The organism is Limosilactobacillus sp., assembly GCF_022482365.1.
Lineage (GTDB): Bacteria > Bacillota > Bacilli > Lactobacillales > Lactobacillaceae > Limosilactobacillus.
On the sequence record NZ_JAKVPE010000001.1, the window covers coordinates 2,128,348 to 2,243,690 of the forward strand.

Below are 115,343 nucleotides of genomic sequence, written 5' to 3' on the forward strand. Positions count from 1 at the left end.
ATTATGTAACGAATAAGTGGGTTAATCTCGATGGCGCTTGGGCTTATGCGAAATCAAACGGGGTTCTCGCTACTGATTGGCAGAAGATCAACGGTCGTTGGTACCACTTTAGTGATGGTGGTGAAGCTATCCCATTAGCGTACACAGGTTGGGACAGGATTAACGGTCGCTGGTACTACTTCGACCCGACTAATGTCTGGGCAGTAACCGGCTGGCAAAAGCTCAACGGCAATTGGTACTACTTCGACCCAACCAACGCTTGGGCAGAGACCGGTTGGCAATATCTGAACGGCAACTGGTACTACTTTGATAACGACAATGCTTGGGCACTGAAGGGCTGGCAGAAGATCAACGGTCACTGGTACTACTTCGACAACAACAACGCCTGGGCCTTGAAGGGCTGGCAGTGGATCAATGGCCACTGGTACTACTTTGACCCAACGAATGCCTGGATGGTCACCGGTACCCAAACCATTAACGGCAAGACCTACACCTTTAATGATGATGGTCAGATGCAATAATTAGGGAGACAAAAAAGTTCACCGCTGCTGGTGAGCTTTTTTAGTTTGAAGTTGGGGTTCATAATCCGAACAAAACGGCTAATTTTGCCCAATTTTAATTGCAAGCCCCCCTGGAATCCGCTATCATTTAGGGTGTGTTAATAAATAACAATTAATAGAAAGAAGTTATTTGATATGGCTCATGTTTCATTAGACAAGCAAGGCTTAAAGCAATTTGTACACGCAAACGAACTCGGTGAGATGCAGGCAATGGTCAACGCCGCCGACGAAGAACTTCGTCAGGGCACCGGTGCCGGCGCGGACTTCCGCGACTGGCTCCATCTGCCGACCGAATACGACAAGGAAGAATTTGCCCGCATCAAGCAGGCTGCCAAGAAGATCCAATCCGACTCCGACATCCTGGTTGTGATTGGGATCGGGGGCTCCTACCTGGGTGCCCAGATGGCAATTGATTTCCTGCACAACACCTTCTACCAGGCCCAGAGCGCTGAGGATCGCAAGTACCCACTGGTCATCTTTGCCGGGAACTCCCTGAGTTCGACCTACGTCCACGATCTGCTCCAGCTGATCGGCGACAAGGACTTCTCCGTCAACATCGTCTCCAAGTCCGGGACGACCACGGAACCATCCATTGCCTTCCGGATCTTCAAGGACAAGCTGATCGCCAAGTACGGCGAGGAAGAAGCCAACAAGCGGATCTACGCCACGACCGACAAGGCCAAGGGGGCCCTGAAGACCGAGGCCGACGCTCACGGTTATGAAAGCTTCGTCATTCCGGATGGGGTCGGCGGTCGTTACTCCGTCCTCTCCGCCGTTGGTTTACTGCCAATCGCCGCTTCCGGTGCCGACATTGACCAGCTGATGGCCGGTGCCGCCCAGGCCGAAAAGGACTTCGTTGACCCTGACCTGACCAAGAACGAAGCCTACCAGTACGCTGCCTACCGGAACATCCTGTACCGGAAGGGCTACGAAACCGAGCTGCTGGAAAACTACGAGCCAAACATGCGGATGTTCGCCGAATGGTGGAAGCAGCTGGCTGGCGAATCCGAAGGGAAGGATCAAAAGGGCATCTACCCATCCAGCGCTAACTTCACGACTGACCTGCACTCCCTGGGTCAGTACATCCAGGAGGGCCGGCGCTTCCTGATGGAGACCGTGGTCAAGCTTGACAAGCCAAACTTCGACGTCGACATCCCGAGCGAGGACGACAACCTCGACGGCCTCAAGTACCTGGAAGGCAAGACGATGGACTTCGCCAACACTAAGGCCTACGAAGCCGTTGTTGCCGCCCACACGGCCGGTGGCGTCCCAGTCATGACCGTTCACATTCCAGAAGAGAACGAGTACACCCTGGGCTATTTGATCTACTTCTTTGAAGTGGCCATGGGCATCTCCGGCTACCTGAACGGGATCAACCCATTCAACCAGCCGGGCGTCGAAGCCTACAAGGTCAACATGTTTGGCCTGCTGGGCAAGCCGGGCTACGAAGAGGTCGGCGACAAGCTGCGGGCAGAGATGGAAAAGAACAACTAAGATGAATCAAAAGCCGCTGATCGGGATTGGTCAACGGCTTTTTTACTAAGGGGCTGTGAAGATGAAGGAAAAACTGAAGAAGAATCGTGACCGGGTCCAGGAGCACCTGGCCGTCTGGCTGGTTCTCACCATTTGCCTCTGGATCGTTAAGGCTTTTGTGGGCTGGGCCTTCCTGCAATACGTGGTTTGGCTGTCGGCGGCCTACTCATTCTTCCTGGCACTCGTGTGGTTATACTTGGAATGGCGGATTTTGCGCCAATCTGCTTAAGCGGTCTAAACAAGCAGATACGCTGACCCGCTAATCACCCTATAAGTTTAAGTTGATTGGTCTATCCACCATGTTATAATAATTATAACTAGTTAAAACTGATAAAGAAGGAAAACTACATGGCAATTGACCACCGTAACATGACGCGAATTAAGAATCGGAAGCTGGTTCTCCAGCAGCTCTTCAATAACGACGAGATTTCCCGGGCCGAAATCGCGCGCCGGCTGAATCTCAACAAGTCGACCGTCTCCTCGATCTATTCGGACCTGAAGGAAGAGGGCTACATTGAAGAGATTCGGCAGGGTGAATCGTCGAGCAATGGTGGTCGCAAGCCCAGCATGATCAAGCTCAACCGCAATTACGGCTTTGTCGCCAGCTTCAACGTCGGGACGACCTACCTAGCATCGATGTTTAACTATACTAATGGTGAGATTATCCAGTATGATCGCCAGGAGATCGCCGAGTTTGACATCCTCAACATCATGCAGATGATCAAGCAAAAGATCAACGAGCTGCAGAAGGTCAACCAGACGCGCCATGGCCTGCTGGCAATCTGTTTTTCCGTTCACGGGATCGTCTTCAACAACGAGGTGCGGGATTCGCCATTCCTGCACCTCAATGGCGTCGATTTGCGGAAGTACTTTGAGCAGGAATTTGATGTTCCGGTCGTCCTGGAAAACGAGGCGAACCTGACCGCCGTCTTTGAGCAAGACTACTGCACGGGCAGTGAAATCAACAACCTGATTGCGATCAGTGTTCACCGGGGGATCGGGATGGGAATCATCACCGCCGGGAGCCTTTATCGCGGCAATCTCGGAACCGCCGGCGAAATTGGTCGTGACCTGACCCGCCTGCCGGATGGCAGTCAGGTCAAGGTGGAGTCCCTGTGCTCAGAGGACGTCATCTTCAACCAGGTCATGGCGGCCAAAGGACTGAAGAAATTGAGCCACGACGAGTTGCGGGAGCTGTACATTAACGATGACGAGGCCCGCAAGATCGTCGATACGGCCATTCAGCGGATCGCCGACGTGGCTTACAACGCCATCGTCACGCTTGGCCCCCAAGAGGTTTTCTTCAGTTCCTCGATCTTTGAGGAATTGCCGGGAGTCTTTGACAACCTTCAGCAGGAACTGGTCAAGATGGGAGCCTTTTCGCCGATTCGAATGGTGCAGGGTTCGCGCTACGCCTCCTTGCTCGGGGCCAGCTCGATGGCGATTCATCACGGCCTTGGCCTGCAGGGCTACTGGCTCCGCTTGAAGAAGCCGCAGGAGACGGAAAATATTGGTTAAATGATTAATGCTGTCGGGGAAGCATCTCCGGCAGCATTTTTACTTGGACACAAAAAACGGGCGGGAAAACTCAGTCGCAAAGTTGAGTTTTCTCACCCGTAATTTTTTTATGAGGGGGAAAGGGGGTAATTAGATCCCTAATTTAAGCATGTATCAAATTGCCATTAGTTCTTGGCAGCCTTAGCAGCCTTCTTCTTGGCAGCTTGGTCACGCAGCCATTGTTCGATCGCTTCCAGGGACTTGCCTTGGGTTTCGAAGACCTTGGCGTGAACGAACCAGATGGCGAGCAGGCAGCAGACACCGTAACCGATAAACAGGGTCCCCTTACCGAAGAAGCTCAGCAGTGGTGGGAAGGTCAGGGAAACGATCATGTTGGCAGTCCAGTTGACACCAGCGGAGAAGGAGTTCCCTAAACCACGAATGTTCAGTGGGAACATTTCACCGATCATAGTCCACATGATTGGGCCCCAGGTACCGGAGAATGAAGCAATGTAAACAACCATTGAGATAACGGCAACATCGGCAGCAAACTTGGATTCACTGGAGTGCATCAGACCCCAGCACATGATGAACAGAGTGATGGCCATCAGCCAACCACCGACAACCAGCATCTTCCGCCGGCTAACCCGGTTCATCAGCCAGATACCGATGACAGTAACGATAACGTTGAAAATCCCAATCCAAATGTGTGACAGCAGTGCGAAGTGAACACCGAACCCGGCGTCAGTAAAGATGGTTGGTGCGTAGTAGAGCACGGTGTTACAACCCATGATCTGCTGGAAGATTGCCAGACCAACGGCGGCAACCAGGGCAGGACGAACCATGTCACCAAACAGTTCGCTCCAACCACCAGACTTGATGGCAGCCTGTTGACGAATCTTTTCGATATCGTTGTCAACAACCTCTTTGTCGTTAGCGTTCATGGCCATCAGAACGTCATGAGCGGCCTGTTCGTTGTTGTTCCGAACCAGGTAACGAGGAGATTCTGGCAGGATAATTGCACCGAAGAACAGGATAGCAGCTGGGATGGCAGCTAAACCTAACATCCAACGCCAGCCGGAGTAGAGACCTTGCAGCCAGTAGTTGAAGAGGTAAGCCGTCAGAAGACCGGTCATAACCATCAGCTGGAAGAGCCCGGACATCATCCCACGCTTAGCAACTGGTGCTAATTCGGCCAGGTAGGTTGGAATCAAGGCAGAAGCGGCCCCGACACCTAAACCTAAGATGATCCGGAAGATAATCAGTGTCCAGAATTCGGGAGCAAAACCGGAACCTAAAGCACCGACGAAGAAAATAATGGAAGTAACCATCAGTAACTTCCGCCGACCATAACGGTCTGAGAAAGGTCCAATGGTTACGGCACCAAGAATGGCACCTAAAAGAACTGCAGATACGACACAACCCTGTTGCCAGGAGTTAAGGGATAATTGCTTTTCGATAAAAAGAATGGCACCAGAGATTGAACCAGTATCGTAACCGAATAGCAGTCCACCAAGGGCGGCAAAGAAGTAAATCCACCCGGAAGAAAGTTTATGCTTCATGATATTTAATCTCCTTAAAGTATAAGAATGAATGTAAGTCAAATGGGTGAAGTTAGTTGCCTATACGTTGTTGTGTTGGTTTATCTTACCAACTAACATCATTATAATAACATAAAATAATAAAATTGAAAGCGCTTCAGTTAAATTTCTTGATAAAAGTTGAGCATGGGAACGCTGAAAGCCAGCTGGGCCAAGGGATGGCTGAGGATAAAATTTTTGCTAAAAAATGACTGTGATCGCTAAATGTGGCCTTGACCACTCTAAAAGATTGGCTCCACATCACGGATTAATGGCGACGCTCACAAGAGGGAAATAATGCGATTGGGCCAGCAGCTTTTCATATTAATGAAATGCCCATTAATTACGATTGAGATTCCCGGGTTAGTAAATAGCGGGGCATACTATATGTAGAGATTATTTTCTTAGCAAAGAAACTTGTTTTTTTCTGCACAAAATCGTAAGAAAGGGTTTACAAATCAGAAAAAGGGAGTATATTAAGAGTCGTAAGTTAGTTGTTTATACAAACTAAATCTTTTCAGGAGGCTACTAACTATGGCTGATTTATGGCAAGGCATTAATGACATTAAGTACGAAGGACCTCACAAGGGTCTTAAGTCGGGCTTGTTCTATCAATACTACAACCCAGATGAAGTAATCTTGGGCAAGAAGATGAAGGATTGGCTGCGGTTCGCCGTTGCTTACTGGCACACATTTGATCAACGGCTGGTTGACCCATTCGGTGACGGAACTGCAATGCGTCCATACGACAAGTACACTGATCCAATGGACCAAGCTTTGGCCAAGGTTGACTACGCATTTGAATTCTACAAGAAGTTAGGCGTTAACTTCCTGTGCTTCCACGATCGTGACCTGGCTCCACAAGGCGACACTCTTCGTGAAACCAACAAGAACTTGGACAAGGTTGTTGACAAGATAGTTGAATATCAAAAGGACAGCGGCATGAAGGTTCTTTGGAACACTTCAAACCTCTTCACTGACCCACGGTTCCTTGAAGGTGCAGGCACGGCTCCTTCTGCTAAGATTTACGCTTACGCATGTGCTCAATTAAAGCACAGCCTGGAAATTGGTAAGCGGGTTGGCTCTGAGAACTATGTCTTCTGGGGTGGTCGTGAAGGTTACGAATCACTTTGGAACACCGAAATGAAGCGTGAACAATCACACATCGCTAAGTTCTTCCACATGGCTAAGGACTACGCTAACGAGATTGGCTTCGATGCACAGATGCTGCTTGAACCAAAGCCGAAGGAACCAACTACTCACCAGTACGACTTTGACGCCGCAACGACGATCAACTTCATGCGTGAATACGGTCTGGACAAGGACTTCAAGCTGAACCTTGAAGGTAACCACGCTAACCTGGCTGGTCACACTTACCAGCACGAAATTCGGGTTGCTCGTGAAGCTGGCCTGCTTGGTTCTCTGGATGCCAACCAGGGTGACAAGCTGATCGGTTGGGATATTGATGAATTCCCATCCAACCTGTACGAAACTACTGCTGCTATGTGGGAAGTTGTTGAAAACGGCAGCATCGGTCCTCGCGGTGGTCTGAACTTTGATGCTAAGCCACGTCGGACTTCCTTCAAGCCAGAAGACCTCTTCTACAGCCACATTGTTGGTATGGACAGCTTTGCCGCAGGTCTGCGGGTTGCTGCCGCTATGAAGGAAGACGGCTTCTTAGACGACATCCTGAAGAAGCGTTACGCTAGCTGGGACGAAGGTCTTGGCAAGCGGATTGAAGAAGGCAAGGAAGACTTCAAGAGCATTGAACCAACTGTTCTGGACGCTACTGAAGAAGAACTCCGTGCATCTACTCAATCTGATCACCTTGAAGAAATCAAGGACACCATCAACCACTACATGATTGAAACGCTGGCAAAGTAAAGCTAAAAAACATCACTTTTCAGACAATTCAACTACGACAACTCTAACTAATACGATTAAACCTATCAATCCAAATACACGGTGATGATATCAAGCGTTCAATCAGCAAAAGGGCTGAGGCAATCAACTTTGCCCCGGCCCTTTTGTTAATTTAAGAAGGGAATGAAAATTATGGCAGAATACGTAATTGGGGTCGACCTGGGAACGAGTGCGGTGAAGGTTTCGGCAATGGACCGTGACGGTCAGATTGCCGCCCAAGAAAGCTATGGCTACCCGCTGCACCAGCCGCATCCGGGTTACAGCGAACAGGATCCAAAGGACTGGCTGTATGGGACGACCATCGCCATTGACCGGCTGATCCTGCGGGACGGAATCGACGCTGACGAGATCAAAGGGATCTCCTTCTCCGGTCAAATGCACGGCCTGGTTTTGCTGGATGAGAACGGTCAGGTTCTGCGGCCGGCAATGCTGTGGAACGATACCCGGACCACTAAGCAGTGCGAAGAGATCATGGACAAGCTCGGCGACAAGTTCATTGACATCACGGGGAACCGGGCGCTGGAAGGCTTCACCCTGCCAAAATTGTTGTGGGTGAAGGAAAATGAACCGGAGATCTGGGCTAAGGCCAAGAGCTTCCTGTTGCCAAAGGACTACGTGCGCTTCGTGATGACCGGCAAGCAGGCCCTGGACTACTCCGATGCTACCGGGACGGTCCTCTTTGACATCAAGAAGGGCGAATGGAGCAAGGAAATTTGTGACGCCTTCGATATCCCAATGTCGATGTGCCCACCGCTGATCCGCTCAATCGACCTTGCCGGAACGGTCACGGATTACTACTCGATGTTCTCCGGACTGAAGACCAGCACGAAAGTCTTCGGCGGGGGCGGTGACAACGCCTGTGGTGCTGTTGGTGCCGGAATTATCAAGCCAAACATGGTAATGTCCAGCATCGGGACTTCCGGCGTGGTGCTGAAGTACGAACCGGATGCCAACGTCAACTACCACGGTGCTCTTCAGTATGAATGCCACGCCATTCCGGATTCCTACTATTCAATGGGGGTTACCCTGGCGGCCGGTCACTCACTGAACTGGTTCAAGCACACCTTTGCTCCCGATGAGGACTTCACCGAGATGGTTGCCAAGGCCGGTAAGCGGCCAATCGGCGCTAACGGCCTGCTCTTCACGCCGTACGTGGTTGGTGAACGGACGCCGTACGCCGATGCCGATATCCGGGGGAGCTTCCTCGGCGTCGACAGCATGCAGAACAAGTATGACTTTGTCCGGGCTGTGATTGAAGGGATCACCTTCAGCTTCCGGGACATCCTCAACATTTATGACCAACACGGCCAGGACTTTGACACGGTCGTGGCGATCGGTGGGGGTGCCAAGAGTGACTTCTGGCTCCAGCTCCAGGCCAATATCTTCAACACCAAGGTCGTTTCCCTGACTAACGAGCAGGGGCCGGGCCTCGGGGCATCGATGCTGGCTGCCGTTGGGCTGGGCTGGTACGACTCCCTGGAAGACTGTGCCAAGAAGTTCGTCCACTTCGGCAAGACCTACGAGCCGCAGCCGGCTGCCGTGGCCAAGTACAATGACCTCTACAAGACCTACCACCAGGTTTACGATCAGACCAAGGGCATCAGCCATCAACTGATGAAGCTGCGGAACGAATGGGACTAATCATAGCAGTCAGATCAACTCAAACATTCTATAACAAATAAAAGGAAGATTACCGTTTGATTGCGGGAATCTTCCTTTTGTTATCTATATTATTTACTGCTTTCTTGCACCAGGCCGTTGAAGAAGTGCTTGATTGAGACCTGACCGCCGCTGGTGCGCTGGCCCTGAAGATAGGCAATCTCGTTGTGGACGTTCTTGTATTCGTAGAGGTTGTTGGCATACTCCAGGATGATGTCGTTTTCCGGATAGTCGATACACATGTGGGCCAAGTTGTTGAGGCCGGACCGAATGTCGCGTCGCACCCGTTGGAAGATTATCTTCTTGCCGTGGGCGTCGCAGCCAAAGGCCTCCGCGAAGTTGATCTCCTCGAAGTCCAGCTCCCGTTCGATCATCATGTTGGTGATGCTGATGATTTCCTGGCCGCCGTTGCCCGAGGTAATGCCAAGGAAGCGCAGGATGGAGCGGGCATTTTCCTTTTTCTTTTCCTTATAGCTGACGGCGACGGTATTGCTGTTGGTGGCGGCACCGCTGACCAGGTCGAGAATCTGGAGGAGGCGCTTCGACATGTCGATGTTTTGTCCAGCCAATTTGATGACCGTCTTTACCTCGGCGATGTTAAGGGGCTTTTCCAGGAAAAAGTCGATCCCGTTCTTGTAGGCCTTGGTGCGGGTCTCGGGGTCGATCGCCGTTGCCATCATGATGAAGTGGGGATAGTGACGGCTATCCTGAATTCGGTGAACCAGGTCGATGCCATCCATCTTCGGCATGGCGTAGTCGACAAACATGATGTCGATACTGAGCCGCATGGCATCATCGAAGGCCTGCTGGGGATCGGTCGTGGTACCGACGATCGAATTATTGAAGTCGTTTTCGATGATGTTGCGCAGCAGTTCGGTGGCATTGTCATCGTCGTTATTATTTACAATATAGAAATTCATACTGGGTCCTCTTGACTTTCTGAAGTACAATGAAGTTTTTTGAAGTTCAAGATTATTTTACCGCTTCGTGCAATGACGCACAATAGAATTATTTGAAAATGATGGTTAATTCCCGTGGAGTGGGCATTTATTTCATCAAAAAACTTGGGTCCGCTTTCATTGATGTTATAATAGGCCTTGAGAAGCAAATACCGCAAAATTTTTTCGATAAATTTTGCGAAGTTATGCGAAGCTTCTTGAAGTATACCGGTATGATAGTAACTGTAATAACCAAGGAGGAATTTAATTATGGCTTTTAATTTACGTAATCGCAGTTTCTTAACTCTCGCTGACTTCAACAAGCGTGAAATGGAATACATGCTTAACCTGGCTGAAGATCTGAAGAAGGCTAAGTACACTGGTACTGAAGCTAAGAACCTCGAAGGCAAGAACATTGCCCTGATCTTCGAAAAGAGCTCCACTCGGACCCGTTGCTCATTCGAAGTTGGTGCCAAGGATGAAGGTGCTCACGTAACTTACCTCGGTCCTTCAGGCTCACACATTGGTCACAAGGAATCTGTTAAGGATACCGCACGTGTTCTTGGTGGCATGTTCGATGGTATCGAATACCGTGGATTCTCCCAGCGGAACGTTGAAACCCTGGCTAAGTACTCAGGTGTTCCAGTATGGAACGGTCTGACTGACGAAGACCACCCAACCCAAGTTCTGGCCGACTTCCTGACTGCTCACGAAGTTCTGAAGAAGCCATACGAACAAATCAAGTTCGGCTTCGTTGGTGACGGCCAAGACAACGTATCCAACGCCTTGATGTTAGGTGCTGCCGTTATGGGGATGGAATACCACGTTGTAACTCCTAAGGAACTGAACCCAACCAAGGAAGTTCTGGACAAGGCTAACGCAATTGCCAAGGAAACTGGCGCTAAGATCGTTGTTTCCAACGACGTTAAGGAAGGCGTTAAGGGCATGGACGTAATCTACGCCGATGTTTGGGTATCAATGGGTGAATCCGACGACATGTGGGAAAAGCGGATCAACCTGCTGAAGCCTTACCAAGTAACGATGGACGTTATGAAGGCTACTGAGAACCCTAACGTTCTGTTCGAACACTGTCTGCCAGCATTCCACAACCTGGACACTGAAGTAGGTAAGGAAATCTACAAGAAGTTCGGTCTCAAGGAAATGGAAGTTACTGACGAAGTCTTCGAAAGCAAGCACTCTGTTGTCTTCCGTGAAGCCGAAAACCGGATGCACACCATCAAGGCTGTGATGGTTGCTACCTTAGGTGAACAGGGCTAATTAGGGAGGCAGTTAGATGGCTAAAGTAGTTGTTGCCTTAGGTGGTAACGCCCTCGGTAAATCACCTGAAGAGCAATTAAAGTTAGTTAAGAATACCGCATCCTCATTGATTGGTCTGATCGATGCTGGTAACCAAGTTGTTATCAGCCACGGTAACGGTCCACAGGTTGGTGCCATCAACCTGGGCATGAACTTTGCTGCCGAGAATGGTAAGACGGCTGCCTTCCCATTCCCTGAATGTGGTGCCATGAGCCAAGGCTACATTGGTTACCATCTGCAACAGAGTCTGCAAAACGAACTGCACAAGCGGTGGATGAACAAGAATGTTGCTACCATCGTTACGCAGATTGCCGTTGACCCACAGGATCCAGCATTTGACAATCCTTCCAAGCCAGTTGGTGACTTCTACACGAAGGAACAAGCTGAGCAAATCGAGAAGGAAAAGGGCTACACCTTTAAGGAAGACGCTGGCCGGGGTTACCGTCAGGTCGTTCCTTCACCACTGCCGAAGAAGATCATGGAACTCGACAGCATCAACACGCTGATCGAATCCGGTGACCTGGTTATCGCTGGTGGTGGCGGTGGGGTTCCAGTCATCATGACTGATGACGGTCTCCAAGGTGTTCCTGCCGTTATCGACAAGGACCGTTCTAGCTCCCTGCTGGCCGACCAAATCAGTGCCGACAAGCTGATCATCCTGACTGCCGTTGACTACGTATACGTCAACTACGGCAAGCCGGATGAAAAGGCCTTGAAGACGCTGACGATCGACGAAGCTCACCAGTACATGGACGAAAAGCAGTTCGCTGCTGGTAGTATGCTGCCGAAGATCGAAGCCTGCATGTCATTCGTTGAAGGCCACCCAGAGCGTGAAGCAATTATCACTTCTCTGAACGGCTTAGACGATGCCTTAGCTGGCAAGGTTGGTACGGTTATTCGTGACAACTAAAGCAAATACGAAACGGCTGACGAGAATTCCTCGTCGGCCGTTTTTTGTGCGCTCATTTTTTGTCTTCCGTTATGTGTTAAAATGGTCTACGTGTAAATTTATAGATTGGAAAGTGGAAAGTTATGACCAATAAGAAAGTCTTGGGGACGGTCATGATCATCGTGGCCTGTACCTTTTGGGGGATCTCGGGCTTGTTTGCCAAGGCCCTGTTTAATGCCAGTACGGAAATCACTTCGATGTGGGTGACTCAAACCCGGATGATTTCTGCCGGAATTATTTTGCTGATCATCAGCCAGTTCAAGGGCGACCAGCCATTCAAGATCTTTAAGAACCTGCACGATGCCTGGGTAATCTTTGCCTATGGCTTCTTTGGATTGGTGCCGGTGCAGTACGGCTACTTCATGGCGGTCCAGTTTGGCAACGCCTCGATTGCGACGGTTTTGCAGTTCTTGGGACCCTTCTTCATCATTGCCTACGTGGCCGTCTTCCGTCACATTCCGCCGCGCCGGATCGAGATCATCAGTGCGCTGATCGCCTTTGCCGGGGTCTTCATCCTGGCAACGCACGGTCAGCTCAATCACATGGCAATCACGCCCCTGGTCCTGTTCTGGGGTCTGGTTGCTGCGGTGGGTGTTGCCACCAACACCCTGATTCCTCAGCAGATGCTGCGGACCAACCGGGTACCATCGCTGGTGGTGACCGGCTGGGGGCTGCTCTTTGCGGGATTGTCGCTTTTGGCCATTCACCCGGCCCAGCCGCACGTTCCCAACCTGCCGATTGTTTGGATCTGCTGGCTGGGGATCCTGGTGATTGGGACCCTGATCCCGTTCCAGCTGGCTAACAATTCACTCAAGTACATCGACGCGACGACCTTTAGCCTGATGGATGCCTTTGAGCCGTTGGCGGCCACGATTGGTTCCGTTTTGCTGTTCAATCTCCACATGACGGGGATGGACATCGTGGGGTCGATCCTGGTAATCGTGGCGGTGCTGGCGATTAACATTCGCATCCCGCAACACCACGAAGGTGAAAACATTGCTTAAAGAAAACTGCCAAGTCTGACTTTTCGGACTTGGCAGTTTTTCGTGTTTATTGATTGCTTTGCTGTTGACTCTGACTGGTGGAACTCTGATTGGTTTTCGGGGTCGACGAGTAGAGCTTTTGAACCGCTTGGACATCGGTGGGCTGGATTGTATAGAATGATCCGGCCGGTTGCATGACCGAGGTGCCGTTGTTGTGCTGGAGCCCAATTGCGTGGCCCAGTTCGTGCTCGGCCGTGTTGACAATCCGCTGTTGGGAATAGCCGTAGCTGGGGTCAAGCAGGTAGGCGGCGTTCAGCTGGACGTCGGCGTGAACCAGGTAACCGGTCATTGCATTGGTGCTTGAATTGGTCAAGCCAGCTGCCCCGTCACTTTTGTCGTTGATGGCAGAAATGACAATGTCGGCCTTGGACTTGTCACTAATCTCGTTAAAGGTAAATGCTCCCGTGCGATTCCACTGGCTGATTGCCGACTCGGCGGCGTTGCGCAGGACCGGGCTGGTCAGATCAATGTAGACGGTCGCGTTGGCGTGCTGCCAGCGCCCGTCGCTCGAACTGGTCTTTTGAGTATCATCTTTTTGTGAAGTTAGCGCGGTGACCTTTTTCCCCGTCAACTTGTTGATTCCGTTATAAGTAAGTACTTGAACGTCGTGAATGGCGACGTTGGCCCCCTGTTGGAAGAGGGCGTTGTTTTGGTAGAACCAGATGATTCCGCCGAATAACAGTAAATAAACTAATGGTAAGAACAGGCGTCTACGAATCCCCACCACCTCCTAATGCTCAAATTTTAGTATAGTTTAGGGGCAAAAGTCTATTAATTCGCCCACCTTAGTCGAAATTTTAGGATTTCTTGTAATGGAATTCACAGGGTAGATTATAGAATGAAGTTAGCCACCCAGTTGGTGGTAAATAAAAAACGCCATTCGGCGTGACATCAGGTATCATATTAAGTGAACCAAACCTATATGAAAGGATGTCCGTCAAATGACGCACTTAAATGATACCATGTCTACTATTTTATTGACTACTCATAAAAAGAATGCTCATCTTACTAAAGAAGAACGTGTGATGATTGCGACTTTAAAGTCGCAAGGACTTTCCAATCGCGCAATTGGTCGCCAATTAGGAGTTAATCATCAAACAATTAATAACGAGCTCAACCGTGGTACGGTCCGCCAACTTCGTCGTCAAAAATCTAATGGTAAGATTTACGAATATTCTTACTACATCTATAGTTATGAAGCTGGTCAGGCCACATATCTTGAACATCACCGCCATTCTGGTCGTCGTCGCTTATATTATTCTTCAAAGCAATTTTTACGATTAGCTGATCAGCTAATGCTTGGTGAGTTTGACGACCACCATTACTCCCCACAAGCGGTTATTTATAAGGCTCGAGATTTAATGAATGATGGCACCCTGATCCCAAAGTCGGTTGTAACTTTATATCAATGGATTAATGAGGGTGTGCTTCGTACGTCCAATTTAGACCTCTTTGAAAAACCTAAACGTAAGCATCATCAAACTCATCCGCAAGCTAAAAGGTGCTTAGGGCCTAATATTGCTCAACGACCTCAAACTGCGGACCAACGGTCCGAAATTGGCCATTGGGAACTGGATACAGTTCAGGGACAGAAAAACGGTAATGACAGTGTTGTACTAGTAATGACTGATCGCCTTTCACGAGTTAATATCACGAGTAAAATTGCTGGTAAAACTGCGCATGCAGTAAATCAGTTCTTTATAAATTTGCGCCAGAAAATGGGCACAGATGCTTACTATCGCATTTTTAAGACAATAACCTCTGACAACGGTTCAGAATTTAGTGAGTTAACACAAGTTCACGATCATGTTTTCTATGCTGATCCGTATTCCCCTTGGGAACGTGGATCCAATGAGATCAATAACCGGTTTCTCCGCAAGGAGATTACCAAAGGTGAAGCTATAAATAACTATAGTAGTGCTCAGATCATAGCGACTAATGATTGGATGAATCACTATCCACGAGCTATGTTTAATGGACATTCGTCAATGGATATCTATCGTAAGGCCTTCTACCAAGAGATATCACAGCTCCATCAACCAATAATCAATTGGTCAGTATTATTTATTTGAGTCCAGTGGCTAACTTATTCTTGAAATTTAGGAATGGAATTCACAGGCAACAATGGTTTGAGTTAAAATATAGCTAGAAAAGATTGTTGGAAGGGTGATTTCGATGGCACACGTATTCGTAGTTCAAGTGGAATTAAGCTGGGGTGAAAGGCGGGAATACCTGCTTGCCAATGATGTTGAACCCGGCCTTGAGCACCGCCTGGCAACTCGCAAGGACTGGCAGGAGGTTATGCGTGGTGCCTTGATCAACGTTCCTGTTGCCCCGTACTTACCCAGTGAACGAACCATGCCGCCAATGGCAACCGCCAAGGTGCTTGACGTGCGGGCGGTTGAAGCAGATGCGGCGCCAAAGCTGCAACGAACGCGGAGCCAGTTCATCATGGCCGCGGTTTGGCAACGGCAGGATAGTGCCACCAACTATAATTTCTTGCACCATGACTATTCACCGGCGACGCAGGCACAGATCAAGGCCGACGTTGACCACTGGGTGAACAACACGTCCACGGCGGCCGTCACCAAGCAGACTAAACAGCGGATCGCAGAGCAGGAAGCAGAATTTGCAAAAGAAATTGAGAAAAAGGGTTGACGAAAGTGGCAATTCCCTGTATAGTAATAACCGTTGATTAAGACAACGACATTGGGAATTGGCCAAGCGGTAAGGCAAAGGACTCTGAATCCTTGATCACTGGTTCGAACCCAGTATTCCCAATCATATGAGTCACAGTTCAAGTTAATTGGATTGTGACTTTTTTATTTTCCCGCGGATTCAAAATCTGTTACAATTGCCATTATGAGAGGAAGAGAAAAATGGCTAGTAATTCTGATTCAATTTATTATGTCCTGTCGAAACTCAAGCGGCATCCGGAACTGATCACGATGCAGTGGGCGCGCTACACCAATACCATCACGCTCGAAATTGACGATCGTTTGAAGATTGCGGACGCGGGATTTTATTTTCCGGCAATGAAGCTGATGGTTAATCGGCTGTCGAATGACTTTGTGGCCAAAAATGAGGACCTGCTGGACGACTACTTTCGGCTGACCAACTGCAGGCAGCCCAACTACCACAACGTGTGGGTGACGACCGCGCACTTACCGACTAAGCATGCCTACCTGCTGGAATTATCGTATGAGTAAAAAAGTTTAATTTCTAATTGACAGGGATAGTTGAATAACGTATAATCACATTTGTACGTTAATGCTATTGCCCGCTGGTCAAATTGGTTAAGACGTCGCCCTCTCAAGGCGGAGTTACGGGTTCGATCCCCGTGCGGGTGATTTTTTATGCTTTCATTTAATTTCATCTAGTTGTAAATGCTTGATATAACGGCGTTTTCCCAAGATGTTAATCTTGAATGTAAGTCTTTCTAAATAAGTTTTGAGTCAAATTTGAGTCAAGTTTGACCGGCACGCTGACCATCACAGTTTCTGTGGTGGTTTTTTATTTGGCAGATTGTAGAATTTAAGTTGAACATTTGAGTGGACAGAAAAACCCATAAAGGTCTTTAATGGTGTCACCACAACATTCCATTAGAAAGAAGGACCTTTATGGGCACCACTATTTTATCATTTGAAGACCGCGTTGTCATCGAAACACTTCATCATGAAAAGCACTCACTTCAATATATTGCCGATTATTTAGGCTTTAGTAAAACCACTATCTTTAATGAGGCTCATCGCTTAGCTGGTGAGTATCACGCAGTTAAGGCTCAAACTGACCATGAAGTTAAACTTAGTCATCGTGGTCGTAAAACCATCTTAACGACTAACCTAAAGCGATTGATTGAAGAAAAAATCAAGATCCAAAAATGGTCAATTGAACAAGTGGCTCATGTAGTTAGAATTGCCTACAAAACCATCTATAACTGGATTGATCAGGGACTACTGGATATTAATGTGACTGATTTACCTGACCATGGTATTCGTCGCAAACGAGCTAAAGAAACCCGTGGTACTTTTCGTCATGGACGTTCCATCGAAGATCGTCCAGCTGAAATTTCTGATCGTAATACTTCAGGTCACTTTGAAGCTGATACAGTTTTATCTGGAAAACGTAAAGGTCAAGCAGTAGCTACGTTTGTCGAGCGTAAGAGTCGGCTTACCATCGTTAAACGGCTTAATGGACGAGATAGTACTTCAATGACCAAGGCTATTTTAGAATTGGCTAACCAGTTAGGAGATAATCTCAAGACCCTTACTGTTGACCATGGGAAAGAATTCGCCAACTACAATTTGATTGAAGAACAGACCGGTGTTCCGCTGTACTTTGCGCACGCTTATTCGCCACATGAACGAGGCAGTAATGAAAATCGCAACCGAGTACTACGCCGCTTCATTCCCAAAGGTCAACCGATTGATGAGATTACCGATGATGAATTGATTCAAATTAACTGGTATTTGAATTCCCGACCACTCAAATGTTTAAATTGGCGAACACCGATTGAGCTCTTTTTGCGTAATCTGCGTTACTAAATTTGTTCAAGTTATTTCTTGCAATCTGCCTTATCAAAAGAATGCCTGACGCAGACGATCCGCGATAGAAATCAGAAGTTTATCACGCGGTTGGCCGGGTGGCTGGTTTAGTGGCCTTAGAAGCTGTCCAAGATCTATGATTTTTGATATACTTCTATGTAAAAAGCGAGTTTAAGCTATGAAAAATTATCCCAGCAATATTACTCGGCAACAATTTGAATTAATTCGACCAGCTTTAGAAATTTTCGTAAGCGAACTAAGCCTCGAAAATATGATCTCTACGAGGTTTTCTGTGCGGTCCTATATGTCTTGAAAACCGGTTGCCAATGGCGTCAAGTCCCCGGTGATTTCCCAGAATGGCGGTCAGTTTACAACTATTACAAAATTTGGTCAACTAAAGCTGAGCATACGGCTGATTCTTTATTGGAACAAGTTTTAAAAAATTGTCATTGCTCGGCGAACTTACCAAAGACGTTCAGCTTTAACTTTCTTTATTATCGTTGACGCTCAGAGCATCAAAAACACCGCTACTGCTGAAAACAAGGGTTACGACGCTGGTAAGAAAATCTCGGGGATTAAGCGCCATCTGGCAGTTGATATCAATGGCTTTCCGCAGGCCATTCACATGGCGCGAGCGAACGTCTCTGATCGAGACGGGGCCAGTGCCATGATCGCTTTACATGCCATGCATTTACGCCAGGTTCAAAATGTCTTAGTTGATGGTGGTTATTCAGGCGTTAATTTTCAGCTCGATGTAGCCAGTAATTTAAACGCAACCGTGCAGGTTGCGAAGCGCAATGAGTTGCATCGATTCGAAGTCATGCCCCAACGTTGGGTAGTCGAACGAAAAAAATTGAGAAGATTGCTGCCAACCATCAAGTTCCGGCGAAAAGCAGGCCACCCAAGCGGGCGTCTTGGACTCAGGCAAAGAAGCTGTTTGCTGGGCCGATGGGATTACTGTTTCTTCTGATTTTAATTTCTTCATTTGGATTAGTTGGCTTCGAAAGCATTTATAGTCTGTATGTCAACGAAGTTTTTGGCTTCACAATGGGCAATATCGCTTTGGTATTGACGTTAAATGGACTGACCTCGCTGACATTTCAAGCATTGCTGTTCGACAGGCTGGTCGTCTGGCTGACTGAAAAACGCTTGATTCGCTACTGCTTCTTACTCTCGTTTCTGGGCACCGGCTGGATTATTCTGGCGCACTCCAAATTAGAAGTGATTATTGCAACTTTAATTGTGTTTACCGCCTATGACCTGATTCGCCCGGCGATTACGACTCTGCTGACCAAAGCAAGTGCCACTAAGCAAGGTTTAATCAATGGCGTTAACATGTCTTTGACCAGTGTCGGCAACATCGTTGGGCCGATTGTTTCCGGCGCGTTGTTGGATGCAAGTTATCACCTGCCATACTTGGTCGTGATCGTCTTCCTGTTCATTTCATGGATCATGACGTATTGGATTCGGGATCATTTCTCGGTTGATTTGACTGAGACTAACTAGGCTTTTCCTGCTGTGAGTGGGAGGAGCCTTTTTTGCTGAACGGAATCGGCAGCCAACTTTTTTTGAAATTTAGACTACATTTTCCTATCATCGCCTCTCATGATCAGTTATAATGAAAGCGCATACTGGATATGCACAAATGATTTTCACAAATGGAGGTAACAATTATGGCAAAGCAAGTTGCATTAGTTACTGGAGCAGGTCAGGGACTTGGTGAAGCCATCGCGACTCGTCTTCATGATGATGGATTCAATGTTGCCGTTGTTGATTTGAACATCGACAATGCCAACAAGGTAGCCAAGAAGCTGTCACCAGATGGTTCTGAGGCGATTGGCATCAAGGCCGACGTTTCCGACCGTGATTCAGTCATCGCTGCTGTAAACAAAGCCGTAGATGAATTCGGCGACTTCAACGTAATCGTTAATAACGCTGGTCTGGGGCCAACGACACCAATCGATACGATTACCCCCGATCAATTTAAACTCGTGTATGGTGTCAACGTAGGTGGTGTTCTGTGGGGCATCCAAGCTGCACACCAAGCATTTAAGAAATTAGGCCATGGCGGTAAGATTATCAACGCCACTTCACAAGCTGGCGTTGTCGGTAATCCAAACCTGGCATTGTACTCAGGCACTAAGTTTGCGGTTCGAGGTATCACTCAAGTGGCTGCCCGTGACTTGGCAGAAGAAGGTATCACAGCAAACGCCTATGCACCAGGAATCGTAAAAACCCCAATGATGTTTGATATCGCTCACCAAGTCGGTAAGAACGCCGGCAAGGACGATGAGTGGGGCATGCAGACATTTGCAAAGGATATTGCCCTTAAACGTTTGTCGGAGCCGGAAGATGTAGCAGCAGCTGTATCATTCTTGGCAGGTAAGGATTCAAACTATGTTACCGGACAAACGCTGATTGTGGATGGCGGAATGCAATTCCAGTAAGAGCGCGACGAACCCCGGGTGATCCCGGAGCGTATTTTCAAGGCAGAAGGGAGCTGTTAGTAAAATAAGTGTCTCAAAACCTGTAACCTCTTCGCTAAAGTAAGTGTGCAGCTCAACAAAACGGTCAATGATGGAAGGTTTTAGTTCATCGTTGGTCCTTTTTGATTTGTGTAGCAGGGGTCAGGGGTGTCGCCCACGGGGCTAGGCAGGCTTTCAGCCGGCCGTCGGAGCATGCGTATAAGGCAGAAGGGAGCCGTAACTCCAATAAGTGCAATCAAACCTGTAGCCTCTCTTAAGCACCACTGCTATCGAGCCTAAACGTGCGGCACTCGGCTGATCCCAGAATTTAAGTGAAGAAGCGAGTCATTCCAGAAACAGGAATAACTCGCTTCTTCACTTAAATTCTGGGATCAAAACGCCTCGCGCCACACCCTAAGGCATAATCATCTTAATAAAAATCGGCGTAATATAAGTTTCCACAATCGCAGCCACAAACAGCAGCGGCATCACCAGGACCAGCGTATCCGTCAGCGTCTGCTTCAGTAGCTCAATGTATTTAATATCCTCACGTTTGCGTTTTAAGAATTTATTCATCCCATACCAGGCCAGCCGTGCACTGATCGCAGCGGCAATCACCTGGGCAGAAATTTCAAAAATTCCGTGTGGCAGGACACCACCGACAAACATCAGGAAAGGACTACTAACGATCGAAATCACCAAACCGACACTATAGGCATTTTGCAAAACATAATACCAATAAATCGGTAGTGGAATCACACCCAAGGCGATGACAACGGCGGCACCAGCGAAGTTCCAGAAAAATAATGGCAAAAAATTAGTTTTGCTGGGTGCTGTTTTATCGATTCCACTCGTAAAGTGATGGACTAGACTGCTGGTGTCCGTGAAATTCTTGGCATAGATCAACACGATGATTCAGACGATTGCTATGACGATCAGATATTCAACGGCTTTCTTAAAATAGATGCTTTTAAAACGATCAATACTTCCTCTAATCATAACCTGTCCCCCTTGTTTTCTATAAGTGTCAATCCAAAAAAAGGGGGGTCTTGTACGCTATGGCTACCGTAACTTCTTTCATTTCCGGATCAGAATTCTTATTTCGTTGAAGACCTCTAATCTAATGAGTCGTGAATTATCAAAAAAAGAGAACTAGACCAATAGCCAATGTGGATTAGTCTAATTCTCAAGAATCTCTTCATCCTTACCGATTGACAAAGAGCCTTTAATGCTATCTATAATTGTTACAACTAGATTATTAAATTTAGTTGTTCTATCAATATTTCTTAGGTTTAATCATTAATGTCAATATCTAACGTACAGAAAGGCTTTTGAACTAATGCGATCGTCTAAAAGAACTAATTTTAAATACTATTGCTTATTTCTCATTAATACATTTGTTATTTACTTTTTTGAGGTGAAAAATGGAATCATTTGTGGTTGGGACCTTCAATTTCATCTTAACCGTATTGAGGAACTATCGCAAAGTATATATAGTGGACACTTGTTATCATCCAATGGTAGCTTTGCTTTCTGTCAGATTGGTTTATTAGTTAACAAATTTTACCCATATTTGTTTTTATATCCCTTTGCTCTGCTTAGGGGCCTTATCAACCCAGTTCTTGCCTACAACATTTGCTTAATAAGCATAACTATCTTGTCATTTATTATTTCTTACAGGGCTATTACATACGTCAGTCGTTCTTCCTTATCTGGTTTCTTCTTTAGCATTATCTATAACAACAGTGGTTACATATTATTACAGATAACCCAGCGCGGCGATATTGCAGAATACATCGCCCTGGCTTTATTGCCACTACTGTTAGAAGGTTTTATCGGTCTAATTGACAATGATAATTCGCTAAAGTGGCTTTGGTTACCGATCATTTTTATTCTATTAACCTACGACCATCTATTATCTACTATTTTGTTTATGCTCTTTATGATAATAATGGCATTATTTTACTGGCATGAATTTCGTTCAAAATTAATAAAATTGATCATTTCTATGGGAATCGTTATTGTTGCTACGTTACCAGTCTCGTTGCAAATCATTTTAACTACTCATCAAAATAGAATCATTACCCCCATTGTTCCTGATACTCTGCAAAACGAGGCTCTTAAGCCAAGTGATCTTTTTCTTAATTCATTAAATAACAATGTTCCGGGTCTACTTTCTGAAGTTAACGTTGGAATTGTTGTTTTGCTTTGCGTTATTTTTAGTATTTGGACTCTGAAGCAGAGTTCCAAATTAGGACGACAGTTAGGAATACTAGGAGTGATATTCCTATTTCTATCAACCAACTTGTTTCCATGGTTTATCTTCCAGCACACCATTATGCACGTTCTTCAATTTCCATGGCGTTTCCTCGGAATAGCTACCTTCTGTATTGCTTATGCAATCTCTGTAGCTCTGCAGAATGTGCGGGGCCGTAACATAGCGATGATCTTCTTTATTCTTATTAATATGGTTACCTTCAACTATATGCACACGTTTTGTCATCGTAATAATCAGGTCATTGATTATCATAGTGTCAAGCAATACAATAACTACGCAACTGAAGCGGTATATACAGACTATATGCCATACCAAACGCTACACGGGATCAATAAGGCCGCCAATTTCCGAAAAGCTTCTGATATACATCGACACATTGCTTTGATAAATGGGAAGAGAATTAGACTAAGCAACAGACAAATTCATCCAGAATATGATCGAATTAGCTATCGCTTAACAAACCTAATTCCCAACAAAAAGAATCAGGTTACCCTTCCACTTCTTAATTACGGTAAGAATTATTCTAAAGATGGCATCAAAGTCCAACAATCTTCCAAGGGAACTACCACTATTATTTTTGTCCCTTCGCAACCACATCAACACATAACAATCTATTTAAGATGACGAAAAAGTAAATAGTCAGCAATACCCCGTCTAGGCGCGGTTGACCAATCCTCCTATACTGAAGACATAAGATTCAGTACAGGAGGATTTCTTTATGGAAGAGAAGCATGATATTGTGGCACCCGTTTTCAAAGCCAAAGGTAAGCCAGTTAGTAAGGGCCGGATTTACAATCTAAGTGCAACATCATAAATTAAACAAAAAGGCCATGAAGACCTAAACTTAAATTGACCAAAAAATAAGAAAGGTGATCTTCATGACTCAGATTGATTCTAACATTCCTCGTTACTACCATCAACTAACTAGTGAGCAGCGTGGACAGATTGAGGCACTACATGATCTGAACTGGTCTAATGCCGCGATCGCCAGAAAGCTTCACTGTCATCGGTCAACGATTGGTCGTGAGCTTAAACGTGGTCGTGTCTTACAGCGTAACTCAGATTACTTTCTTTACCATCACTACTATGGTGAAACGGCGCCAGCCAAGCATGAACAGCGGCGGCTGAAATGTCATTGTCATTTCTTGCTTAAACGGGGCCATTTCTTCTTTAAGCTCCTAACCAAACAGCTGGGCAGCCAATTTAACGCGATGAGTGTGGACGAGTTTATTGGCCAGTTCAAGTTAAAGTTTCCTGACCAGTTTTGTCCGTCAACGCCAACTGTTTACCGCTATATTGACCAGGGACGGTTAGCCATTAAGAATCTTGATTTACCACAGAAGCTAAGTCGGCATCTAAAAAAGCACCATCGTTCCCACTCTCGGCAAGCAGTGAAGCGGCTGGGAGTTTCAATTGAAAAACGCCCGCAAAAGATTAATCAGCGCCAACGTCCTTTTGATTGGGAGGGGGGATTTAGTCAAGGGGGTTCGGCGGAAGAATCAACCAGCCCTGATGACTCTAACAGAACGCTTAACGCGCTTTGAGATTGTCATTAAGATTCCCAATTACCGAGCAGGAACCTGTCGTCAAGAGCTTCAGAAGGTGATTAATTACCATCCAAACTGGTTTAACTCGATCACTTTTGATAATGGTGCCGAATTCTCTACATTGGCTAAAATTAGACATGCCAAGATTTACTTCGCTCACCCGTACTCACCTTGGGAACGGGGAAGCAATGAAAACAATAATGGACTGCTTCGTCAATTCTATCCCAAGGGCCAACCCATTAAGCAATCCCTTCTCTACCTCCACCAAGCAGTCCAAGCTATCAATACCAAGCCCCGCAAGCTTCTTCACTACCACACCGCTCAACAATGTTTTCATCAATATTTAGCTTCATAGCCATGTTGCACTTGAGTTGACAATTCGTGTTTACAAATCAACTAAGAAAATAGCTCTAGTTATTTAAAAACATGATATACTGAAGTCATCCTAAGGCGGTCGCTCTAATTGACAGAGCGCTTAAAAATCCCTTAGTAACCTAATTTTTTCAATTTCTGTAATTGATAGGCGGAATCTTGCCTTAGAGAAAGTTACCTAGATTAAAGTGTCCAACTTGCAGGGTTCACTTCAAGAATTAACCTTTACTAAGTTCGGCTCTTCGTCAAGAAGTACTGATAAGATAAATTGAATAATTTCTAAGCAGCTCTTGCCTGACCCTGGACATGAGCTGTTTTATTATGCCAATTAATGGCGATATAAGAATTCGGCAGGGAAATCAGGATACGAACGCGGAAGTGGAAGAAGTTACGAAAGCCATAGGCAGTCCGTTTGATAACTTTAATCTTATTGTTTGTACCCTCAACGGGACCATTCGTGTAATGATCATATTTGAAGCTGGCGATGATTTCTTGACGATGGGTTCGCAGAGTGCGTTGGACCTTCTGAAACGCTTGGGGAAGCGCGGTCCATTTGATAGCTAATAGTTGGTTGAGAGCTGACTTACTCCGATGATTAACTGCTAGAATCAGGCCTTGGTAATATTGATAGGCCTGCTTAAGCTCGTCGTCGAAAGCTAATAAACGATGAATAACCTCAATATCAGTTAGCTGGGCGTAACCAAAATTGCGGCGGCGCCAAAAGTTATCATACTTGAGGAGTGCACTAGGGGTTAAGAGCAGTTTCCAAAAATGTTTGAGAGCTCGCCATTGCCGGGAACTTTTTCCGGCACGGTTCATTACTTTAATCCTAGTTTGGTTCAGGGCACGGTAAGCTTGAGCTACGACATGGAAGTGGTCCGCGATAATTAAAGCATGCGGAAATAGCTCTTGAATCAAGCGGCGGTAAGGAGTATAGAGATCGACCGTAACAGTTTGAACCGCTAAACGAGCGCGGTGACTATAACGCAGGAAGTAATTGCGAAGAAAGCTACTCCGGCGTGAAAGAATGATATCGAGCGTTCGATGGTTCTCAATGTTTACGAGAATCATGCTCATTCCGCTGGGCGCAAAGCGACCAGAATGAAAGTCATCGAAGGCAATATGACGGGGAAGCCAATGGTAGTTAGGCTTAAAGACATGATCAAGGTGATTAATTACGCGCCTGACGGTCCAGCCCGAAACAGAAAAATCATCGGCGATATCAGTTTGGGATTCATTCTTAACCAGTTGCATCATAATGCGTTGCTTAATACTCGTGGCGATATGTTGACGATATTGGACATCCTCGACCGGAGCTAATTTCGTCACTGTTTGTGGACATTGAGGAGAAGCTGGGCAAATATACTTCTGCTTTTTAATCGACCAAACAGTCGGCTTGTAATGAAGGCCTGCCCCATGATAGTTAACGATTTTAATGCCATTCTTGTACATTAGCCGGCCACAATGAGGACAATGCATGGGGTAGGATTGAACAAGATGGACCACAATATAATCGCCGTGATCGGCAATCGAGTCTTCTTTAGTATTGGTATCAAGTTCAAGATGAGTGTCTTTAATTCCGAGAGCAGTTCTGATAGAATTATCCATGAAAGATGGTCCTTTCTTAAACGAAGACGGGGGTCAGCCATCTTTCGTTTTTTATTTTAAATTTAAACCAAAATAAGCACTGATGTTAAATCCATCAGTACTTAAAATTGTAGAACCATTTTTATGAATAAATCAGAGTAACCTAATTTTTTCAATTTCTGTAATTGATAGGCGGAATCTTGCCTTAGAGAAAGTTGCCTAGATTAAAGTGTCCAACTTGCAGGGTTCACTTCAAGAATTAACCTTTACTAAGTTCAGACTTGCTATTTCATTGTAATCACAAACCCATTTGGCATCAATTGGTGATCCTGTACGCCCTGGCTAAGAAGTAACCGACCGGTACTTAAGCATTTAATTGGTAAATTCGTAGTGTTGAAAATCCCCGTAAGAACCTTTCCGGCACCCATACGAGAAATTTCCACCAGTCCTGTCGGCAAGACTTTAAGAACAACCATGCCGCCTTCAATCAAGTCTGCATTGTTCCGTCGCAATGCCACTAACTTTTTAAAGAAAGTAAACATATCCTGACCATCATCATCTGGCACCCAATTCATCGGTTTCCGACAGTCTGGGTCATTATCGCCATCCATGCCGTACTCGGTACCATAATAAATCGACGGTGTACCAGGCTGCAAGAAGGTAAAGGCAAAGGTTTCCTTGACCAGATCCCGGTTACCACGAGCCTGGGTCATAATCCTGGCAGTGTCATGTGAATCTAAAACATTAAACATCATCTGGTTAGTCTGGTCACGATACTTCATCAACTGATTACTCAGATGGTCTATCATTTGTTCCGCGCTAATCCGATGATTAATGAAATGATCCAAAATAGCACCTGTATAACTGTAATTCATAACCCCGCTGAACTCGTCCCCGTTCAGCCACGCCTGCGAAGTATGCCAAATCTCACCTAGGATATAAAAATCTGGTTTGAGGGCCGTTGTCTCCTGGTGGAACCTCTTCCAGAAGTGGTGGTCAATTTCATTGGCCACATCCAGCCGCCAAGCATCAATATCAAATTCCTCAATCCAATATTTGGCAATTCCCAACAAGTAATCCTGCACTGCTGGGTTAGCTGTATTGAGTTTCGGCATATGCGGTGTGTAATCAAAGGTATCGTAAGTTGCATCCGGGGTAAATTCAAAGTTCTTGGTCGGCGTGTAAGTTGCTGGGAACTTATTAACATGGAACCAATCAGCATATTTCGAGTTTTGGCCGTTTTTAAGGACGTCCTGCCACTGCGGCGACTTATCACCAATATGGTTAAAGACGGCATCTAGCATTACCTTAATCCCCCGCTTGTGAGCCTGGGCAACTACTTCCTTAAATAAGGCGGCGTCACCAAAGTGGGGGTCAATCTGGTAATAGTCTTCTGTATCATACTTATGGTTAGAAGGGGCTTTAAAAAGCGGGTTAAAGTAGATCCCATTGACACCCAATGCTTGAAGGTGGTCAAGGTGGTCCAGTACACCCTGCAAGTCACCGCCATAGAAATCCTGACGACCAGGATGGTCATTGGCATTCCACTTTTTAGTACCAGCAGGGTCGTTGGACTGATCACCATTGGCAAAGCGCTCGGGGAAAATCTGGTACCAAACCGTTTTCTTTACCCATTCTGGAGCGTGAAACATATCAATCTCTTGGAAGAAGGGCATCCGAAAGTAGGTATTTAAATCATTCAAGGCCGCGTGGTCATCTGGCTGAAGGTAGCCCCGGTCGGTATAAACCGTCCTCGTCCCATCAGCGCCAGTGATGTCAAAGGCATACGCCAAGCGCTTTTTCGGCTCGGTAACCGCAATCTGCCAATAATCATAGAGGTCATCAGACAAGATTTTCTTCATCGGCGTCGGTTTGGTATAAAATGGCGGTTTAATTCCCGCCAGGCTGCGAAGACTGTAAGGGTCACCGTGCAATAGCTGGACCGCTTTTACGTCATCTTTAGCAGTCCGTAAACGGATATGCATCGTCTGAGAGTCATAAAGAAAGGCCATTTCGCTTTCTGGCCGGTGGTAGATAGCAGCAAGTTTCATTAGTCAATATCTCCCTTTTCAACAGAGGTTTCCTTGACAACGTAAACCGCAAATGCCCCAATCAGTGCTAGGGCAGCAGCTACGACCAGCATGTGTGGCATGTAGTTGCCCAATAACGGATAAAGAGCAAAGGAGCAAACAGAAGCAACAATCTGCGGGAAGCAGATCCAGCAGTTGAATAACCCCATGTAAGTACCATCATGCTTACCATCCAGGGCATTCGTCAGGATAGTGAACGGGATGGAGTTGATCGTAACCCAGCACATCCCGATACCAATAAAAGCAACGAACGATAATAGCTTAGTCGGCGCAACAGACAAGCCCCAGAAGCCGAGGGCACCCAGGACCATTCCTAAGGCGTAGGCAGGTTTCCGAATTCGGTCATTCAGCTTTTGCAAAACCAATCCGTAAATAATTGCTACCCCGACTTCAACACCAGACAGGACACCAAACCAGTTCCCGGCCGCTTGGTAAGCAGCGCTAGAAGCATTCGTAGTGTGCCAGATGTTTTGGGCCACCGTCCCTGCACCATAAGTCCACAGGTATTGGAAACCAGTCCAAGAGAAGAATTCAACAATTCCCAGCGTCCAGAAAACCTTGGGCGCGTGTTTAACAATTGTGAAGAAGTTTTCACTGATATTAGCATTTTGGTCTAAGCCGTGGTACTTGGCATAAGTCTCTGGGTCATATTCGTCAACTTTCCAAATAGTAAAGATTGATGAAACAACTAAAATCGCAGCTCCAATATAGAATGACCACTTAACAGAATCTGGTAATTCACCCTTAGCTGCAACATTCTTAACCCCAATCCAGGTCAACAAAAACGGGAAGAGGTCAGCGGCAACGGACCCGATGTTTCCCCAAATCGTCTGCCATGACCAAGCCTGGTCCTTTTGTTCATCGTTTACCATGTCAGAAATCATCATCTTGAATGGCTGCATCGACATATTTGAAGACAGGTCCATAAATAGGATGGCTACCGCGCCGAACCATAGCGCAGTCGAAGTCTTGAAACCAAACGAGCCGGAGTTCGGCAACAGGCACATCACAATGACAGCCACAATCGTCCCTAAAATCAAGTAAGGGAGCCGCCGCCCAATTTTAGGAATCCAGGTCCGGTCGGAAAAGTAGCCGACCAGTGGTTGAACAACCATCCCTGCTAATGGCGGCAGGATGAAAAACCATCCTAGCTTGGTTGGGTCCGCCCCCAGGGTTTGGAAGATCCGCCCCATGTTAGCACTCTGCAAAGCAAAGGCCATCGATGTCCCTAGGTTTCCAAACGTCATTAGCATTAATACCGAAAACGCAAGCGAAGGCAAACGTTTATTCAACTTTTTTCGATTCATAAGTAGGGTCTGTCTTAAAACAAGCTTTTTAGCCAAAGTTCCGGTATAATCTGGTTAAAAAACAAGAAATGAGGAATCACCGCATGACTAAGCCTCCATTAACCACTAATCGACACGCCATCTCTGATGAAAAGTGGCAGCAAATTGAAAAGCTCTTTCCCGCCTATACCACTGGTCGACCACCCAAGTTAAGTAATCGAGCGGCTTTAAATGCCGTGCTCTGGCAACTCAAGGTCGGCTCACCCTGGCGAGACTTGCCTACCGAGTTTGGTTCTTGGAAAACCGTTTATAGCCGGTTCCGAAAGTGGACGGATAGTGGTCTCTTCGAACAGATCTTCAAAATCATTTGTGAGGACGACGATCCCGACATGGAAAATGTCAGCCTGGACTCGACGACCATTCGGGTCCATCAAAAGGGCACTGGGGCTCAAAAAAATCCCGCTGCACAGTAGAAAATCAAGCGATCGGCCGCAGTGCCGGGGGCCTCACGACCAAAATTCATGTCGTCGTTGATGGCCTGGGGAACCCGCTCAAAATGATCCTCACGGGTGGTCAAGTTCACGACAGTCAAGTTGCGCAACCCTTAATCAGTCAGTTAAAAATTGCCGGCGTCAATGTGATTGCGGATAAAGCCTATGGCAGTGAGGCTTTTCGCCAATACTTGGAAGCTGAGGAAGGCACCTATACCATTCCGCCCAAGAGTAACGCTAAAGAGAAATGGCCGGTGGACTACTACGTGTATCGTGAACGGCACTTAATTGAAAACTTCTTCAATCAACTGAAGAACTTCTGGCGAATTGCGACCCGCTATGACAAGTTAGCTCACGTTTATTTAGAACGCGTTTACTTGGCGGCGATTCTGATTCGCCTGAAATAAAGTTTTCAGACGGACCCTTGACTATTCGTAGAAATAATAAAAGTGTCATCTCTAGGGGGTGTTTTGAATAGGAACATATTCAACGACGGAAAAATTAATCACACGTTACTTTCTTTACAAATTACAAAAAAATGATAAAATGATTAGAAAAAGGAAAGAAAGTGAACATATGTCATCATTATTCCGTAAAAAAGATATTAATGATCTTGTTAAACACGCCTCACCTTTAAAGCGCACCTTAAAAACTTGGGATCTAACTTTTTTAGGTATTGGTGCCATCATAGGGACTGGAATCTTTGTTCTAACTGGTAAAGGAGCCCTAACAGCTGGGCCTGCCTTGGCTTTATCATTTTTTATGGCAGCTATATGTTGTGGCTTTGCTGGATTATGCTATGCTGAATTTGCTTCAATGGCTCCGGTTGCCGGATCCGCCTACACATATTCATACATTGCATTTGGTGAAATTATTGCTTTTATTATTGGATGGGATTTAATCTTAGAGTATGCTCTTGGCGCGGCAACTGTTTCAGTTGGTTGGTCTGGTTATTTTACTAATTTATTAAGTAATATGGGAATCCGTATTCCCACCTTATTAACTGCTGCAATAGGAACAACTCCTGGAGTCAATACAATTTTTAACTTACCAGCCTTTTTAATTGTCCTAGTTATTACTTGGATTATTTCAATTGGGATTACTCAAACTAAGCGAGTTAATGACACAATGGTTCTAGTTAAACTAGCAGTTATTGTTTTATTTATTATTTGTACAATTTGGTTTATTAAGCCACAAAATTGGCATCCTTTTAGTCCATTTGGTTGGTATTCTTATCACAATGGAACTGCATCTGGTATTATTCCAGCTGCATCTATTGTGTTCTTCTCTTTCATCGGATTTGATGCCGTATCTTCCAGTGCTGAGGAAACTATCAATCCTAGTAAGACATTACCACGGGGAATTTTACTGTCATTATTAATTTCAACGATACTTTATATCATTATGACATTGACTATGACTGGTGTTGTTAAATATACTATTTTTATTAAGTATTTAAATGCTCCTATTTTAGCTGTTTTAGCCAAAACGGGACAAACTTGGTTATCCATTATTGTTAGCGTGGGGGCTATTTTAGGCATGACTACCGTTATTTTGGTTCAACTATATGGGCAATCAAGAATTAGTTACTCAATGTCGAGAGATGGTCTATTTCCCAAATTCTTTGGTCAAGTCGATCAAAAACATCAAACTCCCTTTAAAGGAACTTGGTTTTTTGGAATTATTACAGCGTTAGCAAGTGGATTTATCAATTTAAATATTTTATCAGAATTGGTCAATATCGGAACTTTAACTGCTTTTATTTTAGTTTCTGCCGGAGTTCTTCTAATGCGTCGTACCCATCCTGAAATCCATCGAGGCTTTCGGGCACCAGGAGTTCCAATTACCCCAATTATTGCAATTATTTTTTGTATTACGCTTATAGCCGGACTAAATTGGGAAACTTGGCTACGATTTGTAGTTTGGCTGGCAATCGGTATGGCTATTTACTTTGGCTATGGTAGACGCCATGCAACTATTAAGGATAAAAAGGGAGAATGACATATGACTTATAAGCGAATATTAGTTGGCTTAGATGGTTCAGAACAAGCTGATCGAGCTTTTAAGGTAGGATGTGATTTATCAAAATCTTTATCAGCTACACTTTATATAATTTGGATTGTTAATCGTGATCGTGGTATGGATTCTTCTTTTGGTGTTAATGAAGATTTTTATCGAGATCTGTATAATCAAATCACGCAAAGAATTAAACCATATGTTGATCAAGCACAGGCTCAAAAACTTAATGTTGTTAGTAAGGTTTTAGTTGGAAACATCAAGGTCATATTGGCTAAAGAGTTTCCCCAAGAAAATCAAATTGATTTAATCATATTAGGAAATACTGGCATTAATGTAGTTGAGAAAATGATTCAGGGATCACATAGCGGTTATGTCGTTCGGCATTCCTCCTGTGACGTCCTAATTGTTAAGTAAATAATTTAATTTCCATGATTAATTACATTTCAGTGTAAAGATTTCGGTACTGTGCCCTGTCAAGTTTACACTTTAAAACAGACTAAGGGGTATTGTACGGTCCGAATTCATTCGAATGCTGAAGACTTTTTGCGTCTAGTGGGAATCGTTTCCGATTACTGACTAGATATGTTAAATTTAATAAAAAAGGTGGGACGAAAATAAAATTAGAAGTAACTGATCATGCCGCAAGCTGGTTGAAAGACCACTTGGGCCTCCATGAAGGAGACCAACTAGCCTTTGTGGCGGAGAAAGGGCCGACGGGTGTCAAGGTCAAATACCAAGTGCCAACTGAACCGGGTCAGGCAGTCGCAAAGGTGGTCAAAGCTGGGGTCACCTACTACATCGATTTTAGTGATGAGTGGTACTTTTCTGGAAAGGTGACCACCGTCGATTATGAAAAGCAAAGGGGGATTAGCTACCACTTTGCGGCGGAAAATGATGATTTGAAGATTGTCAAGGGCAACGTAGTTCAGGCGGATAGCACGACGGCGGCGTCACGGGACTTTGAAGATTTTTGGGAATAGGATGGTAATAATGAAGGAGGTTAAACTAAATAACGGGATTATCATGCCCGCAGTGGGGTACGGAACCTACCAAACGGCACCGGAGGAGACAACGAAAAATGTCCTCTTGGCCCTGCAGACGGGGTACCGCCTAATTGACACGGCCCAGTATTATGGCAACGAGGCTGAGGTCGGCGAGGCCTTGACTGAGAGTGGGCTGGCCAGAGACCAGGTCTTTGTCACCACCAAGGTGCAGACTAGTGGCTACGCGGCCACCAAGGCAGGCTTAGACGAATCGTTGCGACGGTTTAACCATGACTACTTTGACCTGGTGATCATCCACTGGCCGACCGGGAACGATGACGAGACCTACCGGGCACTAGAAGACGCCTACCAGGACGGCAAGGTGCGGCAATCGGCCTCAGTAACTTCAACGCTTCCCAGGTCCAAGCGATTATCGATGGAGCAACCGTGGCCCCGGCGATTGACCAGATTGAAACCCACCTGCTCTGGCAGCAAAAGCGGATGCACGCCTATTTGATGAGCAGGGGGATGGTTCACGAGTCTTATGCACCACTGGGTGAGAACCAGCCCGGCTTTTTGGATCAGCCGGTTTTGCAGAAGGTGGCGGCGCGTTACCATAGGACACCGGCCCAGGTTACCCTGCGCTTCTTAAACCAGGAAGGGATCGTTGTGATTCCAAAGGCCCTGGACCCGCAGCATATGGCAGATAACTTAGCGATTTTTGATTTTACCTTAGCCCCGGCTGATGTGCGGCTGCTGGAAAGCTTGGATAAGCGGCAGGCAATTGTCGGCTGGCCAGCAACGATGCAGGAGGACCAGTATTAGCATTCTTTATGCTCATCGGGTAAAATAGGGTTAACATTGAATAACGAGGAGATTTGATTTTGCAAAAATATCAATTAATGGCAACGGCGGCGGCCGGGATTGAGGCCCTGGTCGGCAAGGAACTCCGCCAGTTAGGTTACGAAGCCAAGGTTGAAAACGGCCGGGTGCGCTTTACCGGCGACATGCGGGACATTTTAACCACCAACCTGTGGCTCCGGACGGCGGACCGGATCAAGATTATTGTCGGCGAGTTTCCTGCCCGGACCTTTGATGAGCTCTTTGAAAACACGACGGCGTTGCCCTGGGAAGAATTCCTCCCGGTCGATGCCGAATTCCCGGTGGAGGGCCGCAGTCACCATTCTCAGCTCCATAATGTTCCCAGCGTTCAGGCGATCGTAAAAAAGGCAATTGTCCAGCGGCTGAGCAGGGTGTATCACCGGCGGACACGGTTGCCAGAAACAGGGAACCTGTACCCGCTAGAAGTTGTAATTAACAAGGACCAGGTAATGTTGACCCTGGATACGACGGGAGAGAGCCTGTTCAAGCGGGGCTACCGGAAGAATAAAGGGGGCGCTCCCTTGAAGGAAAACATGGCGGCAGCGTTGGTGATGCTTGCCCACTGGTTTCCTGATAACCCGTTTGTGGATCCGGTTTGTGGTTCAGGAACGATTCCAATCGAGGCCGCTTTACTGGGACATAACATTGCTCCGGGGATCAACCGGGCCTTTGCGTGTGAGCAGTGGGTTAACTTGATGCCAGCGGGCTTATCTGATGACGTCCGTGATGAGGCTGATGATAAGGCGGATTATGATGTCAAACTCGACATCCATGGTTATGATATTGACCAAAACATGGTGGAGATTGCTGAAGAGAACTGTCGGGCCGCTGGATTGACCCATGACATTACCTTTAAGCAATTGGCGCTAAAGGACTGGCGGACTGACAAGTATAACGGGGTCATCGTGGCCAACCCGCCATACGGGGAACGGCTGAGTGACCATGCGGCCGTCCACGAATTGTACCGGCAGATGGGGGAGCTCTACCGACCACTGACGACCTGGAGCAAGTACATTTTGACCGCCGATTTGGAATTTGAGAAGTACTACGGGGCAAAGGCAACCAAGCGGCGGAAGCTGTATAATGGTGCTTTGCGGACCGACCTTTTCCAATTCTGGGGTCATAAGGACCGGAGTAAGTTTAGGACAGTGAGATGATATACAAATAGGAAAACCGGTTAGAAAATATGGAATAATTATTTTAAGTTAGCTTAACGGCTGGCTTTTTTGTATGCACCAAAAGATTACGTGGTAAGACATAAATTGGCATATTGAAGGAGTAATTTTTGCCTAGAAAGCCTCCTTATCGGACGTTAAATTAAATGAATTTTAAAAAATTTTGCCTTTTCTTATCGGTGGCGAAAAATTAATTTTGGCACCGTAGCAATATCATTTTAAGCCCGTTAGCATGATATTGCACCCACTTAAATAGGTAAAGTAATTTAATTATCAACTGAAAAATTGGATTTCAAAATACCCAAACCTTAAATTATTGGTGATTTGTAAGTCGTGACCAGGAGGAATAAAATATAAGTTGTTAAAAAATTATTAAAAGTGTTTTTACGTATACGAAGAAATTAGGAGAAGACAGTCGATGTCAGAGAACAATGATACTAAAGATGAATTAGCGGGTCAGCAGTCGTTGAATGAACAAGTTGTTCGTCATCACCACCACCACCGCCATCATCGTCACCACCACCGGCGACGGATACTGAAGAATATCTTTTGGTGGGCCGTGGGGATTCTCCTGCTTTTTGCGATTTTCTTTGCAACAATTGCATGGCGAAACCTGAAAGTCACGACGAATGACATGTACAACAGCGCCGGCATCACTAAACAGCGTGATGCCGATAAGGTGCTTGCAAAGCGGCGGCCGGTATCGATCCTCTTACTGGGGACTGATACAGGGGCCCTTGGGCGAAACTACAAGGGGCGGACAGATACCATGATGGTAATGACCCTTAATCCCAAGAAGAAGACGACCACGATCGTCAGCCTGCCGCGGGACATGAAGGTCGACCTCCCTGGTTACCCTGATGAGTCACCGGCTAAGATCAACGCCGCCTACACATTTGGCGGGGTAAAAGAGAGTGTCAAGGTTGTTCACCAGCATTTCAATATCCCAATCGATTACTACGTCCTGGTCAATATGGGCGGCCTGGAAAAGGCAATTAACCAGGTTGGTGGGGTTGATGTAAAGTCACCACTGACCTTCACATACGGTGGTGTTTCCTTCAAGAAGGGAACGACCTATCATCTGAATGGGAAGAACGCGTTGAAGTTTAGCCGGATGCGTTATGACGATCCGCAGGGTGACTACGGACGGCAACAACGGCAACGGTTGATCATCACCGCTTTATTGAAGAAGTCCATCTCTTATGAGACGGTTCTCAACCGGCAATTCTTAAAGTCAATTGCTGACAGTTCACAAACAGACCTGACTTTTAAGAATATGGTCACGCTAGCCAAGGACTACCGCCAGGCAAATGCCAAGGTGGTCCAAGACCACGCCCAAGGACGGGGCCAAAACGATGATGGCCAGGACTTTGAAGTAGTACCAAGTGCCGAACAGGAGCGGGTAACGACCCTGCTCCAGAATAGTTTGAAAAATTAAGGAGTAGACAATGACGGATTCACAAAACGAAGCAACGAATACGATTGACCTTCACCGGTTACTGGTGATTATTCGCAATAATTACCTGATGCTGATTTTATGGACAGTCTTGATTGCCGTGTTAGGCTTTGCCGTGGCAAAGTTTGCGGTAATTCCGAAATATACGGCTAATACAGAAATACTGGTCAACCAAAAGCACAGTAATAGCAACGGTCAGGCATATAACGACCAGCAGGCCGATGTCCAGATCATCAATACCTACAAGGACATCATCACGAATAACGTGATCTTGGAGCAGACCAGTAATGAGCTGAATAGTAGTAGTCAGGTGGCTAAGGAATATGGTCGCAATTACAATGTTCCCGCTAGTCAACTGAAAAAGGGCATCAAGATCAGTAACGAACAGAATTCGCAAGTCTTTTCAGTAGCGGTAACGACCGATGACCCACAGAAGTCAGCAGCAACCGCCAACACGATTGCGTCCGTCTTCAAGAAGCGGATCAAGAAGATGATGAGTGTCAACAACGTCACGATTGTGTCGCGGGCATCGGCACCATCTGCGCCGTCCTTCCCGAACGTTAAGTTGTTCACCCTGGCCGGGGCAATCTTGGGACTTTTAGCTTCCTTTATTTACTTGATTATCAAGGAACTGATGGATACCGCGGTTAACTCTGATGAATTCATGGTTGATGAGTTAGGGTTAACGAACCTGGGACACATCGATCACATTCATCTTGACCGGAAAAAGGAAACACTTAACAGTAAACAGCGTTCAAATACAAGCGCAAGGCGTCGGGTTTAAGGAGGTCAGAAAATGTCTTTATTTCACCGCAAAAATAAGAATTCAACCGACACAATGGATAACGGGGTTAAGCTAATTACTGCTGTCCACCCGAAGAGTGTTATTTCCGAACAGTTCCGGACAATTCGGACTAACATTAGTTTCATGTCGATTGATAAAACAATCAAGACCTTAGCATTCACCTCCGCCAATGTTTCTGAAGGAAAATCGACGGTCGCTGATAATATGGCCGTGGTTTTTGCCCAAAATGGGAAGCATGTTCTGCTAGTCGACACCGACTTACGGCGGCCGACGTTGAGCCGCACCTTTGGGATTGATGGTCGGGAAGGACTGACTTCAATCCTAAACAGCCAGGAACACTCCATCGACTTAGCGCGGATTATTAAGCCAAGCGAGATTGATGGCCTCGACCTCTTATCAAGTGGGCCAATCCCACCGAACCCGGCAGAATTGTTAGGCTCTCACCGGATGCAGACCTTCTTGAAAGCCGTCCGGGAAAATTATGACCTGGTAATCCTGGATGTGCCACCAATGCTGGAAGTTACGGATACCCAAGTGATTTCCCATAGCCTGGATGCCGTTGTGATGGTCATTCGGCAGGGGAGCACCCAAAAGATGGCCGCACGGCGGTCGGTTGAACTTCTGAAGATGGCCCATGCTAACCTACTGGGATACGTGATGAACGCCGTTGATAACAAGGGCGATAGTGCCTACGGATATGGCTACGGTTACGGCTATGGATATGGTTATGGTGAAGGTGATAAGTAATGGTCATGGTGGATTTGCACTGCCACCTGTTACCTGGCATCGATGATGGTTCGAAAAGCACGGCGATTTCGCTCCGTCTCGCCCGGGAGGCAACGGAAAACGGGATAACGCATGCGTTGTTGACGCCGCACCATATGAATGGTCGTTACGTGAACCATAAGCAGGACGTTATAAAGCGGACAGCGGCTTTTCAAAAAGAGATTGACGCACACCAGATTCCGCTGACGGTTTTTCCGGGACAGGAAGTGCGAATCAACGGTGATTTGCTGACGGCGTTGGATAAGGACGATATTTTGTTTGCCGATACTGGTAACCGGTATTTGATGCTAGAGTTCCCGGATGACGATGTGCCGCATTACACTGGTCAGATGATTTTTGACTTGCAACAGCGGGGAATCATTCCGGTAATTGTCCACCCGGAGCGGAACACGATGATTATGGCAAGACCAGAATTACTGCACGAGCTGCTGGAAAAGGGATGTCTGTCGCAGATAACGGCGAGCTCGTATGTGGGAACCTTTGGTAAGAAGGTTGAACGTTTTAGCAAGCAACTGATTGCGGCCGGTCAGGGCTATGTATTTGCTTCGGATGCCCATGACCTGCCAGGACGGAAGTATGAGATGCGACAAGCGTTTGAAAAGCTGCGTCGCGAGTTTGGCGAAGGGCTTGCAAAACGTTATGCGACGAATGCCCGGGCAATTATTAATGGGGATGATGTCCCACAGAACGTGGTAAGAGCTGTGAAGAAAAAGAAGAGGTTTTGGATATTTTAGTTAATTAATGGGGGATTCTATGATTAAAGTATTAATAACCGGTGGGGCTGGTTTTATAGGTTCAACTTTAGCTCACAAACTTGTTAGGAATAATAGTAAAGTCGTTATTGTAGATGATTTATCGATGGGGCGTTTGCAGAACCTCTCAGATATTAGTGATAAGATAACCTTTTTCAAACATAATGTTTGCGATGAAGACTTTATGCATAAGCTTCTTTTAAAATGGAACTTTGACTACATATATTATTTGGCTGCGGTATCCAGTGTTGCAGATTCGATTGTTCGGCCTTGGTATACACACCTTGTAAATCAGGAATCGGTAATAAATACATTAGAGTTTATCCGGACTAACCACTTGCCAATTAAAAAGTTCTTGTTTACATCTTCAGCTGCAGTTTATGGAAATGCTGCAGACTTTCCGAAGACAGAAGAATCGCATGTAGATCCCCTTACCCCCTATGCAATTGATAAATATGCTTCTGAACGTTATACGGTTGATTTCGGTAAACTATATGACATACCGACAGTTGCTGTTCGCTTTTTCAACGTTTATGGACCAAGACAGAACCCAAATTCGGAATATTCCGGCGTCCTATCAATTGTGACAAAATGCCTTAAAGAAAATAAGCCATTTGTCCTTTACGGCGATGGATCTCAAACCCGCGATTTTGTTTATGTTGAAGATGTTGTCGATGCACTGATTAAGATTTCAGAAGAGACAGACAAGCCAACTGTGTATAATATTGCAAATGGTAACGAAACACCATTGATTGATGTCGTTCATACATATGAGGATATTGCGAGAAAAAAGTTAAACATTATTCAGAAAGAAGCTCGTCAGGGTGACATTAGTAAGTCACGTGCAGATGTTTCTAAGCTTAAGAAAATTGGCTTTGAACCGCAGTGGTCGCTTCACGATGGCCTAAGCAATTATTGGAAGTATTATTCAGAAAACTAGCAGGAGGATTATTTTGCAAGCTTCAGTAGAGAAGACAGCCAGTCCAGAGAACGGTTACACATTCTTGAAACATATTGGGAAACCATTTCCTAAGTCGAAGTTGGTTGGTAAGAGAATCTGTGATGTTGTCTTTGGAGTGATTTTTGGGATTATTAGTTTACCAATTATTTTCATTTTTGCAATTTTAATTAATTTAAATTCAAAGGGTCCGGTGTTCTTTAAGCAGAAACGAGTTGGTTACTTGGGTAAGCCAATTACAATTGTTAAATTAAGGTCAATGCGTAATGATGCCGAAAAGAAGACTGGTGCTGTTTGGGCGAAAAAAAATGATCCACGGGTTACTTCAGTTGGGTGTTTTATGCGGAAGACGCGGATTGACGAATTACCACAGTTTTGGAGCATCATTAAGGGGGATATGAGCTTAGTTGGTCCGCGGCCGGAGCGATTTGTTCTTACTCAGAAATTTTATGAAGAATGGCCGGATTTTCCGCGCCGCTTACGAATTATTCCCGGATTAACTGGTTATGCTCAAGTTAATGGAGGATATGATCTTAATCCTAATGAAAAATCTAAATTAGATAATTATTATATTGAACATTATTCCTTAAAGTTCGATTTCAAAATTGCTTTGAAAACATTTAGAATTATTTTTACGGGTGATGGAGCTAGATAAGATGAAGAAAATACTCTATTTTATTACAACTTCTGAATGGGGAGGTGCCTCTCGTTACGTATATGAATTGTGTAAATACGAAAAATTTAGAGGCAATGAGGTATATTTAGTTGTTGGGTCTCAAGGAAAGCTTTCTGATAAAGTTAGTAAATTAGGTGTAAAGGTATTTATAGTTGAATCAGTTAAAAGGAATATAGACCCGCTGAATGATTTTGAATCAATTTTCAAGGTGCGGAAATTAGTAAAAAAAATAAAGCCCGACATTGTTCATCTTAATTCTTCTAAGGCAGGTATAATTGGGAGAATTGCTTGTAAAGGTATAAAAACTAAGGTAGTATTTACGGTCCACGGATGGTCGTTTACTGATGGAATACCATCTGCATTTAAGAGAAAATTATTTAGAAATGTTGAAAAAGTAGTTAGTGGTTTTACTGACTTGTTTATTTGTGTTTCTAATTATGATGAAAAGATTGGTATGAGAGATGGAGTGCTGAATACAAATAGCAATGTAAGGGTTATCCATAATGGATCAAAGGCACCACGAGAAAATAATGTTAATTATTCTGTGCATTCACCAATCCGATTAGTTATGGTTGCTAGATTTTCACCTCAGAAAGATCATGAAACTTTGATTAAAGCAGTTGCAAAATTACCTAAAGATAGTTATGAATTAACCTTTGTAGGTAATGGTGAAACATTGCAATATAATAAAAAATTAGTTTCTCAATATGGGCTAACTAATAATGTTAAATTTGTAGGATTTAAAGACGATATAAGTGAATACCTCATTAATAATGATATATATATATTGTCTACTCATTACGAAGGGTTACCAATTAGTATTATAGAAGCTATGAGTTATGGATTACCTGTTTTAGCAACAAATGTAGGTGGAAACTCAGAATTGGTAGAAAACAATATTAATGGTTTCTTATTTACCTCTAAAAGTGAACTTATTGATAAGCTCACTTTTATTATAAATAATCCTGGAATAATAAAAAAGATGGGTAAGCAGAGCTATCGTATTTTTAGTGATAAATATTATCTATCAAGTTGTTTAAATAAAGTTGATAATGCCTATGCAAAATTAATAGACAATCGGAGTTAAATTTATGAAAATCTTATTTCTATTAAAAAGCCATAAATATTCTGGTGCCGAAAACGTGATTTTAACTTTAATGCAACTTTTGCCGGATGAGTATGAAACATACTATGCTTCACCAGATGGCCCTATTAAGCAGGTAGTTAAAACTAGAGGACAGCGTTTTATCGCTTTGGATAAACCGAATCTTAAATCTGTAAAAAAAGTAATAGATGATATTGAACCTGATATCATTCATGCTTCAGATTTTTCTATGAGCATACTGACGGTAATGGCTTCCCCTAAAGTACCTGTTATCTCACATTTACATAGTAATCCGACTTGGATTAAAAAAGGATTTGATCCAAGGGCTATTTTGTATAAATTGGCCTTACGGAGAATTAATAAAGTTGTATGTGTTTCTCCTGCCATTATTGATGAATTTGGTAGTAAAGAATTAAAAAGTAAGGCAATAATAATTCCGAACGTTATTAATATAAATAGAATCAAGCAATTGTCTAATGGTAATGGTGGTGTTAGTAGTGATATTTGTCTAGTGGGAAGGCTAACATCACAGAAAAACCCATTATTTTTTTGTAAGATAATAAAAGAAATAAAAAAACACCAACCGAATGTTAAAGCTATAATTATAGGACGCGGAGAGCTTAAAAATAAAGTTGATAATTACATTCAAACTAATAAATTATCTAATAATGTTAAATTAATAGGCTTCAAAGCAAATCCATATCCTTATATGAAAAAAGCAAAAATTTGTATAATGCCTTCAAAATATGAAGGATTTGGTTTGTCAGCGTTGGAAATGCTAGCTTTAGGCAAACCTGTTATCGCTAGTAACGTTGGTGGGCTGAAAACTATTATAAACACAACTTGTGGGGATTTAATTAGTGAATTTAATCCTGAAAAATATTCAGATAGTTATTTTAATCTAATTGACCCTGAGATATATAAGAAAAAGGCTCAAGGAGCATTGTTAACATCTAAAAAATTCGCCGACATAAACTTATTTAGGAAAAAATTTATGAGAGTCTATGCGGAGGCGATAAAATGCCAGAATTAACAATTTTAACGCCGTGCTTTAATCGATTGGAACAAATTAAAAAATTGATAAAAAGCTTAAATAATCAAACAGTGTTTAACTTCCAATGGTTAATAATTGATGACGGAAGCAATGATGGGACTGAACAGTGGTTTGAACGACTCGATAAGGATTCGTATCATTTTAAGATAGATTATTTTTATAAAAAAAATGGTGGAAAACATACTGCATTAAACTATTCTCATCAATATATACAAGGAAAATATGTAGTTATTGTTGATAGCGATGATATTTTAATAAGTAAGGCAGTAGAAGTAATTCTGGATTATTGGAGAGAATATGAACATGATAAGAATATAGGGAGTATAATTTTTCAAAAGGGTTGGTTAGACAATCAACAAAAATTTGATAATAAGATTAATGGAATTAAGGAATCGACTTTTGCTGAAATGGCTAATGAAGGAGTATCCGGAGACCATTGTGAAACCTTTCGGACTAGTTTATTTACGCAAGAGAATTTTCCAATTTACAAAAATGAAAATTTTGTTGCAGAAGGTGCAATGTGGTATCTTTTAACAAAGAACTATCATGTTATATACGTTGATAAAGTAATATATTTGGCTAAGTATTTAGAAGGTGGATTAACAAAATCAGGAAGAAGATTACGAGTAGTTAATCCTAATGGAAGCAGATGGCATGCACGAATATTTTTAGATCGGGATTTTTGCTTCAAAATAAGATTAAAAAATTCAATCTTATTTGATACTTATTCTCACTTTATAGGAGAAAAATGGTCAAAAGCTGTAGAAAACGTACCACATTCTCGACTAATGTTATCTATAGTATGGTGGCCAAGCTATATTTTGTATTATTTATGGAATAAGAAATACGGCAATTAATTTTTGGTAAGACTTATATATGAGGTTTATGAGAAATGAATGATGATGCTAAATTGCAAAAAAATAAAACACTTATTTTAACACAAACTAATCCCGAAGTCGATGTTATGTTCAAAAGCTGGCTTGAATATAATTTACATGCTGATGTTATATTTAAAAATGTTTCTAAACCATTACGTGCTTTACGAAGAATTGTAGCTATGAAGATGCCAGCGCGTTTTCTTTCTTGTTGGCTCAATAATTGGAAAACAGAATTGAATAATTACAATACGATTATTATTCATGCAAGTGAATTGACAAATCATCTTCCTGAATATATTCATCGAATTAATCCCCAAATTAGAATTATATATTGGTATTGGAACCCGGTTAATAATCATACTTTACCAAGACTGGTTACGGATAGTAATGTTGAGTTTTGGACCTTTGATAAAGGGGACAAAAAAAAATATCATATGAAATTTAATATTCAATATTATACTGGGACTACCAATATTCAAAAAGAAAATGTAAAATATGATGTATATTTTATTGGACATGATAAGGGAAGAAAAAAGAAAATTAATGACATACTAAAAAAAATTAAAAATGCTGGTTTGAAATATAAGGTTGATATATTATCAGATAATTCTAAGAGGCATATTGCATATAATATAGTAAAAAAAAGGATTATGGCTGCCAAAGCTATTTTAGAAGTAAATCAAAAGGGACAAACAGGTTATACATTACGGGCCTTGGAATCACTTTTCTTAGAGAAAAAATTGATAACAACTAATAAGAGTATTGTTAATGAGAACTTTTATTCTTCCAAGAATATTTTTGTTGTTGATTCTGATGATTGGGGAAAATTACCGTCTATTATTACGTCTCCATACGATAAAACCGTAAATCATTTTAAGAATAAGTACGATATTAATGCATGGTTTAGTAATTTCTTTGATTGAAAAGGCGGCATTTTTAAAGGGTTTTCTATATGTCTTCAAATATTAAATTAACAATTTATACTAAGATTCTTGAATGTAGTATTTTTTATTTTGTTTTGATGAATAGTCTTTTGAAAAATAATATTTCTATTTCGATTATCAACTTGAGTAGAATTCTTATTTTCTTGGTATTAGGATTGGCATTAGTTTGGAATGTATTTTTTTATCAAGACTTAAATGCTAAGCTAAAACTTTTAGTACTAGCATTAATAATGATTCTATTATTTTTTATTAATGCTAGTCAATTTAGTTGCTTAATTTTCTTTGCTATGTATTGTTTATTTATAAAGCCTTATAAAGTAATTAAATTATATTTTAATGGAATATTATATGGGATTGTAATTGTTGTATTACTAAGTTTGACTAATTTTATTCCTAAACAGCAAGGAAATTTGTGGGTATTTGGATTTCCTAATCCTAATATTATTGGCTTTTTAGTGGTAGTAGAACTTTTATCTTATTTTATCCTAAAATGGTATAGAATTAACTTTTTTGATTTTATAGTTTTCTTACTTTGCATTTTTTTTGAAAAGAAAATACTGAGTGATGATACGGCAGTAATTGTATTATTAATTTTCTTAACTACTTACATGGTTTCAAAAAATCCTAAGTTATTTTTGTTAGTTGGGAAGTTGACATTAATTGCTCCTATTTTTTTGCTTGCTTTTTCCTGGTTTCTGGCAAGTTATTATGGTAAGTATAATTGGATATATAGATTAAGTAATTTTCTTACATATAGGCCTGAGATATGGCATGATTATCTTGAAATTTATGGTGTTCACTTATTACCATCTAGAATGACGATTTTATTTGCTACAGATTTTCAAAAGTTGTTTTATGGTGGTAATTTGCCCCGTTTATATGCAGGTTTTGATACTTCATATATGTATTTACTTTTATCGGGTGGATTAATAATATCATTATTCATTATTTTTATATTGTCTAATTTTGTGTATAGAGTTAAGGATAATCCAGCATTTATTTGTTATAGCCTTGCTTTGTTTATTTTTGGCTTTACTGAAACATCTGTACTAACTCCCCTAGGATATTATCAAAATGCATTATTGATGATTGCTCTTGCAGGTTTTATTGATCATAGTTATTTCAAAACAATATGTAGAGTTAAAAATGTTAATTAATAAGGAGCTGCAATTATGAAAATAAATATGATTTTGCCAGGAATAGGACACTCCGGAGGCGTGCAAATGGCAACTGATTATTTAAATTATTTTTCAAAGCATGGTAATGATGTTATATGTTATGTTCCTTTTACAGGGGCATATTATGGATGGAAAAGAATATTATTTCCTAAATCAATATATAGAATTTTAAGATCAAAAGATTTACGAGGAAGGTGGATCTCTCATAATATTACAGTAAAATTTGTACCTTTTATTGATAATATATTTGTTAGAAATGCAGATATTACAATAGCAACTAGCTGGCTGACAAGTTATTGGGTTTATAAATTAAGGCCTCAAAAGGGAGCTAAAGTTTATTTTATTCAAGATTTCGAAACATGGGGAAAAGAAAGGGAAAATTCTAAAGTAAAAGCTAGTTATCAGTTACCATATGATCTACGCGTTTCAGTAAGTACTGAACTTCATGATAGGCTAATGAAAGAAACAGATGCATCATCATCTGTTATATGCAATGGTATTCCTGAAAGCTATATCATTAAAACAAGAGAATATGGTAGTAATAACAATAATATTGTTATAGGAATACCTTTTAGAGAAAAACGAGCTGTTAAGCAAGATATAAAGAATACATCATTTGGTATTAATAGTTTACTAACCTTTGTAAAAAAACATCCAAATATTAAATTAAAAACATTTGGTTTTAAAAAGCCTAAGGACTTTCCTAAACAAATTAAATTTTTGGAAAATCCTAGTAGAGAAGAGCTAAATGAATGGTATGATTCTGTTAATCTTTTTTATGTTCCAAGTATATATGAGGGATGGGGATTACCTGCTATGGAGGCCATGGCACGTGGTTGTGTTGTCTTAGGCTCGGATACAGGTTGCCTCAAAGAATTAGGACGGCACTTGAAGAATTGCTATAAAATCCAAAATATGACTGATCAGGAGGAATTATTCAAAGGATTAGAAATATTATGTCGATCTCAGAATTTGAGAAAAAACATTTCAAAAAATGCAATTTCTACTGTTAAATATTATTCTTTTGAAGAAGAGGCTAATAAATTTCTTGAGCTTCTTAATAAGCTATAAAAACATTATTTTGTTTGTCATAGTTATAGTTTACTTGTATTTTAAAGGAGTAGTTAATGAATAATAATAATAGTAGTAAAAAAAAACATTCTTTAGGTGTTAATGCGGCTCTTAATGGGCTCCAGAGTATTCTAAATTTAATTTTTCCCCTTATAACTTTTCCTTATGTTTCTAGAATTCTTTCGGTTGAAGGAATGGGGATTTATAATTTTTCATCTACGTATGTTGGTTATTTTCTATTGATTGCTGGCCTAGGTATTAATACATATGCTATTAGAGAGGGGGCTAAATTTAGAGATAATTATAGAAAAATGAGTAATTTTTCTAGCGAAGTTTTTTCTCTTAATATGACTTCTACTCTGGTAGCATATATTTTATTGATTTTAAGCTTGTTAGTTTTTAAAGTTTTGAATAATTATTCATTGTGCATTTTGATTTTTAGTATTCAAATACTTTTTACTACGCTTGGCACAAATTGGCTATATGTAATATATGAGGATTATGCATATATTACAACTAGGAATATTGTATTTAAGATTATTTCGATTATATTATTATTTGTATTTGTAAAAAAGACGACTGATTATCTTATTTACGCTTGGATAACTGTTTTGGCTTCAGTAGGTTCCAATTTGTTAAATTATATTCATGCAAAATCTTTTGTAAAATTACGGTTTTCATGGAAAACAAATTGGAGGATTCACGTAAAACCTACATTAATTATTTTCGCGTCAGCTATAGCAGTTAATATATATGTTTCTTCTGATAACACGATTCTAGGATTAATTAAAGGGGATCGAGAAGTCGGTATCTATGGTGTTTCTGTAAAAATTTATACAATTGTTGCCAGCTTACTAACTGCAATTTTAACTGTAACAATTCCTAGACTTTCAGTTTTATATGGGAAAAAGCTTTTTAATGAGTACAAAGTTATTCTAAATAAGTTAATAAATTTATTGATTGTTTTAACTTTTCCTGCAATGACAGGGCTTATGATGCTTAGTAAAAATATTGTAGTAATAATTGCAGGGGAAAAATATATACAAGCTTCAAATTCCTTGGCAATTATTGCTTGGGCTATTCTATTTTCACTATTTAGTTGGGTCATTTCAGATTGCGTATTATTGCCTGCAAAAAGGGAAAAATATCTTTTAAAGAGTACAATTATAACTGCAATATTTAATGTTATGATTAATCTAGTTTTTATACCTCTTTGGTCATATGATGGCGCTTCATTGAGTACTGTCTTAGCTGAGGTAATGTCAGTAACTATGAATGCTTATTATGGGAAAGATATATTAAAAAAGACACTGACAAAGAAAACTTTTGTTAAAAATGTTTTAGACGCTTTAATAGGTTGCGTTGTCGTATTGCTATTTTGCTATATGGTTAATTTAAACGTTAAATCATTTGTAGTAGGAATATTAATTTCGGTTCCGTTAGCCATAATAGGTTATTTTATTACTCTGGTGCTTTGCAACAATTTAACGGTTAAAGAGGCTGTTGAGTATATGAGGAATACCTTTCAAGAAAAGAGGCAATTTTAATGAAGGGAATAATTTTAGCAGGTGGGTCTGGTACCCGTCTATATCCAATTACACGTAGTATTTCGAAGCAACTGATCCCGGTTTACGATAAGCCAATGATCTATTATCCATTGTCGACGTTAATGTTAGCCGGTATTCGGGATATTCTGGTAATCTCAACACCAGAATATGTGCCTCTGTTTAAGGAACTATTGGGTAACGGCTCTGACCTGGGGATGAACTTCTCTTACAAGGTTCAGGAGCACCCGAATGGTCTGGCAGAAGCTTTTATCCTGGGGGAGGACTTTATCGGAGATGACTCGGTAGCCCTGATCCTGGGTGACAACATCTATTATGGTGCGGGCCTGTCCCAACTGGTTCAAGACGCTGCCAAGAAGACTGACGGAGCGACAGTCTTTGGTTACCATGTCAACGATCCGGAACGGTTTGGGGTCGTTGATTTCGATGATCAAATGCACGCTCTGTCAATTGAAGAGAAGCCGGCGCACCCAAAGAGCAACTACGCGGTCACCGGTCTCTACTTCTACGACAACAATGTGGTTGATATTGCCAAGCACATCAAGCCATCCGACCGTGGTGAGCTGGAGATCACCGATGTGAACAAGGAATATCTCCGGCAGGGCAAGCTGGATGTTAAGCTGATGGGCCGGGGTTATGCCTGGTTGGATACCGGGACCCACGACTCCATGCTAGAAGCGGCTAACTTCATCGCTACGATCGAACGACGTCAAAATTTGAAGGTCGCAGCTCTGGAGGAGATTGCCTACCGGATGGGTTACATTGATAAGGACAAGCTGGTCGAATTGGCCCAGCCGCTCAAGAAGAACGACTACGGTCAATACTTATTGCGGCTAGCTAAGCAAGATTAGGAGGAAAAGAATGGGACAATTAAAGGTACAAACGACTAAGTTACAGGATGTTAAGATCATTACTCCAAAGGTCTTCGGTGATAACCGGGGCTTCTTTGAGGAAACCTACTCTGACCGGGACTTTAAGGAAGCCGGGATCGACTTCAACTTTGTCCAAGACAACCAATCATTGTCTAGCCGGGCTGGCGTGCTGCGGGGCCTGCACTTCCAACGTGGTAAGGCCGCTCAGACGAAGCTGATCCGGGTCGTTACCGGGGCCGTACTGGATGTCATCGTGGATGTCCGGAAGGGTTCCCCAACGTACAAGCAATGGGAAGGCTACATCCTCTCCGCAAGTAACCACCGTCAGCTCTTGGTGCCACGTGGCTTTGCTCATGGTTTTCTGACCTTGACCGATAATGTTAACTTCCTCTATAAGGTGGACAACTACTACGACGCTGAAGCTGATGGTGGTTTTTCCTTCAAGACCCCTGAATTGAACATTGACTGGCCAATCGAATTCGATAAGACCATTACTTCCGAGAAGGATGCCAATCAGCCAACTTTTACGGAATTTGAGAAGGACAACCCATTTGCTTACGGTGAAATCTAAGGAGTCTTGTCAGATATGAAAAAAGCATTTAAGAATATCATTGTTACCGGTGGTTGTGGGTTCATCGGTTCTAACTTCGTTCACTTTCTGGTTAATAACCACCCTGAAGTTGAACACATTACTGTCCTGGACAAGCTGACCTATGCCGGTAATCCAGCCAATATCGCTGGCCTGCCGAAGGACAAGGTTGAACTGGTTATTGGTGATATCTGTGATAAGGATCTGGTTGACAAGCTGGTCAGTCAAGCTGACGCCGTGGTTCATTATGCTGCTGAAAGTCATAACGACAACTCCCTAATCGATCCAACTCCGTTCATTAAGACTAATATCGAGGGTACCTTTACCCTGATCCAGGCCTGCCGGAAGTACGACGTTCGTTACCATCATATCTCTACCGATGAAGTTTACGGCGACCTACCACTGCGGGAAGATTTACCAGGTCACGGTGAGGGCAAGGGTGAGAAGTTCATGCCTGATTCACCATATCGGCCATCCAGTCCATACTCCTCATCCAAGGCTAGTTCTGACCTGTTAGTTCGGGCTTGGGTTCGTTCCTTCGGTCTGCGGGCAACCATTTCCAACTGCTCCAACAACTACGGTCCTTACCAGCACATTGAGAAATTTATTCCACGTCAGATTACTAATATCTTGAGTGGAATTCGGCCAAAGCTTTACGGCTCTGGTAAGAATGTTCGGGACTGGATTCACACCAATGATCACTCCCGCGCCGTTTGGGACATCCTGACCAAAGGGAAGATCGGTGAGACCTACCTGATCGGGGCTAACGGCGAAAAGAATAATAAGGAAGTCCTTGAGATGATCTTGGAACTGATGAGTCAGCCTAAGGATGCTTACGATCACGTCAAGGACCGTCCAGGTCATGATCTGCGTTATGCCATCGACGCCACCAAGTTGCGCAACGATCTCGGCTGGGAGCCGGAATACACCGACTTCAAGACCGGTCTTCAACACACTATCGACTGGTACACCCAGCATGAAGACTGGTGGAAGGACGAGAAGGCTGCAGTTGAAGCTAAGTACGCTAAGAATGGTCAATAATTAAAATGATTTAACCAGGCAGCTAAATGTTGCCTGGCTTTTTTGGAGGGAACGAGAATGACAAAAATTTTAATCACCGGTGCCAACGGTCAGCTGGGTAGTGAGTTACGCAACTTGCTTGATGAACGTGGGGTAGCTTATGATGCCTTTGATTCCAAGGGCTTGGACATCACCGATAAGCAGGCGGTTGATGCTAAGTTCGATGCCTTGAGGCCTGAAGTGGTTTACCACTGTGCGGCTTATACTGCAGTTGACAATGCCGAAGATGAAGGAAAACAGGCCAACTGGAAGGTCAACGAGGACGGAACCCGTAATGTTGCTGAAGCAGCTAAGCGGGTCGGAACCAAGATGGTCTACATCAGCACGGATTACGTCTTCGATGGAACAAATCCTGACGAGTACCAGGTCGATGATCCAACCAACCCAAAGAACGAGTATGGCAAGGCCAAGCTTGCTGGTGAGCAGGCTGTTAAGGAAACACTGGATGATTACTACATTATCCGGACGTCCTGGGTCTTCGGTAAGTACGGCAAGAACTTTGTTTACACAATGCTACGTCTGGCTAAGGATCACGATAAGCTGACGGTAGTTGACGACCAGTTTGGCCGCCCAACGTGGACGCGGACCTTAGCCGAATTTATGATCTATCTGGTGGATAATGATCAGCCGTTTGGCACTTACCAACTCTCCAACGAAGGAAGTTGTTCCTGGTACGAGTTTGCCAGTGAAATTCTGAAGGACAAGGATGTCGAGGTGGCACCGGTAACATCTGAGGCTTACCCACAGAAGGCTTACCGTCCACGGCACTCAATCATGAATCTGGATAAGGCAGAAAATACTGGATTTAAAATTTTAAGATGGCAAGAGGCATTGCAAAAATTTTTAAAAGAGTAGTTATAACTAGCATAATGGTTTCCAAGGATAGTAATATTAAATGAAATTGCCTATTTGATAAGCACAACTAAAATTGCTTTGATTATTGTGAATTTAGCTGGTAAATTAATAAAATAATAGGATAGGTATTCGCAGATTTATTAGTTCTTAACTGAAACTTGAAAGCACGAAAATAGACCGGAGCTCTGATGAGCTCTGGTTTGTCAAGGGCGGTTTTAAATTGTCATTTTATGGCGGTTTAAAAATGTATGATTTGGGCGGTTTAAGAATTGACCGATGCCAAGCGGGACTATCAACGTAATAATTATTTTTTATAATATTCTCAATGTTTCAGGAAAATCTCTATATTATTATTGAGAAACTAAATATGGAAGATTTGAAAGGAAGCTTTTAATTTGTATGAGATTTGGAATTGGTTTAAAGGATTATTTTCAGGGGGTAAAATTCAGTCTAATATTGGAAAAACTAATACTAATATTTCTGTTGACGGTAATAATAACTTCAATGGCAATATTAAAGCAGAAAATGGTTCTATTGTAAGAAACAGCAATTCATTAATAATATATAAGGATGATTCTGATAGAATTAGATTAATAAAAAATTTTTCTAATAATTTCCTTGTTAAAGTTGATAAAATTCACCAAGAAATTGGTCTTTCTAGTGGTAAAAAGAATATTCCGGATTTTTGTAGTGAATTGGCTGTTCTTGAAAATTCGATAGATACGACTATGGATATTCCTGAAGAGCTTGTTTCTCCTGCTAAAGAAATTGTTCAGTCTTTGTGGAATTATTATAAGCTAGTTGCTAATTCTAAGAATGTTGATGCTAAACAATATGCAGTTGATTTTGAGTCAAGTAAACAAAAAGTTGTGGTTTTAGCAAGAAAATATTCTGATATTTTAAGAAGATATATTCATGGTGAAAATAGTTGATTTTGATTTTGGCTCTTTGTCAATCGGTAAGGATGAAGAGATTTTGGAGAACTAGACTAAGCTACTTTGGCTTTTGGTCTAGTTCTCTTTTTTGATAATTCACGAATCATGAGATTAGAAGTCTTCAACGAAATAAGAATCCTAATCCGAAAATGGAAGAAGTAGCGATAGCCATATGCAGTTCGCTTGATGACTTTAATTTTATTGTTGGTACCTTCGATCGGACCGTTGGTTAATCGGGTGTAAAAGCTGGCAATAATCTCCTGACGGTGCTTGGCGAGGGTTCGCTTAACTCGTCTCATAACGTTTGGTAGATTATTCTGCTTAATTAACTGATCTAGCAAGGCCTGACTGCGGTCGTGGCTATTAAGTCTTGATAGTATTCGTAGGCAGCCCTTAGATCTGGAGAGAAATCGAGTAGCCGTTCGACAACTTCTTGATTGGATAACCAGTGATATTGGAAGTTACGTCGGGAATAACAGTGTAGGTAATCTAGTTGGCTTTCCTTGGTCATTAATATCTTCCAGTAATGCTTCAGAGCTCGGTATTCATGTGTGTTGGGGCCATATGCTTTCATGACTTTGATCCGGGCACTTTGAAGTGCCCGGTAAGCTTGGGCAACGACGTGAAAATGATCAGCTACAATCATAGACTGAGGGAATAAGTCATGGATTAAGTTGCGATAAGGTTCAAATAGATCGACAACGACAATCTTAACCGACCAGCGAGCCCTTTTAGAGTAGTGAGAAAGAAAGTAATCACGCATAAAGTGCGAATTACGGGACTGGATGATATCAATAGTGCGATGGTTTTGTGGATTCATTAAGATCATACTCATCTTACCTTGGGCGAACTTACCAGATTTAAAATCATCAAAAGCGATGGTTGCCGGTAACCAGTGAGGATTAGTCTTAAAGGTATCTTCGAGGCCCTCGAGCTGACGCTCAACGGTGTTAGTAGAAACATTGTGATGACTAGCAATGGTCCGCATTGATTCATTCTCACTGAGTTCCTGTACAATATGGTATTTAACGACATTCGCAATTCGACAGGCAAAGTTAACTCCTTGGGCCTCGGCAACTTTGGTAACTCGCTTGGGGCATTGGGGTGATGGTGGACAGAGATACTGTTGCTTCTTGATTTTTAAGACAGCTGGTTTCCCGGCCAGTGAAAGGATTTTAATCGTTACGGGCCGCTTACGGAAACCGTTGCGCCGCATCAGCTAGCCGCAAAGCGGACAGTGCATGGGATAAGACTGAATTAAATGAATGACCTTTAGTTCTTTACTCTCAGTTAAAAACGGTTTGTCAGGTTTTAAGTAAGGGTCCTTGATTTCGGTCCAAAAGTTGATATCATTAGTCATGAGGAATATATCCTTTCTAAGACAACTGAGTGGTTATGGGGATAACTTAAGACAGTTGTTTTTTTTTTAAATCAATGGTACAGCAAGTAACAAAAAACGGTAAAGATAAGAAATTATCTTATACTTACCGAATATCATAGAACCTTTTATTGCTGCGGAAAAGTGCGGAAAAATCATCCCCGTTTTTGTTCCAGATAAGTAGGACTATCTTTTTATGCCCTGCCCAATGTGCCCTTTTAAAGGGTGCAAAATGTGAAATTACTTTGGATATATCATCTTCGCAAATTTAACGATCAACTATGCGGTAAAATGCTTTTCGTTTCGTCTGAATGGCAACAATACCCCACCCCCTTAGCTATTCAAAATTTCTCACTTGCCAAAATAATAGTTAAAGCAGGGTAGGGGATGCTTAACCCTCAAAAATTCAAAAACGGGCATTAATGCGGGCTATCATATAGCGTTAAAGCCTGTATTATCAATAATTAGCATTTAATAGCCCCCCTACCTAAAAGTTTTAAATTACCGCTTGCGTGTAAGATGATGGCAATGTGTGCGCTCTTTTTGTTTGAGCCATAGGGGGCGGGGGTCAAAATCATGACCGGGTCTTAATTAGGTTTTTAATTATATTAACATCATGTATCTCAATAGCTTTTGCATTAGGCACATCGCGCCGAACAGTTAAGCATTCGCATCATCTCCGTTCTTTATTAATAATCTGCCATTACAATCAATGTAGTTATTCTTGCGCAAGAAACGCCAAACATCAGTAAGATTATCTGCGCCAACTCTGTAATAAAACGCAATCGTGTATCTCAAATCTATTATCTTATCTATTTGCCATGTTGTCCTCCTAACTGTGACAGCTTTCATGTGTGTGTGGTGTTCTGTCTTTTTCCTTTCTATTTTGTCCAAAAAGACACTTAAAGGCACTTTTTTTGGAAGACTTTTTCTTACTCTCCCAAGGGCTTAACCCTCTAAAAAGACAAAAGGACATTTTATTCTCTACTACTTTTTTTCAAAATAAAAACCTTCTTTTTCTTTTTTAATTTAACTTATATAGTGTAAATTGTCCTTTTGTCCATTTTGGCCGTTCAGCCTTGATATAACAGCTTTTACGACCTTATGAAAAACTGTCTTTTGCTGTCCATTTGGACATTTTAGCCCCAAAATGGACATTTTATTCGATACTATTATCTTCGGCGTACATCGCTAACAGCTTTATAAGCACTTCTTGATTGCGCCAGCTTGTATATTTAACTCCGTCATCTTTATCGGTATCTCTGTCTTTTTCAAAATCGAACTTAATTTTTAATTCTGAACTCCAGCTTTTTTTACTGTAAGCATTCAAATCATTATCGTTGCAATATTGCTTATAGTCATTCCACGCTTCTTTGTCTGCGAGAAAATAAATTTCGTTTTTAGTTCGTCTAATCAGATTAGGGTTATTATACGGAATAGAGTTAAGCCAACTACCTAAAACGTCATTATCTTCTAGCCATTCATCTGTTGCACTTCTTATCTCTTTAGAGATTGTGAAGCCGTGCTTGAATGTATTTCGGAAAGCCTGAATACATTCATAGACAAACTGTGGTCGCTCTGCCTTGATAGTCTCAATGTTGTGTCGCTTCCAGAAAGCACGGTCAACATCACGGGTATCTTTATTAAAGAAGGGGAGTACGATTGCCCGGTCTTTTAATGCACCATCTACTTGTTTCCCACTAACCGGCGGCAAGTCATTAGCTGAAAATAGTAGTTTCGCATAAGCATTAAGCATGAATTGCTTACCGCCCTTGAATTCAGCCGGTAACCCATCACCACCGGTCAATTTTTTTATTCGGGCCATTGATTGAAGTAAGTCCGTTCCAATATCCGCATCATAAGCTAATTCCTTACTATATAAGGTAGATACGACAAACCTATTATTAGGGTCTGTCAGTTGTACTAGGTCAATTGGTGTGGTATTATCGTTGTTTTCCCCGTCTAAGTACCAGTTGCCAATCAAATTAATTAGAGTCGACTTACCATTACCTTTTTTGCCAGTAAATATCATGAAACGATTAGGAGCTTTTTTATAAGAGTTAAAGAACATATAACCTATATATTCTTTAAGACAAGTCACTGATTCATTATTTGCAGCCAACGTTGCTAGCTTATCGCTGCCGTACTCGCCAAGTTTTAGGCCATCGGTCAACATTTCTTCTAACATGGCATTAGTTTCAGTCGCTGGCTTGCTATTACTAGTGTCAAGGTCATAGCTGTGGTAATTAACCAGGTAATCACTTCTACAATGTCCCCTTAGAGCATTTTCTTTAAAGTCATATGTGCCATTCTTAAAAGCGACTAAACCAGTTGTCATTTTTTTATCCGGAGTTTTTACATCGTATTTATAGACAAAACGACTAGAATTGAAGATGTTCCAGCCTTTTGTAAAACCATCATTTAAAGCTCTAGTATCGGTTATCCCCCATTTTGCTAATTGTCCTTGTAATTGATAATTGAACCAATTTTTCATTTCTCTATGTTCAAATATTCGCCATGTACCCTTTTCCTCTTGATAAGTTTGGCCTTGTGATAGTTGTGGATAGACTTCTGTTGGTCTGTTGATTGCTAACTTAGTAGCAAAGGTGGACCACTCATAAACTAAATAAGGGCGACCGGTACGTTTAGCTAAAAGTAATTTTATCCAACAGGGGATAAATAATTCTATCATTTTTCGCCAATCATCACCCTCATCACTCCATGCAAAAAGAGGAGCACGACCGGAATTTTCATTCTCGTTATAAACATATTTTTCTTTATCAAAAGTACTTAGAAGGGCCGGTATAGATAATGGTTCAAGTTTGAAATTGCCGTTATATTGGGGGTCATGCCAAAGAGCGTCTGCTTCATCATATAAGCTTGACCACTCGCTTTCAGCAATACCATAGGCTTTACAGATTAATTTTTGGTCGTCGCTAAGTTTTACCTTGTTTTCTTCCATCTATAAATCACCTCTATCCAATCTCGCTTTTTAAGCCCTTAATGTTGAATTCAACTTTGTATCTGTTGCGCTGTGCTGATTTATAATTAATAGCTCTTTGAATAGTTCGCTGGCCATAAGTCCCGGCACCGTCTTTAGAATCCCACTTAGGACGGTATAAGTGAGTTTGCTTAAATATTTCGTCAATAAGCTTGCTGTTATATTCGCCGGTCGTTCGCTTAACCCAATAAGCTAAGATATTGCAACAAGTTTGGTCCTGGCTTGAAGGGTCATAATCAATCATTATTCCGTTCCAGTTAGGAACCTGTTTGCCACTAACGTTAGTACTAACAGTAGGCAAGTCGGCATTGAGCCACCAACTGAATTTAGTAGCATCAGTACTTTTCATAATGTTGTCGATTACTGCTAACCCCTGTTCACTCAACACACCTTGTGAAAGCTCTGTACCGCTAAAGGCATCATTAGTTGAAATAGTAGGGGAGTAATCACCAAATGCTAATTTATGCAATTGTTCCCACTGTTGTTGGTTAATAGTGGTTATTTTTAACGGCCGGTCAATATCTAGGCGGTTACCGGTCAGTGCTGCCATTCTTCCTTTTACATATAATTCACAGCCATGTTTTTTTCGTGTAAATTGCTTTACAGAATTGTCTAGTTTGAAAATGAAGTGAAGCCCTTCTTGCGACTGGCTAACTTCACAATAGGTGTAGTCCAGTAGTTCCACAATATTGCTGATAATGTTGTGTTCACCTAAGCTATAGTTAGCTATCACAGTTGGTATGTGGTCTATGTCTAAGAAGGCCCAACCGTCACCAAACATGAATCCGGGACCGCCGTAATGCATTTCTTTTATTCTTTGGGGGTTATTCTTAGCAAATACATAAGTGTTGTTTGCCTGCTGGTATGTCCCCCATGTGTTAGGGTTAGTAGATGAAGCCATACCTTTACACATAAAACTGTTAAGATTGTGTGGTATCTTTTTACGTTTGTGAATATTAGAAATGCTCATTTCTTCATAGAACCAAGCACACCAGCGCTTTTCTTTTTTCATCTCATCGGGGACAGTGAAGTCGTTAGTCATTAGCTTCACCTTCCAACCTGTATTGAGCTTCCAGGGCATCAAGTACATTGCGTAATTCTTTGATGAATTGCACGTCATCAATGGCGCTTACTGATTTACCCGGCACTTTTGACAAGTCACCCTTGCTAATAATCAAGGCTGAATTTCCTTGATGGTCACTGGAATAAATAACCTTGTATGGCTTCTTGAGGTTCACCAGGGAAGTTTCTACATTTATCTTTTTTTTCATGTCTTTTAAATCTCCTTCCATCGTGTTAAAATGAAAGGGTAAAGATATTTATGTTTCACGTCCTTAACGCCTGTCAGCACAAGGACTTTTTTTGTTTCACAAATATTCTTTACCCTTAAAACCATTTGTCATTGACAACTTCTTGGGTGGAATCTTGTAAGTTGTTAATGGCTTTTTTATTTTGCCCAAAAACATTATCTTCTAACTTGGTTAAGGCTTGGTATTGGATAGCCATTTTCTTAATCTCACGGGCTGTATTGAGAATATCATCTGCTTTTTCCACCGGATCAGTAATAACTACACCATCATCGAAAGTGATAGTTCCTTCATCTGGAATACCTTCACAAGCAGCAGCTACATACTTGCCAGCGTTGATAATCTTATCTTGAACGGTGATAATTTCATCTTCTAATTGTTGTTCTGTTTTAGTCATCGTAAATCATCCTTTCTTATAAATAGTTTGTAATAGTTGCTATAACAGCAAGCAGCGGAATAAGTGTCATGGCATACGCCCAAACACGTTCATCTGGGGCTGTGTACCAGAAATTAAGAATACTCTGGTCAATCTTTGCTAACATTAAATCACCTCCCAACATATCCCCCGTGTCGGAGAGATTAATTTGTTGCCATGAATTTGTCTAAGTCGTTACGATTGAAGCGATATGAACCAGCAATGTGCTTATAAGGAACTTTTTCCTCATCCATCCATGTGGACAGGGTGTTATAGGAAATTCCCAAGTATTTGGCCGCCGTGCCCTTATTCATATACATGGGCCACTTATCGTTCTTGCTTTTAGAATCATCAACGATTTTTTGTGCCGCTGTGCTAATAGCGACTTTTAGAGCATCTTCTAATTCTGGGGAGAGGTTAATTTCCGCTTGCATATTTTCACCGCCTTTTAATTTTTTGAACTAATTCCGAACTAGCTCGCAAAAAATAAAAATCCGAACTAATTCCGAACCATTGACTATATATTAAATCTAATTTATACTTGTGTCAATCGAATTTTTGAACTTTTTTCGAATTTTTGAAGGAAGGTGAAACTATCTCAAAAAATGCTGAAATGGGGAAACGAATCAGGTCTATTCGTAAAAGACTTGGAAAAAACCAAGAGGAGTTTGGACAATTGTTTGATCCGCCGGCCCCCAAAAGTAGCGTTTCCTATTGGGAAAACGGTGGTGGTCCTAATAAACAACGCTTAAAGAAAATAGCTGAACTTGGCGGTGTTTCTGTCGAATATCTTATAAATGGTAGCCATATGAGTGCGGCCGATACTAAACAATTACTTGATAAAGCGGTACACGGTTCTAAATTGAATGAAGAAGAGCAGAGAAAAATAACCGAATCACAAATTGAATTTACTTCAGTTATGTCAGCAATAACATCAAAGTGGGAAAGTACGGCCCGTAGCCAATTTGAAAAACAGCAAGACATTATTAAAAAAAATCCGTTATCAGTGATTGAGCTTTTAGCCTACGACGATTTCCTTATTCTTTTTAATTTGATTCGTTTACATGGCACCGATAGTCAGCAGGAAGATTATAGAGCGTTCTTAAACTTGATACGACAAATTGCTGTTGGCACTATTCAATATGATAAGGCCGATATTCTTCCTAATGTTGATAAGCTACTGTCTAGTTTTCCTATTAAGAAAGATGATAGCGATGAATCAAATTAGGGTACCATTTTTACTTCAATTTCATTATGGTACCGCTAGAATCATTATGGTACCGTCTCAGCCTTACGGCCCCAACGGTTTAGGCCACTCGGTACCACGGTACCATGCAATTCCACTTACTCAGTCAGTTTGAGATGTAGAGAAAGTGTAGTCTACATTCTACATATTGTTCTACACGGTTGAAGCTTACTCCCATAAAGGGTTAGACCACTATGTAGAGATGTAGAGTTCCATATCTGTTATTATGTGTTTTTATCACCTCTCAACATATCCCCCGTGTCGGTCAAACGATCGGAAAGGTGATAATAAAATGGCATATATTGGAACTACTGTGAAAAAGGCAAAAAATGGCTACTATGGTTATGTAAATTATCGTGACTCTAACGGTAACCGTAAGCAGAAGAAGGCCAAGGGGCATTTTAAGTTAAAGCGAGATGCCAAAGAAGCTGCCGGAAAGCTTAAATTAGAGCTTGAAGCATCAAATACTAGCTTGGCAGATATTTCTTTCGCTGATTATTATCGTCGGTGGGTTGAGTTATATAAGGAAAACAAAATCAAGAGCCATAGTGCAAAGTATCAATACAAGCTCATTGGTAACTATATTGAGGACTATTTTGAGCAGAAGAAGCTCAAAGATATACATAGAAGCGACTACCAAGCCTTCATTAATTGGTATGGTAAAGATCACTCCTATGAAAGTGTGAGGAAACTAAAAGGGGCTTGCCATACTTGTGTTAGCTATGCCGTTGATGATGATGTCGTGCGAAAGAACTTTACCGACAACGTTGAATTAGTTTATGACTCTGAACGGACTCGTAAGGTTCAGTATCTAAGTAATGATGAGCTTATTAAATTGAAAAAGCGGGTGGTTAGTCAGCTAGATCATAACTACACCAGTCGCTACATGATCCTCACGGCAATTTATACCGGAATGAGGAAAGCAGAAATTCAAGCGCTGACCTGGAACGACATTGACTTCTTGCACTCGACTATTTCTATAAATAAGTCGTGGGACGAAAAAGAAAAAACCTTCAAATCAACTAAGACAGAATCAAGCAACCGGGTAATCAAGGTTAACCGGGAACTACTTAAACGTTTAGAAGATTTGAAGGTTAATAGTTCTACCATGGTATTTAGAAATATGTTTGGGACAATTCCCACATCAAACGCATTGAATAAGTGCCTACATGAAATAATGAAGAACGCTAAGATTGATAAAGAAGGATTTCACTTCCATTCATTGCGTCACGTCCATGTAGCTTATTTGATTGGTCAGGGTGTCGATATATACGCAATCAGTAAGCGGTTAGGCCATGCTAACGTGAATATCACGTTAAAGGTGTATGCTTATCTGATTGATGAATACAAGGCAAAGAACGATAACTTAATAGTGGAAAAGCTTCAAAAAATATAAATCTGAGTCAAAATTGAGTCAAAACAAGCCGCAGCCCTTAGTAGGCAAGGCGTTGCAATCCCCGTGCGGGTGATTTTAATATTACTGAAAAACATTGATATGGCAATGTTTTGCGAGGCTGATGTGCTTTTTGTACACCAGCCTTTTTTGATGCTGAATAGTTTTCCTTGCCAAGTACGATCAACTATTGATTGCCTGAAGAAAACGGTCGCTAGCTGATAATCTTTACAAAGCGCTTAAAAAAACGATTTTTCATGTTAAAATGATTTTGTATCGATTTTAAGAAATAATGAATTTATGGTGTTTTAAATTATGCGAATCAAGAATCTATTTATTATCGTGGCCGTTGCGGCAGCCATCTTGTTAGTTCTTCAATACATTCGACAGGTTAATCGTCTGAAGCGTGGCGTCAATCACGTTAGTGGCGGGGGCGTCTTCTTTAACTGGCTGATGGCAATTCTCCTGGTGGGAAGTCTTGTCGGTGTCGGTGTAACCTCCTTTACCAGCCGGCAGGAGGCCTCAACTAAGGCGACAAAGGTTAGCAAGCCAGCGAAAACCAAGACCTCAACTAGTGAGGATAAGGAAGTGACGCTGAGCTTTAAGAAAACCGTCCACGTGGATGACAATGGGAATGCAAAGGTGAAATTTATGATTTCGCCGGACACTAAGGTGGTTATTCGTGGTCACCGGACTGGGACCACGTACGCAACCATTAAGGCCCAGTCGGGAACCGGTGTAGTGACGAAGACCGTGACACTCGACACCACTGGGACCTATGACGTAATCGCAACCCGGGGGAAGAAGAAGGTTACTAAACAGCTGAAGGTAAAGGAACAAAAAGTGGAGAGTTCATCATCAAGCAACTCTTCCAGTTCGTCTAGCTCCTCTAGTTCCAGCAGTTCGCACTCCTCCAGTTCTTCGTCGCACAGCAACAGTAACAATAGCAACGCTGGCAACAGCAATGCTAATGCCGGCAATGGTGGCGGCAGTCAGAGCAATGGCGGCGGTACCAGTTACAGCAACGGTGGTGGCGGCAGCTCCTACCGTGGCGGTGGCGGCGGTGGTTCTCGCTCAACCTACCGTGGCGGCGGTAATGGCGGTGGCGGTGCCACTCAACCAACGATTTCAAACCAGCCAAGTGGCGCCATCTCCAACCAACCAGGCTAATCGCATTTTCAAAATGCTCGTGAGCAATTTTGCTCCGGGCTTTTTTGTTTGCATTTTTGGCAGGTCGTGGTAAAATTATCAATCGTTATGTACCTAACGATTTAAAAAAGAGAGGAGCAATCAACAAATGACGGTTACGGATGAGGAATTTTTTCACCGCTTATATGGCCTGATGAAGGACATTTACGTCACGATGCAGCGTTCGCCCCACCCGACGATTTTTCGTGGTCAGGGTCGAATCGTGGCAACAATTTATCGTCATCCCGGCAGCTCCCAGCGCGAAATTGCTAAGCTTGCCCGGATTAAGCCTGGTTCTCTGACCGAAGTTTTGGAACGCTTGGAGAAGGGTGGTTATGTCACTCGCTCGCGTGATCCCAAGGACCGCCGAATTATTCGGGTTGACCTGACGGAACGGGGCAAAGAATTTTATCAGGACTTAATTGCTCGTCGGGACCGTTTTAACCAGGCCCTGCTAGCCAATGTTGACGTGCAGGAGCGCCAGCAGTTCGTGACGGTGTTGGCTAAAATGGAAGAACAGCTTCAAAATTTGGCACAGGAAGGGAATGATCAGCAGTGATAAAGATTGCCAAGAAGAACCTCGAATGGTGGGCGACCAGCCTTGCCGTTCTCTTTTTACTGGTGCAGGTTGGCTGCGACTTGTACCTGCCGACGATTACCTCGGAACTGGTTGACCGGGGGATCATGCGGCAAAACATGGCCAGTGTCTGGCACGACGGCATCTTGATGCTGATCGTGGCTGGAATTGGCCTGGTGGCAGCGGCCGGGAACGTTTATTTTGCGTCAACCCAGGCGATGCGGGTCGGTGAAAAACTGCGTCGACAGATTTTTCACCGGGTGCTGCGCTTTTCCAGCAAGGAGGTTAACCACTTTGGCGACTCCTCGCTGATTACCCGCTCGACCAACGATATCGTTCAGATTCAAAACGTGATGGTTCAGGTGCTGCGGATGATGCTTCAATCACCGGTTATGCTGGTGGCGGCCTGTGTTCTGGCCTACATTCGGGAGCCGAGATTGACCCGGGTCTTCCTGATCAGTCTGCCAATCCTGGCCGTGGCGGTAATCCTGGTGATGTACTTTGCCGTGCCGCTTTTCAAGAGCATTCAGAAGAAAACCGATAAGATTAACCTGGTTTTCCGCGAGGGCTTGACCGGTGTTCGGGTCATCCGGGCCTTTCGTCAGGAAAAACGGGAACAGAATCGCTTCCAGGCGGCCAATGAGGATTACACCGCGACAGGGATCAAGGCCTTTACCCTGGTTTCGTTTCTCTTCCCGGTGATGACCCTGATTCTTAGCCTGACCAACGTTGGAATCATTCTGCTCGGTAGTCACCTGATCGCCGGGATGACCATGCAGGTCGGGAATTTGATCGCCTTCATGACCTATGCCACCCAAATCATGATTTCCTTCATGATGCTTTCGATGATCTTCGTCTTTGTTCCGCGGGCCTCGGCATCTGCCAGCCGGGTCAATGCGGTGCTGGAGATGCCAATCAGCGTCGCGGACCTGCCGGCAGAATCACGGGTTAAAATCGATCCGCACCACCCGGCGTCACTCCAGTTCGACCACGTTAATTTCCGCTATGACGGTGCCGAACGCCTGGCACTCCAGGACCTTCACTTTACGGTTCACGCTGGGCAAACCCTGGCGATCATCGGTGGAACGGGATCGGGGAAGTCGACCTTGGTTAACCTGATCCCCCGGCTCTTCGATATTGAAAGTGGCCAGATTAGGGTAAACGGCCAGCCAATCGACAAGCTTAGCCAGCATGACCTGCATCAGGTGATTTCGATTACCCAACAGAAAGCGGTCCTCTTTACCGGGACGGTGCGGTCCAACCTGCAGTTCGGCAACGACCAAGCAACGGACGAACAGATGTGGCAGGCACTGAAGATTGCCCAGGCGGACGACTTTGTCAAGGAAGCCGGGGGACTGGATGCAATCGTTGAGCAGGACGGCAGCAACTTTTCCGGTGGGCAGCGTCAGCGGCTGGCGATTGCCCGGACGATTGTCAAGCAGGCGTCGATCTACATCTTCGACGACTCCTTCTCGGCCCTGGACTTCAAGACCGATGCCAAGCTGCGACTGGCCCTGCGCCAGGATCCGCAGATTCAGCAGGCGGTTACGGTCATCGTTGCGCAGCGGGTGTCCACCGTTGCCGATGCCGACTTGATCATTGTGCTGGATGACGGGAAGGTCGTTGGGCAAGGGACCCATGCGGAATTAAAGGCCCACAACAAGACCTACCAGCAGATCGTTGATTCACAGATTCAAAAGGGGGATGAGGAACGTGCAACGCAGACCCGGAAGAAATAACGGTAATAGAAAGGCCCAGCACTTCTGGCCGACCACGAAGCGCCTCATTGCCTACCTTCGTCCATGGAAATACGGGGTGCTCTTCTCGATTGTCCTGGCAATCGGCTCGGTCATCCTGTCGATTTTGGCACCGAAGATCCTTGGTGAGGCAACAACGATTATTTACAATGGCGTGATGAAGGGCTATGCCGGGATTAAGGCCGGCCAGCACCTGACCAGTTTGCCAATTGACTTTCACCGCATCATGATGATCGGAGTAACAGTAATCCTCCTGTACGTGTTTTCCGGGCTCTTCAGCTTCGTTCAGCAGATCACCATGACTCGCATCTCGCAGCGGGTGGTCTACAACCTGCGCCAGGACCTGGAAAATAAGATTGGCCGGGTCCCGGTCAGCTTTTACGACACCCACAGCAACGGGGACATCATGAGTCGGATGGTCAACGATATGGATAACATTGCCGGTACCCTCCAGCAGAGCTTTATCCAGATCATCACCAGCACGATCACCTTCGTCGGGGTCTTGATTTTGATGCTCACGATTAGCTGGAGGCTGACCCTGGTGGCACTGATCATCATTCCGCTTAGCCTGGCGGTGGTGGCCTTCGTCGCCCCAACCGCCCAGAAGCTGTTCGCCCGTCAGCAGGCGGAGCTGGGGAAAATCAACGCCCAGGTCGAAGAAACCTATGCGGGACACACGATTGTCCGGACCTTCAATAAGGAAAGTGACGAGGAGAAAAAGTTTGGCAAAACCAACCACCATTACTACCAGGCAGCGTGGAAGGCCCAGTTCTTCTCCATCCTGATCTTCCCCTTGATGAACTTCATTCGGAACCTGGGCTACCTGATGGTTGCCGTTGTTGGGGCCATTCAGGTTATCCACGGCCAGATCACCCTAGGGAACGTTCAGGCGTTTCTGCAGTATACCAACCAGTTTGCCCAGCCGCTTACCCAGATTGCCAACCTGTCGAGCACCATTCAGCAGACGATTGCCTCGGCGGAGCGGATCTTTACCGTCCTGGACGAGCCAGAAATGAATAATGACCTTATTGAAGATCATCCCCTGACAACCACGCCGGTACCAAAGATCGAATTTGACCACGTCAAGTTCAGCTACCGGCCGGAGGAACCGCTGATCGAGGACTTCAATCTGAAGGCGCCGAAGAATCATATGGTGGCAATCGTAGGGCCGACGGGGGCTGGAAAGACAACCATTATCAACCTCCTGGAGCGCTTCTATGAGATTCAGGGTGGCCACATTTACTTGGACGGCCACGACACCCGGTCAATGACTCGCCAGGACCTGCGGAGTCACATCGGAATGGTTCTTCAGGATACCTGGCTCTTTACCGGGACGATCATGGATAACATTCGTTTCGGCCGGGAAGATGCCAGTGACGAAGAGGTTTACCAGGCAGCCAGGATGGCCTACGCCGACAACTTCATTCGGGAGCTGCCGGATGGCTACCAGACCGTTTTGAATGAAGCAGCCTCGAATATTTCCCAGGGGCAGCGGCAACTGCTGACGATTGCCCGGGCCTTCTTGGCCAACCCCGAAATCCTGATTCTCGATGAGGCCACCAGTTCGGTTGATACCCGGACCGAGGCCCTGATCCAAAACGCGATGAATGATCTGCAGAAGGGGCGGACCAGTTTTGTTGTTGCCCACCGGCTTTCGACGATCCGCAACGCTGAACAGATCATCGTCGTCAACCATGGTCACATCATTGAAACTGGGAACCACGAACAGCTGATGAAGGCTAACGGCTTCTATGCCGACCTGTACAACAGTCAGTTTATGGGCAACCAAATTTAATTAAGTGCCGAAACGACGGCCACGACAGCCACCAACTTGTCGTGGCCGTCGTTTTATTTCCCGGGAAATTGCTTATGGTTGGTTTGTCGTTATAATAATGAAAGCAACCAATAATAAGGAGCAAATATAATATGAAAAAATACGCGCAAACAATCGGGCAGCTCAACGCCATGGTTGATGATGGAGTTGTCCCGGGAATGACCTACCTCATCTTTGATGGAGAACAGGAATACTCAGCCGTTCGTGGCATGGCCGAGCTGCAGCCCCACCGGGAGCCGTTGCGACCGGGGATGCTCTATGACCTGGCCTCGCTGACCAAGGTGGTGGGAACGGTGCCGTTCGTGGCACTGTTATTGCAGCAGGGACGACTGGGCTTGGATGATCCGGTGCAAGAGTACCTGCCGGAGTTCACCGACCCCCGGCCAACGATTCGCAACCTCTTAACCCACACCTCCGGAATCACTGGTTATATTCCCCACCGCAATGAACTTTCCGCACCGGAGCTTAAGCGGGCCTTTTTGACCCAGCAGCACGTCGACGATACCCTTAATCGGCAGATTCGCTATGCCGACGTCAATTACCTTTACCTGGGGTGGATTATTGGGCGGCTGTGCAAGGCGCCGGTCCAGGAAGTGATTGCCCAACAGATTCTGCGGCCATTAGGGTTGCCAACCGCCACCTTTCATCCGCAGCCAGAACTAGCGGTGCCAACGGAGATTCAATCCGGCCGGGGACTGATCAGGGGCCAGGTTCACGATCCCAAGGGGTACATTCTCGGTGCCGACTGCGGGTGCGCGGGACTCTTTGCTAGCCTGGCCGATTTGCGAATCTTTGCCCGGCAGCTGATTGAAAATGACCTGGGCAACCTCTTGAAGCCGGCGATTGTGGCCGCCATGTTTGCAGACCAAACACCGATTCCCGGTCCGCATAGCCGCTCGCTAGGCTGGAAACTTTTTCACGATCCGCGAGATGGCCACCCGCTGATCAGCCATACCGGTTTTACCGGTACCTGGCTGGTTTTGGATAAGCAAACCGATCAGGGCTTTATCTTCTTGTCCAACCGGGTCCACCCAACGGCACAAAACCAGGCCTACCTGGATCGGCGGGACCAGGTCTTCGCAACCTATCTGCGGGAAAAAGGCGCTTTTTAAAAAACTTTGTGAAATTATTATTCAATCCCTATGCATACCGGCTTGCGGATTATTCAATCATCCTTGACAAACTGCATAAAATGAGGGCGGCTGTTTAAATTGATACACTTAGCTGCATAAGTACACAAATGACTGTTAAATAGGGATTTGACAACGGTTACATTTATGATAAGATAGAATACGTAATCAAGTGAATCTCTTAAAGGAGTGATTGTATATGCAAAGTCCAATTCATGTAACATCTGAAATTGGAAAGCTGAAGACAGTTATGCTTCACCGACCAGGTCACGAAATTGAAAACGTGTACCCGGACATCCTTCACCGGATGCTGGTTGATGACATCCCATACCTGCCAATTGCACAAGAAGAACACGACTTCTTTGCAGACACCCTGCGCAAGCAAGGCATCGAGGTATTATACTTCGCCAAGTTAGCCGCAGAAGCACTGCAAGACAGCCAGGTTAAGGAAAAATTCCTTGAAACGATGCTGGCTGAATCTGGCTACGCAGCTGGTGCCGTTCACGACGCACTGAAGGAATACCTGTTGGGTATGGACACTCAGGCAATGGTTGACAAGATCATTGCCGGTGTACGGAAGGATGAAATTGACGTTAAGTTCGTTTCACTTGCTGAAATGGCCGAAGACGCTGACTACCCATTCTTCATGGACCCAATGCCAAACGCCTACTTCACGCGTGACCCACAAGCTTCAATTGGTGACGGTATTACCATCAACCACATGACCTTCAAGGCTCGTCAACGTGAATCTCTCTTCACTGAATACATCATCAAGTACAACCCACGCTTTGCCAACAAGGGTGTTCATGTATGGCGTGATCGTTACCACGACACCCGGATTGAAGGTGGGGACGAATTAGTTCTCAGTGACCACGTATTTGCAATCGGAATTTCTCAACGGACTTCTGCAGACGCAATCATGGACATCGCACGGAACCTCTTCAAGGACTCCAACTACGACACTGTTATTGCTATTCACATTCCACACAACCACGCAATGATGCACCTTGACACCGTCTTCACGATGATCAACTACGACCAATTCACTGTTCACCCGCAAATCCTGGACGATGATGGCCAAGTTGACACCTACATCCTGCACCCAGGCAAGGATGGGGACGTTGAAATTCAGCACCGCACCGACCTGAAGAAGGTTCTGGAAGAAGCACTGGACAAGCCAGAAATCGACCTGATTCCAACTGGTAACGGTGACCCAATTGTTGCTCCACGTGAACAGTGGAATGATGGTTCCAACACCTTGACGATCGCTCCAGGTGAAGTTGTAACTTATGACCGGAACTATGTATCAAATGATTTGCTGCGCAAGCACGGAATTCTCGTTCATGAGGTTCGGTCAAGTGAATTATCACGTGGTCGTGGTGGTCCGCGTTGCATGTCCTGCCCACTTGTTCGTGAAGATCTTGATAAGTAATTTAAGTTAAATTAAAAGCAGCAAGTTTATCCGGTGACTCATTGACAGATGGGACCAGAGGGTATAATTTTGCTGCTTTTTCTAGTATTATGAATGATGTAATCACTTTATTGCGAGGGACCCAGGATGGATCGAAAAGCGAGACGAAAATTTATTGAACAGCTAGTTAATGATCGAAAGATTGAAACGCAGGATGAGTTGCTGCGACTCCTTACAGAGGCCGGGGTCGAGACTACTCAAGCAACAATCTCTCGGGACATTCACGCCTTAAACATCGTTAAGGCCAACGACGGGCAGGGACATACCTACTATGTCCAGCTCCACCTGGCACCGGAACACGACTTCAATCGTTTGTACCAGGGCATTCACGATAATGTTCGGACAATCGAGACGGTCCAGTTCTTAAACGTTGTGAAGACCGCGCTGAACTCTAGCTACGCCACGATTTTAGCGGGGATGTTCGATGAACTCGATATTCCGGAGGTCGTGGGGACCTTAGCCGGCAATGACACGCTGATTATCATTAGCAAGGATAACGCGGACGCCAAGCTGGTTTATAACTTGATTGCAAAGCACATTAACACACGAATTGTGTAGAAATGAGGGGATAACATGGATACTGAGAAAAAAGGTATCGGCAAGGGCGAATTGATTGCCCTGATTGTTAGTTCATGTATCGGTACTGGGATTTTTGGGATTACTAGTGATGTCTCAGCTGCCGCTGCACCAGGTCCAGCTCTTCTGGCCTGGGTATTTGCAGGTTTAGGTTTCTTGATGTTGGTTCTTTCATTGAACAACCTGGGTGCTAAGCGTCCAGACCTGGAAGCCGGGATTTTCTCATACGCCGGCGCAGGTTTCGGTCCAATGGGTGAATTTATTTCCGGTTGGTCCTACTGGCTGTCTGCATGGCTGGGGAACATCGCCTTCGCCACGATGCTGATGGCATCAATCGGGACCTTCTTCCCAATGTTCAAGGGTGGTCAGAACGTTCCATCGATCATTGTAGCTATTATTTTCTGCTGGTTACTGACTATCCTGGTTAACAACGGTGTTGAAACGGCCTCCTTCGTCAACATGATTGGGACGATCTGCAAGGTTGTACCACTGGTTATTTTCATCATCATCATGATCGTCAGCTTCAAGAGCGGCATGTTCACTGCCGACTTCTGGGGCCGGGTAGCCAACAATGCTTCCAAGGGGACCACGACCGGTTCTACTTGGACACAGATGAAGGGTACCCTGATGACGCTGATCTGGGTATTTATCGGGGTTGAAGGTGCCTCCGTTATGGCCCACCGTGCTAAGTCCCGTTCAGATGCTCAATCAGCAACCCTGATTAGTTTCGGCCTCTTAGTATTGATCTACGTTATGATTTCCGTTCTGCCTTACGGTGTTCTGACTCGTGCACAATTAGCCTCAATGGGTCAGCCTGCCATTGGTCACGTTCTGCAAATGACTGTTGGTACCTGGGGCTCCGTTCTGATCAACATCGGTCTGATCATCTCCACCATCGTTTCCTGGCTGTCCTGGACGATGCTGCCAGCTGAAACGACCATGCTGGTTGCCGAAGACCACGCAATGCCAAAGCTGTGGGGTGACACCAACTCCAAGAACGCCCCAACGGCTTCTCTGATGATCACTGGTGTTCTGCAGACGATCTTCCTGTTCTCACTGCTGTTCACCCAACAGGCATACGAATTTGCTTACTCACTTTGTTCTGCCGCTATCCTGTTCTCCTACCTCTTCGTTGGTCTTTACCAGATGAAGTACAGTCAGGAACACGGTGAATGGGGTCAATTCACGATTGGTCTGCTTTCCGCTGCCTTCATGCTTGCCTGCATGTTCCTTGCTGGTTGGCAAGAAGTTCTGCTGGTTTCCATCAGTTTCATCCCAGGCTTCTACATCTACTACCTGGCATGCAAGGAAAACAACCACAAGATGACCACTGCCGAAAAGTGCGTCATGGTATTGATTCTGGCACTGTCCGTTGTTGCCATCTGGCTCGTTGCTAACGGCACGATCAAGGTTGGCTAATCGCCAGTTTCACATAAAACAAAAGATCGCAAATCGAAAAATGATTTGCGATCTTTTTTATTTGGGTTGATTTAACTGGGACCTAATCCGGTCCATCTCAAAAACAATGATTGTTTCGATCAGGGTAATGACGCTGATCAGGAGGATCGTGTAGTGATTTGGCAGCAAAATCAGGGCAATCAGCAATACCCAGGACAGCCAGTTCCAGGTTTGCTCCACCCGCATGATCCGGGTCAGGCGCTTATTCTGGGTGAACTGGGGGAAGCGCTGGACGATCACCTGAAAGAGCATGTACAAACGGGTCTCGTAGAAGCTCTCCACCAGAAAAGCAATCGTGAGGCCGAAGAGAAAGATTGATTCCAAAGTTGCCTCCTTCCTAAAACGTCGGCTGGATCTTGAGCGCTTCCTGCCGGCTGAAGTCCTCGTCCGGGTACTTGTTCTTCAATGCCCGCAGGAGGAGGGTCTTAGCGATTTCACCGTTTCGGGTCAGGATTGGCCCATGGAAGTACGAGCAGTAGGTCGACTTGTAAATTGCCCCCTCGGTGTGGTCCTCACCGTTGTTGCCGTGACCGGAGATGACCATCCCCAACGGCTTCTCGCTCTTACCGATAAAGGTGCGGCCGTTGTGATTCTCAAAGCCGTGGTATTCCTGGCCGTTTTCGGGGTTCTTGATTGTGATGTCGCCGATGAAACGATTGTTGTCCTGGCTCAGGGTGTAGTGATCAAGGATGCCCAGGCCGGGAATCTTTTCACCGTTTGCACCGATGTAGTAGTGACCAAGCAACTGGTAGCCCCCGCAGATTGCCAGGAAGGGCTTGTTTTCGTTGATGAACTTGTCGATTCCGGCCTTCTTGTTTGGCAGGTCGTGAGAGACCACGAGCTGCTCGTAGTCCTGGCCACCGCCGAAGAGGGCAAGGTCGAAGCGGTCGGGATCAAAGTCGTTATCGATGCTGATGACCTCAACGGCGATGTCGGCATCCATCTGCTTGGCATAGTAGCGCAGGGCAATGATGTTGCCAACGTCACTGTAGGTGTTGAGCAGGTCGCCGTAAAGATGGGCGAGTCGTAAGTGATACTTTGCCATTAGTCCATACCGCCTTTCTTCAAGTAATTCTTTTCCGCCAACAGTTTGCGCAGCTGCAGCATGGCCGTGTAGGTGGCCAGAATGTAGACGTGCTCAGTCGGCATCTGCTTGATTTTGTCGATCACGTGGGTCAGGTCGGGCTCGTGCCAAACGTTGTCAATCCCGGCCATCGTCAGGCGGGTCGTAATGTCCTTGTAGCGTTCACCCCCGGTCATGTACTGCGGAATCGGGTGCTGGCTGAGCTTTTCAAAGTTGCCGTCCCAGATCCAGCTGGTGTCGATCCCGTCAGCGTAGTTGGCGTTGAGCAGGAAAGCAAAGGAAAACGGCTTGGGGTCGGTTTCGATCATGTCCAGGACCTGGTTTAAGCCGACCGGATTCTTGACCAGGATGATTGTAACCTGCTTGCCGTCAACGTCGATGATTTCCTGGCGCCCGAAGACCCGCTCGTCGGATTCAAAGGCGTGCTTGATCTGTTCCTGGTTGACGCCGAGAAAGCGGCCCAGTGAGTAGGCGGCCAGGGCGTTGTAAATATTGTAGAGCCCACCGATCCCGATGGTGTACTGCTGGCCGTCGATTTCAAAGATTGAATTGGTCGGGGTCAGCTTGTCAATCTTAGTGACAGCGTAGGTCAAAGCCGGTCGGTGGAAACCACAGTGTGGGCAGAAGTAGTCGCCCAGCCCGGCATAGGTCCGCATGTGGTACTTGAGAATGTGCTGGCACTTTGGACAGAGCAGACCATCGGTGTTGGCCGGAGCGCTGAAGGCTGGGTGGTGCTCGTGATTGAACCCGTAGTAAATGATCGGGTTGGGTAGGTCCTTGCTGTGGAAGAGCTGCTCGTCACCATTGGCAATGATCGTGGCCTTAGGTGCCATCTTGACCCCGCGCAGAATCTTGTTGTAGGTGGTGTAGATTTCACCGTAGCGGTCCATCTGATCGCGGAAGATGTTGGTAAAGACGAAGGCCTTCGGGGTAATGTACTGGCAGACAATCGGTACGTTAGCTTCGTCGACTTCGAGCACGGCCAGTCCCTTCTTGTGCGAACGGGGTGCCGTGATGAAGGTCGTGACGATTCCTTGTTCCATGTTCGAACCGGTTGGGTTGGTCAGCACCTGGTCGTAACGTTCCCGGAGAACCCGAACACTGAGCGCGGTGGTCAGCGTCTTGCCGTTGGTCCCGGTGATGATGATCAGGTCATATTTTTTACTAAATGCCTGGAGGATGTTGGGATCCAATTTGAGGGTTAATTTGCCGGGAAGCGAGCTGCCACCATGCATGAAGGTGTGGAGGAACCAGTAGCTGGAGCGTCCGGCAAATTCAGCGAATGAACTTCGAATTGACATCGAAACAGTTCCTTTCTTAATAGAGATTAAATACCGTTTAATTTTAATCTTTATGGATGAAAAATGAAAGCTTTCCGCCTAAATCGATTTGTGAGGTCGTGCCGGAAAGAGCGAAGTATTTAAAAGCATTTGAATTTTCGATATAATGAAGAGTACTATGCAATAAAAAGGAGCACGCATCGTGGCACAGTTATTTTTCAAGTACGGCGCAATGAATTCTGGCAAATCAATCGATATCCTGAAGGTTGCCCACAACTATGAGGAGCAGGGCAAGCCGGTCGTCTTAATGACCAGCGGGATCGATAACCGGTCCGGCCAGGGAGTGATCGCCAGTCGGATTGGCCTGAAGCGGCGGGTGACCCCGGTGATGGACGACACCGACATTTACGAGTACGTCAAGCAGATTGACCACCCCGTCTACTGCGTTTTGATCGACGAGGCCCAGTTTTTGAAGAAGCACCACGTTCTCCAGCTGATCAAGATTGTCGATGAACTGGACATCCCGGTGATGACCTTTGGGCTGAAGAACGACTTTCGAAATGAACTATTTGAGGGTTCCAAGTACCTGCTGATCTATGCCGACAAGATCGAGGAGATGAAGACTATCTGCTGGTTCTGCCCGCACAAGGCAACGATGAATCTGCGCATCCACGATGGCAAGCCCGTGTACGAGGGGGAGCAGGTGCAGATCGGTGGCAACGAGTCCTACTACCCGGTTTGCCGCAAGCACTACTTCCATCCCCAATTAGACCAACAATAGGAGGAAAACAGACCGATGGAAATGAAAGACATCTTCGATAAGCTCCAGGCGGTTGCCGACCGTTACGACGAGCTGAACGAACTGATCAGCGATCCGGAAGTGATTGCTGACTCGCAACGCTTTATGAAGCTCTCCAAGGAAGAGGGAAGCCTGCGTGAAACGGTTGAAAAGTACAACGAATACAAGCAGGTCACCGAGACGATTCAGGGTGACGAGGAACTGCTGCGGGAATCCGACGATCCGGACCTGACCGCCTTGACCAAGGATGAACTGAGCGAGGCTAAGGACAAGCAGGCCAAGCTGGAAAAGGAACTAGAAATGCTCCTGATTCCAAAGGATCCAAACGATGACAAGAACATCATCATGGAAATCCGCGGTGCCGCCGGTGGGGACGAGGCCAGCCTGTTTGCGGCCGACCTTTACAACATGTACCTCCACTACGCTGAACGCCAGGGCTGGAAGGTCGAAGTCGTTGATAAGAACGAAACCGAGGTCGGTGGCTTCAAGGAAATCGCTCTGATGATCACCGGGGACAAGGTTTACTCGAAGCTGAAGTTTGAAAACGGCGCCCACCGGGTTCAGCGGGTGCCGGTGACCGAATCGGCCGGCCGGGTGCACACCTCGACGGCGACGGTCGGAGTCATGCCCGAAGCCGAGGACGTGGACGTGGAACTGGATCCTAAGGACATCCGGGTTGACGTTTACCGTTCCAGTGGTGCCGGTGGTCAGCACGTCAACAAGACCTCTTCAGCTGTCCGGATGACCCACCTGCCAACCGGGATCGTCGTTGCCATGCAGGATGAGCGGTCCCAGCAGCAAAACCGGGCTAAGGCCATGCGGATTTTGAAGTCGCGGGTCTACGATTACTACCAGCAAAAGGAACAGAGCGCCTACGACCAGAAGCGGAAGGATGCCATCGGGACCGGTGATCGTTCAGAGCGGATTCGGACCTACAACTACCCGCAAAACCGGGTTACGGATCACCGGATCGGCTTGACCTTAAACAAGCTGGACAAGATCATGGCCGGTGACCTCGATGAAATTATCGAGGCCCTGATCGTTGCTGACCAGACCAAGAAGCTAGAACAGCTGCGCAATGAATAGCAACAGCAGCTGGACCTACTTTGCGGCCCAGCGCTGGGCCAAAGAGCAGTTGACGGGAACCGAGCTTGACCCAAGTGCCGGGCAGTTTTTGCTGCAAATGCGTCACGACTGGGATGCCACCCACCTGTTGCTGCATAACCGCGATCAGATGCCGGTAACCGAGTGGCACTGGTTTGAAGAGGCGGTCGCACGGCTCTTGAAGCATGAGCCGGCCCAGTACATTGCCGGGAAGGCGCCGTTTTACGGGCGAAACTTCAAGGTTACCCCGGCGGTGCTGGTTCCCGAAGCAGAGACTGCCGAACTGGTCGACTGGGTGCTCGCCAAAATGCCCAATCGGCCGTTGCGGGTACTGGACCTGGGCACCGGCAGCGGAGTGATCGGAATCACTTTGGCACTGGAACGGCCCGAATGGCGGGTGACGCTGAGCGATGTTTCCCCGGCCGCGTTGGAGGTGGCGAGGGAGAACTGCCGCCGCTTTGGCCTGGATTTGCCATTGGTGGCAAGTGACCTGTTCGCGGCGCTTGCTGACCAGCGCTTTGACCTGATCGTGACCAACCCGCCCTACATCGATCACCAGGACACTGGTGTGATGGATCAGGCGGTTTTGGACTATGAGCCTGCTCTGGCCCTGTTTGCTGACGAACACGGTCTCGGCTTTTACCACCGCCTCTTTGACCAGGCGGGTGACCACCTGACTGCAGATGGTCAGCTGTACGGCGAGACCGGCTATGACCAGGAAAAAACGATTCAGGCTCTGTTGCACCGTTGCGATCAGCGGGCTAAGATTGAGACGCGCCATGATGTGGCTGGAAAGATGAGGATGATACACGTATGGGATTTTTCAGGCGCAGGAGGAAATTAGCAAGAATGGATACCAAGATTTTTCAGTTGAGTGACATTGACGAGGCGGCGGCCGCCATCAAACGGGGCGAGCTCGTGGCCTTTCCGACCGAGACGGTGTACGGCCTCGGGGCGGACGCAACCAACGAGGACGCGGTCAAGAACGTTTACCTGGCAAAGGGCCGGCCGAGCGACAACCCCTTGATCGTCCACGTCAACTCGGTGGCCATGGTTGAAAAGTACGCGGCCGAAATTCCGGACAACGCACGGAAGTTGATGAAGGCGTTTTGGCCCGGTTCATTGACGATCATCTTAAAGATCAAGAAGCACGTTCTCTCGAAGACCGTAACGGGGGGCCTGAACACGGTCGCCTTCCGCTTCCCGGACTGCCAGCCGACCCTGGACCTGATTGCCAAGGCGGGGGTTCCACTGGTTGGCCCGTCCGCTAACACGTCTGGCAAGCCGAGCCCGACCACGGCCCAGCACGTCTACCACGACCTGCACGGCAAGATTGCCGGGATTCTCGATAATGGACCAACGCGGGTCGGGGTTGAATCGACCGTCTTGGACATGTCAACTGCTACCCCGGTTATCCTGCGGCCGGGGGCGGTCACCAAGAAGGATATCGAAGCGGTGATCGGCTCAATCGATTTGAATCACCACAAGGTCGGCAAAAACGAAACCCCGAAGGCACCGGGGATGAAGTACAAGCACTACGCCCCGAATGCCCAGGTTTACATTGTTGACCAGGGAACCGACTGGGCTCAGGTGATCAAGTGGATTGCTGATCAACCGTTTGACGTCGGCATCATGGCCGAGGGTTCAATCCTGCAGAAGACCACCCTGCCGATGAACGCCATTCAGTTCTCCCTTGGCACCGGGGTCAAGGACGCCAGCGCCCGCCTCTTTGACGGCCTGCGTCAGTTCGATGACCAGCCCAACGTAAAGGCGATCGTGACCGAGGCCTTCGACGCTACGGGACTAGGGGGCGCCTACATGAACCGGCTCAATAAGTCGGCTGGTGGGGTCCACTTTAGTACTGACATGGTCAAGTAAATGAACATTTGCAAAGATTGTGAGGAGTTTGGCAAACAAGTTTTGTCACCCCTCACTTTTTTTGGTAAAATAGGGGAGAAATTCAAAGGAGTGTGTATAAGGCATGGGCAAGTTTGAAGTTATTGATCATCCATTGATCCAGCACAAGTTAACAATGATTCGGGACAAGAACGTGGGGACCAAGTTCTTCCGGGAAACGGTGAAGGAGATTTCGACCCTGATGGCATACGAGGTTTCTCGTGACATGCCATTGAAGGACGTCGAGATTGAAACCCCGATTGCCAAGACGACCCAAAAGGAACTGGCCGGCAAGAAGGTTGCCATCATCCCAATCCTGCGGGCTGGTCTCGGCATGGTCGACGGGATGACCGACCTGATCCCGGCAGCCAAGATTGGTTTCATTGGAATGTACCGGGACGAGAAGACCCTGAAGCCACACGAATACTTCGTTAAGCTGCCAAACGACATCACGGACCGGCAGCTCTTCATCGTTGACCCAATGCTGGCCACCGGTGGTTCTGCCATGATGGCGATCGAAGCGCTGAAGAAGCGGGGCTGCCAGGAGAAGAACATGAAGTTCGCCTGCCTGGTTGCCGCACCGGAAGGGGTTCAGGCCGTTCGTGAAGCCTATCCTGACGTCGACATCTACACCGCGGGCCTTGATGACCACCTGAACAAGGATGGCTACATTGTTCCTGGCCTTGGGGATGCCGGTGACCGGCTCTTCGGTACTAAGTAATTTCATGATTTTTGCGTCACTAGATTCAGGATGACTGAGTTTGGTGGCGTTTTTCTTGTTGCGAAACTTATAAAGCCCTTAAATTTTCCCCAGAGGCTTTCCTCTTGGATTAGGAATAGTAAAATGGCAGGTAGTGTTAATTGAGAAGGAAGTCTTGCAATGTTTCAAAAATCGTGGCTGAAAAAGCGCCGCTGGCTGTTGCTGATTTTGGTGCTGGTTGGGATTCTTAGCATCGGCTTTACCACCCATAACCAGCGCTTTTATCACCAGCCAATCGCCAGGGTCGTCCGGGTCAGCAAAACGGGGAAGGCACGCCGAACCAGCGACCAGTTTAAAAATGTTGACCACCAGTATGACCAGCGCTTGGTGGCGGTGATCATGAACGGGCGCTACCGGGGACGGCGGCTCACCCTGTCCAACACCTACAGTGATTCCCAACCGATGGACCAGCGCTTCCGGGTGGGTGACCAGGTCTTCTTGACCCAGCTGCACCAGCACAAGGGGACCCTGTCGGCTAACATCGCCGGCTACAAGCGGGACACGGTCCTGGTCACCTTGGCCTGGCTGGTCGTGGCCCTGCTCCTGCTGATGATGGGCCGGTCCGGCGCCTGGGCCCTGGTGAGCGTGATCGTCAACGCCCTGCTCTTTATGGCGGCAGTTACCCTGGACCTGAACGAGAACGGGGAGCACGTGCTGCCCATCTTTAGCGTCCTGACGGTCATCTTTGCCTTCGTCAGCCTGCTTTTGGTACTGGGCCCCAGCAAGAAGATGCTGGCCACCTTTAGTGCGACGGTCATCGGGACCTTTGCCGCCCTGGGAGTCAGTCTGCTGGTCTTTGCCTGGACCCACGAGCGGGGGATCTACTACGAGTCGATGCAGTACGTCACCCAGGTCCCCCGGCCACTCTTTTTGGCCGAAACGCTCCTGGGATCGTTGGGGGCGGTGATGGACGAATCCAGCGACATCATTGCGACCCTTTTTGAGCTTAAGCAGCTAGAACCCACGGTGAGTGCGCGCCAGCTCTTCATATCCGGGCGCAACGTCGGTAAATCGATCATGGGACCGCTGATCAACGTCCTCTTCCTGATTTTCATGGCCGACACCTTTACGTCTAGCCTGCTCTACATTAAGAACGGCAATTCCTGGGGCTATACCTTCGCGATGAACATGAGCCTGGGAACGGTTCAGAGTCTGGTCAGCGGGATTGGGATCGTCCTGGCGATCCCGCTGGTCAGCGCGTTTGGGGCACTGCTATTAGGGAGGCGAGCGAAGTGACGACGATTACGGCCCTCGGGCTGGTATTAATGATTTTAATGATTCTTGTTGGTGGCAAGCAGGGGTGGACGGCATTTTGGAGCCTGCTGCTGAACTTCGGTTTCCTCTACTTTGCAATGGTGCTGATTGCCTTTCACGTCCCACCGATGTTTGTAATGGCCACGACCGGGGTGATTATCCTGGCCGTGACGATCTTCATGGGGGAGGACGACCTGCGCACCACGGTGACGGCCTTCTATGCTTCCCTGATCGTTCTGGCGATTTTGATCCTGTTCATCATCGGCATCGAGCACTGGGCGATGGTCCAGGGCTTTGGCACCGAGGACAGCGACGAACTGGAGGGGATGTCGATCCTGATCGGCATCTCTTACCTCAAGGTGGCCGAGACGGTGATGGTTCTCAGCACGCTGGGGGCGATTGCCGAGGCCGCCATGGCGATCTCCTCCGGGTTGACCGAGGTTCTCGACAACCATCCGAGGATCACCAATGCCCGGTTGATGGGCAGCGGGATGGCAATCGGTCGCCAGATCATCGGCACGACCTTCAACACGCTTTTCTTCGGCGTCTTCGGGGGCTTCTTGGCGCTCTTCCTTTGGTTCGCCGGCCTTCACTACTCGCTGGGCACGATCATGAACAATAAGATCTTCGTGGCCGAGATGTTGGAGATCCTGGTTTCCTTTATCGGCGTGCTGATTACGGTGCCCATGACCGCCTGGGTGATGACCAGGAGACGTAATCACCTGGTTGACAAGCAGTCCCCAAGTAACTATGATAAGAACGATTAAAAACCTTTAAGCGGGATCCCATGAGATCCCAAAGGTGCGTGAAATGATTAGCGGCAGATGGCCGAATTTGAGTGCAGCTTTGGGTGAGATCCCAAGGCTGCTTTTTAATTGAGGAGGGAAAAGAATGGCGCATCGTCGCGATGTCGTACTCGATGTTGATGAGAAGCCGAGGCCCGCGCAGTGGGTGGGGCTTTCTCTGCAGCACATGTTTTCAATGTTCGGTTCTACCGTCCTGGTGCCGATCCTGGTGGGCTTAAATCCCGGAATCGCCCTGTTTAGCTCTGGGGTGGGAACCCTAATCTATCTATTAATTACCAAGCACAAGATCCCAGCCTATATGGGATCGAGTTTCTCCTTTGTCGTGCCGATGATGGCGCTGATGAAGACCACTGGTTACCCGGGGATTGCCCAGGGGACCGTGGCGGTTGGCTGCGTCTACTTAATCGTGGCGCTGGTGGTCAGCCGGATCGGTTCGGCCTGGATCGACCGGGTCCTGCCGCCAATCATCGTCGGCCCGATTGTGGTTGTTATCGGCCTGTCGCTGGCCAGCACGGCCGCCAAGGATGCCACCATCAATTCGGCGACCGGTCACTACGACCTGAAATTTTTTGCCGTGGCGATGCTGACGATGCTGATCACGATTGCCTTCAATATGTACTTCAAGGGCTTCTTGGGTCTGATCCCGATTTTACTGGGGATTGTCGGGGGCTATTTGATTGCCTGCCTCTTCGGGATCGTGGACTTCACTCCCGTCATGCGGGCCTACTGGTTTAGCCTGCCGGACTTCCAGGTTCCCTTTGTCACCTACCGGCCGCAGCTATACTGGGGCGCGATCCTCAGCATGGCGCCGATTGCCTTCGTGACGATGACCGAACACCTCGGCCACATCATGGTGCTCAACGAACTGACCGATCGCAACTACTTCAAGGATCCGGGACTCAACCACACCCTGGCAGGTGACGGGACGGCCTCGATCATTGCCGGCTTTGTCGGTGGGCCCCCGGTGACCTCCTATGGTGAAAACATTGGGGTGCTGGCGATTACCCGGGTTCACTCGGTCTATGTCCTGGCCGGGGCGGCCGCCTTCGCGATCTTCTTCAGCTTCATTGGCAAGCTCAGCGCCCTGATCGAAACGATTCCGTCACCGGTCATCGGTGGGATTTCCTTCCTGCTCTTCGGGGTCATTGCCTCCAGCGGGTTGCGGGTCATGATTGAGCACCAGATTGACTTTAATATTAAGCGCAATTTGATGATCTCCTCGGTGATCCTGGTCGTCGGCATTGGGAACGCCTACCTGCAATTGGGCAAGTACCAGTTCTCGGGGTTGGCCGTGGCTGCCGTGCTCGGAATCATCCTGAACCTGGTCCTGCCACAGCGGGCCTTTAGCGAACAGAACAAGTAAGTTTATTCATCAGACAAATCCCTAAAACTGTATCGAAGTAAAAAGGACGCGAAAGTAGGGCGCCCAAGGCTTAACAAGTGGTTAGAACAACTTAAAATTTTTTGAAATTTTGCTTAAATAATGATATATTAGTGGACGTAACTTGGGCTTAACACGTTTTTTTCCACAACGTTCATCCAATTTACAAGCCAAATTTTTGTTATAAGGAAAGAGGTGGAATATGAATGGGCGGTGATGCTTTAACTTTTAAGCTTTTCGGACTCACGTTCAATACAACGAACATTGTTTCTGGACTGATTATCTACGCAATCGTGTTCTTCACTCTTTACGGGATGTCACGAAAGATCAAGATGAAACCAACCGGCGCGCAGAACGTCTTTGAATGGTTAGTTGATTTCACGAACGGGATCGTCAGAAGTCAGATGCCAGCTGAAGAACAGGGCCATTACAGTTTCTTTGCCTTTGTCTTGTTCGTCTTCATCTTCTTCGCTAACCAATTCGGGTTGCTGTTCCAGTTCCATTGGAATGGGGCGGAAGTGCTTAGAAGTCCTACGGCGGATCCAGTCGTAACGTTGACCTTCTCACTGATGGTAATGACACTGGCTCACTTTGCTGGGGTAGCACACAACGGTCTTGGCGGTTACTTAAAGAACTACGCTAAGCCATTTACGCTGATGCTGCCAGTTAACATCATTGAAGACTTCGCCAACTTCTTGACGCTGGGCCTTCGTATCTTTGGTAACATTTTTGCCGGTGAACTGTTAATGAGTTTAATTGCAAACATGGCCTTCTCACATGGTATCTTAACCATTATCCCAGGACTGCTCCTGGAGCTTTGTTGGCAAGGATTCTCAGTATTTATCGGTTCAATCCAGGCGTATGTCTTTGTAACATTAACGACGGTTTATATTTCTCGGAAGATTTCCGAATAATAATCTCTAAGGAGGAATTTTAAAATGGCATTAGGAGCAATTGCTGCAGGTATCGCTGCTATGGGTGCTGCCATCGGTGGTGGTATCGGTGATGGTATCTTAATTGGACACACTGTTGACAGTATCGCACGTCAACCAGAATTACAGAGTAGATTACAGGCCACGATGTTCATTGGTGTTGGTTTGATTGAAGCCATGCCTATCATCGCCATCGTTATTGGCTTCCTTGTTATGAACAAGTAATCGTTAATCACTTTTCGATTTTTACAAACAAGGAGGTGTCAATAGATGTTTGTGAACAGTGTGTTAGCTGAATCGAACAGTTTATACATTGGGGACCTTGTTTTCTACATTGTAACCTTCATTATCCTGATGCTGCTGGTCAAGCACTTTGCATGGGGACCAGTCACCGACATGATGAAGAAGCGTGCCGACAAGATTGCTAGTGATATCGACAATGCTGCCAAGTCCCGGGAAAATGCCGAGAAGATGGCTGCCAAGCGTCAAGCCGAACTGCAAAATTCACGTCAAGAGGCTGCTGACATCGTAAGCAATGCCAAGAAGTCAGCCGAAACACAACGAGCACAAATTGTTGAGGCTGCGCAAAACGACGCGCAAAGTCTTAAACAACAAGCACAAAAGGATGCGGATCAAGCACGTCGCGATGCGCTGAATGGTGCTAAGGATGACGTTGCAAACTTATCTATTGAGATTGCTTCCAAACTCATCCAAAAAGAATTAAAGGCAGACGATCAAAAAGCATTGATCGACTCCTACATCGAAGGGTTGGTAGATCATGAGTCTTGATAAGAAAACGGTAGCCGGACGCTATGCCCGGGCACTGTTCGAATTGGTCGATGAGGACAACGAACTCGACACGACTTATCAAGAATTGATTGCTTTGCGCCAAGTCTTTGAGGATAACGAGAACTTGGAATCCGCCTTGGCGGGGGTCCAATTATCACTCGATGAAAAGAAGGCATTAGTTCAGGATCTGAAGCAGGGTGCTTCCAAGTACGTTGCCAACCTGATTCAAATGCTTTTTGATTACGGCCGCATGGATTGCATGGTCGCAATTATTGATGAGTTTGAGCGGCGGTATGACGCTAAGAATAAGCGGATGCATGCCGACGTTGTCACAGCGATCCAACTCGATAAACAACAACGGGATCAATTGAAGGCCAACCTGGCCAAGCGGTTTGGGGCTACTGATGTGGTCTTAAACGAAGCGGTTGATCCAGAAATTTTAGGTGGGGTTATCGTCCATGCCAATCACAAGACGCTGGATGGTAGTCTCAGCTCAAAGATTAAGCAAATTCGTCGTTTACTAGTTAGATAATATAGTTTGTTAAAGAGGTGAGACCTTTATGAGCATTAAAACTGAGGAAATCAGTTCACTCATCAAGAAGCAGCTTGCCAACTACAACGACCAGGTGTCCGTTGAAGAAACTGGTACGGTTACGTACGTTGGTGATGGGGTTGCTCGTGCCGATGGCCTGGAAAACGCCATGGCTGGTGAGTTGCTCGAATTTAGTAACGGTGTTTACGGAATGGCCCAGAACCTCGAAAGTAACGATGTTGGTATCGTTATTTTAGGGGACTTTACCGGGATCCGTGAAGGTGACACCGTTAAGCGGACGGGTCGAATCATGGAAGTACCCGTTGGCGATGCATTACTCGGCCGGGTTGTTGATCCATTAGGTCGGCCAATTGACGGCTTAGGCGAAGTTAAGACCGACAAGACGCGTCCAATCGAACACAAGGCTCCAGGTGTTATGGAGCGGAAGAGTGTTAGTGTGCCACTGCAGACTGGTATTAAGGTGATTGATGCCTTAGTTCCAATTGGTCGTGGTCAGCGTGAATTGATCATTGGGGACCGGAAGACCGGTAAGACGGCCATCGCCCTGGATACCATCATTAACCAAAAGGATAAGGATGTTATCTGTATTTACGTTGCCATTGGTCAGAAGGAATCAACCGTTCGGGCCAACGTGGAAACCCTGCGCAAGTATGGGGCCATGGACTACACGATCGTCGTTTCCGCTAGTGCATCAAACCCAGCACCAATGCTGTACATCGCGCCATATGCCGGTGCAGCCATGGGTGAAGAGTTCATGTTCAACGGCCGCGATGTCCTGATCATTTATGATGACCTGTCCAAGCAGGCCGACGCTTACCGTGAACTTTCACTGATTCTGCGTCGTCCTCCTGGTCGTGAAGCTTACCCTGGTGATATCTTCTACACCCACTCACGGCTTCTGGAACGTGCTGCCCGGCTGTCCGATGACCTTGGTGGTGGTTCAATGACCGCCCTGCCAATCATTCAGACCCAGGCTGGTGACGTTTCTGCCTACATTCCAACCAACGTTATTTCCATCACCGATGGCCAGATCTTCCTGGACTCCGATGAATTCTACGCTGGTCAGCGGCCAGCCATTGATGCCGGGACCTCTGTTTCCCGGGTCGGTGGTGACGCCCAGATTAAGGCCATGAAGAAGGTTGCCGGTACGCTGCGTCTGGATATCGCATCCTACAACGAATTGGCATCCTTTGCCCAGTTCGGTTCCGACCTGGATGCTGCCACCCAGGCCAAGTTGGCGCGTGGTCAACGGACGATGGAAGTCTTAAAGCAGGGCCTGCACCAGCCACAACCAGCCGCTCAGCAGGTTGTAACGCTGTACGCACTGCAACAGGGCTTCATTGATAAGATTCCGTTGGATGACGTTCAACGTTACGAAAGTGAACTGGCGGCTTACATGCACGCTAACCACCAAGACCTTTACGACGAAATCGCTAAGACCGGTAAGCTGCCGGAAGGTGACGACCTGCACGCTGCAGTAGAAGACTTCAGTAAGTCCTTCCAAACCAGCGACAGTAAGCAGGCTGCATCATCAGAAAATTAGTTAGATTAGTTAGTCGAAAGGACGGTGAGATTTAGTGCCAGCTTCACTTGCTGCAGTTAAACACAAAATTGATTCTACGAAGAGTACCCGGCAAATCACGGCGGCAATGCAGATGGTTTCAACTGCTAAGCTGAACCAAATTCAACACCATACTCAGACCTACGAAGTTTATGCTGAGAAGGTTAAGCAAATGTTGTCTGATCTGGTTAAATCTCATAGCGCAACATCTGCGGCTTCGCAAGATGATGTTTACGCTGCACTATTTAAAAAACGTCCGGTAAAAAAGACTGGTGTGCTTGTGATCACCTCCGACCGGGGCCTGGTGGGCAGTTACAACAGTAACATCCTCAAGGCCACGATGGCGATGATGAAGAAGCACAACCTGACTAAAGACAACACCGTTTTCCTGACAATCGGGAAGACGGGGACGGAATTCTTCCAAAAGCGGGGAATGAACATCGCCTACCAGTACTCTGGTGTCAGTGACGTTCCGACCTTCCGGGAGGTTCTGCCAATTGTCCGGACGGCTGTGCAGATGTACAACGATGCAGTCTTCGACGAGTTGTACATGGCTTACAGTCACTATGTAAACCGGATCTCTTCACACGTGATTATTCACGATGTGTTGCCAATTACCGAAAACTCACTGTTGGATGAAGACGAGTTGGCCCAGCTGGAAGCAGCTAACCAACCTGGTCAAACCAATAGTGACGTTACAACCGCGCACGTTTCGGCTGAATACGAATTTGAACCGTCAGATACGGCCATTGTTTCTGCACTGGTTGAGCAGTACGCTGAGAGCTTGCTTTACGGAGCAATCCTGGATGCCAAGACATCCGAACACTCCTCAAGTGCTAACGCCATGCGTTCTGCCACCGACAATGCTGATGACATTATCTCAACATTGGAATTGCAGTATAACCGAGCACGGCAGGCGGCCATCACCACCGAAATTACTGAAATTACCGGTGGGATGACTGCACAAGAATAATTTCAAACGTAGGAGGAAACAACATGAGTACTGGTAAAGTTGTCCAAGTCATTGGACCAGTTGTCGATGTTGAGTTCCCCTTAGACGACAAGCTTCCTGAAATTAACGACGCCTTGAAGATCAAGGAAAGTGATGACAAGACCCTGACGACCGAGGTTGCCCTGGAACTGGGTGACGGGGTTGTCCGGACGATTGCCATGGACGGTACCGATGGTCTTCAGCGTGGGATGGAAGTTGAAAACACTGGTGCCTCAATTAGTGTGCCAGTTGGTGACGATACTCTTGGACGAGTATTCAACGTCTTGGGTGAACCCGTTGATAACGGACCAAAGTTTGGGCCGGATGCTAAGCGGATGCCTATTCACCGTGACGCACCAAAGTATGACGAATTAAACAACAACACGGAAATTCTGGAAACTGGGATCAAGGTTATTGACCTCTTGGCTCCATACGTCCGTGGTGGTAAGATTGGTCTCTTCGGTGGTGCCGGTGTTGGTAAGACCGTTTTGATTCAGGAATTAATTCACAACATTGCCCAAGGGCACAATGGTATTTCTGTCTTCACAGGGGTCGGTGAGCGGACCCGTGAAGGTAACGATATGTACTACGAAATGAAGGCTTCTGGGGTTCTGGAAAAGACGGCCATGGTTTATGGTCAGATGAACGAACCTCCTGGTGCCCGGATGCGGGTTGCCCTGACTGGTCTGACGATCGCGGAATACTTCCGTGACGTTAAGGGCCAGGATGTGCTGCTCTTCATCGATAACATTTTCCGGTTTACCCAGGCCGGTTCAGAAGTTTCTGCCCTGCTGGGGCGGATTCCTTCTGCCGTTGGTTACCAGCCAACCCTGGCTACTGAAATGGGTCAGCTGCAGGAACGGATTACTTCGACCAAGAAGGGTTCTATCACTTCGATTCAGGCCGTTTATGTCCCTGCCGATGACTACACCGACCCTGCGCCAGCCACGACCTTCGCCCACCTGGATGCGACGACCAACCTGGAACGTCGTCTGACCCAGATCGGGATTTACCCAGCCGTGGACCCACTGGCTTCAACGTCAACGGCCCTGACGCCGGAAATCGTTGGGAAGGAACACTACGAAGTCGCAATGCAGGTTCAGCACGTTCTGCAGCGGTACCACGAACTGCAAGACATCATTTCAATCTTAGGGATGGATGAACTGTCCGACGAAGAAAAGACGATTGTTGCTCGTGCACGGCGGATTCAGAACTTCCTGTCACAGAGCTTCAGTGTTGCTTCACAGTTTACTGGGACTCCAGGGAAGTACGTTCCGCTGAAGGATACCATCAAGGGCTTCAAGGAAATTCTGGAAGGTAAGTACGATGACTTACCGGAAGAAGCATTCCGTCTGGTTGGACCAATTGAAGACGTTGTGGAAAAGGCAAAGACATTACAGGCGGATTCTGACGAAGACAGTAACGATTAGGAGGGGATAAATTATGGCTGACAGTAAGTTTAAGGTCACGATTATTACCCCTGACGGTACTGTTTACGATAAGGACGACGCAACGATGCTGGTCATGAACACGTCTGGTGGTCAGATGGGTCTCATGGCGCACCACGTTCCGCTGATTGCGGCACTGGAAATCAGCACCGTGCAGATCAAGCACGACAGCGGGACCGACGAGGTGGCCGCCGTCAACGGTGGGATCATTCAATTCGATGGCGAAAACGCGCTGATCGCTGCTGATAGTGCGGAAATGCCGGAAGAGATTGATATCCAGCGGGCCGAGGCTGCCAAGCGGCGTTCAGAATCGGCAATTGAAAAGGCCAAGCGCGAACATAATCAGGACGCCTTGGCACGGGCTGAAGTACATCTCAAGCGGGCAATTAACCGTTTGAACACTTCCAAGCTCAACCAACAATAGGAATCAGGTTCCTTAAAAAGGGGTTATGGCATAATTGTCAGGCCCCTTTTTCTGTTCTTTAAACTTAAGTTAAAGCTTTGCCACTACTAGCGACCGGGAAAGCGTGTTATGATAAAATACAAACTGTTTTGTTAGTAGGGAGGTACCAGTGTGCAATTAACGGGAATTCACGCCCTGATTGAAATCATTGTTCAGCTGCTCTTTGTTTGGCTGGCCTTTAGCGCCATTCAGGGCCTTCATTTAGAGCGCTTCTTTAAGCACCCACCCCGCACCTTGCCACTGGCAATTGTCCTGTGTGCAACGGCGCTGGGCTACTTATGCGCAAGTTTTTTCTTGAACATCTTCAACGCGATCGGGAACCTTCAGTACCTGGTTCGCTAGCAAGCGAGGGAGTATTTGATGGATAAGATGGTTATCAAGGGTGGTCAACGCTTAGCTGGACGCGTCCACGTCGCGGGCTCCAAGAATGCGGCACTGCCGATGCAGGCAGCCAGCATTCTGGCCTCGGTGGGCAACGTTCACCTGACAAACGTACCATCACTATTAGACATAAAAACAATGAATCAGCTGCTCCAGTTTTTAAACCTGACGGTGGCCTTTGACGAGGAGAAACACGAGCTGCTACTGGACGCCCGACAAAAGGTGGCCAGCGAGGCACCCTTTGAGTACGTCGATGAGATGCGGGCCTCACTTTTGGTGATGGGGCCACTCTTGGCCCGGACCGGTCACGCCAAGGTCGCCTTGCCCGGCGGCTGTGCGATCGGCTCGCGGCCAATTGATCTCCACATCAAGGGCCTGGTTCAGTTGGGGGCGACAGTGCGCCAGCAGGACGGCTACATTGAGGCGCAGGCTGAGCGCCTGGTGGGGAAGCTGATCTACCTGGACTTTCCTAGTGTTGGTGCCACCGAAGACCTAATGATGGCGGCCACTCTGGCCCAGGGGATCACCACGATCGAAAACGCGGCCCGTGAGCCGGAAATTGTTGAGCTGGCTAACCTGCTCAACAAGATGGGGGCCCGAGTCCACGGTGCGGGGACCGAGGTCATTCGCATCCAGGGGGTCAACTTCCTCCACGGCTGTGACTATGAGCTGATGCCGGACCGGATCGAGGCCGGAACCTTCATGATTGCCGCGGCGGTCACCAATGGGGACGTGATTGTCGAGGACGCGATTGCGGCTCACAACGCCTCCCTGATCGCCAAGCTAGAAGAGATGGGGGTCACGGTGATCGAGCAGGACGACGGCATCCGAGTCGTCGGCACCGCGGTCCTGCTGCCGACGACGGTCAAGACGATGCCGTATCCGGGCTTCCCGACCGATCTCCAGCCGCAGATGTCGGTTCTCCAGCTTCTGGCCAACGGGACCAGCACCCTGGACGAGCAGATCTTCGAGAAACGCTTCATGCATTTGGAGGAGCTGCGGCGGATGAACGCCAAGTTCCAGATCAGCGGCCCGGTTGCCGTGCTCTCTGGCCCCACCAAGTTTAGCGGGGCCGAGGTAACGGCCTCCGATCTGCGAGCCGGGGCGGCACTGGTTCTGGCGGGGTTAGCGGCGGACGGGATCACCCAGGTGCGCAACGTTAGTGAGATTGATCGTGGTTATGATCATTTTCAGGAAAAGCTGCACGCGCTGGGGGCTTCGATTGACCGGATTGACATTGCCGACAAGATCAAGCTGTCACCAGATCACCGGACCGGCGAGACAAACTAGGACCGGTCCGCAGTTGACGGTCATTGTATGGTATAATACGAACGATATTAAGAAAAATAATCTTTCATTAAAGAGGAGAAGAAACGAATGGCACAAGATATTGGTATTGATTTAGGAACAGCCAACGTGCTGATCTATGTCCAAGGTAAGGGCATTGTGTTAAACGAACCATCGGTAGTGGCAATTGATACGCAAACCAATAAGGTTCTGGCGGTGGGCTCCGAAGCTTACCGGATGGTTGGGCGGACCCCAAGCAACATCCGGGCAATTCGGCCGCTGAAGAACGGGGTAATCTCCGACTTCGACGTCACCGAGGAAATGCTGTCGTACTTCATCGGCAAGCTGAGCGTCAAGGGCTTCATGTCCAAGCCAAACATCATGATTTGTGCGCCAACCAACATCACCGAGATCGAACGCAAGGCCATCATCCAGGCCGCTGAGCAGTCCGGTGGTGGCAAGGTCTACCTGGAATACGAGCCTAAGGTAGCGGCCATCGGTGCCGGCCTGGACATCTTCAAGCCGCGCGGCAGCATGGTGATCGATATGGGTGGTGGGACCAGCGACATTGCGATCCTCTCCCTGGGTGACATTGTCTCCAGTAGCTCAGTTCGTCTTGCCGGTGATAAGCTGAACAGTGACATTGCCGCCTACATCAAGGACAAGCACGGTCTGGTCATCGGTGAACACACCGCTGAAAACATCAAGATGAAGCTGGGGACGGCACTGAAGGTTGACAAGCCGGAAGAAATGGATGTCCGGGGCCGGGACGTGGCCACCGGGATGCCAAAGCAGGTCACGGTTAACGAAAATGAAATCGAAGAGGCCATCCACGACACCCTCGATCAAATTCTGACGGCCACCGTCAACGTGCTGGAGACGATTCCACCGGAGCTGGCCAGCGACATTATCGATCGGGGCATTGTTCTGACCGGTGGGACGGCATTACTGAAGAACATTGACAAGCTCTTCAGTGATCGGCTCAAGGTTCCGGTAATGGTTTCCCAGAGTCCTTTGGATAACGTTGCCAAGGGTGCCGGTGAGATGCTGGAACGGATGCAAAAGACGGAAGGAAAGAAGAAGTAAAGTGATGGTTCGGGCCTTGTGCAAGCTTGTCCGCTGGTATCAAAGGACGATTTCTGTCCGGCGGCCGTACCGGGTTTGCCGCTACGAGCCGACCTGCTCGCAATACATGCTTGATGCCCTGCACCGCTTTGGCTTAAAGGGGGTCCTGTTGGGATTGTGGCGCCTCTTGCGTTGCCAGCCCTTTGCCCGTGGCGGTTATGACCCCGTTCCCGATCATTTTACGTTCCGACGCAAATACTAAAATTAAAGGTGAAATTGTGGCTAGAAAAGATAAGAAAATTGAAGTAAGCGTTAAAGACATTGAACGGCACCACCAGCCGGTTCAACAGATTTTCATTGGCCAGCGGTTGATCGGTGAAGTGGTTACCGACAACGACCGCTTCAAGGCCCTGCTGACGACCGATGAGAGTGAATTCTACGTTCATTCCCAAGAGGAAGGCCTGGAAATGGTTCTCCAGCAGTATCACCTCCACCAGCACTAGGGTGGAAGACGATGGAAATACCGTTCTCTTTAACGAAGAAGGAGTTAGGTAATGCAACGTTCGCAAAGTGATGAAGAAAGTCGAATTGACTGGGGAATTATTTTCTGTGTGCTCCTGTTGGCGCTGATTGGTCTGGCATCGATCTACGTCGCGGCGGTTCACGACCAGCAGGCAACCAGTGTGGCCCGGCAGGTCATCACCCAGCTGGCCTGGTACGCGATTGGGACCGTGATGATTATTATCATCATGCAATTTGATTCGGAGCAGCTCTGGAAGATTGCACCGATCATCTACTGGCTGAGTATTTTCCTGATGTTTGCCATCCTGGTCTTCTATAGCCGGGCGTACTACGCCAGCACCGGGGCCAAGAGTTGGTTTGCCATCGGGCCCTTTACCTTCCAGCCGTCAGAAATCATGAAGCCGGCCTACATCTTGATGATGGGTCGGGTGATCACCACGCACAACAACCGCTATCCGGTCCACACGGTTCGCTCCGACTGGCACCTAATTGGCACCATGCTGCTGTGGCTATTGCCGATCTTGATTTCCCTGCACTTCCAAAACGACTTTGGGACTGCCCTGGTTTTCTTTGCCATCTTCTGTGGGATGATCCTGGTTTCGGGGGTCACCTGGCGGATCCTGGCCCCGGCAGCGACCGCCCTGGTGGTTGTCGGTGGGTCGGCCCTGGCGATGGTGACGTCCTCAACTGGACGGCGAATCCTGGAGCACATCGGGTTCCAAGCCTACCAGTTTGACCGGGTCGACACCTGGCTGCATCCCGAACAGGATACGACCAACCAGGGTTACCAGCTGTGGCAAAGCATCAAGGCGGTTGGTTCCGGCGGGATCACCGGGACCGGCTTTAACAACTCAAAGGTTTACGTCCCGGTGCGGGAGTCGGATATGATTTTCTCCGTAATCGGGGAAAATTTCGGCTTTATCGGTGGCGTTTTGCTAATTTTAATCTATTTACTCTTAATTTATTTAATGATTCGTGTTACATTTGATACGAAGAATGAGTTTTACGCCTATATTTCGACCGGGGTCATTATGATGATCCTCTTCCACGTTTTTGAAAACATTGGGATGAACATCGGTCTGCTGCCGCTGACCGGGATCCCGCTTCCGTTCATCAGCGCTGGGGGGTCGTCCTTAATTGGTAACCTGATCGGGATTGGGATGATAATGTCGATGCGTTATCATCATCATTCCTACATGTTTAGCAATAAACAAGAATTTAGATAGTGGGGTATTTATATTATGGCTGCAAAGAACAACTATTTCTGGACCAAGAAGCTCGACAACGGTAACACCCGGGTGGGACTGAATGACCAGGGTCGTGACGACCTCGGTAAGATCAGCTTCATCGATGTACCAGCAAAGGGCGCTAGCTTAAAGAGCGGCGACAAGTTCATTTCCGTGGAAGCGGAAAAGGCCGTAACCGACCTGGATAGCCCAGTTGACGGGACCATCGTAACGGTTAACGACAAGATCGTTGATGATCCTGCCGGCTTAAGTTCCACTGACGAAAACGAAAACTGGATCGTGGAAGTCAAGTAAGCAATTAGTGCTTAGTGGAAAACACTATTAATCAAACGGAGAAAAGTTTACTTTTCTCCGTTTTTTTTGTGGTCAAGCAAGCGCTCTCATGTTATACTTAAGATTCTGAGAGATACGGTATAAGTAAAATTTAAGATAAGGTGGTATGCTAAATGGCACAGAAGTTACAAGTTGCCCTGCTCTTTGGTGGCAATTCTTCCGAACACGATGTTTCTAAGCGCTCAGCACACAATATTTACGACGCACTCGATAAGGACAAGTATGATATCAGCCTGTTCATGTTTACCAAGGACGGAATCCTGCTGAACAACGAAGCTTCGCAGCGGATCTTCGATGGTGAGCCTGAGGATCAGGTGGTCGCTGATGCCTACGCCAAGATGGATCTTGACCGGCCGCTGGCACCAATCATGGCCTTAAACGAGCTGGAGCACATCGACTTCTTCTACCCGGTCATTCACGGGAACCTCGGGGAAGACGGAACGATCCAGGGCCTGTTCAAGCTGTTGAACAAGCCGTACGTGGGCTCCAACATCGCGGCCAGTGCCATGTCATTTGACAAGGACCTGACCAAGAAGATCTTGAACGAAGCCGGGATTCGCAACACGCCATACGTCCTGCTGACGCCGGAAAACCGTGCGGACTACTCCTGGGACGCAATCGAAGAACAACTCGGCGACCTGGTCTTCATCAAGCCGGCCAAGCAGGGATCATCGGTTGGTATTCACAAGGTAACCAACGCCGACGAGTACGAGGCCGCACTTGACGACGCCTTCAAGTACGACTTTAAGGTTCTGGCCGAGCAGGGGGTTGCCAACCCACAGGAAGTGGAGATTTCCATCCTGGGCAACGAGCACCCGATCGCTTCCAAGCTGGGGGCCATTCGCGTTCCAGAAGGGGACCCATTCTACGACTACGAGAACAAGTTCGTCGACGCCAGTGGGGTGGTCTTCGAGCTGCCAGTTAAGCTGCCACAGTACCTGACCGATGAGATTACCGACATGGCGCTGCGGGCTTACAAGGCCCTGGACATGAAGGGCCTGTGTCGGATTGACTTCCTGGTTGATGAGAACAACGTGCCATACCTGAGTGAACCCAACACCCTGCCTGGCTTCACCAACATCAGCCTTTACCCGCAGATGTGGGAAGTTTCCGGCATCAGCTACTCCGACCTCGTTGACCGCCTGATCCAACTGGGCCTGGAGGAATTCAAGCGCAACAGCCAGATTACCTACGACTTTAAGGAACTGGGGACCGAGCACGTCGGCAAGAAGAAGTTTAATTAAAAATTTTTTAAGGAATATTGTCTAAAGTAGACGGTGATGCTAATATTATTAGTGTCCCTGTCTATTTTTGTTGTAATCAAACAATAAATCCGGCAATAGGCAGTAGTCCAAATCGAGAGCGAAGGCGCATGGCTAACGGTCATCTTATAATTAGTGTTATAATAATGGCTGAAGTCATGGTACTTAGTTTTAAGTGGACTTAAGAGAGATAATTATAATTGAGGATGATAACCAATGAAACTCCGTGGAAACGTATTAAAGCAAATTCGCCGCAAAAGGGGCTTATCGCAGACGGCACTCGCCGAAGGAATCTGTACTCAAGCGACGATTAGTTTGATGGAAAAGCAAAACCGCTTGCCGAAGATGGATATCTTAACAGCAATTTGCGAACGGTTAAACATTCCAACTGACCGGATTGTGGAGAACGAGGTCAGCGGGGTCAACGATACCTTTAACCAGGTCGATGAACTCATGACCGCCCACAAGTTTGCCCAGGCCGAAAAGCTGCTGGACACGATCAAGGTCAAGACCCTGGAGAGCGATTTCGATAAGCAGCGTTACTACTACCTGTTGGGGATGGTTCAGGCTGAGAACGACCAAATCGATGACGCGATCTTCAACTTCGAACTGGTCCTGACCCAGTTTGCGACCACCAGTGCCAACGTCTACCTGGCGATGACGACCGCCGGGATGGCGATGGCCTACCTGAAGCGGCATGATCGTGAACGGGCCATTCGGCTGACCAATCGCTCGGTAAAGTTGATTGACAATAAGAAGCTGATTGGGAGCCTTCACCAGTGGGCCTCAATTAACGACCAGATTGCCAACCTCTACCTGAAGCTGGATGATCCGGACAGCGCCATTGAGATGGCTAACCGGGGAATTGAGCTCTGCCGCAAGCACGACTCACTCTTCCTCCTGGATGAACTCTACCTGTGCTTAGGGAAGGCCTACATTGCCAAGGGTGACAACGAGGAGGCCCGCGAAGCCCTGGAAGTTGCCAAGAGCCTCAGCATCGCCCGGCATGGCACCTTGATGGAAGAAGATATCCAGCAGGAGCTGGCTAAATTAAAATAAAGATTGATTAAAGAACCTGCTAGTCGCTGACTAACAGGTTCTTTTGATCCTAAAAAAGGAGCCGTGCTGGGACACGACTCCTTTAGTATATCGAGGTGTAAAAGTTGGTTGACTAGACTACTTGGTGCTTTCCTTTACTTCACCGGCCTGAACAGGGTCTTCCTTGGTCAGGGTGAAGGCACAGATCAGGGTCACAACCCCGACGATGATCCCTAAGATCAGGTAAGTGTGTTGGAAACCGATTTGGTCGTAAAGCTTACCTGCAAAGGATGAGAAGAAGAAGACCGATATCTGTTTAGCAAAGTTCGACGAGAGGGCGTAGACAGTGGCGTACAGACGTAGGTCAAAGGCCCCGGCGATGTACTTCATGATGGAAACCAGCAGCAGTGGCATTTCTAGACCGGCTAGCAGCCGCAGGATAATAACCAGGGTCAGGCTTGGGACCAGGGCGGAACCGATGATCCGGATCGTCAGGATGACCCCGTAGCAGATCAGACCGTTTCGAGAACCAATCTTGTTAATGATCCATGGCATTGGGATCATCAGCAAGAATTCCAATGCCGTCTGGGCACTCGTCATGTAGGAGTAGGCGATGGTCCCTTGAGCGGCGGCGTGGAAGAATGACTTGAAGAAGATAATGAACTGCTGATCGAAGACGTCGTAAATGGCGGAAGTCCCCATGTAGAAGAGGGACAGGATCCAGAAGTTGCGGAGCTTGAAGATGGAGCCAATTTGCTTCATGTCCAGCTTGTTAGAGGTATCTTCACCGGCGGCAGCAACGTTATCCATGTGAATCTTGTCGCTGAAGATGAAGCAGCAGGTCAGGATAACGGCGGCAACGGTACATGCCCAGAAAATGGCGTTCGGGCTCCAGAGGAAGAGACGTCCACCAACCAGGGCAGCAACGGCACCGGCCAGGGAACCACCCATCCGAGAGTGCCCGTATTCGAAGCCGTTGGTCAGGCTGGCCCGCTGAACGTACTGCTCAATGACCGAAACCCCACCGTTCAGCACGAAACTGAGGTAAATCCCGGTGACGATGGCAGCAAACATGCTGTTGACGCCGAGCAGCGGCTTAAAGAGCCATTGGAAGTAAGGGCCGATTAAGATCATCGCTGCGGAGATCGTGATGACCAGGTTTTTCTTCATTACCAGCCGGTCGGAGATGACCCCGAAGATTGGTTGGAAGATCAGTGAGATCCCGGACATCATGGAGAAGACCATCCCGGCCTCGACCCCGTTGAAGTGGGCCTGCTGTTCCAGCCAGAGGGTTAAATAACCAAAGACAATTGCCCAGGTAAAGAAGTAGCTAAAGTGCGTAACTGGGAATCCCCAGAAATCCTTGCTGCGGTGCTGTTGTGGTGCCGCATTTTCTGCATTTTCCATAGTGATTCAATTTCCTTTCTCAAATAGTCTTTATTGATAGTTGTATGGCACCGGCTTGCCAAAGTCCGGCGTGCCGTCTTCACGGTAAGTAAATGGCTTGACGATCGTGTGACGGTTTGGATCGTAGAGCGGATCGCCCTTGATGTCGGTGTAGTTCCGGCAGTGGTAAACCATCAGATCGGTTTCACCGTCTTCAGCGATTGTGAAGGAGTTGTGGCCGGGACCGAATTGGTCGTGGGCGATGTCACTTTGGAAGACCGGTGTAGCGGACTTGGACCAGTTGGCGGCGTCTAGAACGTCGGCGCCGTCGTCGCAGGTCAGCATCCCCATGGCGTAGTTTTCGTCAGTGGCGCTGGCGGAGTAGGTTAAGAAGAGCTTGCCGTTGCGGTGCAGAACGGCTGGACCTTCGTTAACCCAGAAGACCTTGGTTTCCCAGTCGTATTCCGGCTTGCTGAGCATTACCGGGGCGGTCTTCAAGGTCCACGGGTTAGCCATTTCGGCGATGTAGAGGTTGGAGTTCCCCTTGATTTCCGGATCCTTTTGGGCCCAAACGTAGTAGAGCTTGTCGTTTAACTCGAAGCAGGTGGCGTCTAGGGAGAAGGAGTCCATTGGCGTCTTGACCTGGCCGCGTTCGATCCAGTCGTCTTCGTCACGCATTGGGTTGGCCTTGTCGCATTCGATGCAGAACATCCGGTGCTGGAACATCCCGTTTTCGTCGAAGGCGGTCGTTTCCGCAGCGGCGAAGTAGATGAACCACTTGCCGTCGATGAAGTGCAGCTCGGGGGCCCAAATCAGCTGACTCATTGGTCCCTGGTCGTGCTTGCGCCAGATGGTCCGGGGAGCGGCGTGGGCTAGTCCCTCGATCGTCCGGGCCCGCCGAATTTCAATCCGGTTGTAGGCCGGCACTGAGGCGGTGAAGTAGTAGTAGCCATCCGTGTGCTTATAAATATAAGGATCGGCACGTTGGATAATCAGTGGCGCGGTATATTCAATCTTTGCCATGAATAATTCCTCCTAAAAAAGTGCTAATGAATTTTACACGGTAAAATTTAACAAGGGGTGAAAGGGATTTCAATACAAATTCCAGAAATTATTTGACAAATTTTTGCTGGATCAACTAAAATGTTTAGAGAACGGCCGCATAAAAGTTAAATTCGACTGAACAAATAACATTTTAGTTGCTCAAAGCAAAACGAAAATGGTCGTCATAATTCCCTGATCAAAGCCAAACGCCGTAATAATAGTATTCAGCGTGGCTAATGGCTTGTGGAATTGATCACAAGGCCAATTAGATAAGGTCAATGTTTAGGTTACGGTTTTAAGGGACAACTAATGGAGGGATGAGATGGAAACAACGATTTCAAAGGATTATCTGCCGGTCTATAAGGCCCTGGCCAGTCCGGTGCGGTTGCGGTTGATTCAGCTGCTGTCCAAGGAGGAGCTGAGCGTGGCCGACCTGGCGGAACGGATGGGCCTGAGTGCCACGATCACCGCCAGGCACCTGGCAAAACTGGAGCAGGCGCACATCATTCATTTTCAGCACCGGGGCCACAAGAAGATCGCCCGCTTAAAGGTCGATCAGATCAACGTTCATTTTCCCGAGACCATTTATGAGCTATTCAATGTTTACCAGACCGAGGTACCGGTGGGGCAGTTCACCAACTTTTCGGTGGAGCCGTCGTGCGGGATGGCCAGCCGCGTCGGCTACATTGGCAAGGTCGACAATCCGTCCTACTTCATGGACCCGCGGCGAATGGATGCCGGCATGGTCTGGTGGAACAACGGTTACCTCGAATACCAGCTGCCCAACCACCTTGAGGAGGGTGACCAGCTGCAGATGATCGACATCGTGGCTGAGCTGGGGAGCGAATTCCCCTTCTCTAACAATAACTGGCCCTCCGACATTACGATCTCGGTCAACGGCACCGAGCTGGGCTTTTGGACCAGTCCCGGGGACTTTTCGGACGTCCGGGGGAAGTACACGCCTGCCTGGGTACCGAACAACGTCAACCAGTACGGCCTGCAGAAGACCTTCCGGATCACCGACCACGGCACCTACTTGGACGGTCAGCCCTGGTCGACGGTGTCGCTAAAGGACCTCAAATACGATCCCGACCGCTTTGTCCTCCGTTTTGCGGTTAAGTCCACGGCCACCCATAATGGTGGATGTACCATCTATGGCCACGGCTTTGGCAACTACCGTGAGGGCCTCCAGATGAAAGTTTTTTATAGCTAAAATAAATTCAGGTTGATTTGTACGGACAAATATTCTACAATGAGGTTGTTGAAAATAAATTTGTAGGGGGAGGCAAATCCCGTGGATAAGAATGAGATTAAGGATAAAATTGAAAGCGCCAACACCGCGCTAGGTATTGAACTTGGTTCGACCCGGATTAAGGCGGTCCTGGTGACTGACGATTTTCAAACGATTGCTTCTGGTGATTTTGTGTGGGAAAACGAGCTGGATCACAACATCTGGACCTACCCGCTTGAGAAGGTTTGGAAGGGAATTCAGACCAGCTATGCCAAGTTGGCGGCCAGTGTCAACGAACAGTATGGCGTCAGCCTGACCAAGATTGGTTCAATCGGAATCAGCGCCATGATGCACGGTTACATGCCGTTCAACAGTGAAGACCAGCTGCTGGTACCGTTCCGGACCTGGCGGAACAACATCACCGGGGAAGCGGCCGAGAAGCTGACTAAGCTCTTTGGCTTCAACATCCCGGAGCGGTGGAGCATTGCCCACCTCTACCAGGCAATCCTGAACCATGAGGACCACGTCAAGGACATCACCTTTATCACCACCCTGGACGGCTACGTTTCCTGGAAGCTGTCCGGCAACAAGAACACCGGGATTGGGGATGCCTCCGGGATGTTCCCAATTGACGAGGCCACCAAGGACTACGATACGGAAATGCTGAAGAAGTTCGCCCAGCTTCCGGAAGTCGCCCAATTCAGCTGGGACATCAAGGAGATCCTGCCAAAGGCCCTGATGGCTGGTGAGACGGCTGGCCACCTGACTGCCGACGGTGCCAAGCTCCTGGACCCAAGTGGTCAGCTGCAGGCCGGTGCCTTAATTGCCCCTTCCGAAGGGGATGCCGGCACCGGGATGGTTGCCACCAACGCGGTCCGCAAGCGGACTGGTAACATCTCCGCCGGGACCTCGGCCTTCTCGATGGTGGTTCTGGACCAAAAGCTCAACAAGGTGCACCGGGACATCGACATGGTGACCACGCCGGATGGGGCCCCGGTTGCCATGGTTCACACCAACAACTGTTCTTCCGACATCAACGCCTGGGCGAGCGTCTTTGGTCAATTTGCCCGAGTCTTGGGGGTAAACCTCTCACCAAACCAACTCTACGAGAAGCTCTTTGACTCCTCCCTGCGCGGTGATCAGGATGCCGGTGGCCTGGTTAACTTCAGCTACCTGTCCGGTGAAAACATCACCAAGGTGGCTAATGGACGGCCAATGATGGTCCGCAAGCCAAACAGCCACTTTACTTTGGCTAACATCTTTAAGGTGCAGCTCTACTCCGCCTTTGCCCCACTGAAGATCGGGATGGACATCCTCTTGCGTGAGGAACACATTCGCACGGACGTTCTGATTGCACAGGGTGGGCTCTTCAAGACGCCGGTGGTTGCTCAGCAGGCCCTGGCCGATGCGCTGAACACGCCGATCACGGTCATGAGCAACGCCGGTGAGGGTGGCCCATGGGGGATGGCCGTTCTGGCCCTCTACGCCCAGGACAGCAAGAACTTAAGCCTGGCCGACTACCTGGATCAGCTGGTCTTTGTGGACAACGAAAGCTCCACTCTGTACCCAGAACCAGAAAGCGTCCAGGGCTACGAAAAGTTTATCGACAACTACAAGGAAGCCCTGCCGGCTGAACTGGCGGCGGGCGAGTCCATGAAATTAAAGTAAAAGGAGAACAATAATGCTCGAAGAATTAAAGCAAGAAGTCTATGAAGCAAACATGCAGCTGCCAAAGCTCGGCCTGGTAACCTTTACCTGGGGGAACGTTTCCGGGATTGACCGGGAAAAGGGACTCTTCGTCATCAAGCCGTCCGGGGTACCTTACGACCAATTGAAGCCATCCGACATGGTGGTCGTTAACCTGAAGGGGGAAGTTGTCGAAGGGGAAATGAACCCATCCAGCGACACCCCAACCCACACCTACCTTTACAACCACTTCCCGAAGATTGGTGGGATCGTTCACACCCACTCACCATGGGCGGTATCCTTTGCGGCTGCCCGGATGGACATCCCGGCCTTGAACACGACCCACGCCGATACCTTCTACACCGACGTTCCAGCCGCCGATGCTCTGACGAAGGAAGAAATCGAAGAGGACTACGAGGGCAACACCGGGAAGGTCATCGTGCGCTCATTTAAGGAACGGGGATTAGACTACGAGGCCACCCCGGCAGCCCTGGTAATGCAGCACGGCCCATTTGCTTGGGGACCGACGCCGGACAAGGCCGTCTACAATGCTAAGGTTCTGGAAGTCGTTGCGGAGGAAGATTATCACTCACTGCAATTGACGCGCAGGGACATTCACCTGCCTCAGTACCTGTTAGACAAGCACTACTACCGGAAGCACGGTAAGAACGCCTACTATGGCCAAAACAACGCCCACAGCAAGGATCATGCCAAGCATGAGAACTAGATAGGGACTATATTTAACGAGGCCGGTGGAGTTTTCCCACTGGCCTTTTTGATTTTTGAACACTCATTTAACGATAGAAAGTAACTGGGAACTGATCATGGCAAACACGGCTAAAGGGCCGCCCTTAGTCCAGTTTTTGCCTTAAAAAACTTTGAACAGCGCAGGTCGCGCAGAACGTTGCAGCATGTTTCACCAATGTCTTATTTTCTATCCACTAATCACTTGTTATAATGTATTGAAGATCTAGACGGGAGTAACAATGGTGCAATGACGAAGTACGAAAATGTGCGTAAGAGCATGATTGAATCAATCACTTCGGGGCAGTACAAATCAGGCGATAAGCTGCCGACCGAATCGGTACTGATGAAGCAGTATGGAGTTAGTCGCTACACAATCCGGCGGGCCATGGGGGAGCTGGAAAACGAGCACTACATCTACAAAATTCAGGGTGGGGGAATGTACGTCGATGATTGGCAGGCCAATCGTCATCGCCAGGTCACCAATAAGATGATCGGGATCGTAACGACCCACCTGGCGGACTACATTTTCCCCAGCATTATCAGCGGGATTGACCGGGCGATCTCGGGGCAGGGCTACTCCGTCCTGTTGAGCAACACCCACAATGACCACGATCAGGAGCGGCAGAGCCTGCAGCGAATGCTGGAGAGCAACGTCGACGGGCTGATTTTGGAACCGACCCAGAGCGCCTTGCCAAATCCCAACAAGGACCTCTATCAGCAGATTACCCAGTCCAACATCCCGGCGCTCTTTATCAACGCCCACTATGACGAATTGGGACTGCCCTATATCCAATTAAATGATCGTCACATCGAGTATCAGCTCACCAGCCTCCTCTTTAACAAGGGGCACAAGAACATCCTGGGGATCTTCCAGATCGATGACTTCCAGGGGGTAGAGCGGATGCGGGGCTTTATGGATGCCTACGCCCAGCATCCCGAATACTCGTACCTAAGCGACGTGGTCATGTATCAGTCGACCGACGACATGGCGAAGATCTTTAAGAAGACCGCCCGCCACCTGGAGGCCGAGGAACGGCCAACGGCAATTGTCTGCTACAACGACCAGCTGGCCATTCAAATCATGAATGTGGTTCGGTCGCTGGGCTTAAAGATTCCGGACGACGTCAGCATCGTGGGCTTCGATGACTACCTGCTGAGCAAGTACGTCACGCCGGGCTTGACGACGGCGGTCCACCCGAAGAACCGGATGGGGGTCGACGCCGGACGAATGATTCTCTCCATGATCGAGGGGAAAAAGGTGGAACCAATTGTCTACGATGCGGAAATCATTGAACGCAATTCGGTTGCCAATTTAAATAACAAATAAAATCAGGTCGCGTCATAAAAGTTGTTATGACGCGACCTTTTTAATTTACCTGGTTTTAACGGTATACTGCTCATATTCATGCTGATAAGTGACTGACTTAAAGTCGGAAAAAGCTAAATAAATTGTAACCGTTTTATTGATTTATCCGGACGAATAGTTTATAGTATAACTTGTAAGCGCTTAAGAGATTTGTCACATGTGTCTGGTTGATTCAAGTATGTTAGAGGTGTAAAAAGTGAAAAAGACTTCAAACGGATTTATTTACACTTTTGGTGCCTTGGGTGGTTTGCTCTTCGGTTACGATATTGCGTCAGTTTCCGGGGCCATCCTCTTTATCCAAAAGCAACTTCATTTAAACTCCTGGGAACAAGGGATGGTTGTTTCATCCGTTCTGATCGGTGCGATTATCGGTGCCCTCGGAACCAGTAAGTTCCTTGATAAGTATGGTCGTCGTAAGCTGTTGATCTGGGCCGCCATTATCTTCACGATTGGTGCCCTCGGTTCTGGTTTCGCTCCTGAATACTGGACCCTGCTGGTTACCCGGATTATCCTGGGGATCGGTGTCGGGATCACATCTGCTTTGATTCCTGCCTACCTGCACGAATTGGCTCCAAAGAGCATGCACGGTGCGGTTGCCACGATGTTCCAGCTGATGGTTATGATCGGGATTCTGTTAGCCTACATTCTGAACTACACGTTCCAAAGCATGTACACTGGTTGGCGTTGGATGTTAGGATTTGCTGCATTACCTGCAATTATCTTATTCTTCGGTGCACTCTTCCTGCCAGAAAGTCCACGTTTCCTGGTTAAGATTGGTAAGTTGGATGATGCCCGGGCCGTTCTGATGAACACCAACAAGGGCAATGTTGAAGCCGTTAACACGGCCATGACCGAAATTCAAGAATCTGCTCAACAAAAGCAGGGTGGTTGGAACGAACTGTTCAGTTCCGACGTTCGTCCTGCCCTGGTTACCGGACTTGGTGCCGCTATCTTCCAGCAGGTTATTGGTTCAAACTCAGTTATTTTCTACGCACCAACGATCTTCACTAAGGTTGGTTGGGGTGTTGCCGCCGCTCTGCTCGCCCACATCGGGATCGGGATTGTCAACGTTATCGTTACCGTTGTTGCCATGATGATGATGGACCACGTTGACCGGAAGAAGATGCTGACGGTTGGTTCTTGTGGGATGGGTCTGTCACTCTTCGTGATGGCCGCCATCCTGAAGATGGACAGTGGTTCTCAAGCCGCTGCCTACGTCAGTGCCATTGCCCTGACCGTTTACATTGCCTTCTACGCATGTACTTGGGCCCCAATCACCTGGGTTTACATCGGTGAAGTCTTCCCATTGAACATCCGTGGTTTAGGGACCTCACTTTGTTCTGCTACCAACTGGTTAGCCGACATGGTTGTTTCCCTGACCTTCCCATCAATGCTGGCTGCATTTGACATTGACAACACCTTCATCATTTATGGATGCATCTGTGTTCTTTCTATCTTCGTCATTCACCACTACTTCCTTGAAACTCGTGGTAAGTCCCTCGAAGAGATTGAAGCTACGATGCGGAAGATGACTGCTGCCAAGGCCGCAAAGAACAACTAAAAATGATGTAAAAGCCGTGACACCAGTGTCGCGGCTTCTTCAATGAAATTATTCGCTCAAATCATAAAATTGTTATTGATTTATCCGTACAAATTACTTATACTTACAATGTAAGCGATTTTAATAATAGCAATTAGCAAAGGAGATATTTGATTATGTTAAAAACTCCAGAATATGAATTTTGGTTCGCTGTTGGTAGTCAATACCTTTACGGTGAAGATGCCTTAAAGCAGGTTGAAGCAGATGCTCGCAAGCTGGTTGACGGCTTAAACGCCAGCGGCAAGCTGCCATACAAGGTTGTCTTCAAGCTGGTTGCCACCACTGCCGATGGCATCACTAAGTTCATGAAGGAAGTTAACTACAACGACAAGGTTGCCGGTGTCATTACCTGGATGCACACCTTCTCCCCAGCCAAGAACTGGATCCGTGGGACGAAGCTTTTGCAAAAGCCACTCCTGCACCTGGCAACCCAGATGCTGGACCACATCCCATTCGACTCCATCGACATGGACTACATGAACCTGAACCAGTCCGCTCACGGTGACCGTGAATACGAGTACATGAACGCACGGCTTCACGTTCCTGACAAGATCGTCTACGGCTGGTGGAACGACCCAGAAGTTCAAGACGAAATTGCTGACTGGCAAAAGGTTGCCGTTGGTTACGACATGAGCTTCGACATTAAGATCGCTCGTTTCGGTGACACCATGCGTGACGTTGCCGTTACGGAAGGTGACAAGGTTGCCGCTCAGATCAAGCTGGGCTGGACCGTTGACTACTGGCCGGTAAGTGAACTGGTTGACGTTGTGAACGCCGTCAGTGAAGAAGACATCGACGCTGAATACAAGAAGCTGGAAGAAAAGTACGACATGGTCGAAGGCGACAACGACCACGACAAGTACGTTCACTCCGTTCGTTACCAACTCCGTGAATACCTCGGTATCAAGAAGTTCTTGGACGACAAGGGCTACGACGCATTCACGACCAACTTCCAAGATCTGAAGGGTCTGGAACAGCTGCCAGGTCTGGCCGTTCAACTGCTGATGATCGACGGTTACGGCTTCGGTGCTGAAGGTGACTTCAAGTCCGCTGGTCTGTCCCGTCTGATGAAGATCATTGCCGAAAACAAGCAGACCGCCTTCATGGAAGACTACACCCTGGACCTGCGTGCTGGTCACCAGGCTATCATGGGTTCCCACATGCTGGAAGTCGACCCAACCCTGGCATCCGACAAGCCGCGGGTTGAAGTTCACCCACTGGACATCGGTGGCAAGGCTGACCCAGCACGGCTGGTCTTCACCGGTGCTGCCGGCAAGGGGATTGACATTACCCTGTCTTACTTCGACGACGGCTACAAGTTCATCGCCTACGATGTTGATGCCACGACGCCAGAAGCAGAAATGCCAAAGCTGCCAGTTGCTAAGCAGATGTGGACGCCAACTGCCGGCCTGGCTAAGGGTGCCAAGGAATGGATGCACGCTGGTGGTGGTCACCACACTGTTCTGTCCCTCAACCTGACGATGGACCAGATGAAGACGCTGGCCAAGCTGTTCGGCATCGAATTAGTAGTTTGTGACTAATAATCGGGTGACAATTCGCCAATCCTGAGACGGGGGATCATAATTGCTCCCACGAGATTACGTAGATTAAATCAGAGGAGGACTTTACCTTGAAACTACATAGATTAGCGCCAGTGAAAACTGACAAAATGGACACCAACACGATTTACTATCGGCGGTGGACCAAGTTTGAAAAGGTATTTTCAGTTGTTGGCCTCCTGATCCTCTTTACGGGGGTTGGCATTGTTTCCGATATCATCGTGGTGGGAATGTATCTCTACTGCATTGACAAGGTTGATGTTTCACCAGTTGGTGAGCCCAAGAAGCGGCTCTTGATTAAGAAGAGCGAATGGGATCACTACCGGCGTGAACACGGGATCGATTACTGGCATCAACATCAGCCGGCTAAGGTCAAAGCAATGGTACTGAACCACTAATCAATAAGTGCTCCAAAAGTGTATTCCCTTTATGAATGTAAGTTAAATGGGCTGGTGGCTGCTGTCTAGGCCCCGCCTATTCCAATCAATCTATAACAACTCCGAACCGGGCCGCCTGTGCACATGACTCCAATGCACAGGTGGCTCGGCTTTTTAGTAGAAAACAGAAAAAAGCGACTGAGCAATAATTACCTAGTCGCTTTAATGTTAGATCACTATAAGTGTCGCAGCGCGGTAGCTTCCGGACGCCTTTTTACCACTTCTTATTGTATTCGTAGACTAGGGCCGGTTCCTTACCGAAGCGGTGGAACTGGTTGAGAGCGTCGATTTGCTGCATTTCCGCATCGGTCAACGCAAAGTCGTAGATTGCCAGGTTCTGCCTGATCCGGGCTTCGTGGACCGACTTGGGGATAAAGGCCACCCCGTTTTGCAGGTGCCAACGCAAGATTACCTGGGCGCTGGACTTGTGGTGGGCCCGGCCGATTGCGGTCAGGACCGGGTCGTCCAGGATCTTTCCCCGGCCCAGGGGACTCCACGCCTGGGTGACGATCTGGTGATCACGGTCGAACTTGAGCAGGGGCTTTTGGTTGAGCAGGGGATGGCACTCAATCTGGTTGAGCACCGGCATCTCGTGGGCCTGGGTGGCCAGGTACTGGAGGTGGATCTGCTGGTAGTTGCTGACCCCAATCGACCGGGTCAGCCCGGCCTTTTTCAGGTCTTCGAGGGCGCGCCAGGTCTCGAAGAAGTACTTTTCGGTCGGCCAGTGGATCAGGAGCAGGTTAACCGCGTCAAGTTGTAATTTGCTGAGGGAATTCTTAACCGAGTCAATCGTTTTCTGGTAGCCCTGGTTGACTTCGGCCACCTTGGTCGTCACAAACAGCTGGTCCCGTGAAACGCCTAGCTGGTGGAGGGCCACCCCAACCTCAGCCTCGTTCTTGTAGAGCTGAGCCGTGTCAAAGAGGCGATAACCGGCCTCATAAGCGGCTCTGATCGCCGCGTTCATGGTCTCCTGGCCGTGGACTTTGTAGAGGCCAAAACCCTCCTGGGGGATCTGCTGGCCATCGGCGAGGGTGAGCAGCGGAATTGAATTTTCCATTAAATCTTCTCCTTTAATCCTGACTTAAACCATCTTAAAAATGCTCCACAATCAGCGCGGTGCCAAATCATGGGGCATTTTTAGAAGTGAGAAATTATTTTATTTCTTGTTATTGTTCTTCTTCTTTGGATTTTCGATCGGCTTGTTGTCGAGGTCGGTCCGGACAACCAGGACGTCACAAACGGCCATCCGGGTAACGTATTCGGTAACGGAACCAATCAAAATCCGTTCAACGGCGTTCAAACCAGTGGCACCAATCATGATCAGGTCAGCGTTCATTTCCTTTGGAACGTCACGGGCGATGATGGTCTTTGGCGCACCGTACTCGATGGAGTAGCTGACGTTTTCAACGCCGTCCTTCTTGGCGTATTCGATGTACTTATCGAGCGTCTTCTTAGCAGTGTCGGTAACCTGTTCAACCATTGACGTGTCAAAGCTTGAGATGTTTTGGAAAGCCCGGGTATCAACGACGTGCAGCAGACGAAGCTCAGCGTCAGATCCGTTCCGCTTAGTAACGGCAACGGCCTTCTTGAAGGCTAATTCAGCTTCGGCGGATCCATCAACTGGAACCAAAATGTGTTTATATTCTTGTGCCATATTTACTGCCTCCTCATAATCCTTTTACCTTATTATACACTTTCTAAAGAATCGGCGTAAAGCATCCTCAGTGATTCTTTGCCCGGAATTCACTGGTGATTGAGAAGGCCATCTGGGTTTCCAAAATACAGCCGAGGACGACCATGATGACAATGAAGGCGATCGAGTTGGTCCAGGCGGCCACGAGGGTGATCAGGCCGAGGACGGTCATGATCACGCCCCAGATCTGGAGCTGACGGTGAACAAAACTGCTGGCATTGGGGTCGAAGATCATGAAGGCCTTGTGGAGGTGGGTCAAGAAGTAGACCCCTTCGAAGAGGGCGATCAGGGCGAAGAGGGTGACGAAGATTGATAAGAGCATGGTATTCATTTCCTTTTAGTATAAAAATAGGCGGTGGGACAGAACTCGCTTGCGAGTTCGTCTTCCCACCCCCGCGAGGCCGGCTAGGTGTTCCGACGCGAAGCTAGCCTATCTGGCGGGCGTTGATTTATCAACGTTCGGACTAGCTTCGCGTCGCAGCCGGCTACCGCGCTGTAGAATTTATAGCTATATAACAGCAAAGAGGCTGGGTTAATTCCCAGCCTCCGCTATGTACGAAAACTCCGTTGGTGCCGTTAATTGTCATTCAGTGTTGACCTGTGTGTAAGACAGGTGGGACACGGCTGTCTAATCGTCAACTACCAAGTGAAAAGGCATGTTGTTGAAAAAACAAGGCGCTAGTCCCAAAGTAAAAAGACTGTAAGGCAAACCTGCGTTTAGACAACGCGTACACTACAGAATTTTCATATATATGTTAGCATTTTTTGCATCAATAGGCAATCATTTATCCGGATGACGTTGGCCGTGCAGGGCGCCTCGCTGGGCGTTACGCAGCTGCCAGTATTGTCGGTTAAGGGCCGTCTCGAAGGCACCGTTTCGCTTCGGGTGGAAGTACTGGGCATCCTTGATCCGGTCGGGCAGGTACTGCTGGGCAACCCAGTCCTGGGGATAGTCATGCGGGTAAGCGTAGTCGGTTCCGTGACCGAGCTTGGCCGCCCCCTTGTAGTGGGCATCCTTGAGGTGGTCAGGGACTTCGCCGTAGCCGCCCTGCTTAACGGCCGCGATGGCGGAATCGATCGCCTCAATCCCGGAATTGGACTTGGGTGAAAGGCAGAGCTCAATCACCGCGTCCGCCAGGGGAATCCGCGCCTCGGGGAAGCCCACCTGCTGGGCGGCCTGGACCGCGGTGACGGCACGCTGGGCGGCCGGCATGTTGGCTAATCCGACGTCCTCGTAAGCAATGACCATCAGCCGCCGGGCAATGCTGGGCAAGTCGCCGGCTTCGACCAGGCGGGCCAGGTAGTGGAGGGCGGCGTCGGTATCGGAGCCACGGATTGACTTTTGAAAGGCCGAAATGACGTCGTAGTGGGCGTCACCGTCCTTGTCCGCTCCGAGGGCCTTCTTCTGAACACTCTCCTCGATGATCGGCAGGGTCAGGTGAATCTTGCCGTCCTCAGCCGGGTCGGTTGACTTGGCCGCCAACTCCAGCCCGTTGAGCGCGCTGCGCAGGTCGCCATTTGTGGCGGTGGCCAGTTGCTCTTCGGCCGCCGGATCCAGCACGATTGCCAATTTGCCTAAGCCACGCTCCTTATCCGTCAGGGCCCGCTGGATGGCGGTCTTGATGTCGTCTGCGGTCAGGGGGTGGACCGGGAAGATCTGGGTTCGGCTGCGGATGGCGGGGTTGATGCTGATGTAGGGATTTTCGGTGGTGGCCCCGATTAGGATGATTCGACCACTCTCGAGGTGGGGGAGGAGAAAGTCCTGCTTGGCCTTGTCGAGCCGGTGGATTTCATCGAGCAGCAGGATGACCGTGCCGCTCATCTTGGCCTCCTCTACTACGACCTGGAGATCCTTCTTGGTGTCAGTAGCGGCGTTGAGCTTGCGGAAGGCATACTTGGTCGAACCGGCGATGGCACTGGCGATGCTGGTCTTTCCGGTGCCTGGCGGTCCATAGAGGATCATCGACGAGAGCATCTTGGCCTTGACCATCCGGTTGATGATCTTGCCCGGGCCAACCAGGTGCTGCTGGCCGACGACCTCCTCGAGCGTGCGGGGCCGCATACGGTAGGCGAGGGGCTGCTGCATTATTCTTCCCCCTTCCCGTGAAAAAGGCGGTAGAAGAAGCCGTGCTTAGGCGTCGCGTCCGCAGCGGGTGACTTTTCGCTGGCGACCAACTGGGGGTAGCGCTTGGCGACGTCGACGGGGGACTGGTAGACGGCCGTCTTGGCGGCGACCACCACGGCCAGGGAGTCGGGATTCGTCTTGAATTCGGGATCCGTCTTCATGGTGAAGGTGCCACCGTTTTGGTTGGTGGTCAGCAGGTAGGGGTGAATCTCTTCGTGGGGGAGGTTGCCGTTTAGGAAGACCAGGCTGCCAACGCCCCGCTTGAGTTCTTCGACCAGGGCGGCCTGCCAATTTTGCGCCCGCAGTTCCCGGACACTGATGGTCAGGCAGACCCGTTCGCGGAAGGTCCCGAGGTACTTGCGCTGCTCGTCGGGCTTGATCTTCGGCGTACCGTAGATGGCATTGTCGATCCGTTGCTGGGTCGCTGATTTTTCGCTTTCCGTCATTAATTAATCGTCCTTTCCGCTGAATAGTTACCCCCTGATTATAACAGTTTCTACCTTTAATCAATAAAAAACAGCCTGCCAAAAGCAAGCTGCTAGAAAATTTAGTTACCGACGTCGAGGGCCTGGTGGGTCAGCTTTGGGAAGATGTGCTTGTCGGCCCAACCGGTGATGGCGCCTTGGAAGGCCAGGGCGAAGAGGGTGCCAAGCCCAAAGTTGTAGAGGCCGCCCTGCATCACGGCCGCGATGATCGCCATGATCGTCGGCGGAATGTAGGAAAGCCACATCGCGACGGTGGCGTTACCGTGGCAGTAACGGAAGCGGATGATCTGAAAGAGGTCATCGGCCGGGTGCAGAACCAGGTTGGCTCGCTGGTAGATCGAAATGGCGGTCCCGATCAGGGCAACCCCTAAGAAGTTCACCAGGACGTACAGGATGATCATTGGCAGGCCGTAAGCGTTCGGCATGATCTTGTTGAAAATGTTGGAGAACCACTGGATGAAGACCGAGAACGGCAGCATGAAAATGAAGTTGCCGCCGATTCGCTTCCAGTCCCACTTGTGCATCAGGATAGCGTTCAAAACTGAGGTTAACATCCCCAGCACCATGAAGGCCCAAAAGAGGGTCATTGAGTTGTCGCCTAAGACTGCGAGTCCCAGGTTGTTCTCGGCTGCCGTCCAGTAGGCCGACCCCAGAAACTGGGGATGAATGTGTGAACTGGTGACCAGGGTCAAAACGTTCCCCATCGAGTTAATCACGATGGAGAAACCGAAAAATGCCCAGCTAGCCGTCAGGGAAATGGTTCGTTTCCCGATCTGGCCTTCTGCTGGAATGCTGTTTTCCATTTAAAACACTCCTTCTCTTATCTCTCTCAATCAATTCGTGAAGCTATTCACTCATCTCTCGGAGCATAATTTACAACGCTGACCGGGGGATGTCAATCGGCTCTGACACATGGAAGCAGCCACTATAAATTTATTAATGATCATATATGCTAACCGGTTGACATACACGTGATTTAATACACGAAGAAAATTTTTTGAAAAAATTTTCGAAACTGGTAATCTAGAGAAAAAGAAAGGTGGGCGTGCCCATGAAAATCATCATTTCCCCGGCCCGGACGATGCAAGTCGATACCGATTCGCTGCCCTATCGGGATCTCCCGCAATTTCTGCCCCAGGCCCGGCAGATCCTGGCCTGGATGCGGACCCAGACCTATGACCAGCTGCACGAACTGTGGTGGCACTGCAGCACGCGCCTGGCCCGGACCAACTACCAGTGGCTTCAAGAAATGGACCTGACCCGGGAATTGACCCCGGCGATCATTGCCTTTTGCGGCCTGCAGTACCAGGCGATGGCTCCCGACGTTTTCTCCGACCAGGGCCTGGACTATATCGAAGAGCATCTCCGGATCCTGTCCGGCTTTTATGGACTTCTCCGTCCCTTTGACGGGATCGTTCCTTATCGTCTCGGGATGGGTGACCGGGCCCACGTCGACGGAACGAAGAACCTCTATGAATTTTGGGGTGATCGGCTTTACCAGGAATTGTATTGTGATGACGATTTGGTGATCAACCTGGCCTCCAAGGAATACGAAAAGGCGGTGCGGCTCTACCTCCAGCCCAGTGATCGGTTTGTGACCTGCCTTTTCGGCGAGGTGGCGGGCGACCGGGTCAAGCAAAAGGCCACCCGGGCGAAGATGGCCCGGGGCGACATGGTGCGCTACCTGGCGGAAAATGCGGTTGATAGTCTGGACGGCTTAAAAGCTTTTGATGTTGCCGGCTACCGCTACCGGCCAGAGTATTCAACTGCCGAGCGGCTTGCCTTCACGAAGGAATAAAAAAGGCGGTGGGACAGAACTCGCTTGCGAGTTCGTCTTCCCACCCCCGCGAGGCTGGCTAGGCGTCCTGGGCGTTGATTTATCAACGTTCAGGATCCAGCCAGCTACCGCGCTGCAGCATTTATAGCTATATAACAGCAAAGAGACTGAGTTAATTCTCAGCCTCTTTTCTATTTATTCCGGATTCAATCCGAGGACGTGCATGTGACCATAGAGGGCCAGCTCGACAAACATGTGGGCCAGCTGACGGGCGTCGATTTGGTGGTCGGGGCCGTCGTGAAGCCACCAGGAGAGGACGTTGGTGAAGATTGCCAGGATGTAGGTGATGACCAGGTCGAGCGGGATGTGGCTTTCCTGGTCGATGCCGAACTGCTTTAGGACGCCGCTGATGTTCGCGGTGAGGATCGGCTTGAGCTGTTGCTGGAGGGCGCGTGAAGGAGTACCGTCGATGATCAGGAGCAGGATGTCACGATTGGCGGCGCAGTCTTCAAGCACCCCGGTCAGCGTCTTCTCCAGCTTGGTCAGCATCACTTTGCGGTTTAAGAAGAGCAGGGGGTTGCGTAGGGGAGTGAAGAGGCCGATCGCCTGGTTAAAAATCTGGTTGTAGAGATCCTGCTTGTCGTGATAGTGGGCGTAGAAGGTCGCCCGGTTGACCATCGCCTTCTCCGCAATCTCCTGAACAGTAATGGCGTCGATATCTTTTTCCTTGGTGAGGGCGATGAAGGCGTTGATGATGTTTTGCTTCGTCCGCCGCACCCGCATATCTTCCTGAAGGGTCATCGAAATTACTCCTTTCAATCTAATCCAACACAATGTCGGGATCTGTTGCCTAACAAACAGACGACAAAAATTTGACGATTGAATGTTGCCTTTTTTTGATAAAAAATATACTTATTAATATTATACACACTGTTGGAAAAATATCGGGAGGAATTTAAGATGACTGAAAAACTCTTTGGCGGAATTGATGTCGGTTCGACCACCGTTAAACTGGTGGTCATGGACGCCGATCATCAGACGCTCTTCTCCCGTTACGAGCGGCACTACGCGGATGTTAAGGCTGCTAGTGAACGGGTTATTAAGGAAGCAATTGGCGAATTGGGCGGCGAACGGCCAATTTCGTTTACCATTACCGGTTCCGGTGGGATCGGTCTGGCCAACCTGCTGCAGCTGAAGTTCATCCAGGAAGTGATCGCCTGCACCAAGACGGTTGAGCAGCTGATCCCCGAGACCGATGTTGCCATCGAGCTCGGTGGTGAGGATGCCAAGATCACCTTCTTCGGCGATTCATTGGAACAGCGGATGAACGGGAGCTGTGCCGGTGGGACCGGGGCCTTCATCGACCAGATGGCGGTGCTCTTGGACACGGACGCGGACGGCCTGAACAAGCTGGCCCGCAACGCCGAAAAGATCTACCCAATCGCCAGCCGGTGCGGGGTTTTCGCTAAGACCGACGTTCAGCCGCTGATCAACGACGGGGCCCGCAAGGAAGACATCGCCGCCAGCATCTTCCAGGCGGTGGTCAACCAGACGATTTCCGGCCTGGCCGCTGGGCACAAGATTGCCGGCCACGTTGCCTTTCTAGGTGGCCCACTTTACTTCATGGACCAGCTGCGGCACCGTTTCATCGAAACCCTGCACCTGACGGACGAGGAGGTCATCTTCCCCGAGAACCCGCAGCTCTTCGTTGCCCAGGGGGCGGCTCTCTACGCCGTGGACCAGCCTGAACTGTCGCTGAACATCCTGCTCGACCGGCTGGAAAACGGGGACTCCTCCGTCCTGGCACCATCCCATTCACTCGACCCGCTCTTTAAGAACGAGGACGAACTGTCCGCCTTCCGCCAGCGCCACGCCAAGGACCGGGTTGAATCCGGCGACCTGGCAAACTACCACGGAACGGCCTTCCTCGGCATTGACGCCGGTTCAACGACCACCAAGATCGTGCTGATGTCCGCCGACCACAAGCTGCTCTTCACCGAATACGACAACAACGACGGGGACCCGCTCGAAAAGACCAAGCAGATGCTGCACGACCTGGTGGCCAAGATGCCGGATGACGTCCGGATCGGTAAGGCCTGCGTGACCGGTTACGGTGAGCATCTGATCAAGAATGCCCTGAACGTCGACCTGGGTGAGGTGGAAACGGTGGCTCACTACCAGGCGGCCCACTACTTCCAGCCGGACGTTGACTTTATCTTGGACATCGGTGGCCAGGACATGAAGGCAATGACCGTCAAGAACGGGGCCCTCGCCGACATTAAGTTAAACGAGGCCTGCTCGTCCGGATGCGGATCCTTCCTGGAAACCTTTGCCTCCGGGCTGAAGTACAACATCCGTGACTTCGCCCAGGCGGCGCTTCTGGCCAAGCACCCGGCCGACCTCGGTTCCCGGTGCACGGTCTTCATGAACTCCAAGGTTAAGCAGGTTCAAAAGGAAGGGGCCACGATCGGTGACATTTCCGCCGGCCTGTCCTTCTCCATCATCAAGAACGCCCTCTTCAAGGTGATCAAGATGCGCAGTGCCGACGAGCTCGGCGACCACATCGTCTGCCAGGGGGGGACCTTCTACAACGACGCCGTCCTGCGGGCATTTGAAAAGATTGCCGGGGTTGACGTGATCCGGCCAAACATCGCCGGTTTGATGGGGGCCTACGGTGCGGCCCTGATTGCCCAGCACAATTACCAGGCGGGTGACCACACCAGCCTGCTGTCCCTTGATGAGATGGAGAATCTCTCCTTTGAAAAGGAATACATGCACTGTGGGGGCTGTGCCAACAACTGTGAACTGACGCTGACGATCTTCAACGACGGGCGCAAGTTCGTCACCGGGAACCGGTGTGAACGGGGTGAAGCCAGGGCGTTGCGGATCCACGGTGATGCGCCGCGCAACAACGGAAAGGTCAACCTGGTTGAGCGCAAGTACAAGGAGCTCTTCAAGTACCG

The 115,343-nt window shown here is 47.4% G+C and carries 107 protein-coding genes, 2 tRNA genes and 6 pseudogenes (2 of these 115 only partly in view); 89 read left to right on the plus strand and 26 right to left on the minus strand.

All coding sequences use genetic code 11. The features are described from left to right. The 4 genes from LKE23_RS10010 to LKE23_RS10025 all read left to right on the plus strand — a co-directional run. Positions 1–521, plus strand: the end of a protein-coding gene (locus LKE23_RS10010; RefSeq protein WP_291977207.1) for a hypothetical protein. It extends 697 nt beyond the left edge of the window; 521 of the gene's 1,218 nt are visible here — the last part of the coding sequence; its start codon lies off the left edge, out of view; its stop codon occupies positions 519–521. 174 nt (positions 522–695) lie between these two features. Further along, the gene (locus tag LKE23_RS10015) at positions 696–2,054 is read left to right on the plus strand and encodes a glucose-6-phosphate isomerase (protein ID WP_291977208.1); all 1,359 of its coding nucleotides are present in this window, start codon (positions 696–698) and stop codon (positions 2,052–2,054) included. Positions 2,055–2,115: 61 nt separating this feature from the next. Continuing rightward, positions 2,116–2,322, plus strand: a complete 207-nt coding sequence (locus tag LKE23_RS10020; RefSeq protein ID WP_291977209.1) for a hypothetical protein — start codon at positions 2,116–2,118, stop codon at positions 2,320–2,322. Between the two features lie 119 nt (positions 2,323–2,441). Next, on the plus strand, positions 2,442–3,611 hold the full coding sequence (locus LKE23_RS10025) for an ROK family transcriptional regulator (RefSeq protein WP_291977210.1): 1,170 nt from the start codon (positions 2,442–2,444) through the stop codon (positions 3,609–3,611). Between the two features lie 164 nt (positions 3,612–3,775). Here LKE23_RS10025 and LKE23_RS10030 read toward each other — a convergent pair whose 3' ends face one another. After that, complete coding sequence (locus LKE23_RS10030) at positions 3,776–5,152, minus strand: sugar porter family MFS transporter (RefSeq protein ID WP_291977211.1); 1,377 nt, start codon at positions 5,150–5,152, stop codon at positions 3,776–3,778. A 552-nt stretch (positions 5,153–5,704) separates the two neighbouring features. Between LKE23_RS10030 and xylA the strand changes: the two genes are divergently transcribed. Further along, positions 5,705–7,054 carry a xylose isomerase gene (gene xylA / locus LKE23_RS10035; RefSeq protein WP_267201003.1) on the plus strand — a complete coding sequence of 450 codons (1,350 nt, stop codon included), beginning with the start codon at positions 5,705–5,707 and terminating at the stop codon, positions 7,052–7,054. A gap of 171 nt (positions 7,055–7,225) precedes the next feature. Continuing rightward, complete coding sequence (xylB, locus tag LKE23_RS10040) at positions 7,226–8,734, plus strand: xylulokinase (RefSeq protein ID WP_291977212.1); 1,509 nt, start codon at positions 7,226–7,228, stop codon at positions 8,732–8,734. A gap of 89 nt (positions 8,735–8,823) precedes the next feature. On the opposite strand, the gene LKE23_RS10045 is transcribed toward xylB, so the two are convergent. Beyond that, positions 8,824–9,672 (minus strand): DNA-binding domain-containing protein, encoded by an 849-nt coding sequence (locus tag LKE23_RS10045; RefSeq protein ID WP_291977213.1) that lies wholly within the window; start codon positions 9,670–9,672, stop codon positions 8,824–8,826. A 288-nt stretch (positions 9,673–9,960) separates the two neighbouring features. Between LKE23_RS10045 and argF the strand changes: the two genes are divergently transcribed. From argF to LKE23_RS10060, 3 genes are all read left to right on the plus strand, one after another. Further along, positions 9,961–10,968: an ornithine carbamoyltransferase gene (gene argF / locus LKE23_RS10050; RefSeq protein WP_267201000.1), complete on the plus strand. Its 1,008-nt coding sequence runs from the start codon at positions 9,961–9,963 to the stop codon at positions 10,966–10,968. Between the two features lie 16 nt (positions 10,969–10,984). Further along, positions 10,985–11,917 carry a carbamate kinase gene (gene arcC, locus LKE23_RS10055; protein ID WP_291977214.1) on the plus strand — a complete coding sequence of 311 codons (933 nt, stop codon included), beginning with the start codon at positions 10,985–10,987 and terminating at the stop codon, positions 11,915–11,917. A gap of 122 nt (positions 11,918–12,039) precedes the next feature. Continuing rightward, positions 12,040–12,960 carry an EamA family transporter gene (locus LKE23_RS10060; protein ID WP_291977215.1) on the plus strand — a complete coding sequence of 307 codons (921 nt, stop codon included), beginning with the start codon at positions 12,040–12,042 and terminating at the stop codon, positions 12,958–12,960. A gap of 46 nt (positions 12,961–13,006) precedes the next feature. On the opposite strand, the gene LKE23_RS10065 is transcribed toward LKE23_RS10060, so the two are convergent. Then, complete coding sequence (locus LKE23_RS10065) at positions 13,007–13,723, minus strand: matrixin family metalloprotease (RefSeq protein WP_434737600.1); 717 nt, start codon at positions 13,721–13,723, stop codon at positions 13,007–13,009. 217 nt (positions 13,724–13,940) lie between these two features. Here LKE23_RS10065 and LKE23_RS10070 point away from each other — a divergent pair, with 217 nt between their 5' ends. The 10 genes and pseudogenes from LKE23_RS10070 (at position 13,941) to LKE23_RS10110 (ending at position 19,990) form a co-directional block, all read left to right on the plus strand. Further along, positions 13,941–15,071, plus strand: coding sequence for an IS30 family transposase (locus tag LKE23_RS10070; protein ID WP_291976173.1), 1,131 nt, complete (start codon positions 13,941–13,943; stop codon positions 15,069–15,071). A 103-nt stretch (positions 15,072–15,174) separates the two neighbouring features. Further along, positions 15,175–15,657, plus strand: a complete 483-nt coding sequence (locus tag LKE23_RS10075; protein ID WP_291977217.1) for a DUF7679 family protein — start codon at positions 15,175–15,177, stop codon at positions 15,655–15,657. 52 nt (positions 15,658–15,709) lie between these two features. Next, a tRNA-Gln gene (locus LKE23_RS10080) sits at positions 15,710–15,780 on the plus strand. Between the two features lie 98 nt (positions 15,781–15,878). Beyond that, positions 15,879–16,208 carry a hypothetical protein gene (locus LKE23_RS10085; protein ID WP_291977218.1) on the plus strand — a complete coding sequence of 110 codons (330 nt, stop codon included), beginning with the start codon at positions 15,879–15,881 and terminating at the stop codon, positions 16,206–16,208. Positions 16,209–16,276: 68 nt separating this feature from the next. Next, positions 16,277–16,349: transfer RNA gene (locus LKE23_RS10090), tRNA-Glu, on the plus strand. Positions 16,350–16,619: 270 nt separating this feature from the next. After that, a complete protein-coding gene (locus LKE23_RS10095; RefSeq protein WP_291977219.1) occupies positions 16,620–17,543 on the plus strand; it encodes an IS30 family transposase in 924 nt (307 codons plus the stop codon). Positions 17,544–17,572: 29 nt separating this feature from the next. Next, a pseudogene (locus LKE23_RS11100) lies at positions 17,573–17,683 on the plus strand (CagC family type IV secretion system protein); the annotation flags it as partial. Positions 17,684–17,721: 38 nt separating this feature from the next. Then, a pseudogene (locus LKE23_RS10100) lies at positions 17,722–18,390 on the plus strand (IS5 family transposase); the annotation flags it as partial. Further along, positions 18,390–19,049 (plus strand): annotated as a pseudogene (locus LKE23_RS10105) (MFS transporter); the annotation flags it as partial. The pseudogenes LKE23_RS10100 and LKE23_RS10105, both read left to right, overlap by 1 nt. Positions 19,050–19,216: 167 nt before the next feature. After that, positions 19,217–19,990, plus strand: coding sequence for a (S)-acetoin forming diacetyl reductase (locus LKE23_RS10110; RefSeq protein ID WP_047768688.1), 774 nt, complete (start codon positions 19,217–19,219; stop codon positions 19,988–19,990). A gap of 432 nt (positions 19,991–20,422) precedes the next feature. Here LKE23_RS10110 and LKE23_RS10115 read toward each other — a convergent pair whose 3' ends face one another. Next, entirely contained in the window at positions 20,423–20,914 is a 492-nt protein-coding gene (locus LKE23_RS10115) for a stage II sporulation protein M (protein WP_291977220.1), read from the minus strand. A 751-nt stretch (positions 20,915–21,665) separates the two neighbouring features. On the opposite strand from LKE23_RS10115, the gene LKE23_RS10120 reads away from it, so the two are divergent. Together LKE23_RS10120 and LKE23_RS10125 are read left to right on the plus strand one after the other, a co-directional pair. Further along, on the plus strand, positions 21,666–22,910 hold the full coding sequence (locus LKE23_RS10120; RefSeq protein ID WP_291977221.1) for a hypothetical protein: 1,245 nt from the start codon (positions 21,666–21,668) through the stop codon (positions 22,908–22,910). A 254-nt stretch (positions 22,911–23,164) separates the two neighbouring features. Then, positions 23,165–24,188 (plus strand): annotated as a pseudogene (locus LKE23_RS10125) (IS30 family transposase). 296 nt (positions 24,189–24,484) lie between these two features. Here the strand turns inward: LKE23_RS10125 and LKE23_RS10130 are convergent. From LKE23_RS10130 to LKE23_RS10140, 3 genes are all read right to left on the minus strand, one after another. After that, the gene (locus tag LKE23_RS10130) at positions 24,485–25,813 is read right to left on the minus strand and encodes an ISL3 family transposase (protein ID WP_291977222.1); all 1,329 of its coding nucleotides are present in this window, start codon (positions 25,811–25,813) and stop codon (positions 24,485–24,487) included. Between the two features lie 263 nt (positions 25,814–26,076). After that, complete coding sequence (locus LKE23_RS10135) at positions 26,077–27,843, minus strand: glycoside hydrolase family 13 protein (protein WP_291977223.1); 1,767 nt, start codon at positions 27,841–27,843, stop codon at positions 26,077–26,079. Beyond that, a complete protein-coding gene (locus LKE23_RS10140; protein WP_291977224.1) occupies positions 27,843–29,189 on the minus strand; it encodes an SLC45 family MFS transporter in 1,347 nt (448 codons plus the stop codon). Before LKE23_RS10140 ends, LKE23_RS10135 begins: the two co-directional genes overlap by 1 nt. Positions 29,190–29,308: 119 nt before the next feature. Here LKE23_RS10140 and LKE23_RS10145 point away from each other — a divergent pair. The 24 genes and pseudogenes from LKE23_RS10145 to LKE23_RS10260 all read left to right on the plus strand — a co-directional run bounded on the left by LKE23_RS10145 (position 29,309) and on the right by LKE23_RS10260 (position 52,274). Further along, positions 29,309–30,066 (plus strand): IS5 family transposase gene (locus LKE23_RS10145; RefSeq protein ID WP_404820088.1). Its coding sequence is split into 2 segments (ribosomal slippage): positions 29,309–29,627 and positions 29,627–30,066, totalling 759 coding nucleotides; the frame shifts between segments, so codons are not numbered across the junction. Between the two features lie 169 nt (positions 30,067–30,235). Next, positions 30,236–31,660, plus strand: a complete 1,425-nt coding sequence (locus tag LKE23_RS10150) for an amino acid permease (RefSeq protein WP_291977225.1) — start codon at positions 30,236–30,238, stop codon at positions 31,658–31,660. Positions 31,661–31,663: 3 nt separating this feature from the next. After that, positions 31,664–32,092 carry a universal stress protein gene (locus LKE23_RS10155; protein ID WP_047767248.1) on the plus strand — a complete coding sequence of 143 codons (429 nt, stop codon included), beginning with the start codon at positions 31,664–31,666 and terminating at the stop codon, positions 32,090–32,092. 281 nt (positions 32,093–32,373) lie between these two features. Next, the gene (locus tag LKE23_RS10160) at positions 32,374–32,658 is read left to right on the plus strand and encodes a hypothetical protein (protein WP_053002995.1); all 285 of its coding nucleotides are present in this window, start codon (positions 32,374–32,376) and stop codon (positions 32,656–32,658) included. Between the two features lie 10 nt (positions 32,659–32,668). Next, a pseudogene (locus LKE23_RS10165) lies at positions 32,669–33,486 on the plus strand (aldo/keto reductase). A 59-nt stretch (positions 33,487–33,545) separates the two neighbouring features. Then, entirely contained in the window at positions 33,546–34,700 is a 1,155-nt protein-coding gene (locus LKE23_RS10170; RefSeq protein WP_291977227.1) for a THUMP domain-containing class I SAM-dependent RNA methyltransferase, read from the plus strand. Positions 34,701–35,136: 436 nt separating this feature from the next. Next, positions 35,137–36,156: an LCP family protein gene (locus LKE23_RS10175; RefSeq protein WP_291977228.1), complete on the plus strand. Its 1,020-nt coding sequence runs from the start codon at positions 35,137–35,139 to the stop codon at positions 36,154–36,156. Between the two features lie 10 nt (positions 36,157–36,166). Next, positions 36,167–36,958: a YveK family protein gene (locus tag LKE23_RS10180; RefSeq protein ID WP_291977229.1), complete on the plus strand. Its 792-nt coding sequence runs from the start codon at positions 36,167–36,169 to the stop codon at positions 36,956–36,958. Positions 36,959–36,970: 12 nt separating this feature from the next. Further along, positions 36,971–37,726 (plus strand): CpsD/CapB family tyrosine-protein kinase, encoded by a 756-nt coding sequence (locus LKE23_RS10185; protein ID WP_291977230.1) that lies wholly within the window; start codon positions 36,971–36,973, stop codon positions 37,724–37,726. After that, positions 37,726–38,499, plus strand: coding sequence for a tyrosine-protein phosphatase (locus LKE23_RS10190; protein ID WP_291977231.1), 774 nt, complete (start codon positions 37,726–37,728; stop codon positions 38,497–38,499). Before LKE23_RS10185 ends, LKE23_RS10190 begins: the two co-directional genes overlap by 1 nt. Before the next feature lie 19 nt (positions 38,500–38,518). Further along, entirely contained in the window at positions 38,519–39,457 is a 939-nt protein-coding gene (locus tag LKE23_RS10195) for a GDP-mannose 4,6-dehydratase (protein ID WP_291977232.1), read from the plus strand. A gap of 13 nt (positions 39,458–39,470) precedes the next feature. Beyond that, a complete protein-coding gene (locus tag LKE23_RS10200) occupies positions 39,471–40,130 on the plus strand; it encodes a sugar transferase (RefSeq protein WP_291977233.1) in 660 nt (219 codons plus the stop codon). A gap of 1 nt (position 40,131) precedes the next feature. Then, entirely contained in the window at positions 40,132–41,238 is a 1,107-nt protein-coding gene (locus LKE23_RS10205) for a glycosyltransferase family 4 protein (RefSeq protein ID WP_291977234.1), read from the plus strand. A gap of 4 nt (positions 41,239–41,242) precedes the next feature. Further along, positions 41,243–42,289 carry a glycosyltransferase gene (locus LKE23_RS10210; RefSeq protein WP_291977235.1) on the plus strand — a complete coding sequence of 349 codons (1,047 nt, stop codon included), beginning with the start codon at positions 41,243–41,245 and terminating at the stop codon, positions 42,287–42,289. Further along, on the plus strand, positions 42,277–43,167 hold the full coding sequence (locus LKE23_RS10215) for a glycosyltransferase family 2 protein (RefSeq protein ID WP_291977236.1): 891 nt from the start codon (positions 42,277–42,279) through the stop codon (positions 43,165–43,167). The genes LKE23_RS10210 and LKE23_RS10215 overlap by 13 nt, the downstream gene beginning before the upstream one ends. Before the next feature lie 35 nt (positions 43,168–43,202). Next, positions 43,203–44,111 (plus strand): hypothetical protein, encoded by a 909-nt coding sequence (locus tag LKE23_RS10220; protein WP_291977237.1) that lies wholly within the window; start codon positions 43,203–43,205, stop codon positions 44,109–44,111. Positions 44,112–44,140: 29 nt separating this feature from the next. Then, a complete protein-coding gene (locus LKE23_RS10225; RefSeq protein WP_291977238.1) occupies positions 44,141–45,289 on the plus strand; it encodes a hypothetical protein in 1,149 nt (382 codons plus the stop codon). Between the two features lie 15 nt (positions 45,290–45,304). Continuing rightward, positions 45,305–46,381: a glycosyltransferase family 4 protein gene (locus LKE23_RS10230; RefSeq protein WP_291977239.1), complete on the plus strand. Its 1,077-nt coding sequence runs from the start codon at positions 45,305–45,307 to the stop codon at positions 46,379–46,381. Positions 46,382–46,437: 56 nt separating this feature from the next. Continuing rightward, on the plus strand, positions 46,438–47,928 hold the full coding sequence (locus LKE23_RS10235; protein WP_291977240.1) for a flippase: 1,491 nt from the start codon (positions 46,438–46,440) through the stop codon (positions 47,926–47,928). Beyond that, on the plus strand, positions 47,928–48,797 hold the full coding sequence (gene rfbA / locus LKE23_RS10240; protein WP_291977241.1) for a glucose-1-phosphate thymidylyltransferase RfbA: 870 nt from the start codon (positions 47,928–47,930) through the stop codon (positions 48,795–48,797). Before LKE23_RS10235 ends, rfbA begins: the two co-directional genes overlap by 1 nt. Before the next feature lie 10 nt (positions 48,798–48,807). Next, complete coding sequence (gene rfbC / locus LKE23_RS10245) at positions 48,808–49,389, plus strand: dTDP-4-dehydrorhamnose 3,5-epimerase (RefSeq protein ID WP_291977242.1); 582 nt, start codon at positions 48,808–48,810, stop codon at positions 49,387–49,389. A 15-nt stretch (positions 49,390–49,404) separates the two neighbouring features. After that, entirely contained in the window at positions 49,405–50,448 is a 1,044-nt protein-coding gene (gene rfbB / locus LKE23_RS10250) for a dTDP-glucose 4,6-dehydratase (protein ID WP_291977243.1), read from the plus strand. A gap of 57 nt (positions 50,449–50,505) precedes the next feature. Continuing rightward, positions 50,506–51,342: a dTDP-4-dehydrorhamnose reductase gene (gene rfbD, locus LKE23_RS10255; RefSeq protein WP_291977244.1), complete on the plus strand. Its 837-nt coding sequence runs from the start codon at positions 50,506–50,508 to the stop codon at positions 51,340–51,342. Between the two features lie 395 nt (positions 51,343–51,737). Continuing rightward, a complete protein-coding gene (locus LKE23_RS10260; protein WP_291977245.1) occupies positions 51,738–52,274 on the plus strand; it encodes a hypothetical protein in 537 nt (178 codons plus the stop codon). Between the two features lie 56 nt (positions 52,275–52,330). On the opposite strand, the pseudogene LKE23_RS10265 reads toward LKE23_RS10260, so the two are convergent. The 7 genes and pseudogenes from LKE23_RS10265 to LKE23_RS10295 form a co-directional block, all read right to left on the minus strand. After that, positions 52,331–53,493 (minus strand): annotated as a pseudogene (locus tag LKE23_RS10265) (ISL3 family transposase). 1,321 nt (positions 53,494–54,814) lie between these two features. Next, the gene (locus LKE23_RS10270) at positions 54,815–56,617 is read right to left on the minus strand and encodes a DUF5906 domain-containing protein (protein WP_291977247.1); all 1,803 of its coding nucleotides are present in this window, start codon (positions 56,615–56,617) and stop codon (positions 54,815–54,817) included. A 13-nt stretch (positions 56,618–56,630) separates the two neighbouring features. After that, positions 56,631–57,698 (minus strand): phage NrS-1 polymerase family protein, encoded by a 1,068-nt coding sequence (locus LKE23_RS10275; protein ID WP_291977248.1) that lies wholly within the window; start codon positions 57,696–57,698, stop codon positions 56,631–56,633. After that, complete coding sequence (locus tag LKE23_RS10280) at positions 57,691–57,927, minus strand: hypothetical protein (protein ID WP_291977249.1); 237 nt, start codon at positions 57,925–57,927, stop codon at positions 57,691–57,693. The genes LKE23_RS10275 and LKE23_RS10280 overlap by 8 nt, the downstream gene beginning before the upstream one ends. 115 nt (positions 57,928–58,042) lie before the next feature. Further along, positions 58,043–58,360: a hypothetical protein gene (locus LKE23_RS10285; RefSeq protein ID WP_291977250.1), complete on the minus strand. Its 318-nt coding sequence runs from the start codon at positions 58,358–58,360 to the stop codon at positions 58,043–58,045. A gap of 16 nt (positions 58,361–58,376) precedes the next feature. Then, positions 58,377–58,505, minus strand: a complete 129-nt coding sequence (locus tag LKE23_RS10290) for a hypothetical protein (protein ID WP_263851051.1) — start codon at positions 58,503–58,505, stop codon at positions 58,377–58,379. Between the two features lie 37 nt (positions 58,506–58,542). After that, positions 58,543–58,812 carry a helix-turn-helix domain-containing protein gene (locus LKE23_RS10295; protein WP_291977251.1) on the minus strand — a complete coding sequence of 90 codons (270 nt, stop codon included), beginning with the start codon at positions 58,810–58,812 and terminating at the stop codon, positions 58,543–58,545. 143 nt (positions 58,813–58,955) lie between these two features. Here LKE23_RS10295 and LKE23_RS10300 point away from each other — a divergent pair, with 143 nt between their 5' ends. From LKE23_RS10300 to LKE23_RS10345, 10 genes are all read left to right on the plus strand, one after another. Further along, positions 58,956–59,606, plus strand: coding sequence for a helix-turn-helix domain-containing protein (locus LKE23_RS10300; protein WP_291977252.1), 651 nt, complete (start codon positions 58,956–58,958; stop codon positions 59,604–59,606). Between the two features lie 310 nt (positions 59,607–59,916). After that, entirely contained in the window at positions 59,917–61,020 is a 1,104-nt protein-coding gene (locus LKE23_RS10305; protein ID WP_291977253.1) for a site-specific integrase, read from the plus strand. 312 nt (positions 61,021–61,332) lie between these two features. Then, the gene (locus LKE23_RS10310; RefSeq protein ID WP_291977254.1) at positions 61,333–62,187 is read left to right on the plus strand and encodes a hypothetical protein; all 855 of its coding nucleotides are present in this window, start codon (positions 61,333–61,335) and stop codon (positions 62,185–62,187) included. A gap of 127 nt (positions 62,188–62,314) precedes the next feature. Then, positions 62,315–62,764, plus strand: coding sequence for a MarR family winged helix-turn-helix transcriptional regulator (locus tag LKE23_RS10315; RefSeq protein ID WP_291977255.1), 450 nt, complete (start codon positions 62,315–62,317; stop codon positions 62,762–62,764). After that, a complete protein-coding gene (locus LKE23_RS10320) occupies positions 62,761–64,521 on the plus strand; it encodes an ABC transporter ATP-binding protein (RefSeq protein WP_291977256.1) in 1,761 nt (586 codons plus the stop codon). The genes LKE23_RS10315 and LKE23_RS10320 overlap by 4 nt, the downstream gene beginning before the upstream one ends. Beyond that, positions 64,487–66,334, plus strand: coding sequence for an ABC transporter ATP-binding protein (locus LKE23_RS10325; RefSeq protein ID WP_291977257.1), 1,848 nt, complete (start codon positions 64,487–64,489; stop codon positions 66,332–66,334). The genes LKE23_RS10320 and LKE23_RS10325 overlap by 35 nt, the downstream gene beginning before the upstream one ends. A gap of 131 nt (positions 66,335–66,465) precedes the next feature. Further along, the gene (locus LKE23_RS10330; RefSeq protein ID WP_291977258.1) at positions 66,466–67,485 is read left to right on the plus strand and encodes a serine hydrolase domain-containing protein; all 1,020 of its coding nucleotides are present in this window, start codon (positions 66,466–66,468) and stop codon (positions 67,483–67,485) included. Between the two features lie 217 nt (positions 67,486–67,702). Beyond that, entirely contained in the window at positions 67,703–68,935 is a 1,233-nt protein-coding gene (arcA, locus tag LKE23_RS10335; protein ID WP_267200990.1) for an arginine deiminase, read from the plus strand. A 126-nt stretch (positions 68,936–69,061) separates the two neighbouring features. Continuing rightward, the gene (locus LKE23_RS10340) at positions 69,062–69,532 is read left to right on the plus strand and encodes an arginine repressor (protein WP_267200989.1); all 471 of its coding nucleotides are present in this window, start codon (positions 69,062–69,064) and stop codon (positions 69,530–69,532) included. Positions 69,533–69,547: 15 nt separating this feature from the next. Beyond that, positions 69,548–70,969 carry a basic amino acid/polyamine antiporter gene (locus LKE23_RS10345; RefSeq protein ID WP_291977259.1) on the plus strand — a complete coding sequence of 474 codons (1,422 nt, stop codon included), beginning with the start codon at positions 69,548–69,550 and terminating at the stop codon, positions 70,967–70,969. A gap of 57 nt (positions 70,970–71,026) precedes the next feature. Here LKE23_RS10345 and LKE23_RS10350 read toward each other — a convergent pair whose 3' ends face one another. Genes LKE23_RS10350 through LKE23_RS10360 form a run of 3 tightly spaced genes read right to left on the minus strand, consistent with a single transcriptional unit; the run spans position 71,027 to position 73,393 of the window. Next, on the minus strand, positions 71,027–71,332 hold the full coding sequence (locus LKE23_RS10350; protein ID WP_291977260.1) for a hypothetical protein: 306 nt from the start codon (positions 71,330–71,332) through the stop codon (positions 71,027–71,029). Positions 71,333–71,345: 13 nt separating this feature from the next. After that, positions 71,346–72,053: a type 1 glutamine amidotransferase gene (locus LKE23_RS10355; RefSeq protein ID WP_291977261.1), complete on the minus strand. Its 708-nt coding sequence runs from the start codon at positions 72,051–72,053 to the stop codon at positions 71,346–71,348. Continuing rightward, positions 72,053–73,393 carry a Mur ligase family protein gene (locus LKE23_RS10360; protein WP_291977262.1) on the minus strand — a complete coding sequence of 447 codons (1,341 nt, stop codon included), beginning with the start codon at positions 73,391–73,393 and terminating at the stop codon, positions 72,053–72,055. Before LKE23_RS10360 ends, LKE23_RS10355 begins: the two co-directional genes overlap by 1 nt. Positions 73,394–73,574: 181 nt before the next feature. Here LKE23_RS10360 and LKE23_RS10365 point away from each other — a divergent pair, with 181 nt between their 5' ends. The 25 genes from LKE23_RS10365 to LKE23_RS10485 all read left to right on the plus strand — a co-directional run bounded on the left by LKE23_RS10365 (position 73,575) and on the right by LKE23_RS10485 (position 95,265). Continuing rightward, entirely contained in the window at positions 73,575–74,153 is a 579-nt protein-coding gene (locus tag LKE23_RS10365) for a thymidine kinase (protein WP_267200984.1), read from the plus strand. A 21-nt stretch (positions 74,154–74,174) separates the two neighbouring features. Beyond that, positions 74,175–75,257, plus strand: a complete 1,083-nt coding sequence (prfA, locus tag LKE23_RS10370; protein ID WP_267201016.1) for a peptide chain release factor 1 — start codon at positions 74,175–74,177, stop codon at positions 75,255–75,257. Continuing rightward, entirely contained in the window at positions 75,250–76,119 is an 870-nt protein-coding gene (gene prmC, locus LKE23_RS10375; protein WP_291977263.1) for a peptide chain release factor N(5)-glutamine methyltransferase, read from the plus strand. The genes prfA and prmC overlap by 8 nt, the downstream gene beginning before the upstream one ends. Before the next feature lie 5 nt (positions 76,120–76,124). Beyond that, positions 76,125–77,153, plus strand: a complete 1,029-nt coding sequence (locus LKE23_RS10380; protein ID WP_291977264.1) for an L-threonylcarbamoyladenylate synthase — start codon at positions 76,125–76,127, stop codon at positions 77,151–77,153. Positions 77,154–77,256: 103 nt separating this feature from the next. Then, positions 77,257–77,892 carry a uracil phosphoribosyltransferase gene (gene upp, locus LKE23_RS10385; RefSeq protein WP_291977265.1) on the plus strand — a complete coding sequence of 212 codons (636 nt, stop codon included), beginning with the start codon at positions 77,257–77,259 and terminating at the stop codon, positions 77,890–77,892. A gap of 159 nt (positions 77,893–78,051) precedes the next feature. Then, a complete protein-coding gene (locus tag LKE23_RS10390) occupies positions 78,052–79,167 on the plus strand; it encodes a YibE/F family protein (protein WP_291977266.1) in 1,116 nt (371 codons plus the stop codon). Then, positions 79,164–79,952, plus strand: coding sequence for a YibE/F family protein (locus LKE23_RS10395; RefSeq protein ID WP_291977267.1), 789 nt, complete (start codon positions 79,164–79,166; stop codon positions 79,950–79,952). Before LKE23_RS10390 ends, LKE23_RS10395 begins: the two co-directional genes overlap by 4 nt. Before the next feature lie 124 nt (positions 79,953–80,076). Next, a complete protein-coding gene (locus LKE23_RS10400) occupies positions 80,077–81,354 on the plus strand; it encodes a solute carrier family 23 protein (protein ID WP_291977269.1) in 1,278 nt (425 codons plus the stop codon). 224 nt (positions 81,355–81,578) lie between these two features. Beyond that, a complete protein-coding gene (atpB, locus tag LKE23_RS10405) occupies positions 81,579–82,286 on the plus strand; it encodes a F0F1 ATP synthase subunit A (protein ID WP_267200977.1) in 708 nt (235 codons plus the stop codon). A gap of 24 nt (positions 82,287–82,310) precedes the next feature. After that, positions 82,311–82,529 carry a F0F1 ATP synthase subunit C gene (gene atpE / locus LKE23_RS10410; RefSeq protein WP_267200975.1) on the plus strand — a complete coding sequence of 73 codons (219 nt, stop codon included), beginning with the start codon at positions 82,311–82,313 and terminating at the stop codon, positions 82,527–82,529. Between the two features lie 45 nt (positions 82,530–82,574). Further along, positions 82,575–83,093, plus strand: coding sequence for a F0F1 ATP synthase subunit B (gene atpF / locus LKE23_RS10415; RefSeq protein WP_267200973.1), 519 nt, complete (start codon positions 82,575–82,577; stop codon positions 83,091–83,093). Beyond that, entirely contained in the window at positions 83,083–83,625 is a 543-nt protein-coding gene (atpH, locus tag LKE23_RS10420) for an ATP synthase F1 subunit delta (RefSeq protein ID WP_291977270.1), read from the plus strand. Before atpF ends, atpH begins: the two co-directional genes overlap by 11 nt. A gap of 28 nt (positions 83,626–83,653) precedes the next feature. After that, positions 83,654–85,189, plus strand: coding sequence for a F0F1 ATP synthase subunit alpha (gene atpA / locus LKE23_RS10425; RefSeq protein ID WP_267200971.1), 1,536 nt, complete (start codon positions 83,654–83,656; stop codon positions 85,187–85,189). 34 nt (positions 85,190–85,223) lie between these two features. Beyond that, positions 85,224–86,180 (plus strand): F0F1 ATP synthase subunit gamma, encoded by a 957-nt coding sequence (locus LKE23_RS10430; RefSeq protein ID WP_291977271.1) that lies wholly within the window; start codon positions 85,224–85,226, stop codon positions 86,178–86,180. A gap of 23 nt (positions 86,181–86,203) precedes the next feature. Next, the gene (gene atpD / locus LKE23_RS10435) at positions 86,204–87,628 is read left to right on the plus strand and encodes a F0F1 ATP synthase subunit beta (protein ID WP_267200969.1); all 1,425 of its coding nucleotides are present in this window, start codon (positions 86,204–86,206) and stop codon (positions 87,626–87,628) included. Between the two features lie 13 nt (positions 87,629–87,641). After that, positions 87,642–88,070, plus strand: coding sequence for a F0F1 ATP synthase subunit epsilon (locus LKE23_RS10440; protein ID WP_291977273.1), 429 nt, complete (start codon positions 87,642–87,644; stop codon positions 88,068–88,070). Between the two features lie 150 nt (positions 88,071–88,220). Next, complete coding sequence (locus LKE23_RS10445) at positions 88,221–88,451, plus strand: DUF1146 family protein (protein WP_291977274.1); 231 nt, start codon at positions 88,221–88,223, stop codon at positions 88,449–88,451. An 18-nt stretch (positions 88,452–88,469) separates the two neighbouring features. Then, positions 88,470–89,780 (plus strand): UDP-N-acetylglucosamine 1-carboxyvinyltransferase, encoded by a 1,311-nt coding sequence (murA, locus tag LKE23_RS10450; protein ID WP_291977275.1) that lies wholly within the window; start codon positions 88,470–88,472, stop codon positions 89,778–89,780. An 87-nt stretch (positions 89,781–89,867) separates the two neighbouring features. After that, a complete protein-coding gene (locus LKE23_RS10455; RefSeq protein WP_291977276.1) occupies positions 89,868–90,863 on the plus strand; it encodes a rod shape-determining protein in 996 nt (331 codons plus the stop codon). Between the two features lie 4 nt (positions 90,864–90,867). Further along, the gene (gene yidD, locus LKE23_RS10460) at positions 90,868–91,104 is read left to right on the plus strand and encodes a membrane protein insertion efficiency factor YidD (protein WP_291977277.1); all 237 of its coding nucleotides are present in this window, start codon (positions 90,868–90,870) and stop codon (positions 91,102–91,104) included. A 16-nt stretch (positions 91,105–91,120) separates the two neighbouring features. Then, the gene (locus LKE23_RS10465) at positions 91,121–91,345 is read left to right on the plus strand and encodes a DUF2969 domain-containing protein (protein WP_291977278.1); all 225 of its coding nucleotides are present in this window, start codon (positions 91,121–91,123) and stop codon (positions 91,343–91,345) included. Between the two features lie 51 nt (positions 91,346–91,396). After that, positions 91,397–92,590 (plus strand): FtsW/RodA/SpoVE family cell cycle protein, encoded by a 1,194-nt coding sequence (locus LKE23_RS10470; RefSeq protein WP_291977279.1) that lies wholly within the window; start codon positions 91,397–91,399, stop codon positions 92,588–92,590. A gap of 15 nt (positions 92,591–92,605) precedes the next feature. Beyond that, positions 92,606–92,905: a glycine cleavage system protein H gene (locus LKE23_RS10475; protein ID WP_291977280.1), complete on the plus strand. Its 300-nt coding sequence runs from the start codon at positions 92,606–92,608 to the stop codon at positions 92,903–92,905. Between the two features lie 152 nt (positions 92,906–93,057). Further along, positions 93,058–94,188, plus strand: a complete 1,131-nt coding sequence (locus tag LKE23_RS10480) for a D-alanine--D-alanine ligase family protein (RefSeq protein ID WP_291977282.1) — start codon at positions 93,058–93,060, stop codon at positions 94,186–94,188. Positions 94,189–94,422: 234 nt separating this feature from the next. Beyond that, positions 94,423–95,265 (plus strand): helix-turn-helix domain-containing protein, encoded by an 843-nt coding sequence (locus LKE23_RS10485; protein WP_291977283.1) that lies wholly within the window; start codon positions 94,423–94,425, stop codon positions 95,263–95,265. A gap of 117 nt (positions 95,266–95,382) precedes the next feature. Here LKE23_RS10485 and LKE23_RS10490 read toward each other — a convergent pair whose 3' ends face one another. Together LKE23_RS10490 and LKE23_RS10495 are read right to left on the minus strand one after the other, a co-directional pair. Further along, positions 95,383–96,651: an oligosaccharide MFS transporter gene (locus tag LKE23_RS10490; RefSeq protein ID WP_291977285.1), complete on the minus strand. Its 1,269-nt coding sequence runs from the start codon at positions 96,649–96,651 to the stop codon at positions 95,383–95,385. 30 nt (positions 96,652–96,681) lie between these two features. Then, positions 96,682–97,653, minus strand: coding sequence for a glycoside hydrolase family 43 protein (locus LKE23_RS10495; RefSeq protein ID WP_291977287.1), 972 nt, complete (start codon positions 97,651–97,653; stop codon positions 96,682–96,684). A 343-nt stretch (positions 97,654–97,996) separates the two neighbouring features. Between LKE23_RS10495 and LKE23_RS10500 the strand changes: the two genes are divergently transcribed. From LKE23_RS10500 to LKE23_RS10530, 7 genes are all read left to right on the plus strand, one after another. After that, positions 97,997–98,887 carry an ArsR/SmtB family transcription factor gene (locus LKE23_RS10500; RefSeq protein WP_291977289.1) on the plus strand — a complete coding sequence of 297 codons (891 nt, stop codon included), beginning with the start codon at positions 97,997–97,999 and terminating at the stop codon, positions 98,885–98,887. 81 nt (positions 98,888–98,968) lie between these two features. Further along, entirely contained in the window at positions 98,969–100,573 is a 1,605-nt protein-coding gene (locus LKE23_RS10505; RefSeq protein ID WP_291977290.1) for a xylulokinase, read from the plus strand. A 13-nt stretch (positions 100,574–100,586) separates the two neighbouring features. Then, entirely contained in the window at positions 100,587–101,318 is a 732-nt protein-coding gene (locus tag LKE23_RS10510; protein ID WP_291977291.1) for an L-ribulose-5-phosphate 4-epimerase, read from the plus strand. 267 nt (positions 101,319–101,585) lie between these two features. Next, on the plus strand, positions 101,586–102,665 hold the full coding sequence (locus tag LKE23_RS10515; protein ID WP_291977292.1) for a GntR family transcriptional regulator: 1,080 nt from the start codon (positions 101,586–101,588) through the stop codon (positions 102,663–102,665). A 235-nt stretch (positions 102,666–102,900) separates the two neighbouring features. Then, positions 102,901–104,265: a sugar porter family MFS transporter gene (locus LKE23_RS10520; RefSeq protein WP_291977293.1), complete on the plus strand. Its 1,365-nt coding sequence runs from the start codon at positions 102,901–102,903 to the stop codon at positions 104,263–104,265. A 155-nt stretch (positions 104,266–104,420) separates the two neighbouring features. Further along, positions 104,421–105,845 carry an L-arabinose isomerase gene (gene araA, locus LKE23_RS10525; RefSeq protein ID WP_291977294.1) on the plus strand — a complete coding sequence of 475 codons (1,425 nt, stop codon included), beginning with the start codon at positions 104,421–104,423 and terminating at the stop codon, positions 105,843–105,845. Between the two features lie 89 nt (positions 105,846–105,934). After that, positions 105,935–106,261 (plus strand): hypothetical protein, encoded by a 327-nt coding sequence (locus LKE23_RS10530; RefSeq protein WP_291977295.1) that lies wholly within the window; start codon positions 105,935–105,937, stop codon positions 106,259–106,261. A gap of 253 nt (positions 106,262–106,514) precedes the next feature. On the opposite strand, the gene LKE23_RS10535 is transcribed toward LKE23_RS10530, so the two are convergent. The 6 genes from LKE23_RS10535 to LKE23_RS10560 all read right to left on the minus strand — a co-directional run bounded on the left by LKE23_RS10535 (position 106,515) and on the right by LKE23_RS10560 (position 111,406). After that, positions 106,515–107,357 (minus strand): aldo/keto reductase, encoded by an 843-nt coding sequence (locus tag LKE23_RS10535; RefSeq protein WP_291977296.1) that lies wholly within the window; start codon positions 107,355–107,357, stop codon positions 106,515–106,517. Between the two features lie 99 nt (positions 107,358–107,456). Beyond that, positions 107,457–107,954 carry a universal stress protein gene (locus LKE23_RS10540; protein ID WP_291977297.1) on the minus strand — a complete coding sequence of 166 codons (498 nt, stop codon included), beginning with the start codon at positions 107,952–107,954 and terminating at the stop codon, positions 107,457–107,459. A 67-nt stretch (positions 107,955–108,021) separates the two neighbouring features. After that, entirely contained in the window at positions 108,022–108,315 is a 294-nt protein-coding gene (locus tag LKE23_RS10545) for a hypothetical protein (RefSeq protein WP_291977298.1), read from the minus strand. Positions 108,316–108,774: 459 nt separating this feature from the next. Beyond that, positions 108,775–110,079, minus strand: a complete 1,305-nt coding sequence (locus LKE23_RS10550) for a replication-associated recombination protein A (protein ID WP_291977299.1) — start codon at positions 110,077–110,079, stop codon at positions 108,775–108,777. After that, a complete protein-coding gene (locus LKE23_RS10555; protein ID WP_291977300.1) occupies positions 110,079–110,564 on the minus strand; it encodes a YueI family protein in 486 nt (161 codons plus the stop codon). The genes LKE23_RS10550 and LKE23_RS10555 overlap by 1 nt, the downstream gene beginning before the upstream one ends. A gap of 101 nt (positions 110,565–110,665) precedes the next feature. Next, the gene (locus tag LKE23_RS10560) at positions 110,666–111,406 is read right to left on the minus strand and encodes a fructose permease (protein ID WP_291977301.1); all 741 of its coding nucleotides are present in this window, start codon (positions 111,404–111,406) and stop codon (positions 110,666–110,668) included. A 248-nt stretch (positions 111,407–111,654) separates the two neighbouring features. Between LKE23_RS10560 and yaaA the strand changes: the two genes are divergently transcribed. Then, positions 111,655–112,401, plus strand: a complete 747-nt coding sequence (gene yaaA / locus LKE23_RS10565; protein ID WP_291977302.1) for a peroxide stress protein YaaA — start codon at positions 111,655–111,657, stop codon at positions 112,399–112,401. Positions 112,402–112,575: 174 nt separating this feature from the next. Here the strand turns inward: yaaA and LKE23_RS10570 are convergent, their stop codons facing one another. Continuing rightward, complete coding sequence (locus LKE23_RS10570) at positions 112,576–113,181, minus strand: TetR/AcrR family transcriptional regulator (protein ID WP_291977303.1); 606 nt, start codon at positions 113,179–113,181, stop codon at positions 112,576–112,578. Positions 113,182–113,340: 159 nt separating this feature from the next. Here LKE23_RS10570 and LKE23_RS10575 point away from each other — a divergent pair, with 159 nt between their 5' ends. Next, positions 113,341–115,343, plus strand: the 5' end (the start) of a protein-coding gene (locus tag LKE23_RS10575) for a 2-hydroxyacyl-CoA dehydratase (protein ID WP_291977304.1). The gene runs 2,287 nt beyond the window's last position; 2,003 of the gene's 4,290 nt are visible here — the first part of the coding sequence; it begins with the start codon at positions 113,341–113,343; its stop codon lies off the right edge, out of view.

Bases quoted from the DNA above. Each gene is read 5' to 3' on its own strand.
- LKE23_RS10270 (WP_291977247.1), bottom strand. From the start codon at position 56,617: ATGGAAGAAAACAAGGTAAAACTTAGCGACGACCAAAAATTAATCTGT.
- LKE23_RS10275 (WP_291977248.1), bottom strand. From the start codon at position 57,698: ATGACTAACGACTTCACTGTCCCCGATGAGATGAAAAAAGAAAAGCGC.
- LKE23_RS10550 (WP_291977299.1), bottom strand. From the start codon at position 110,079: ATGCAGCAGCCCCTCGCCTACCGTATGCGGCCCCGCACGCTCGAGGAG.
- LKE23_RS10150 (WP_291977225.1), top strand. From the start codon at position 30,236: ATGTCATCATTATTCCGTAAAAAAGATATTAATGATCTTGTTAAACAC.
- LKE23_RS10560 (WP_291977301.1), bottom strand. From the start codon at position 111,406: ATGGAAAACAGCATTCCAGCAGAAGGCCAGATCGGGAAACGAACCATT.
- LKE23_RS10210 (WP_291977235.1), top strand. From the start codon at position 41,243: ATGAAAATCTTATTTCTATTAAAAAGCCATAAATATTCTGGTGCCGAA.
- LKE23_RS10205 (WP_291977234.1), top strand. From the start codon at position 40,132: ATGAAGAAAATACTCTATTTTATTACAACTTCTGAATGGGGAGGTGCC.
- LKE23_RS10030 (WP_291977211.1), bottom strand. From the start codon at position 5,152: ATGAAGCATAAACTTTCTTCCGGGTGGATTTACTTCTTTGCCGCCCTT.
- LKE23_RS10515 (WP_291977292.1), top strand. From the start codon at position 101,586: ATGACGAAGTACGAAAATGTGCGTAAGAGCATGATTGAATCAATCACT.
- LKE23_RS10330 (WP_291977258.1), top strand. From the start codon at position 66,466: ATGAAAAAATACGCGCAAACAATCGGGCAGCTCAACGCCATGGTTGAT.
- LKE23_RS10495 (WP_291977287.1), bottom strand. From the start codon at position 97,653: ATGGCAAAGATTGAATATACCGCGCCACTGATTATCCAACGTGCCGAT.
- LKE23_RS10015 (WP_291977208.1), top strand. From the start codon at position 696: ATGGCTCATGTTTCATTAGACAAGCAAGGCTTAAAGCAATTTGTACAC.
- LKE23_RS10095 (WP_291977219.1), top strand. From the start codon at position 16,620: ATGGGCACCACTATTTTATCATTTGAAGACCGCGTTGTCATCGAAACA.
- LKE23_RS10390 (WP_291977266.1), top strand. From the start codon at position 78,052: ATGTTTCAAAAATCGTGGCTGAAAAAGCGCCGCTGGCTGTTGCTGATT.
- LKE23_RS10185 (WP_291977230.1), top strand. From the start codon at position 36,971: ATGTCTTTATTTCACCGCAAAAATAAGAATTCAACCGACACAATGGAT.
- arcA (WP_267200990.1), top strand. From the start codon at position 67,703: ATGCAAAGTCCAATTCATGTAACATCTGAAATTGGAAAGCTGAAGACA.
- rfbA (WP_291977241.1), top strand. From the start codon at position 47,928: ATGAAGGGAATAATTTTAGCAGGTGGGTCTGGTACCCGTCTATATCCA.
- LKE23_RS10020 (WP_291977209.1), top strand. From the start codon at position 2,116: ATGAAGGAAAAACTGAAGAAGAATCGTGACCGGGTCCAGGAGCACCTG.
- LKE23_RS10545 (WP_291977298.1), bottom strand. From the start codon at position 108,315: ATGCTCTTATCAATCTTCGTCACCCTCTTCGCCCTGATCGCCCTCTTC.
- LKE23_RS10060 (WP_291977215.1), top strand. From the start codon at position 12,040: ATGACCAATAAGAAAGTCTTGGGGACGGTCATGATCATCGTGGCCTGT.
- LKE23_RS10500 (WP_291977289.1), top strand. From the start codon at position 97,997: ATGGAAACAACGATTTCAAAGGATTATCTGCCGGTCTATAAGGCCCTG.
- LKE23_RS10085 (WP_291977218.1), top strand. From the start codon at position 15,879: ATGGCTAGTAATTCTGATTCAATTTATTATGTCCTGTCGAAACTCAAG.
- LKE23_RS10130 (WP_291977222.1), bottom strand. From the start codon at position 25,813: ATGGATAATTCTATCAGAACTGCTCTCGGAATTAAAGACACTCATCTT.
- LKE23_RS10555 (WP_291977300.1), bottom strand. From the start codon at position 110,564: ATGACGGAAAGCGAAAAATCAGCGACCCAGCAACGGATCGACAATGCC.
- LKE23_RS10135 (WP_291977223.1), bottom strand. From the start codon at position 27,843: ATGAAACTTGCTGCTATCTACCACCGGCCAGAAAGCGAAATGGCCTTT.
- LKE23_RS10360 (WP_291977262.1), bottom strand. From the start codon at position 73,393: ATGTCAATTCGAAGTTCATTCGCTGAATTTGCCGGACGCTCCAGCTAC.
- yaaA (WP_291977302.1), top strand. From the start codon at position 111,655: ATGAAAATCATCATTTCCCCGGCCCGGACGATGCAAGTCGATACCGAT.
- atpF (WP_267200973.1), top strand. From the start codon at position 82,575: ATGTTTGTGAACAGTGTGTTAGCTGAATCGAACAGTTTATACATTGGG.
- LKE23_RS10155 (WP_047767248.1), top strand. From the start codon at position 31,664: ATGACTTATAAGCGAATATTAGTTGGCTTAGATGGTTCAGAACAAGCT.
- rfbD (WP_291977244.1), top strand. From the start codon at position 50,506: ATGACAAAAATTTTAATCACCGGTGCCAACGGTCAGCTGGGTAGTGAG.
- LKE23_RS10305 (WP_291977253.1), top strand. From the start codon at position 59,917: ATGGCATATATTGGAACTACTGTGAAAAAGGCAAAAAATGGCTACTAT.
- LKE23_RS10490 (WP_291977285.1), bottom strand. From the start codon at position 96,651: ATGGAAAATGCAGAAAATGCGGCACCACAACAGCACCGCAGCAAGGAT.
- LKE23_RS10070 (WP_291976173.1), top strand. From the start codon at position 13,941: ATGACGCACTTAAATGATACCATGTCTACTATTTTATTGACTACTCAT.
- LKE23_RS10215 (WP_291977236.1), top strand. From the start codon at position 42,277: ATGCCAGAATTAACAATTTTAACGCCGTGCTTTAATCGATTGGAACAA.
- LKE23_RS10310 (WP_291977254.1), top strand. From the start codon at position 61,333: ATGCGAATCAAGAATCTATTTATTATCGTGGCCGTTGCGGCAGCCATC.
- murA (WP_291977275.1), top strand. From the start codon at position 88,470: ATGGATAAGATGGTTATCAAGGGTGGTCAACGCTTAGCTGGACGCGTC.
- LKE23_RS10540 (WP_291977297.1), bottom strand. From the start codon at position 107,954: ATGGCACAAGAATATAAACACATTTTGGTTCCAGTTGATGGATCCGCC.
- LKE23_RS10025 (WP_291977210.1), top strand. From the start codon at position 2,442: ATGGCAATTGACCACCGTAACATGACGCGAATTAAGAATCGGAAGCTG.
- LKE23_RS10440 (WP_291977273.1), top strand. From the start codon at position 87,642: ATGGCTGACAGTAAGTTTAAGGTCACGATTATTACCCCTGACGGTACT.
- araA (WP_291977294.1), top strand. From the start codon at position 104,421: ATGTTAAAAACTCCAGAATATGAATTTTGGTTCGCTGTTGGTAGTCAA.
- xylB (WP_291977212.1), top strand. From the start codon at position 7,226: ATGGCAGAATACGTAATTGGGGTCGACCTGGGAACGAGTGCGGTGAAG.
- xylA (WP_267201003.1), top strand. From the start codon at position 5,705: ATGGCTGATTTATGGCAAGGCATTAATGACATTAAGTACGAAGGACCT.
- LKE23_RS10195 (WP_291977232.1), top strand. From the start codon at position 38,519: ATGATTAAAGTATTAATAACCGGTGGGGCTGGTTTTATAGGTTCAACT.
- atpD (WP_267200969.1), top strand. From the start codon at position 86,204: ATGAGTACTGGTAAAGTTGTCCAAGTCATTGGACCAGTTGTCGATGTT.
- atpA (WP_267200971.1), top strand. From the start codon at position 83,654: ATGAGCATTAAAACTGAGGAAATCAGTTCACTCATCAAGAAGCAGCTT.
- prfA (WP_267201016.1), top strand. From the start codon at position 74,175: ATGAAAGACATCTTCGATAAGCTCCAGGCGGTTGCCGACCGTTACGAC.
- LKE23_RS10400 (WP_291977269.1), top strand. From the start codon at position 80,077: ATGGCGCATCGTCGCGATGTCGTACTCGATGTTGATGAGAAGCCGAGG.
- LKE23_RS10175 (WP_291977228.1), top strand. From the start codon at position 35,137: ATGTCAGAGAACAATGATACTAAAGATGAATTAGCGGGTCAGCAGTCG.
- atpB (WP_267200977.1), top strand. From the start codon at position 81,579: ATGGGCGGTGATGCTTTAACTTTTAAGCTTTTCGGACTCACGTTCAAT.
- LKE23_RS10325 (WP_291977257.1), top strand. From the start codon at position 64,487: ATGAGGAACGTGCAACGCAGACCCGGAAGAAATAACGGTAATAGAAAG.
- LKE23_RS10380 (WP_291977264.1), top strand. From the start codon at position 76,125: ATGGATACCAAGATTTTTCAGTTGAGTGACATTGACGAGGCGGCGGCC.
- LKE23_RS10355 (WP_291977261.1), bottom strand. From the start codon at position 72,053: ATGGCAAAGTATCACTTACGACTCGCCCATCTTTACGGCGACCTGCTC.
- LKE23_RS10315 (WP_291977255.1), top strand. From the start codon at position 62,315: ATGACGGTTACGGATGAGGAATTTTTTCACCGCTTATATGGCCTGATG.
- prmC (WP_291977263.1), top strand. From the start codon at position 75,250: ATGAATAGCAACAGCAGCTGGACCTACTTTGCGGCCCAGCGCTGGGCC.
- rfbB (WP_291977243.1), top strand. From the start codon at position 49,405: ATGAAAAAAGCATTTAAGAATATCATTGTTACCGGTGGTTGTGGGTTC.
- LKE23_RS10140 (WP_291977224.1), bottom strand. From the start codon at position 29,189: ATGAATCGAAAAAAGTTGAATAAACGTTTGCCTTCGCTTGCGTTTTCG.
- LKE23_RS10285 (WP_291977250.1), bottom strand. From the start codon at position 58,360: ATGACTAAAACAGAACAACAATTAGAAGATGAAATTATCACCGTTCAA.
- LKE23_RS10190 (WP_291977231.1), top strand. From the start codon at position 37,726: ATGGTCATGGTGGATTTGCACTGCCACCTGTTACCTGGCATCGATGAT.
- arcC (WP_291977214.1), top strand. From the start codon at position 10,985: ATGGCTAAAGTAGTTGTTGCCTTAGGTGGTAACGCCCTCGGTAAATCA.
- LKE23_RS10345 (WP_291977259.1), top strand. From the start codon at position 69,548: ATGGATACTGAGAAAAAAGGTATCGGCAAGGGCGAATTGATTGCCCTG.
- LKE23_RS10235 (WP_291977240.1), top strand. From the start codon at position 46,438: ATGAATAATAATAATAGTAGTAAAAAAAAACATTCTTTAGGTGTTAAT.
- LKE23_RS10475 (WP_291977280.1), top strand. From the start codon at position 92,606: ATGGCTGCAAAGAACAACTATTTCTGGACCAAGAAGCTCGACAACGGT.
- LKE23_RS10180 (WP_291977229.1), top strand. From the start codon at position 36,167: ATGACGGATTCACAAAACGAAGCAACGAATACGATTGACCTTCACCGG.
- LKE23_RS10485 (WP_291977283.1), top strand. From the start codon at position 94,423: ATGAAACTCCGTGGAAACGTATTAAAGCAAATTCGCCGCAAAAGGGGC.
- LKE23_RS10220 (WP_291977237.1), top strand. From the start codon at position 43,203: ATGAATGATGATGCTAAATTGCAAAAAAATAAAACACTTATTTTAACA.
- LKE23_RS10075 (WP_291977217.1), top strand. From the start codon at position 15,175: ATGGCACACGTATTCGTAGTTCAAGTGGAATTAAGCTGGGGTGAAAGG.
- LKE23_RS10470 (WP_291977279.1), top strand. From the start codon at position 91,397: ATGCAACGTTCGCAAAGTGATGAAGAAAGTCGAATTGACTGGGGAATT.
- LKE23_RS10225 (WP_291977238.1), top strand. From the start codon at position 44,141: ATGTCTTCAAATATTAAATTAACAATTTATACTAAGATTCTTGAATGT.
- argF (WP_267201000.1), top strand. From the start codon at position 9,961: ATGGCTTTTAATTTACGTAATCGCAGTTTCTTAACTCTCGCTGACTTC.
- atpE (WP_267200975.1), top strand. From the start codon at position 82,311: ATGGCATTAGGAGCAATTGCTGCAGGTATCGCTGCTATGGGTGCTGCC.
- rfbC (WP_291977242.1), top strand. From the start codon at position 48,808: ATGGGACAATTAAAGGTACAAACGACTAAGTTACAGGATGTTAAGATC.
- LKE23_RS10045 (WP_291977213.1), bottom strand. From the start codon at position 9,672: ATGAATTTCTATATTGTAAATAATAACGACGATGACAATGCCACCGAA.
- atpH (WP_291977270.1), top strand. From the start codon at position 83,083: ATGAGTCTTGATAAGAAAACGGTAGCCGGACGCTATGCCCGGGCACTG.
- LKE23_RS10280 (WP_291977249.1), bottom strand. From the start codon at position 57,927: ATGAAAAAAAAGATAAATGTAGAAACTTCCCTGGTGAACCTCAAGAAG.
- LKE23_RS10230 (WP_291977239.1), top strand. From the start codon at position 45,305: ATGAAAATAAATATGATTTTGCCAGGAATAGGACACTCCGGAGGCGTG.
- upp (WP_291977265.1), top strand. From the start codon at position 77,257: ATGGGCAAGTTTGAAGTTATTGATCATCCATTGATCCAGCACAAGTTA.
- LKE23_RS10295 (WP_291977251.1), bottom strand. From the start codon at position 58,812: ATGCAAGCGGAAATTAACCTCTCCCCAGAATTAGAAGATGCTCTAAAA.
- yidD (WP_291977277.1), top strand. From the start codon at position 90,868: ATGGTTCGGGCCTTGTGCAAGCTTGTCCGCTGGTATCAAAGGACGATT.
- LKE23_RS10570 (WP_291977303.1), bottom strand. From the start codon at position 113,181: ATGACCCTTCAGGAAGATATGCGGGTGCGGCGGACGAAGCAAAACATC.
- LKE23_RS10110 (WP_047768688.1), top strand. From the start codon at position 19,217: ATGGCAAAGCAAGTTGCATTAGTTACTGGAGCAGGTCAGGGACTTGGT.
- LKE23_RS10340 (WP_267200989.1), top strand. From the start codon at position 69,062: ATGGATCGAAAAGCGAGACGAAAATTTATTGAACAGCTAGTTAATGAT.
- LKE23_RS10510 (WP_291977291.1), top strand. From the start codon at position 100,587: ATGCTCGAAGAATTAAAGCAAGAAGTCTATGAAGCAAACATGCAGCTG.
- LKE23_RS10535 (WP_291977296.1), bottom strand. From the start codon at position 107,357: ATGGAAAATTCAATTCCGCTGCTCACCCTCGCCGATGGCCAGCAGATC.
- LKE23_RS10455 (WP_291977276.1), top strand. From the start codon at position 89,868: ATGGCACAAGATATTGGTATTGATTTAGGAACAGCCAACGTGCTGATC.
- LKE23_RS10290 (WP_263851051.1), bottom strand. From the start codon at position 58,505: ATGTTAGCAAAGATTGACCAGAGTATTCTTAATTTCTGGTACACAGCC.
- LKE23_RS10480 (WP_291977282.1), top strand. From the start codon at position 93,058: ATGGCACAGAAGTTACAAGTTGCCCTGCTCTTTGGTGGCAATTCTTCC.